Annotated in this window: 92 protein-coding genes and 1 pseudogene (1 of these 93 only partly in view); 56 read left to right on the top strand and 37 right to left on the bottom strand. The window is 70.0% G+C overall.

The genetic code is table 11. The annotated features are described in order from the left end of the window. Together aceA and aceB are read right to left on the bottom strand one after the other, a co-directional pair. Positions 1-946: the 5' portion of an isocitrate lyase gene (gene aceA, locus ACN469_RS31300; protein WP_498773834.1), read on the bottom strand. The gene continues 341 nt to the left of window position 1, outside the view; only the first 946 of its 1287 coding nucleotides appear in the window; its start codon is at positions 944-946; its stop codon lies beyond the left edge, outside the window. 50 nt (positions 947-996) lie between these two features. After that, entirely contained in the window at positions 997-2622 is a 1626-nt protein-coding gene (gene aceB / locus ACN469_RS31295) for a malate synthase A (protein WP_498773832.1), read from the bottom strand. A 275-nt stretch (positions 2623-2897) separates the two neighbouring features. On the opposite strand from aceB, the gene ACN469_RS31290 reads away from it, so the two are divergent. The 6 genes from ACN469_RS31290 to ACN469_RS31265 all read left to right on the top strand — a co-directional run bounded on the left by ACN469_RS31290 (position 2898) and on the right by ACN469_RS31265 (position 7904). Then, positions 2898-3251 (top strand): PspC domain-containing protein, encoded by a 354-nt coding sequence (locus ACN469_RS31290; protein WP_498773830.1) that lies wholly within the window; start codon positions 2898-2900, stop codon positions 3249-3251. A 251-nt stretch (positions 3252-3502) separates the two neighbouring features. Continuing rightward, positions 3503-4690, top strand: a complete 1188-nt coding sequence (locus ACN469_RS31285) for a cytochrome P450 (protein ID WP_498773828.1) — start codon at positions 3503-3505, stop codon at positions 4688-4690. Further along, the gene (locus tag ACN469_RS31280) at positions 4687-5031 is read left to right on the top strand and encodes an antibiotic biosynthesis monooxygenase family protein (RefSeq protein WP_498773826.1); all 345 of its coding nucleotides are present in this window, start codon (positions 4687-4689) and stop codon (positions 5029-5031) included. Before ACN469_RS31285 ends, ACN469_RS31280 begins: the two co-directional genes overlap by 4 nt. A 106-nt stretch (positions 5032-5137) precedes the next feature. Beyond that, positions 5138-6532, top strand: a complete 1395-nt coding sequence (gene fumC, locus ACN469_RS31275) for a class II fumarate hydratase (RefSeq protein WP_498773824.1) — start codon at positions 5138-5140, stop codon at positions 6530-6532. A 142-nt stretch (positions 6533-6674) separates the two neighbouring features. Beyond that, complete coding sequence (clpP, locus tag ACN469_RS31270; protein ID WP_498773822.1) at positions 6675-7289, top strand: ATP-dependent Clp endopeptidase proteolytic subunit ClpP; 615 nt, start codon at positions 6675-6677, stop codon at positions 7287-7289. Positions 7290-7481: 192 nt separating this feature from the next. After that, positions 7482-7904 carry a hypothetical protein gene (locus tag ACN469_RS31265; protein ID WP_498773820.1) on the top strand — a complete coding sequence of 141 codons (423 nt, stop codon included), beginning with the start codon at positions 7482-7484 and terminating at the stop codon, positions 7902-7904. 18 nt (positions 7905-7922) lie between these two features. Here the strand turns inward: ACN469_RS31265 and ACN469_RS31260 are convergent, their stop codons facing one another. Continuing rightward, positions 7923-9887 carry a bifunctional metallophosphatase/5'-nucleotidase gene (locus ACN469_RS31260; protein WP_498773818.1) on the bottom strand — a complete coding sequence of 655 codons (1965 nt, stop codon included), beginning with the start codon at positions 9885-9887 and terminating at the stop codon, positions 7923-7925. Between the two features lie 96 nt (positions 9888-9983). Further along, entirely contained in the window at positions 9984-10442 is a 459-nt protein-coding gene (locus ACN469_RS31255; protein WP_498773816.1) for a DUF3293 domain-containing protein, read from the bottom strand. A gap of 133 nt (positions 10443-10575) precedes the next feature. Here ACN469_RS31255 and ACN469_RS31250 point away from each other — a divergent pair, with 133 nt between their 5' ends. Next, complete coding sequence (locus tag ACN469_RS31250) at positions 10576-11370, top strand: hypothetical protein (protein ID WP_498773814.1); 795 nt, start codon at positions 10576-10578, stop codon at positions 11368-11370. Positions 11371-11453: 83 nt separating this feature from the next. Further along, positions 11454-12080, top strand: a complete 627-nt coding sequence (locus ACN469_RS31245) for a hypothetical protein (RefSeq protein WP_498773812.1) — start codon at positions 11454-11456, stop codon at positions 12078-12080. 7 nt (positions 12081-12087) lie between these two features. Here ACN469_RS31245 and ACN469_RS31240 read toward each other — a convergent pair whose 3' ends face one another. Both ACN469_RS31240 and ACN469_RS31235 read right to left on the bottom strand, forming a co-directional pair. Further along, on the bottom strand, positions 12088-12603 hold the full coding sequence (locus tag ACN469_RS31240) for an ester cyclase (protein WP_498773810.1): 516 nt from the start codon (positions 12601-12603) through the stop codon (positions 12088-12090). Between the two features lie 68 nt (positions 12604-12671). Next, positions 12672-15011: an acyl-CoA dehydrogenase family protein gene (locus tag ACN469_RS31235; RefSeq protein WP_498773808.1), complete on the bottom strand. Its 2340-nt coding sequence runs from the start codon at positions 15009-15011 to the stop codon at positions 12672-12674. Between the two features lie 142 nt (positions 15012-15153). Between ACN469_RS31235 and ACN469_RS31230 the strand changes: the two genes are divergently transcribed. After that, entirely contained in the window at positions 15154-16434 is a 1281-nt protein-coding gene (locus tag ACN469_RS31230; protein WP_498773806.1) for a phospholipase D-like domain-containing protein, read from the top strand. 3 nt (positions 16435-16437) lie between these two features. Here the strand turns inward: ACN469_RS31230 and ACN469_RS31225 are convergent, their stop codons facing one another. Together ACN469_RS31225 and ACN469_RS31220 are read right to left on the bottom strand one after the other, a co-directional pair. After that, entirely contained in the window at positions 16438-17205 is a 768-nt protein-coding gene (locus tag ACN469_RS31225) for an endonuclease III domain-containing protein (RefSeq protein ID WP_498773804.1), read from the bottom strand. 92 nt (positions 17206-17297) lie between these two features. Next, positions 17298-17804 carry a GNAT family N-acetyltransferase gene (locus ACN469_RS31220; RefSeq protein WP_498773802.1) on the bottom strand — a complete coding sequence of 169 codons (507 nt, stop codon included), beginning with the start codon at positions 17802-17804 and terminating at the stop codon, positions 17298-17300. Positions 17805-18006: 202 nt separating this feature from the next. Between ACN469_RS31220 and ACN469_RS31215 the strand changes: the two genes are divergently transcribed. From ACN469_RS31215 to ACN469_RS31205, 3 genes are all read left to right on the top strand, one after another. Then, positions 18007-23901, top strand: coding sequence for a hypothetical protein (locus ACN469_RS31215; RefSeq protein ID WP_498773800.1), 5895 nt, complete (start codon positions 18007-18009; stop codon positions 23899-23901). Positions 23902-23974: 73 nt separating this feature from the next. After that, on the top strand, positions 23975-24928 hold the full coding sequence (locus ACN469_RS31210; RefSeq protein WP_498773798.1) for a C40 family peptidase: 954 nt from the start codon (positions 23975-23977) through the stop codon (positions 24926-24928). 182 nt (positions 24929-25110) lie between these two features. Continuing rightward, on the top strand, positions 25111-25419 hold the full coding sequence (locus ACN469_RS31205) for a hypothetical protein (RefSeq protein ID WP_498773796.1): 309 nt from the start codon (positions 25111-25113) through the stop codon (positions 25417-25419). A gap of 39 nt (positions 25420-25458) precedes the next feature. Here the strand turns inward: ACN469_RS31205 and ACN469_RS31200 are convergent, their stop codons facing one another. Next, on the bottom strand, positions 25459-27960 hold the full coding sequence (locus tag ACN469_RS31200; protein ID WP_498773794.1) for a protein kinase domain-containing protein: 2502 nt from the start codon (positions 27958-27960) through the stop codon (positions 25459-25461). A 221-nt stretch (positions 27961-28181) separates the two neighbouring features. Between ACN469_RS31200 and ACN469_RS31195 the strand changes: the two genes are divergently transcribed. The 7 genes from ACN469_RS31195 (at position 28182) to ACN469_RS31165 (ending at position 43800) form a co-directional block, all read left to right on the top strand. Next, complete coding sequence (locus ACN469_RS31195) at positions 28182-37730, top strand: flagellar hook-length control protein FliK (RefSeq protein WP_498773793.1); 9549 nt, start codon at positions 28182-28184, stop codon at positions 37728-37730. Between the two features lie 20 nt (positions 37731-37750). Next, positions 37751-38350 carry a hypothetical protein gene (locus ACN469_RS31190; RefSeq protein WP_498773791.1) on the top strand — a complete coding sequence of 200 codons (600 nt, stop codon included), beginning with the start codon at positions 37751-37753 and terminating at the stop codon, positions 38348-38350. Then, positions 38350-39042, top strand: a complete 693-nt coding sequence (gene queC / locus ACN469_RS31185) for a 7-cyano-7-deazaguanine synthase QueC (protein WP_498773789.1) — start codon at positions 38350-38352, stop codon at positions 39040-39042. The genes ACN469_RS31190 and queC overlap by 1 nt, the downstream gene beginning before the upstream one ends. 2 nt (positions 39043-39044) lie before the next feature. After that, positions 39045-39737: a D-alanyl-D-alanine dipeptidase gene (gene ddpX / locus ACN469_RS31180; protein ID WP_498774131.1), complete on the top strand. Its 693-nt coding sequence runs from the start codon at positions 39045-39047 to the stop codon at positions 39735-39737. Positions 39738-39854: 117 nt separating this feature from the next. Continuing rightward, on the top strand, positions 39855-41267 hold the full coding sequence (locus ACN469_RS31175) for a YfbK domain-containing protein (protein WP_498773787.1): 1413 nt from the start codon (positions 39855-39857) through the stop codon (positions 41265-41267). An 8-nt stretch (positions 41268-41275) separates the two neighbouring features. Further along, entirely contained in the window at positions 41276-43099 is a 1824-nt protein-coding gene (locus ACN469_RS31170; RefSeq protein ID WP_498773786.1) for a sensor histidine kinase, read from the top strand. After that, positions 43096-43800 carry a response regulator transcription factor gene (locus ACN469_RS31165; protein ID WP_498773784.1) on the top strand — a complete coding sequence of 235 codons (705 nt, stop codon included), beginning with the start codon at positions 43096-43098 and terminating at the stop codon, positions 43798-43800. Before ACN469_RS31170 ends, ACN469_RS31165 begins: the two co-directional genes overlap by 4 nt. 3 nt (positions 43801-43803) lie before the next feature. Here ACN469_RS31165 and ACN469_RS31160 read toward each other — a convergent pair whose 3' ends face one another. After that, positions 43804-44724 (bottom strand): hypothetical protein, encoded by a 921-nt coding sequence (locus ACN469_RS31160; protein ID WP_498773782.1) that lies wholly within the window; start codon positions 44722-44724, stop codon positions 43804-43806. Then, positions 44721-46583 (bottom strand): protein-arginine deiminase family protein, encoded by a 1863-nt coding sequence (locus ACN469_RS31155; protein ID WP_498773780.1) that lies wholly within the window; start codon positions 46581-46583, stop codon positions 44721-44723. The genes ACN469_RS31160 and ACN469_RS31155 overlap by 4 nt, the downstream gene beginning before the upstream one ends. Positions 46584-46827: 244 nt before the next feature. On the opposite strand from ACN469_RS31155, the gene ACN469_RS31150 reads away from it, so the two are divergent. The 6 genes from ACN469_RS31150 to ACN469_RS31125 all read left to right on the top strand — a co-directional run bounded on the left by ACN469_RS31150 (position 46828) and on the right by ACN469_RS31125 (position 54661). After that, complete coding sequence (locus ACN469_RS31150; RefSeq protein WP_498773778.1) at positions 46828-48453, top strand: DUF1800 domain-containing protein; 1626 nt, start codon at positions 46828-46830, stop codon at positions 48451-48453. A gap of 200 nt (positions 48454-48653) precedes the next feature. Continuing rightward, entirely contained in the window at positions 48654-50357 is a 1704-nt protein-coding gene (locus ACN469_RS31145; protein ID WP_498773776.1) for an RCC1 domain-containing protein, read from the top strand. A 126-nt stretch (positions 50358-50483) separates the two neighbouring features. Continuing rightward, positions 50484-51146, top strand: coding sequence for a site-2 protease family protein (locus ACN469_RS31140; RefSeq protein WP_498773774.1), 663 nt, complete (start codon positions 50484-50486; stop codon positions 51144-51146). Between the two features lie 12 nt (positions 51147-51158). Next, positions 51159-52526 (top strand): tetratricopeptide repeat protein, encoded by a 1368-nt coding sequence (locus ACN469_RS31135; RefSeq protein WP_498773772.1) that lies wholly within the window; start codon positions 51159-51161, stop codon positions 52524-52526. Positions 52527-52586: 60 nt separating this feature from the next. After that, complete coding sequence (locus tag ACN469_RS31130) at positions 52587-53816, top strand: DUF1501 domain-containing protein (protein WP_498773770.1); 1230 nt, start codon at positions 52587-52589, stop codon at positions 53814-53816. A gap of 35 nt (positions 53817-53851) precedes the next feature. Beyond that, entirely contained in the window at positions 53852-54661 is an 810-nt protein-coding gene (locus tag ACN469_RS31125; RefSeq protein WP_498773768.1) for an alpha/beta hydrolase, read from the top strand. 45 nt (positions 54662-54706) lie between these two features. Here ACN469_RS31125 and ACN469_RS31120 read toward each other — a convergent pair whose 3' ends face one another. The 4 genes from ACN469_RS31120 to ACN469_RS31105 form a co-directional block, all read right to left on the bottom strand. After that, the gene (locus ACN469_RS31120; protein ID WP_498773767.1) at positions 54707-55147 is read right to left on the bottom strand and encodes a CBS domain-containing protein; all 441 of its coding nucleotides are present in this window, start codon (positions 55145-55147) and stop codon (positions 54707-54709) included. Positions 55148-55292: 145 nt separating this feature from the next. Continuing rightward, the gene (locus ACN469_RS31115) at positions 55293-55826 is read right to left on the bottom strand and encodes an SRPBCC family protein (RefSeq protein WP_498773765.1); all 534 of its coding nucleotides are present in this window, start codon (positions 55824-55826) and stop codon (positions 55293-55295) included. Then, positions 55819-56301, bottom strand: a complete 483-nt coding sequence (locus ACN469_RS31110; RefSeq protein ID WP_498773763.1) for an SRPBCC family protein — start codon at positions 56299-56301, stop codon at positions 55819-55821. The genes ACN469_RS31115 and ACN469_RS31110 overlap by 8 nt, the downstream gene beginning before the upstream one ends. Continuing rightward, entirely contained in the window at positions 56298-56669 is a 372-nt protein-coding gene (locus tag ACN469_RS31105; RefSeq protein WP_498773761.1) for an ArsR/SmtB family transcription factor, read from the bottom strand. The genes ACN469_RS31110 and ACN469_RS31105 overlap by 4 nt, the downstream gene beginning before the upstream one ends. A gap of 111 nt (positions 56670-56780) precedes the next feature. Between ACN469_RS31105 and ACN469_RS31100 the strand changes: the two genes are divergently transcribed. Genes ACN469_RS31100 through ACN469_RS31090 form a run of 3 tightly spaced genes read left to right on the top strand, consistent with a single transcriptional unit; the run spans position 56781 to position 59427 of the window. Further along, positions 56781-57665: an S-methyl-5'-thioadenosine phosphorylase gene (locus tag ACN469_RS31100; protein WP_498773759.1), complete on the top strand. Its 885-nt coding sequence runs from the start codon at positions 56781-56783 to the stop codon at positions 57663-57665. Next, positions 57662-58768 (top strand): S-methyl-5-thioribose-1-phosphate isomerase, encoded by a 1107-nt coding sequence (gene mtnA / locus ACN469_RS31095; RefSeq protein ID WP_498773757.1) that lies wholly within the window; start codon positions 57662-57664, stop codon positions 58766-58768. The genes ACN469_RS31100 and mtnA overlap by 4 nt, the downstream gene beginning before the upstream one ends. Before the next feature lie 32 nt (positions 58769-58800). Next, positions 58801-59427, top strand: coding sequence for a class II aldolase/adducin family protein (locus ACN469_RS31090; RefSeq protein ID WP_498774129.1), 627 nt, complete (start codon positions 58801-58803; stop codon positions 59425-59427). Between the two features lie 6 nt (positions 59428-59433). Here the strand turns inward: ACN469_RS31090 and ACN469_RS31085 are convergent, their stop codons facing one another. Continuing rightward, positions 59434-60645: a metallophosphoesterase gene (locus ACN469_RS31085; RefSeq protein WP_498773755.1), complete on the bottom strand. Its 1212-nt coding sequence runs from the start codon at positions 60643-60645 to the stop codon at positions 59434-59436. A 186-nt stretch (positions 60646-60831) separates the two neighbouring features. Then, a complete protein-coding gene (locus ACN469_RS31080) occupies positions 60832-61368 on the bottom strand; it encodes an FHA domain-containing protein (protein WP_498773753.1) in 537 nt (178 codons plus the stop codon). A gap of 311 nt (positions 61369-61679) precedes the next feature. Between ACN469_RS31080 and ACN469_RS31075 the strand changes: the two genes are divergently transcribed. Together ACN469_RS31075 and ACN469_RS31070 are read left to right on the top strand one after the other, a co-directional pair. Next, the gene (locus tag ACN469_RS31075) at positions 61680-62033 is read left to right on the top strand and encodes a hypothetical protein (protein ID WP_498773751.1); all 354 of its coding nucleotides are present in this window, start codon (positions 61680-61682) and stop codon (positions 62031-62033) included. Positions 62034-62253: 220 nt separating this feature from the next. Further along, positions 62254-64290: a hypothetical protein gene (locus tag ACN469_RS31070; RefSeq protein ID WP_498773749.1), complete on the top strand. Its 2037-nt coding sequence runs from the start codon at positions 62254-62256 to the stop codon at positions 64288-64290. Between the two features lie 84 nt (positions 64291-64374). Here the strand turns inward: ACN469_RS31070 and ACN469_RS31065 are convergent, their stop codons facing one another. The 3 genes from ACN469_RS31065 to ACN469_RS31055 form a co-directional block, all read right to left on the bottom strand. After that, positions 64375-66015: a long-chain fatty acid--CoA ligase gene (locus ACN469_RS31065; RefSeq protein WP_498773747.1), complete on the bottom strand. Its 1641-nt coding sequence runs from the start codon at positions 66013-66015 to the stop codon at positions 64375-64377. A 100-nt stretch (positions 66016-66115) separates the two neighbouring features. Further along, entirely contained in the window at positions 66116-67153 is a 1038-nt protein-coding gene (locus ACN469_RS31060) for a 6-phosphofructokinase (RefSeq protein ID WP_163869018.1), read from the bottom strand. Positions 67154-67230: 77 nt separating this feature from the next. Then, the gene (locus tag ACN469_RS31055) at positions 67231-68658 is read right to left on the bottom strand and encodes an amidase (RefSeq protein WP_498773745.1); all 1428 of its coding nucleotides are present in this window, start codon (positions 68656-68658) and stop codon (positions 67231-67233) included. Positions 68659-68866: 208 nt separating this feature from the next. On the opposite strand from ACN469_RS31055, the gene ACN469_RS31050 reads away from it, so the two are divergent. Continuing rightward, positions 68867-69610 (top strand): glucosamine-6-phosphate deaminase, encoded by a 744-nt coding sequence (locus ACN469_RS31050; RefSeq protein ID WP_498773743.1) that lies wholly within the window; start codon positions 68867-68869, stop codon positions 69608-69610. Here ACN469_RS31050 and ACN469_RS31045 read toward each other — a convergent pair. Continuing rightward, positions 69604-71286, bottom strand: coding sequence for a vWA domain-containing protein (locus ACN469_RS31045; RefSeq protein ID WP_498773741.1), 1683 nt, complete (start codon positions 71284-71286; stop codon positions 69604-69606). The genes ACN469_RS31050 and ACN469_RS31045 overlap by 7 nt on opposite strands. A 317-nt stretch (positions 71287-71603) precedes the next feature. On the opposite strand from ACN469_RS31045, the gene ACN469_RS31040 reads away from it, so the two are divergent. From ACN469_RS31040 to ACN469_RS31015, 6 genes are all read left to right on the top strand, one after another. Then, positions 71604-72935: a TIGR02270 family protein gene (locus ACN469_RS31040; protein ID WP_498773739.1), complete on the top strand. Its 1332-nt coding sequence runs from the start codon at positions 71604-71606 to the stop codon at positions 72933-72935. 68 nt (positions 72936-73003) lie between these two features. Next, the gene (locus tag ACN469_RS31035) at positions 73004-73474 is read left to right on the top strand and encodes a DUF4150 domain-containing protein (RefSeq protein WP_498773737.1); all 471 of its coding nucleotides are present in this window, start codon (positions 73004-73006) and stop codon (positions 73472-73474) included. Between the two features lie 27 nt (positions 73475-73501). After that, positions 73502-74302 carry an AHH domain-containing protein gene (locus tag ACN469_RS31030; RefSeq protein ID WP_498773735.1) on the top strand — a complete coding sequence of 267 codons (801 nt, stop codon included), beginning with the start codon at positions 73502-73504 and terminating at the stop codon, positions 74300-74302. Position 74303: 1 nt separating this feature from the next. Continuing rightward, positions 74304-74900, top strand: a complete 597-nt coding sequence (locus tag ACN469_RS31025; protein ID WP_498773733.1) for an imm11 family protein — start codon at positions 74304-74306, stop codon at positions 74898-74900. A 9-nt stretch (positions 74901-74909) separates the two neighbouring features. Next, a complete protein-coding gene (locus ACN469_RS31020) occupies positions 74910-75731 on the top strand; it encodes an Imm49 family immunity protein (RefSeq protein ID WP_498773731.1) in 822 nt (273 codons plus the stop codon). Further along, positions 75728-76852, top strand: coding sequence for a hypothetical protein (locus ACN469_RS31015; RefSeq protein ID WP_498773729.1), 1125 nt, complete (start codon positions 75728-75730; stop codon positions 76850-76852). The genes ACN469_RS31020 and ACN469_RS31015 overlap by 4 nt, the downstream gene beginning before the upstream one ends. 49 nt (positions 76853-76901) lie before the next feature. Here the strand turns inward: ACN469_RS31015 and ACN469_RS31010 are convergent, their stop codons facing one another. Both ACN469_RS31010 and ACN469_RS31005 read right to left on the bottom strand, forming a co-directional pair. Then, on the bottom strand, positions 76902-77792 hold the full coding sequence (locus tag ACN469_RS31010) for a lytic transglycosylase domain-containing protein (RefSeq protein ID WP_498773728.1): 891 nt from the start codon (positions 77790-77792) through the stop codon (positions 76902-76904). Positions 77793-77801: 9 nt separating this feature from the next. After that, the gene (locus ACN469_RS31005) at positions 77802-78527 is read right to left on the bottom strand and encodes a TetR/AcrR family transcriptional regulator (RefSeq protein ID WP_498773726.1); all 726 of its coding nucleotides are present in this window, start codon (positions 78525-78527) and stop codon (positions 77802-77804) included. Positions 78528-78624: 97 nt separating this feature from the next. On the opposite strand from ACN469_RS31005, the gene ACN469_RS31000 reads away from it, so the two are divergent. After that, the gene (locus ACN469_RS31000) at positions 78625-79167 is read left to right on the top strand and encodes a hypothetical protein (RefSeq protein WP_498773724.1); all 543 of its coding nucleotides are present in this window, start codon (positions 78625-78627) and stop codon (positions 79165-79167) included. 7 nt (positions 79168-79174) lie between these two features. On the opposite strand, the gene ACN469_RS30995 is transcribed toward ACN469_RS31000, so the two are convergent. Further along, complete coding sequence (locus ACN469_RS30995; RefSeq protein ID WP_498773722.1) at positions 79175-79720, bottom strand: hypothetical protein; 546 nt, start codon at positions 79718-79720, stop codon at positions 79175-79177. Between the two features lie 15 nt (positions 79721-79735). Continuing rightward, on the bottom strand, positions 79736-80290 hold the full coding sequence (locus ACN469_RS30990) for a hypothetical protein (protein WP_498773720.1): 555 nt from the start codon (positions 80288-80290) through the stop codon (positions 79736-79738). A 266-nt stretch (positions 80291-80556) separates the two neighbouring features. Here ACN469_RS30990 and ACN469_RS30985 point away from each other — a divergent pair, with 266 nt between their 5' ends. Then, positions 80557-81438 (top strand): OmpA family protein, encoded by an 882-nt coding sequence (locus ACN469_RS30985; RefSeq protein ID WP_498773718.1) that lies wholly within the window; start codon positions 80557-80559, stop codon positions 81436-81438. Positions 81439-81474: 36 nt separating this feature from the next. After that, the gene (locus ACN469_RS30980) at positions 81475-84147 is read left to right on the top strand and encodes a peptidoglycan recognition protein family protein (RefSeq protein WP_498773716.1); all 2673 of its coding nucleotides are present in this window, start codon (positions 81475-81477) and stop codon (positions 84145-84147) included. 59 nt (positions 84148-84206) lie between these two features. Here the strand turns inward: ACN469_RS30980 and ACN469_RS30975 are convergent, their stop codons facing one another. Continuing rightward, a complete protein-coding gene (locus tag ACN469_RS30975) occupies positions 84207-84428 on the bottom strand; it encodes a hypothetical protein (protein WP_498773714.1) in 222 nt (73 codons plus the stop codon). Between the two features lie 214 nt (positions 84429-84642). Here ACN469_RS30975 and ACN469_RS30970 point away from each other — a divergent pair, with 214 nt between their 5' ends. Continuing rightward, positions 84643-85815, top strand: a complete 1173-nt coding sequence (locus tag ACN469_RS30970; protein WP_498773712.1) for a hypothetical protein — start codon at positions 84643-84645, stop codon at positions 85813-85815. 4 nt (positions 85816-85819) lie between these two features. On the opposite strand, the gene ACN469_RS30965 is transcribed toward ACN469_RS30970, so the two are convergent. From ACN469_RS30965 to ACN469_RS30945, 5 genes are all read right to left on the bottom strand, one after another. After that, positions 85820-86206 (bottom strand): acyl-CoA thioesterase, encoded by a 387-nt coding sequence (locus tag ACN469_RS30965; RefSeq protein ID WP_498773710.1) that lies wholly within the window; start codon positions 86204-86206, stop codon positions 85820-85822. Further along, a complete protein-coding gene (locus ACN469_RS30960; protein WP_498773708.1) occupies positions 86193-87269 on the bottom strand; it encodes a YheT family hydrolase in 1077 nt (358 codons plus the stop codon). Before ACN469_RS30960 ends, ACN469_RS30965 begins: the two co-directional genes overlap by 14 nt. Continuing rightward, positions 87262-87993, bottom strand: a complete 732-nt coding sequence (locus tag ACN469_RS30955; protein WP_498773706.1) for a hypothetical protein — start codon at positions 87991-87993, stop codon at positions 87262-87264. The genes ACN469_RS30960 and ACN469_RS30955 overlap by 8 nt, the downstream gene beginning before the upstream one ends. A 2-nt stretch (positions 87994-87995) precedes the next feature. Next, complete coding sequence (locus ACN469_RS30950; protein ID WP_498773704.1) at positions 87996-89006, bottom strand: fatty acid desaturase; 1011 nt, start codon at positions 89004-89006, stop codon at positions 87996-87998. 340 nt (positions 89007-89346) lie between these two features. Beyond that, complete coding sequence (locus tag ACN469_RS30945; protein ID WP_498773702.1) at positions 89347-91623, bottom strand: CocE/NonD family hydrolase; 2277 nt, start codon at positions 91621-91623, stop codon at positions 89347-89349. A gap of 397 nt (positions 91624-92020) precedes the next feature. Between ACN469_RS30945 and ACN469_RS30940 the strand changes: the two genes are divergently transcribed. Genes ACN469_RS30940 through ACN469_RS30885 form a run of 12 tightly spaced genes read left to right on the top strand, consistent with a single transcriptional unit; the run spans position 92021 to position 103323 of the window. Next, positions 92021-92641, top strand: coding sequence for a carboxypeptidase-like regulatory domain-containing protein (locus tag ACN469_RS30940; protein WP_498773700.1), 621 nt, complete (start codon positions 92021-92023; stop codon positions 92639-92641). 1 nt (position 92642) lies between these two features. Next, positions 92643-93821, top strand: coding sequence for a phage tail sheath family protein (locus tag ACN469_RS30935; protein ID WP_498773698.1), 1179 nt, complete (start codon positions 92643-92645; stop codon positions 93819-93821). Beyond that, positions 93814-94302: a phage tail protein gene (locus ACN469_RS30930; protein WP_498773696.1), complete on the top strand. Its 489-nt coding sequence runs from the start codon at positions 93814-93816 to the stop codon at positions 94300-94302. The genes ACN469_RS30935 and ACN469_RS30930 overlap by 8 nt, the downstream gene beginning before the upstream one ends. Then, entirely contained in the window at positions 94295-95614 is a 1320-nt protein-coding gene (locus ACN469_RS30925) for a hypothetical protein (protein ID WP_498773694.1), read from the top strand. Before ACN469_RS30930 ends, ACN469_RS30925 begins: the two co-directional genes overlap by 8 nt. Beyond that, complete coding sequence (locus tag ACN469_RS30920; RefSeq protein WP_498774127.1) at positions 95614-96363, top strand: CIS tube protein; 750 nt, start codon at positions 95614-95616, stop codon at positions 96361-96363. The genes ACN469_RS30925 and ACN469_RS30920 overlap by 1 nt, the downstream gene beginning before the upstream one ends. Then, positions 96360-97877 carry a phage baseplate assembly protein V gene (locus ACN469_RS30915; RefSeq protein WP_498773692.1) on the top strand — a complete coding sequence of 506 codons (1518 nt, stop codon included), beginning with the start codon at positions 96360-96362 and terminating at the stop codon, positions 97875-97877. Before ACN469_RS30920 ends, ACN469_RS30915 begins: the two co-directional genes overlap by 4 nt. Continuing rightward, positions 97878-98219, top strand: a complete 342-nt coding sequence (locus ACN469_RS30910; RefSeq protein ID WP_163869037.1) for a hypothetical protein — start codon at positions 97878-97880, stop codon at positions 98217-98219. It abuts the gene before it with no gap. Further along, a complete protein-coding gene (locus ACN469_RS30905; RefSeq protein WP_498773690.1) occupies positions 98216-98644 on the top strand; it encodes a GPW/gp25 family protein in 429 nt (142 codons plus the stop codon). Before ACN469_RS30910 ends, ACN469_RS30905 begins: the two co-directional genes overlap by 4 nt. Next, positions 98641-101232 carry a putative baseplate assembly protein gene (locus ACN469_RS30900; RefSeq protein WP_498773688.1) on the top strand — a complete coding sequence of 864 codons (2592 nt, stop codon included), beginning with the start codon at positions 98641-98643 and terminating at the stop codon, positions 101230-101232. The genes ACN469_RS30905 and ACN469_RS30900 overlap by 4 nt, the downstream gene beginning before the upstream one ends. After that, on the top strand, positions 101219-101734 hold the full coding sequence (locus tag ACN469_RS30895; protein WP_498773686.1) for a phage tail protein: 516 nt from the start codon (positions 101219-101221) through the stop codon (positions 101732-101734). Before ACN469_RS30900 ends, ACN469_RS30895 begins: the two co-directional genes overlap by 14 nt. After that, on the top strand, positions 101734-102837 hold the full coding sequence (locus ACN469_RS30890; RefSeq protein WP_498773684.1) for a hypothetical protein: 1104 nt from the start codon (positions 101734-101736) through the stop codon (positions 102835-102837). Before ACN469_RS30895 ends, ACN469_RS30890 begins: the two co-directional genes overlap by 1 nt. A 9-nt stretch (positions 102838-102846) precedes the next feature. Then, the gene (locus tag ACN469_RS30885) at positions 102847-103323 is read left to right on the top strand and encodes a hypothetical protein (protein WP_498773682.1); all 477 of its coding nucleotides are present in this window, start codon (positions 102847-102849) and stop codon (positions 103321-103323) included. A 21-nt stretch (positions 103324-103344) separates the two neighbouring features. On the opposite strand, the gene ACN469_RS30880 is transcribed toward ACN469_RS30885, so the two are convergent. Further along, entirely contained in the window at positions 103345-104163 is an 819-nt protein-coding gene (locus ACN469_RS30880) for a hypothetical protein (protein ID WP_498773680.1), read from the bottom strand. 163 nt (positions 104164-104326) lie between these two features. On the opposite strand from ACN469_RS30880, the gene ACN469_RS30875 reads away from it, so the two are divergent. Beyond that, on the top strand, positions 104327-105691 hold the full coding sequence (locus ACN469_RS30875) for a hypothetical protein (protein ID WP_498773678.1): 1365 nt from the start codon (positions 104327-104329) through the stop codon (positions 105689-105691). A gap of 53 nt (positions 105692-105744) precedes the next feature. Continuing rightward, on the top strand, positions 105745-107013 hold the full coding sequence (locus ACN469_RS30870; RefSeq protein ID WP_498773676.1) for a hypothetical protein: 1269 nt from the start codon (positions 105745-105747) through the stop codon (positions 107011-107013). A 38-nt stretch (positions 107014-107051) separates the two neighbouring features. Here the strand turns inward: ACN469_RS30870 and ACN469_RS30865 are convergent, their stop codons facing one another. The 3 genes from ACN469_RS30865 to ACN469_RS30855 all read right to left on the bottom strand — a co-directional run bounded on the left by ACN469_RS30865 (position 107052) and on the right by ACN469_RS30855 (position 110094). Next, positions 107052-107588: a dihydrofolate reductase family protein gene (locus tag ACN469_RS30865; protein ID WP_498773674.1), complete on the bottom strand. Its 537-nt coding sequence runs from the start codon at positions 107586-107588 to the stop codon at positions 107052-107054. A gap of 301 nt (positions 107589-107889) precedes the next feature. Continuing rightward, positions 107890-109695, bottom strand: coding sequence for a hypothetical protein (locus ACN469_RS30860; protein WP_498773672.1), 1806 nt, complete (start codon positions 109693-109695; stop codon positions 107890-107892). Positions 109696-109713: 18 nt separating this feature from the next. Then, entirely contained in the window at positions 109714-110094 is a 381-nt protein-coding gene (locus tag ACN469_RS30855) for a hypothetical protein (RefSeq protein WP_498773670.1), read from the bottom strand. 187 nt (positions 110095-110281) lie between these two features. Between ACN469_RS30855 and ACN469_RS30850 the strand changes: the two genes are divergently transcribed. Further along, positions 110282-111688 carry an FAD-binding oxidoreductase gene (locus ACN469_RS30850; RefSeq protein ID WP_498773668.1) on the top strand — a complete coding sequence of 469 codons (1407 nt, stop codon included), beginning with the start codon at positions 110282-110284 and terminating at the stop codon, positions 111686-111688. Positions 111689-111713: 25 nt separating this feature from the next. On the opposite strand, the gene serA is transcribed toward ACN469_RS30850, so the two are convergent. Together serA and ACN469_RS30840 are read right to left on the bottom strand one after the other, a co-directional pair. Beyond that, complete coding sequence (gene serA, locus ACN469_RS30845; protein WP_498773666.1) at positions 111714-112967, bottom strand: phosphoglycerate dehydrogenase; 1254 nt, start codon at positions 112965-112967, stop codon at positions 111714-111716. Between the two features lie 194 nt (positions 112968-113161). Further along, a pseudogene (locus ACN469_RS30840) lies at positions 113162-113715 on the bottom strand (serine protease); the annotation flags it as partial.

Here is a 113715-nt window from a genome sequence, read left to right as displayed (position 1 = left end):
GCGAGCAGTTGTAGGCCAGCATCTTGTTGGGGAACTTCTCGCGGATGGACTCGGCGAACTTCTTGGCCTGGGCGAGGTCCGGGGTGCTGGTCTCGCACCACACGAGGTCCGCGTAGGGCGCGTACGCGAGGCCGCGGGCGATGGCGCAGTCGAGGCCGCCGTTGAGGCGGTAGAAGCCCTCGGAGGTGCGGCCGTTCTTGCGGTCGATGAAGGCGTGGTCGTACTCGTCCGAGTCGCTCATCAGCAGCTTGGCGCTGTCGGCGTCCGTGCGGGCGACGAGCAGGGTGGGCACGCCCATGACGTCGGCGGCGAGGCGCGCGGCGGTGAGGGTGCGGATGAAGTGGCTGGTGGGCACCAGCACCTTGCCGCCCATGTGGCCGCACTTCTTCTCGCTGGCGAGCTGGTCCTCGAAGTGGACGCCCGCTGCGCCCGCTTCAATCATGCTCTTCATCAGCTCGAAGGCGTTGAGCGGGCCACCGAAGCCGGCCTCGGCGTCGGCGATGATGGGCGCGAACCAGTAGCGGTCGCTCTTGCCCTCGGCGTGGTCAATCTGGTCCGCGCGGCGCAGGGCGTTGTTGATCTTCTTCACCACGGTGGGGACGCTGTCCACCGGGTAGAGGCTCTGGTCCGGGTACATCTGCCCGGCGGAGTTGGCGTCGGCCGCGACCTGCCAGCCGGAGAGGTAGATGGCCTTCAGGCCCGCGCGGACCATCTGCACGGCCTGGTTGCCGGTGAGCGAGCCGAGCGCGTTGATGTATTCCTCGGTGTGGAGCAGCTCCCACAGCCGCTTCGCGCCGACTTCCGCCAGCGTGTAGCTGATGGGCAGGGTGCCACGCAGCTTCAGCACGTCCTTGTCGGTGTAGTTGCGGGTGATGCCCTCGAAGCGTCGAGCGTGGAGCTTGGCGTTGGGAGAGGTATCCGGGGTCGTGGTGGTGGCGTCGTACATCGCAGGCTCCTCGGTGCGGCAGTGAAAGGTTGAAGAAGAACGAAAAGCTTTCAGCGAGTGGCATCCAGCGCCGCGTAGGCGGGCAGGGTGAGGAAGTCCTCGAAGGTGGAGGCGGTGGACAGGCGCTCGAAGAGCTCACGGGCGCGCGTGACGTGGTCGGCGCCGTACTTCGCGTTGACGCCTTCCTGCTCCAGGTGGGCCATCTCTTCGCCAAGGAGCGTCTGGAACAGCTCGGGCGTCACCTTGCGGCCGTCGTCGAGCGAGGCGCCGTGGTGAATCCACTGCCAGACCTGGGCGCGGGAGATTTCGGCGGTGGCCGCGTCCTCCATGAGGTTGTAGAGGGGCACGCAGCCCAGGCCGCCCAGCCACGCGGCGGTGTATTGAATCCCGACGCGGAGGTTGTGGCGCAGGCCTTCTTCGGTGCGCGTGCCGGAGGGGACCTTGAGCAGGTCGGCCTCGGTGATGCGGACGTCCTCGCGCTTGTTGGAGAGCTGGTTTGGGCCCTTCATGTTCGCGTCGAAGATGTCGCGGGCGAGGGAGACGAGGCCGGGGTGGGCGACCCACGTCCCGTCGTGGCCGTTCTTCACCTCGCGCAGCTTGTCGGCGCGGACCTTCTCGAGGACGGCCTCGTTGGCGGCGGCGTCACCCTTGATGGGGATGAACGCGGCCATGCCGCCCATGGCGTGGACATTGCGGCGGTGGCAGGTCTGGATGAGCAGCTGGGAGTAGGCGTTGAGGAACGCCTTGTCCATGGTGACCTGGCCGCGGTCCGGGAGGACGACGCTGGTGTCGGACTGGAGCGTCTTGATGAAGCTGAAGATGTAGTCCCAGCGGCCGCAGTTGAGGCCGGCGGAGTGCTCGCGCAGCTCGTGGAGGATTTCGTCCATCTCGAAGGCGGCGGGGAGCGTCTCGATGAGGACGGTGGCCTTGATGGTGCCGCGCGGGATTCCGAGGGTGTCCTGGGCGAGCAGGAACACGTCGTTCCAGAGGCGGGCCTCCAGGTGGCTCTGCATCTTCGGCAGGTAGAAGTAGGGGCCGGTGTCGCGCGCGAGCTGCTCGCGGACGTTGTGGAAGAAGAAGAGGCCGAAGTCGAAGAGGGAGCCGGAGATGGGCTTGCCGTCGATTTCGACGTGGCGCTCGGGCAGGTGCCAGCCGCGAGGACGGACGAAGAGGACGGCGGGCTTGTCGTTGAGCGCGTAGTGCTTGCCGCCGTCGGCGGTGAAGGAGATGCGGCGGCGGACGGCGTCGCGGAGGTTGAGCTGGCCGCGGACGACGTTGTCCCAGGTGGGGCTGTTGGCGTCCTCGAAGTCCGCCATGAAGACATTCGCGCCGGAGTTGAGCGCGTTGATGATCATCTTCCGGTCCACGGGGCCGGTGATTTCGACGCGGCGGTCCTGGAGGTCCGGCGGCAGGGGAGCCACCGTCCAGTGGCCGTCCCGGATGGCCTTCGTTTCGGCCAGGAAGTGGGGACGCTCGCCCTTGCGCCAGGACGCCTGGACCGTCTTGCGGCGCTCCAGGAGGGCCTCACGGCGTTCGCCGAAGGCGCGGACCAGGCGGGCGACGAAGTCGAGGGCGGCCGGGGTGAGGACCTCGGCGTAATCGGGGTGCCACGGACCCTTCACGGCCACGCCAGCGCTGAAGGCCGGGGTCTTCGAAGAGGGGGCATCCGAGGTCATCGAAAACTCCTTGGCATGCTGCGTTGTAAATCACCTTCAACGGGTCGGAAAATGGATCTTCCGAGGGAGGAAGGGAAGTGTCGGTCAATTTGTGCCTGCTCGGCTGTAATGCTGTCAACACCCTCCGGATTAAATCTGTAAATCAACAGACGTGGCGGGGGTTTGGCGGGGAGGGGGCGACGGCCGGGCAGGAGGCAATCAGCGACGCCAAGGTGCGTAGGTAGGGATGAGGGCGCCTGGCGCCAAGGGGCCAACCCCCTCTGTGGAGGCAGGACATGGACTCGATGAAGCGGTGCTCGGGATGCGCGGAGGAGATGAGGGCGGAGGCCGCGAAGTGCCCCCGCTGTGGCACTCGGGTGGAGCGGCTGCACCGGGGCGTGGGAGGGCGGGCGTTGACGGGCGTGTGCGCGATGCTGGCTCGCGAGCTGGGCATCGACGTGGCGCTGGTCCGCGTGGCGCTCGTCGTCGCCACCCTGTTCTCCGGCGGGACGCTGCCCCTCGTCTATCTGCTCCTCTGGGGCTTCACTCCCGCGTCCGCCGTGGGACAGGCTCCCTTGCAGCGCACGATGGAGTGGCTGTCCGGACTCGGGCAGTCCTCTGACGCTCCTCGCCTCGAGCGCCGCGTCTGAGGGCGCGGAGGCGCAGTGGCGGCACGGCCACGGTGGGCACGGCTCGCGGGCCCCTCGGCTCGGCGTGGGTCCCCCCGTCAGCGGACGGGGCCCCCCACGCCGGCCGTCCCGCTCCCTTGCGTCACGCGGCCCCCGTGCACATCGTCTCGCTCATTTCGGTGAGCACCGAAACGTTCGTCCTCGGAGACCCGTAGAAGCGCCTCACCGCCTCGCACTCCATCCCGGTGTGCACGGCGGCTCGAGGACTCCGGATGTCTCCCCCACTGGACCCCGTCGCCGCCGCCACCCACCCGGACCCGTACCCTTTCTACGCGGACCTCGTCTCCCAGCGCCCCCTGTACTGGGACGACTCGCTTCACCTGTGGGTCGCTTCCAGCGCGGAGGCCGTTCAGGCCGTTCTGACCCATCCCTCCTGCCGCGTCCGCCCTCCCTCCGAGCCCGTACCTCGGGCCCTGCTCGGGTCGGCCCCCGCCGAGGTGTTCCGACGCCTCGCTCGCATGAACGACGGCCCCTTTCATGCGCTTGCACGACAGGCCCTCGTCGGCCTCCTGGCCACGCTCGATTCACCTCGGCTCGTTGATGTCTCCCGGCGTTGGACCCTTCGGCTCGCGCTTCCGGAGTCGGCCCATTCGCTCCCCTTCCTGCTCCCGACTCATGTGCTGGGTGAGCTGCTGGGACTTCCCTCCGAGTCGCTTCCACGGGTCGCCTCCTGGACTCGGGACTTCGTCCGCTGCATCGCTCCAGGGGCCCCCCCGGACACCCTGGAGGCGGCCTCCGTGGCCACGCGGTCGCTGGGCTCCTGGGTGCGCTCCTCCCTGGAGGCGCAGCGCTCCTTGGACGCCGGGGCCCTGGCCCTGCTGGCTCGTGAGCTGACGGCGCTGGGACTCCAGGATGATGCCTCGGAGGTCGCGGTCGCCAATGCCATCGGACTGCTGTTGCAGGCACATGACGCCACGGCGGGCTTGTTGGGGCAGGCCCTTTGCGTCCTGCTCTCGGACTCCTCGCTGCTCGGTGTCCTGCGCGAGGACCCGTCGCTGCTCCCCTCCTTGCTCGACGAGGTGCTCCGGTTCGAGTCGCCCGTCCAGAACACCCGACGGTTCCTGGCCACGGACGCCGTCGTCGCCGGACAGGCGATGGCCTCCGGTGACGCGGTGCTCGTCGTCCTCGCCGCCGCCAACCGGGACCCTTCTCTTCACTCGGAGCCACAGCGGTTCAATCTTCGTCGAGCACAGCCTCGGGGACTTTCGTTCGGCGCGGGCGCTCATGCCTGCCCCGGCTCGGCGCTGGCGAAGTCCATCTCCCAGGGCGCCCTCATGGCACTGCTCCCCTCGGAGCTTCGCGCGCTTCTCGGGGCCCCCCTTCGTTTCTCCTGGATGCCCTCGCTCAACGCTCGCGTCCCCGTGTTCGCCGCCCCTTCTTCCCTGGAGGCTCACTCATGATCGCCGTCATCTTCGAGGCCCGGCTCAGCGCTGACGGACAGCGCGAGTACCTGGACCTGGCTGCCCAACTCCGGCCTTTGCTTGCTCGCATCGATGGGTTCATCTCCATCGAGCGGTTCCAGAGTCTGTCCTCTCCCGACCGGCTGCTCTCCCTGTCGTTCTGGCGCGACGAGGAGGCTGTCCAGCAATGGCGTCAGCTGGAGGCACACCGCGCCGCCCAGGCCCGGGGCCGGGACTCCGTCTTCGCCGACTACCGCCTTCGCGTCGCCACGGTCCTTCGCGACTACGGACCTCTTGAGCGCGAGCAGGCCCCCGACGACAGCCGACGGGCTCACGGCTGACCCCCGGACTGCTCACGGACCGACGGTCCGCGCTCCTTCCAGGTGCCGACGGCTCCAGCCTGTTATTCGTGGGCTCACTGACGACTTTCCACCAGGAGCCCCGCGCGTGAGCACCCAGAACGTTCGCATCGAGAAGGACACCTTCGGCCCCATCGAAGTCCCCGCCGACCGCCTCTGGGGCGCGCAGACCCAGCGCAGCCTCCAGAACTTCGCCATCTCCACCGAGCGCATGCCCCCCGCCCTCATCCGCGCGCTCGTCCTCGTCAAGAAGGCCGCCGCCCTCGTCAACGTGGAGAACGGAAGCCTGGCTCGCGAGAAGGGCGACGCCATCGTCCGCGCCGCCGATGAAGTCCTCGCCGGCAAGCATGACGCCGAGTTCCCCTTGAGCGTCTGGCAGACCGGCAGCGGCACCCAGACGAACATGAACACCAACGAGGTGCTCGCCAACCGCGCCTCGGAGCTGCTCGGCGGTGAGCGCGGCGAGGCCCGCAAGGTCCACTCCAACGACGACGTCAACAAAGGCCAGAGCTCCAACGACGTCTTCCCCACCGCCATGAGCGTGGCCGCCGTCACCGCCGTCGCCGAGCACGTCCTCCCCGAGCTGAAGGCCCTTCGTGACGTCCTCGCCGACAAGTCCCGCGCCTTCATGGACGTGGTGAAGATTGGCCGCACCCACCTCCAGGACGCCACGCCCCTCACCCTGGGCCAGGAGCTGAGCGGCTACGTCGCGCAGCTGGACCTCGCGCGCTCCCACCTGGAGCGGACGCTGCCCCACCTGCATGAGCTGGCGCTGGGTGGCACCGCCGTCGGCACCGGCCTCAATGCCCCCAAGGGCTACGCCGAGCGCGTCGCGAAGGAGATTGCCCGCCTCACCGGCCTCGCCTTCGTCACCGCCCCCAACAAGTTCGAGGCGCTGGCCGCCAACGACGCGCTCGTCCAGGCCCACGGCGCCCTCAAGGGCCTGGCAGCCGTCCTCTTCAAGGTCGCCAACGACATCCGCTGGCTGTCCTCCGGCCCCCGCTCCGGCCTGGGCGAAATCACCATCCCGGAGAACGAGCCCGGCAGCTCCATCATGCCGGGCAAGGTCAACCCCACCCAGAGTGAGGCGCTCACCATGCTGTGCGCCCAGGTCATGGGCAACGACGTCGCCGTCTCCATCGGCGGAGCCTCCGGCAACTTCGAGCTCAACGTCTTCAAGCCCCTCATCATCCAGAACGTCCTGCAGAGCTGCCGCCTCCTCGCGGACGGCATGCGCAGCTTCCGGCTCAACTGCGCCGTCGGAATCGAGCCCAACCGCGCCCGCATCCAGGAGAACCTGGAGCGCAGCCTCATGCTCGTCACCGCCCTCAACCCGCACATCGGCTACGACAACGCGGCGAAAATCGCGAAGCTGGCCCACAAGGAGGGCAAGACGCTCAAGGAGGTCGCCGTGGCGCTGGGCCTGCTCACCTCCGAGCAGTTCGACCAGTGGGTCCGCCCGGAGAAGATGACCGGCCTGTAGGCAGCCCCTGTCCTACACCTCGCCCGGACGCCCCACCGAGGGGCATCCGGGGGGCCTTCCCCCGTCCCAACCGTGGGCCAGCACACGCTGGGACAAGAACGAGCGGGCGCGAGGGCGACAGGACGATTAGGGTAGGGGAGCCATGAACGTCCCCTTCGTCATTGAGACCACGCACCGCGGCGAGCGGGCGTATGACCTGTACAGCCGGCTCCTCAAGGACCGCATCATCATGCTGGGCACGCCCGTCAACGACGACGTGGCCAACATCATCGTCGCCCAGCTGCTGTTCCTCGAGTCCGAGGACCCCGACAAGGGCATCAACCTCTACATCAACTCGCCCGGCGGCTCCGTCACGGCCGGCCTCGCCATCTACGACACCATGCAGTACGTGAAGTGTCCGGTGTCCACCATCTGCGTGGGACAGGCCGCCTCCATGGGCGCCCTCCTCCTGCTGGCCGGTGCCAAGGGCAAGCGCTACGCCCTGCCCAACAGCCGCATCATGATTCACCAGCCGCTCGGCGGCGCCCAGGGCCAGGCCACGGACATCGACATCCAGGCCAAGGAAATCCTCCGCCTGCGCAGCTACATCAACGGCCTCATCGTCAAGCACACGGGCCACACCGTCGAGCGCATCGAGAAGGACACCGAGCGCGACTACTTCATGAGCGCCGAGGATGCCCGGCAGTACGGCCTCATCGACGAAGTGGTGGAGAAGCAGCGCCTCATCTCGCCGCCGTCGTCCACCCCCGCGAAGTAGCGGCGCGTCGCACCGCCCCCCGCTCTCATGGCGGAGCGGGGGCCGGGTGGGCACTTCGAGCCCGCTCGCTGATTCCCGCCACCCGCCGCGCGCAAGTCCTCCGCTGGTGCACCGAGCAGGCGCGAAGCCCACGCGCCGCCGTGCCCGCTTCCCCGGCTGCGGGTGGCATGGTCGATGCCCAAACTTGGACACATGTCCTGGCCTCGCTCGCGCACCCTCCGTCGCCTCCTGCTGCCCTCCGTCCTCCTGGTTGGAGCGGGTTGCGCGGGGCCCACCGGTCGCCCGCCCGTTCCCCCCTCCTCGGCCTCCGTGCAGGCGGAGCTGGGCGAGCGCGACGTCATCCAGGCCGGTGAGGAATACGCCCGCAACAACAGCTTCGTCCTGGCCCAGGCTGGCGAGGCCGTGGAGATCCGCCCCAACCTCTGGCGCATCCGCTTCGGCTTGAAGGACAAGCCTGGCCGGGGCGTGGAGCTGGAGTTCGACGAGATTGCCCGCCGGGTGACGCGCGCCCAGGAGATTGAAATCCTCCCGGGCTCCACCACCACCCCCGAGAACGTCCCCGGCCAGGGCGAGGATGTGCCCGCCGGCGGTCAGGGGCGCGGACCCATCCCCTGACACCGCCGGAGGCCGCCGCTACGGCAGCACGGTGACGCGATTGAGCGCGGGGGCGGGCAAGGGGCTCGCCGCGCTGCTGTGCGCCTTCAGGTAGGCCTCCATCGCGTCGCTGTCCACGTCGCCACCCAGCCGGTTCGTCCCCTCGGCGAGCAGCTCGAAGCCATCACCCCCACTCGCGAGGTAGTTGTTCGCGGTGACGCGGTAGTTCGCCGCCGGGTCCACCGTCACGCCGTTGATCCGGATGGACGCCGGGTTGACGCGGTTTCCGATGGGCGCCGACGCGCTGAACGCATAGGTGAAGCCCGCCGACGGCAACAGCATGAGGGTGGCTCCCGACGGCCGCCACTGCCACTCCAGCAGTTGCTCGATTTGCGCGCCCGTCAGCGTCAGGGTGACCAGGCTGTTGCCGAACGGCTGCGTGGCGAAGGCCTCGCCGTAGGTGACCTCGCCCTGGGCGATGTCCGCGCGCAGGCCGCCCGGGTTCATGAAGGCCACATGCGCCCCACCCAGGTTCGCGGGCTTCGTCGCCTCCAACTGCGAGTCCGCGATGACTGAACCCAGGGTGGACTGGCCCGCGGAATCCGACTGCGATCTGAGCGCCTGTGCCACCCAGCCGATGACCCGGTTGGCCCGCGCCGTGACGAGCTCCTGGTACTTCGTCACCAGCTCCTTCACCGCGCCGACCTCCTGCACGTCGCGAGTGACGATGACGTTGTTCGCTCGCGCCCCCACGACGTCGCCCGTCGCCTTGCTCAACGTCAGGTCGATGTCCGTGACGAGCCGCCCCAACGACGAGGCGCTCGTGACGACCTTGCCATCGATGACGCAGTTGTAGGCTTGATGCGTGTGGCCGCTGACGATGACATCCACCGCGTCGTTGAGGCCCTTGGCGATGCCAACGATGGCACCTGAGATGAGGCCGTCCGCGCCCGAACCCTTGCATTCGTTCACCAGCGCGTTCGGGCTCGGATTGCCGCCCTGGTGCACCACCACGATGATGGCTTCGATGCCCTGCTGCCGCAGCTCTGGCACCAGCGCGTTCACCGTCTGCACTTCGTCCTTGAAGGTGAGCCCCGCCACGCCCGTGGGCGTGACGATTTCCGGCGTGTCCTCCAACGTCATGCCGATGAAGGCCACCTTCACGCCCTCGAACTCGCGCACGTCGTAGCGGGGGAACAGCGTGCGGTCCACGCCCGTGGCCACGTTGGCCGCCAGGAACTTGAACTTCGCGCCCGGGAAGCCATCCCCGTCCAGGCAGCCATCCACCGGGTGGCAGCCGCCCGACTGCATGCGCAACAGCTCCGTGCTGCCCTCGTCGAACTCGTGGTTGCCCACCGCGACCAGGTCCAGGCCGATCAGGTTCATCGCCTCGATGGTGGGCTCGTCGTGGAAGAGCGCCGACACCAGCGGCGAGGCGCCGATGAGGTCTCCCGCCGCCACCACCACCGTGTTCGGATTGGTGGCCCGCAGGGCCGCGATGTGCCGGGCGAAGTACGTCACGCCGCCCGCGTTCACCCGCACCGGCCCACCGTCGGGGGCCACGCCCGTCAGAATCTGGCCCGCGGGCTCCTCGAGCTGCCCGTGGAAGTCATTGAACGCGAGCACCTGGACGCTCACCGTGGTGGGACCCGCGTCGGACGTCCCCGCGTCGGGCGTCCCAGAGTCGGGCTTCCCTGCGTCGGGCGTCCCAGAGTCGGGCGTCCCCGCGTCGGGCGTCCCAGAGTCGGTCGTCCCCGCGTCCGAGCCCGCATCCGGGGGCGGCGGCTGGACGGGATGCTGCGCGCAGCGCTTGTCCTCGCAGACCCACTCCTTGCCCTCCGCCGGTGCGCTGTTGTCGAAGCGGCAGTCGGCGGCGTCCTGGCACTCGTCACCTCCGCAGCCGCCATGGGCGAAGAGGAACATGCCGGTGACGAACGCTCCGGCGAGAAGGAAGACGCTGGGGCGTGCTCCCGTAGGTGACGAGCGCGGTGTGGCTTGAGGCATCGAGGGAACTCCGACGAGCAGGGAGTCGGAACCTACCCTGGTTCACGGACGATGGCTCGACTTCGTCTCGACACGGGGCGCGACTGTCGCCCCGATTCAAGGAACGGGTGGCGGCGCTTCGCTGCCGCACAGCAGCAGCTCCGCGGGGCCTCCGGTGCGACCCACCAGGACGGCCACCTGCCCGTGGGCGCGACCGAAGCGCTCCGCCTCCGCGCGGGGCAGGCCCGGGACGAAGAGGCTCTGCTCGGACCAGCTCCCGTCCTCCGCTTCGCCAATGGCGGGCGCCACCACCCAACCGCCCGCGATGAGCTGGGAGACCAGCCGCTCCTGCGCGCGCTGGTTCTCGTCCTTGCCCCGAGGGCGGGAACCCGGATTCCAGGCCGTCAGGAAGGCCCACTCCCGATGGCCTCGTGCCGCCAGGGCGGCGTCGAGCGCGGGGTGCAGCCTTCCGACTCGCAGCACCTGCTCCACGCCGTCCGTGGAGCCATGCGGGCGAATGACATACCGCGTCGTCCGGTAGGCTCCCAGCAACCGCTCCTGGTCGAGCTGTCTCATCTGCGCATTCTCGCGTTGACGACACCTCGCTGTCAGCCCCGGGGGCCGCGAGTCCTGACGAAAATATGTCTGGATTGGATATTCCCGGTGAATGTTCAGAACCCCTCAACGTCTGGAGCCCTCGCAACGTTCCATGAGGGGGCGTTTGGACGTGGGGCAAATCCAGATGATGCGTCGTGCCGTGGTGGCTGTCGCGCTGTGCGCGGGTTTTGTGGGGACGGGCTGTGTTTCGGTGAGTCATGTGCAGACGGCGGACACGCTGGGCGCGGGCAAGTTCCAGTTCGCCATCGAGCCGGGTGTCGGCGGCGCCGCCGTCGTCGGGGATAGCGATACCGGTTCGGGGGGCATCTACTATCCGCACATCGACCTCGCGGCGCGCTTCGGTGTGACGGAGCGCGTGGACCTGGGCGTGCGCTTCGGCTCGTCGCTGGCCGAACTCCAGTCGAAGTTCCTGCTCACCAGCCCCGAGAACCCTGACCTGGCCATCTCGCTGGCGCCCTCGGTGATGGGTGTCTTCCTGGGCAGCGACGACGACGCGGTGGGCAGCTACGTCAACGTGGCGGTGCCCCTGCTGGTGGGCTTCAAGACGGCGGGTGGCTCGGAGCTGGTGCTGGGGCCTCGGGTGTCCGCGACGCGAATCTCGGGAGGCAGCTCCACGGACAGCGCGGCCGTGAATCTGCTGAGCGTGGGCGCCTCGGTGGGCTACGCGCTGCGTGTCACGGAGGGCTTCCGGCTGATGCCCGAGGTGGGCGTCTCCATCCCCGTCATCGGCGAGTTCAACACCACGGACTCCGACTCGGAGCTGGGTGCGGGTTTCAACGGAGGCTTCGTCCAGTTCAAGCTGGGCTTCCTCTTCGGCCGCGGTCGTCCCATCAATCGCGACACGCGGGACTACGTCAACGCCGACTCGAGCGACGTCGACATCTGACGTCCCCGGTGGGCAATCCATCCGAGCCTTTTCCGCTAGGCTGTGCGGGTCCAGGGGCCGGCGGCCCTGGCGGGAGGCTCGAGATGGATTCGATGGATGCGCGGCTGGAGCGACTGGAGCGCCGCTGTCAGCGGTTGCAGGGACTCACCTTCGCGGCGCTCGCGCTGGCGGGAGTGGGGCTGGGCACCGCGGCGCTGAAGCCCGCGCCCACGCCAGGTGGGGAGCTGGTGGCCTCGCGCCTGGTGCTCAACGACGCCCAGGGACAGCGACGGGCCTCGCTGGGGCTGGACGACTCGGGCGCCTCGGGGCTGGTGCTGCATGACGGCATGGGGCGTCCGCGCGCCTTGCTGGGTGTGGCGGAGGATGGCTCACCCCGGCTGCGCTTCTCCACGGCCGGAGGCGAGTCCCTGGCCGAGCTCACCGTGTACTCGGACGAAGCCCCGCGCCTGACGTTGTCCAAGCCCGGCGGCATCGACCTGTTCGCGGTGGGGCTCCAGGTGGATGGCTCCTCGCGGCTGGAGCTGGCGGACGCGGATGGTCGGCCCCGCGCGATTCTGGGCGCGGACGAGCACGGCTCTCCGGGACTGCTGCTGGTGGACCGTCGAGGTCAGCCTCGCGTGGAGCTGAAGGTGAGCCCCGCCGATGGCGCCAGCCTGCGGGTGGAGGGCCGCGACGGCGAGGTCTTCCAGGCGCCCGCCGTCCTCCAGTGACGCCGCGTCACTGCCGGGGCGGGATGATTTTGTAGCCGCGTTGCAGCAGCGGGGCGAGGCGGTCGGAGATGTCCCACGACTCCACCACCTTGCCGTCGCGCATCCGGTAGAGCGAGTGGCCATTGAGCGCGAGTTGACGAGGCTTGCCCGCCTCGTCCGGGTGCTTCGCGTCCGTGCCCTCGGCCTTCCAGTGCACCAGCACCATGTCTCCGTCCGCCACCACGTGGAGGACGTCGAAGCGCAGGTCCGGGAAGGCCTGGAACGTGGCCTCGGCCTGCTGGCGCACGGCGGCCGGGCCCACCACGTCCGTGGGCGCGCCCTGCGAGTGGTCCACATAGTCCTCGGAGAACAGCTCCGCGACGCGGTCCAGCTTGCGCAGGTTGTAGAGCTCCTCGGTGAGCACCCTGGCCTGCTGGCGGTTCTGCTCCTCCAGCGCGGCGGCGCGCTCCACCGGAGACACGGACGCACACGCGGACAGCAGTCCGAGCACGCAGAGCCACATCGTCTTCGCGAGGCTTCTCATGGCCAGGGAAGCTGCGCAGCCTCGCCCAGGCCGTCAGCCCCCCAGTGCCCGCGAGTGTTCACCTCACGTCACGCCGAGAGGTGGCCCAGGCCGATGGGCGAGGCGAGGCAGGCGTCCGGAATGCCAAAGGCATCCACCAGCGCCACCGCGTCGGGCCGCAGCTCCGTGCAGAGCTTCACGACCTCCTTGCGGATGGCCAGGGCCTTGTTGCCTTCCATCAGCCCGTTCTCCTGGAACCAGCCGCTCGCCGACTCCAGGCACGACAGGCCATAGAGGTCGCACAGCCGGCCCAGTACCACCTTGAGCCCCTCGTCCTTCACCGTCGCCACGCCGTGGAGGAACTGCTCCAGCACCACGCGCTCGATGTGCGCGTGCGCCACCGCCACCAGGTGCGCCTGGACCTGGTTGAAGGCCGTGAAGGCCTCCACGCCCGCGGACATCCGCTTGCGCAGCCGCTTCGCCACCGAGGCCAGCAGGTCCTCCTCGCGGTAGCGCAGGAGCCGGAGCTGGAAGTCGCCGTCGCGCAGGTGCTCGCTGCCGGTGCGCCGCGTCGCGATGGGGTTGCGGTCCGCCACCGCCGTCGCCCTGTCGGCGATGAGCTTGAGCACCGCGAAGACACGGTCGTCCTCGAAGCGCTGCCGGTAGTCCGTCAGCAGGCTCTTGGCGACCAGCTGCATCAGCACCGTGTTGTCGCCCTCGAACGTCGTGAAGATGTCCGTGTCCGCCTTCAGCCCCGACAGCCGGTTGGCCTCCAGGTAGCCCTGACCTCCACACGCCTCGCGTGCCTCCTGGAGCACCGCCGTCACGTTCCACGAGGCATACGCCTTGAGGCCCGCCGCCAGCGCCTCCACCTCCATGGAGTCCTCCTCGGTGCGCTTCACGTAGCGCTCCACCAGGTACTCCAGCGCGAAGTCGAGCGCGTACGTCTTCGCCAGCGGCCGGAGCAGGCGCAGCTGGTGCGTCTGGTGGTCCAGGAGCCGCACCTCCTGCGCGCCCGGAGGACCGAACTGCCGGCGCATGTCGCCGTAGCGCACGGCGATGGTCAGCCCGCTCTTGGCCCCGCTCAAGGACGCGCACGCCACGCTCACCCGGCCCGCCACCAGCGTGCCCAACATGGTGAAGAAGCGCCGGCCGTCGCTGGGGATGGAGCTGGTGTACTCGCCCTCGGCGCTCACCTGGCCGAAGCGGTCCAGCAGGTTCTCCCGAGGCACTCGCACGTGGTCGAACCAGATGCGGCCGTTGTCCACGCCGTTGAGCCCCATCTTCCGGCCGCAGTCCTCGATGCGCACCCCGGGCAGCAGCTGGCCCCTCGCGTCGCGCAGCGGCACCAGGAGGGCGTGCACGCCCAGGCCCTTGCCGCCGACCTCCAGCTGCGCGAACACCGTGGCGATGCGGCCGTGGACCGCGGCGTTGCCAATCCACTCCTTGCGCGCGGACTCCGTCGGAGTGTGGATGATGAAGTTCCCGGCCTCCGCGTCGTAGCGCGCCACCGTCTCCACGTCGCGCACGTTGGAGCCGTGGCCCAGCTCGCTCATCGCGAAGCAGCCGGGCAGCTCCAGCGTGGCGACCTTCGGCAGGTACTCGCGGTGGTGGCGCTCCGTACCGAGGAAGAGGATGCTCGCGCCGAACAGGCCGAAGTGGACGCCCGCCTTCACCACGAGGCTCATGTCGAAGAGCGCCAGCGTCTCGAACGCGGCGATGAAGGCGCCCAGGTCCGCGCCGGCCTCGTCACCCTCCGGGAAGGCGATGTGGCCCAGGCCCTCGTCCGCGAGCTGCTTGAGCCATTTGAAGGTCTGCTCGCGCTGCTTCGCCGTGTCCAGCGTGGGCTGCTGGCGGAAGGCCGGGTCCTCCAGCCACGTGCGCACCTTGGCGCGGACGTCCGGGTACTTGCGGTCCAGCACCGCGCGCAGCGCCTCGGGCGCGAAGGACGTGGGCTCCGTGGGGCCGATGCGGCGCGGCTCGTGCGCGGCGGAGGGGACGAGGGCCCGCACCGCATCCCGACTGGAGACGCCCAGCACCGCCTCCACCGACGCCAGGGCGCGCACCAGCTCGGGGACGGACGGTGGAAGTTCCTTCGTGCCGGAGACCAGCTCGGCCAGCTTCGCGCCCAGCTCCGCGAGGCTGTCCTGGGCGCTGAGCGACAGGCGCGCGGCGGCGGAGCGGATGTGCTCGCGCACCAGCGCCAGCTCGTTGGACGTGGGGGGCAGGAGCGGGTCCAACCAGCGCGCGAGCACGGTGGTGGAGCGCAGGTCCAACCAGGGCTGGGCGCGGGCGGCGTTGCCGAGCATCCGAAGCTCCGCCGTCGTCAGCTCTCCGTCCGTCCAGGCCACGTACAGCATGGGCACCAGGGGCGCGAGGCGCGGCAGCGACAGCAGCTCCTTCGCGGTTGGACGAATCTCTTCCACCATGGTCGGTACTCCATCAGGCGAGGGAACGGGCGCAGTGTGGCCAGCATGGCGCCGGGCGGCAATGGAAGAGAGCACTCGGCTGTCGGGCAGGCGGGCAGGCCCCGCATGCCAGGGCAGGGAAGTGTTCCTAGCTTGGCACGTCATGGACGAGTCCCAGGACCTGTCGGAGATCGAGATTCTTCCCCAGCCCGGAGCCCACGGCTTCAGCGGCACGCGGGAGCGCAGCGAGCACGAGATGCACGGCCCCTATGTGCTGCCGCCGGGGCCCCAGGGCTTCTCGTTCTCCCTCTATCAGTCCACGGGCGCCGCGCTGATGCCGGGGCACAAGCTGGAGCTGCTGGACAACGGCGCGGTCTTCGACCGGATGTTGGAAGACATCCGCTCGGCGCGGGAGAGCGTCCACATCATGGTCTACATCTGGCGACCGTGTGACGTGTCGGACCGCATCGTCGCGGCGCTGGTGGAGCGCGCCCGGGCGGGTGTGGCGTGTCGCGTGGTGGTGGACCCGGTGGGCAGCGAGGAGCTTCGCGGCGACAAGGACTTCGACCAGAAGGTGGAGAAGGTCCTCTGTGAGGCCGGCGTGGAGGTGCACTACTACCGGCTGCTCGCGGGCAAGGTGATGGGGCGGCTCTTGGGGCGCACGCACCAGAAGCTGGTCGTCATCGACGGGCGCATCGCCTACACGGGCGGCTTCGGCTTCTGGAAGGTCTGGGAGGGCAACGGCCAGGCCCCCGAGGAGTGGCGCGACACGAGCGTCCGCGTCGAGGGCCCCTCCGCGCGCGAGATGCAGCTCACCTTCTCGCGATACTGGCAGGAGTCGGGCGGCGGACTGCTGCCGCCGAGCACCTTCCCGGAGCCCATGCTGGTGGGTGACGCCGAGGCGTGCTTCGTGGAGAGCTCGGGCAAGCTGGGCATCACCGACGCGGAGCGCATGGTGCGCATGGTCATCGCCGCCGCGCGCGAGCGGCTCTGGATTGCCAACGCGTACTTCTCTCCGCCCAACGAGATTCTGGAGCAACTGGAAGAGAAGTGCCGGCAGGGCGTGGAGATTCGCGTCCTGGGGCCCGGGCCCATCCACGACGTGAAGGTCATCCGTGCCTCGCAGCGCTCCACGTACGAGCGCCTCTTGGATGCGGGTGTGCGCATCTACGAGTACCAGCCGTCGATGATGCACGCGAAGACGATGATTGTGGATGACTGGCTCGCCGTCGTGGGCTCCACCAACATGGACTCGCTGTCGCTCAACAAGCTGGGCGAGGGCTCGCTCGTCATCAACGACGTGGAGTTCGTGCGGAAGATGGAGCGCTGCTGGGCGAAGGACCTGCGCGTCTCCAAGGAGATCTCCCTGGAGAACGGCGGGCGCACCAACCCATGGCGACGGCTGGCTCGCCGGGCCACGCAGCTGGTGGGCCATGACCGCTGACGGTCAGCGCGGGTTCGTCACGCCGACCTGACGACAGGAGTCGCGCACAGGGCACGTGGAGCACTTGGGCCGCGAGCCCGTGCACACGTGCTTGCCGAAGGGCACCAGCAGGCGATTCAGCTCCACCCAGTACCTGCGGGGGAGCTGACTCTCCAGGGCAGCCATTGTCGCCTCGGGCGAATGGGCCTTCACGTAGCCCCAGCGGTTCGTCACGCGGTGCACGTGGATGTCCACGCTGATGGCCTCGTGGCCGCACGCGATGCCGAGCGCCAGGTGCGCGCACTTGGGGCCCACGCCCTTGAACGACTGGAGCACCTGGGCATCGCAGGGCAGGGTGCCGCCGAACTCGTCCCGGGTCCGCACGGCGATGGCGTGGAGCTGGTGCGCCTTGGCCTCGTGGAAGGTGACGGGACGGATGAGCGCGTCGATGTCGTCGGGGCTCATGCGCGCGAGCGCCTCTGGCGTGGAGGCGCGCTCAAGCAACGCGAGCGCGGCGGGCAGGCTCACTTCATCCAGGGTGCGGATGGAGAGGATGCAGGCGACGAGCTGCTCGAAGAGGCTGTCGTGGCCTCGTGCGGAGAGCGCGAACATCGCCGCGTCCGCGAAGTCGCGCACCGTCTCGCGCACGCGCGCCAGCACGTTGTCGATGTCGAAGGGGACCTTGTCGGGACGCGACTCGGGCTCGGTGACGACGCCCGCGGAGGGTTTCTCGCGTGCGGTCCGTGGGCTCGTGTTGGACGGAGCCCGGCGATTTCGAGGTGCCGTCGACATCCCTCACCTCCCTGGGTTTCGAGGGAAGGTGAGGGTCTGTTGGTGCGGGAGCCCGCCAGTGCTTCCTGCCCGGTGGTAGGGCAGGGGGCGCGTCAGGCGGTCGGCTTCGCCAGGTCCAGCGCGTACCAGTGGTCGCAGCCGAAGTGCCCGGTGCTTCCGAGAGGCGCACAGAGCGGCTCGAAGCCCAGGCGCCGATAGAGCTTCTGGGCCTGAGTCATCGACGCGAAGGTCTCCAGGTAGCAGCGCTGGAAGCCCGCCTCCCGGGCGAAGTCGAGGCAGCGGCGCACCATGCGCTCGCCCGCTCCCTGTCCTCGGACTTCCGGCAGGAAGTACATCTTGCGCAGCTCGCACACGCTGGGGTCGCCCCCTTGCAGTGGCGCGATGCCGCCGCCTCCCAGCACCTTGCCCGCACGCTCCACCACGAAGTAGGCGTGGCGGGGGTGCGCGTAGGCGGCGGTCATGGTGTCGACCTCGGCGTCATGTATCGCGAAGCCGGGGCCATCCGCTCCGAACTCCGGCATCACCGCGCGGATGATGGCGGCCACGTGCGCGTTGTCTTCAGCCTGGATGGGGCGCAGGCGCAGTTCGTCCGTGCTCATGGGAATGACGGTTTCATGGAAGGGGGGCCGAGGGCCAGCGGGACCCAGGGGTCTGACGGGTGCGTCGGAGTGCACGCACCTGTTGTGCACCCGGCTGCACAGGTGGCACACGGCCGGCGCACCCCGAAGTGAGGCGCCTGTTTCCTCCCCTGGGAGAACCCAGGCATTCTGCGTGGCATGTCCGTTGTAGAGGGGGAAACCCATGTACTGCCCTGACTGCCGACAGGAGCGCCTGGGTCATTTCAGCCAGTGCGCCTTGTGCGGCACGGCGATGACCTCGCGCCCCCGTTCCGAGCTGGAAGCGGAGCTTGCTCACGTCCACTTCCTCCTGTCCGAGCTGACCCGCTGGGATTCCTCCGAGGTCCCCACCAACGTTCGACGTTTCCTCACGGAACGCTACGAGCGGCAGTCTCGAATCCTCCTGTCCGTGCTCGCCGAGTCTCCGGCGCCTGTCGCGGGGACGGAGGCGCGGAGTGTCGCGATGGCTTCGCCAGAGCTGGCGGGCCACGTGGCCTCGGGCGAGGACGTTGCACGGGCGAATGCGATGCTCCACGCGGCCTCGGGTGAGGATGCGGCGCGGGCGAGCGAGATGCCCCACGCGACGTCACACCAGGACGTGGTGCTGGCTGGCGTGACGGGTTTCGCGGCTTCGGGCGAAGACACGGCGCGGGCGGGTGTGACGCACCTCGCGGCCTCGGATGTGGTGCAGGCGGGTGTGCCGGGCTTCTCGGCCTCGGGTGAGGATGCGGCGCAGACGAGCGTGATCCGCGACGCGGCTTCGGGCGAGGACGTGGTGCGTGCGGATGCGATGCACTTCGCGGCCTCGGATGCCGTGGAGTCTTCCGTCGCCTCGCCGCAGGACGGGGGGCTGAAGGGGTTGGTGGTTTCGCGGGATGAAGCGGCGCGGGACGCCGCCGCGGCAGCGAGCGCGGCGCGGGCGGCCTCGGGCGCCTCGGTGGTCAAGGGCGAGGAAGCGGCGCGGCTGCTGGCGGCCTCCGTGGAGGCAGCCCGGTCCTCGCGAAGTGGTGCCGCTGCGGGACCTCAAGGCCCGGCCTCCACATCACAGAAGGGGGCGGAGTCCCAGCAGGCCCGCCCGGGTGCCCAGAATCGGGTGCGGCCTCCGACGCGGCATGAGCCTGGAGCGGATGAGCATCCCCTCCCGGAGAATCCCTCGCAGCCTTCGTTCGAGGCGCCTCCGCCTCGGAGTGCGACGGCGCGACTCGTCGAGGAGACCTCCACGTGGAATCGCGTGTGGAGGCCGTTCCTCTACGAGAGCATCATGTGGTTCGTCGGTGCCTTCCTCATCCTCTCGGGCACCCTCTATTTCGTCTTCGAGAGCTGGGCCGGAATGTCCTCCGTCACCCGCTCGCTCACCGTCTTCGGCATGACGGTGGGCTACTCCGCCGGCTTCTCCGTCTGGGGCGCGTACCTCGCCCGTCGCGAGGCGCTGCGCAATCCAGGGCGCATCCTCGGCATCATCGGCTCCGCGTCCGCGCCGCTCGCCGGCATCGCGCTGGGGCCCATGGAGTTCGGAGAGTCGCTGCTGCTCGGGGGCGTCAGCACGGTGATGCTCATCCCGCTGCTGCTCGTCTGGGCGGTGGCCGCGGCCTTCCTCGTGCGCAAGCCAGCGGACGCGTTCGACGCGCCTTCGCGTCCCTTCGTCCAGGTGGCCCTCGTCGCGAGCACGCTGATGATGGGCCTGGCGCCGGTCGCCGCGAAGCTCGGGAGCGCCGCGCTGTGGCTGAACATCCTCCCGTGCGTCCTCTTCTTCCTCCTGTCCTCACGGCCCGTGGCCAAGCCGCGCGAGGGCGCCGAGCTCACCTTCGCCCTGGGCGCGCCGCTCTACCTGCTCGCCGTCTACGCCATCCGCCTCCATGTGGCGCTCGTCGATGCCGGAAATCCGCCGGACGTGAGCGTCTATGCTCCCTTCCTCGCGTTCCTGCTCGCCGCCACCCAGCGCTTCCGCTCGCTGCCTCCCGAGCGCGCCGCGGACCCGCTGGCCCTGGGCATCGCCTCCCTCCAGGTGATGTGCCTGGTGGCCGCCATCGGCGCGCCGCCGCCGACCTTCTTCGTCACCGCCGCCGTCATCACCTGGACGATGGTGTCCCTGGCGCGCGGAGCCATCAGCCGCCTGCCGTGGGTGTACCCCGCCTATGCGGCGTCGTACTTCGCCTATGCCACCAGCGGGCAGCTCGTTCCCGGGCCCCTGAAGCGCCTGCTCGAGGTGTTCAAGGCCTCGCTGGGCTATCCCGTCGCGGACAAGCTGCCCGTGCAGTATGGCGCCCTGACGGCGCTCCCGTTCGTCCTCGCGGGCGTCGTGCTCGCGGTGACGCGCCTGTGGCGCGGTGAGCGCACGGGCAATGCTCGGGACCTCGCCTTCGCGGAGGTGCTGCTGCGCTCCACCGCCGTGGCCAGCGTCCTCTTCTGCTTCTACGGCATGGCGGGTCCCGACATGCGCCCGCCTTTCTGGAGCGCGCTCGGGTTGTCCGTCGTGTGTCTGGCCACCGGTCTGCTGGTGGAGCGCTTCTACCTGACGGTCGTCGGAGCGCTGCTGTCGCTGCTGGTGCCGGTGCTGGCCGCCAGCGTGCTCTCGATTCCGGCAGCCTCCGTCGTGTCCGGCCTGCTGGTGCTCGCGTTCGCGGGTGTCTGCACGGTGAGCACGGCGCGGACGCGGGCGTTGCTGACGCCCATCGTGGGCCTGGTGGCCACCGCGGGCTTCTGCATGGGCCTCTTCAGCGGCTTCGGCTTCCTGGGGATGACGGGCGCGGTGCTGTGCGCCGTGAGCGTGCTCATCGTCGCGTGGACGCTCCAGAACGAGTACGCCATCGCCTACGCCGCCTTCCTGATGGCGGCCCTCGTGCCGAAGTTCGCCATGCAGGTGTCGTCCACCGCGATGGCGTTCTCGCTGGTCTTCGTGGCGATGACCCTGGCGGTGCTCGCCGAGCGCGGGAGGCTGCTGCGGCTGCTCAGCGGGGTCGCCGTCTTCTACGCGCTGTTCGGTTTCGCGGCGGGCGCCATCGGCCAGGTGAGTGGACTGGGCCTGGTGGTGCTCCTCTCCTCGGCGGCCGTCGCCGTGGCGTCGCGCACGCTGCGTGGCGTCCGGCCCCTGGCGGTGGTCCTCGCCGCCTTCGCGCTGCTGCCCGACATCTCGAGCTTCTACGCACCCTGGAACGGGATGATGACGCCGGGGATGTCCCTGGGGTTGTTCATCCTCTGGGGCCTGGGCTCCTCCCTCTGTGCGGCGCGCTGGGGACGCAGCGCGAGCACCATCACCGCCGCCTTGGTGGCGTGGGTCTTCCCGCTGGTCGCCGTGGAGCAGGCGCGGAGCTCCCAGGAGGGCATGTTCCTGTTCGGCGCGGCGTTCGCGGCCCTGTTCACCGCTCGGGCGATACCGGCCGGGTTCAGCGTCGCGGTGGCGGCGCTCTACGCGACGATAGGGCTGTTTTCGCAGGGGCCGCTGGCGCTGCTGGGGTTGTCCGCCGTGCTGGCGGTGCTGGCCGTGGCCGAGGAGGTACCGGCGGTGCTGGCCGTGGGCGCGGGCGGAAGGCGCTTCGCGAAGGTGGCCACGCTGGCGTCGGCCGTGGTGCTGGGCATCGTGGTGGTGAGCTGGGACGACGCGCATCCCGCGTGGATGGTCGCGGGCGCCATGCTGCTTCCGCTGCTGTGGACGCGCGCCAACCGTCAGCCCTTCCTCGCCAGCCTCGCGGTGCCGTATGCCTTCGTCGGATTCCTGGCGATGGGCGGTGCTCCGCCGACCTGGGCGTATGCGCTGCCGCTGATGTCGCTGGCCGTGGCTCGGGCCGTCGCGCACGTGCCCGCGTTCAGCTCCCTGTTGCTGCGCTCCCGGGAACCGGCGGACAGTGACGCGCTGTCCATGTGGATGCAGGTGAGCCTCGCCTGCATCACCTCGATGATGTTGATGTCGCCGTGGATGGAGCCCGGGCCCGTGTACTTCCTCACGGCGTCCCTGGCGCTGATGCCTGGACCGCGCCCGTTCATGCGCGTGTGTGGCGCCGCGCTCCTGCTGCTCATCATCCCGGAGGCACGGCCCGTCGTCACCGTCCTGCTGCTCGCCGTGGCGCTGGCCGAGCACCATGCGCCGTCCACGCTCTGGGCCTTCTTCCGCGGCCCGCCGGATGCCTACCTGCGGCGCGCCGCGGTCCTCACCGCGCTGGTCGTCGCGGCGGTGCCGGTGCTGGACGTGCCTTCGCAGACGCGACTCCTGGGGCTGGCGGCAGTGGTGGCGGCGTCCGCGTTCCTGCTGTCTCTCCGGTGGCTGCTGGTGCCCTTCATCTGGGTGCTCGCGCTCGCGGTCTTGGGGCAGACGGAGACCCATCGCTTCCTGGAGTGGAGGTCGGAGACGGGCCTCGCCTTCATCGCGGTGGCGCTGGGCGCGGGCCTGCTGTCCGCCGTCTGTCAGGTCGGTGGCGTGCAGCGTGCGCTCAGCGCGGTGGCGTCGAAGCTGACGCCTGGGCTGGAGGGCACCTGGAGCGAGCCCTTGTGGGTGGGGAGCGCCGGAGCGCTGGCGCTGCTGCTCCTGGGGCGACTGGCGGATATGGGGCCCGGCGCGCTCTCGATGGACGTGGCGGCGGGCGCGGTCCTCACGTCGCTGGTGTTGATGGTCGCTCGCGAGCGGTGGATGGCGAACGTGGCCACCGGGCTGCTCGCGGCCTCGCTGGTCGCCGCGGTGCCGTGGTTGTGGCTGCCCGCTGTCATTAGCGGCGCGGGCCTGGTGCTGTGCGTGAGCGGCATGGTGCTCGACGCGCGGGGTGTTCGCGTGGGTGCCGCCATGCACCACGGCGGCTGGGTGCTGGCCCTGCTGTCGCTGGCCACGCTGAGTGACCTGGAGCACCTGGCGACGCCGCTGTGCTTCCTCTTCGGCCTCGCCTCCGCGTGGACGGTGGTGTGGCGTCGGCGCGAGCGCGAGGTGGTGGGCTGGCTGGCGTCGCTCGCGGCGGTGCACGGCGCGCTGATGCACCTGGGCGCGGTGTACTCGTCCGGACGTGGCTCGGAGTTCATCCTCCCGCACTTCGGCGCGGCCAGTGCCGTGCTCGCCGCGCTGGCGCTGTTCCTGGCGGGCGCGAAGCTCCGGCGAGGCGTGGGGTTGGGCTTCACCGTCGTCGCGCTCACCGAGGTCCTGCTCGGGTTGTCGATGCTGGGCGCGACGGGAGACGCGCTGCGCGAGGCGCTGGTGGCCTGTACCGGGCTGACGGTGCTGTTCGTCGCGCTGGTGCGCCACGCCGCCGTGGAGAAGGACGAGCTGGCGGCGTTCCTCGCCCAGGCCGTGCTCGTGCTGGGCTACCTCTCCGTGCGCCTGCTGGGCATGGGTGCCCACCCGAGCGCCGGAGACAGCCTCGCGGCCCTCGTGGGCGGCGCCCTCTTCACGGGCCTCTACTTCTTCGTGCAGCGCGAGGGCTCCACCCTGGTCGCCTTCCGCAGGCCCGCGCTGTGGGGTGCGTTCCTCTTCCCGCTGGCGGGGTTGTTCTCCGCGCCTTGGAACGAGCCGCTCCAGGTGGCCGCGCTGCTCGTGGGCCACGCCGCGCACTTCGCCGCGCTGGCGTCGCACCCGACGCGCAGAGGGGTGGCCTCGCTCGCGTCGGTGGTGGCCTTCAACGTGGCGCTCTATCTCGTGTGGCAGGGCACCGGGAATGGCGAGCCGCAGTTCTACGTCATCCCCGCGGGCCTCTCGCTGCTCGCGCTGCTGCGCGTGTTCCGGGGCGCCATCGACGAGGACACCTACGCACGGCTGCGCGCGCTGGCCGTCACCGTCATCTACGTGGCGGGGGCGTGGAAGCCCCTGATGTTCAGCGACGGCAGCGCCATGCTCCTGTGCGTGTTCCTCTGCGTGGTGGGCGTGGGCTTCGGAATCGCGCTGCGCATCCGCTCCTACGTGTACCTGGGCACCGCGTTCCTGGTGACGTGCATCGCGGCGAACCTGGTGCGCTTCGGCATGAGGGACCACCGCGTCGCCGCCGCGTCGCTGTTCTTCCTGGGCCTCGTCGTCATCGGCTCCATGGTGATGCTCAGCGCCCACCGTGCCGCACTCCTCCAGAGGTACACACGGGTCCGCGCACTGCTGTCCACCTGGGAGGGCTGACACTTCGAGTTCTTGGCGAGACCCCCAAAAACGTGGGATTGAATGCGGCGCCAACTTTCGGAAGGGCCTCCGGTTGTCCCGTCTTCGCCTGCTCGCCACCGTTCCGCTGTGTGCCCTCATCGGCTGCGCCACCGTGCAGTCCCGGGACGTTGGGGCTGCCCTGGAGGTGCCGCCCCACGCGGCGGTGGTGCCCACCGAGCAGGTTGAGGTGGCGCCGTCAGGCACGGTGCTCGCCGAGGGTGTGGGGACGGTGGCACCGGACGAGGCAGGTGCCTCGGCGAATGCCCAGACGCCGCCGGTGAAGTCCGATGCGCCCGAGGCTTCCCAGGTCGCGCCGCGGGCCGAGGTCGCTCCGCGCGTCGTGGCCACCGTCGTCTCCGAGGAGAAGGAGCGACCGCTGGTGACGGGCGTCATCGCCGCCGCGCTGGAGGCCGTCGCGCTCGTCGTCCCTCCGTCCACGGGCCTGGAGGGTTTCTGGGATGCGTACCGCACGCCGATGCAGCTGGCGCGCCTCATCGTGACGCGCTCCATGCAACTCGTGGGTGAGCGCAACCTCGCGAAGGTCAGCCGGGGCATGCCCAACGACTGCTCCGGCTTCGTGCGCCTGGCCTATCTCTCCGCCGGCATCGACCTGGTGGCGCATGGCTTCCAGGCGGGAGAGAACGCCGTGTCCGCCATCTTCCGTCGCGCCACGGAAGGCAAGCGGTTGCACCACCGCGCGCCGCGTCCCGGGGACCTCGTGTTCTTCCGCGAGACGTACGACCGCAACCGCGATGGTCGCCGCAACGACGGGATGACCCACGTCGGCGTGGTGGAGGGTGTGTCCGAGGACGGCACCGTCACCTTCATCCACCGGGGCAGCAAGGGCGTGGCCCGCAGTCGGATGAACCTGTCGCATCCGGAGAAGCACCAGCTCGCGCAGGGCGGACCCGTGGTGAATGACTTCCTCCGGCCCGCGACGAAGGGCGGACGCGCGTACCTCACGGGCGAGCTGTTCGTGGCCTTCGCGTCTCCCGACGGACTGTAGATTTCCAGTCGGTGCCTCGCACCCCGCGTGGCTTTGAAGCTCCGCGCGGTTGATGCGTCATGAGGGGCATGAGAATCGCCCTGCTTCTCGGTGGTCTGCTGCTCGCGTCGGGATGTGTCGTCCACTCGCGCTCACCGCCCCGCCCCGGGCCTTCGCGACCTCCGCCCTCACGTCCTTCCGCCATGTCCTACAAAGAGGCGGTGGACCGAGGCTTCGGCGAGTGTCGCGCGCGCCGGTTCGACTGCCGCCTCAAGGAGGCGCACCGGACGGGCAACGACGTCTGGAAGGTGAAGTTCTTCGCCTCGGCGCCCGGGGCACGCGGCCATCTGCATCTGGACTACGACGCCTTCTCTCGCAACCTGCTCAAGGTGGACGAGAAGGTGAAGGCCCATCGTGGCGACCGCGATGACGATGATGACTGGGATGACGACGACCACCGTCATGGCCGTGGCAAGGGGAAGAAGAAGGGCCACGCCCGGCACGATGACTGAGCGTCATCCGAGGCCTGGGCGGCGACACCCGCCCGGGCTTCAGCCGCCCTTCTTGTTCAGCTTCTGGATGGCGCGGTTCGCTTCAGCCTGGCCGCAGTCGCCCTTGGACTCGGCGAGCCGGATGAGGGCGGGGACGGCGTCCATGTTGCCCAACGCGCCCAGCCGTCTGGCGGCGGTATTGCGCATGCCGCAATCCTTCGCCTCCAGGGCCTTGGAGTAGGCTGTCACCAGGTCCACGCCGTCCGCCAGCTTGGCGGAATCCAGGTAGCGAAGCGCACCCCACTGCTTCGGTGAGTGTTCGTCCCGGATGAGCTCCGCGAAGTAGGGACGCACCCGCTCCTTCGGGAGATTGGCCAGCAGCCTGCGCAGGTCGTCGTTGTCGAAGCGGCCGAAGTCCTCCGCGAGCCCATCCAGCAACGAGTCCTCCACCGCCGCGCGGCCCTCCACATCCAGCGTGGCGAGCAGCACCCGCTCCTTGTCGTGGTTGCCCTGCGCGTGGTGGGCCGCCGCGAGGGCGCGCCGCACCGGAGCCTCTTTCTGCTCCTCGTTCGACATCGCGTTCAGCAACTCCAGCGCTTCGTCCTTCTTGCCGTCCTGGAGCAGCGACATGGCGCGTACGGCGGGGCTGCTCAGATGCAGCACGATGGCCACGCCGCCGCTCAGGAGCACCAGGGCTCCGAGCACGGCCATCGCCGCGCGCGGCTTCGCACGCGCCAGCACCACCGCCTTGTTCACGCCCGCCTTCACCGCGGGAGGCACCGTCAGGACCGCGTTGAGGCGGGTCAGGCTCGTGCCCAGTCGCGCCTTGCCCGCGCGCACGGCATGGGAGACGGCCTGCATCCCCCGGGAGATGGGTGCCAGCGCCGCGCGAGTCCGTTGGACCGCGGGAGCCAGACGCATCGCGAGGGCGTTCTGCTTCTCGAAGCGACCGCCGAAGGGAGGCCCCTCCGTCGCCTGCTGGCAGCGGTAGAGCTGGAGCTGTTCCTCGCGGCCGGGGAGGGTGATGGAGCCGCAGGGCTCGACCTCCGCCTCGGCGCGGTTGCGCGCCAGGTTCACCGCCTCCGTGAAGGTCACCTGGCCCGCGGCGGCGACGTGCTCCACCGTCTCCAGCACCTCCATGGGCTCGCCCAGCACGGTGTCGGCGGTCAGCAGCACTTCGCCGGCGTGCAGGCACACGCGCACGTGCAGCCGCTCCTCGGCGGGCAGTGCCTCGTTGTGCCGCCACAGCCGGTCCTGCATGGCCATGCCGCACAACACCCCCGCGGTGGGCGAGCGGAACGCCACCAGCAGCGCATCTCCGCGCTTCTGGACGAGCCGTCCCTCGTGCTCGCGCACCAGCGGCATCAGCAGCCGGTCATGCGTCTCCAGCATCCGCGCGTTCTCTTCGTGCGTCTGCCGGCTGGTGCGCTCGGTGAAGCCCTGGATGTCGGTGAGCATCACCGTCAGGTTCTGCGGCTTCACCGTCGACGTGCTGCCCGACAGCGTGGGCCGCGAGCCGAAGGCCGCCGTGCCCGTGCGCATCGCCGAGGGTGACGCGCTGTCAGTGCCCGGCGAGGACTCCAGGCCGAACGCGGCGGTGCTCTGGCTCGTGCGGCTCGGAAGAGGCGCGGGTGCCGCCGCGTCCGCCGCGCCGAAGACCGACGTCCCGCTGGGGCCGTTGCTCGTCGCCTCACCCCCGCCGAAGACGGACGTGCCGGAGGGTGAGGTGGTGGCGGGCGTGCCCACGTAGGCGGGCGTCCCCAGGCCGGGCGTGAAGGCGGCCAGCGACAGGTGCGCGGCGGCCAGCGCGTCCGCCAGCTCGTGCGCGCTCTGGGGCCGCTTGGCCGGGTTCTTCTCCAGAAGGCGCATCACCAGCGACAAGAGTCCGATGTAGCGCGTCAGCGAGGGCGCCGCCCTGTCCAGCGGGAGCGGGGCGTGGGAGGCGTGCTGGGCGAGGAAGTGGCGCGCCTGGGGCCCATCAAAGGGAAGCCGTCCGGACAGCACGCGGTAGATGAGCACGCCGAAGGTGTACAGGTCGCTGCGCGTGTCCACCTTCGCGCCCACCGCCTGCTCCGGCGACAGGTACTCCGGGGTGCCGAGCACCACGCCCACCTGGCTGACGTTGCTCTGCGCGTCCGGCTCCACCAGCCGGGCGATGCCGAAGTCCAGGAGCCGCGCCTGCTCGCCGCGCGCGCCGGGGGAGATGAAGACGTTCTCCGGCTTCAAGTCGCGGTGGATGATGCCCTTGTCGTGGATGGCGGCCAGGCCCTCCGCGAGCTGCTGGAGCAGCGGCAGCGCGCGGCCCGGCGGCATGGCGCCCCGGGTGAGCACGTCGTAGAGGCTCTCTCCCTCCACGAACTCCATCACCAGACAGGCGTGGTCGCCGGACTCACCGAAGTCGACGATGTGCACCACGGCGGGGTGCTCGACGGCGGAGAGGAGGCGGGCTTCGCGCTTGAAGCGCTCGGCCATGCCGGGCTGCGCGTTGAGGTCGTGGTGAAGGACCTTGATGGCCACCATGCGGCCCAAGGAGACCTGTTCACCCAGGTACACTTCGCCCATTCCGCCCGAACCCAATGGACGGAGTACTCGGAAGCGACCGTCGAGGACGAGGGAGTCGGGAGCCAGCACGCCGGGCGCATATTGTCCGACTTCGCTCCGGCGCGCATGACGAACAACGCGTGCGGCCCTGGGGCCGCCAAGCCCCTCCGGCTGCCCCCCGGGCGGGGGATTGTCATAAATTTCGGGTGCTTGGAGGCCGTGGTAGTTTCCTGGCTCCCGCGATGGCCAACGAGAGCGACTCCCTAAAGCCCACCGCGGCGCCCGATGCGCGCGCCGCCGCGCCCGAGCTGCGCCTGCTGGACCGCAGGGCGTTCGTGGGCTTCCCGGCGCTCGAAGTCATCCCGGGCCTGCGCATCTCCGACTTCGCGCTCCAGATTCCGGACGTCAGCTTCCCGTTCAACGTCAGCGCCGGAGCCACGCGTTATCAGCGCAAGAAGCTGCACTTCGGCTTCCTGGAGCTGTCCGTCGACGCGGATCTGGTGACGCGGCGGGTGGCGGAGCTGGCGGGGCGGCTCGCGGGCCTGGAGGAGCTGCGGCTGCACTTCCGTCCCGGGTACCTGGAAGGGCAGGGCCGACTGCCCGCGCCGGAGCGCACGCCCTTCACGTTCAAGGTGGCCTTCGACGCGGATGGCGAGAAGCTCGCCGTCTATCTCTACGACGTGCGCCTGTACGGGTTCTCGTCCACGCCGTCGGTGCAGGTGCCCGGGCTCTTGTCCGCCGCCGTGGGCGCGCTGGCGCTGGTGCCGGACGTGGAGGTGCGCGGGGCCTCCGGCTTCTCCACCCGCGTGCTGCCCGCGCTGTGTCAGCTCGCGGCGGTGAGCCGTGGCTACAAGATGCCGTCGCTGGACACCGCGCGCCTGTCCGCCGCCGAGGTGTCGAGCACGGGCTTGAAGCTGCGCTTCGCGGCGGGCGGTCTGCCTCCGCCAGCCACGCCGGACGAGGAGCTGCTCCTCACGCTGGAGGGCGCGCGGGCCTTCGCGGACGCGGAGGAACTCGTCGCCCAGGGCCGGCTGGCCGAGGCGCGGCAGCAATACCTGAAGGCCGGAGACGCGCAGGACGCGCACCCCTTCGCCGCCGAGCGGCTCTTGTCGCTGCTGGTGGCCGACCCGCAGGCGCACGAGCTGGCGCTGGACGTGGCCGCCACGCTCCTGCGTCGTCGGGACCGCAGCCCCGCCGCGCTGTGGGGCGAGGCCGTGGTGCGCGAGCGACGGGGCGAGGGTGCCCGCGCCGCCGAGCGCTATCTGGCGCTGTGCGCGCTGGCGCGTCGCACGTCGGAAGAGGCCGCGGCCTTCTTCTCCGCCGAGGCGGCCGCCCGTTGCTCTCGCGACACCGCGCCCCAGGTGGCGGTGAAGGCGCTGCATGAGCTGCTGGGCCTGAAGCCGGACCACCTGCCCTCGCTCAAGGCGCTGGCTCGCGCGTCGGACCAGGCGCGTGACAGGGCGGGCGCGGTGCGGGCCTACCGCCGATTGGCGGCGCTCGCGAGAGACCCGCATGAAGCCGCCGACGCGCATGTGCACCTGGCCCGGCTGTGCGCGCAGACGGAGGACGACATCGCCGGAGCGCGCCTGCACTGCGAGGCGGCGCTGCGGCTGTCGCCGGACCAGTCGGATGCGCTGCTGTTGCTGGGCGAGCTGTGCCACCGGGGCGGCGAGCACCTGCGCGCGCTGAAGGCGTTGGACCGGCTGCGCGAAGTGTCCATGGCCCGGCACGAGCTGGACCGCGTGGGCCACGCCGACCTGATGGCCGGTCGCGTGTGGGAAGAGGGCCTGAAGCAGCCTGAGAACGCGCTCTTGCGCTACCGCGAAGCGGTGTCCCTGCTTCCCGGCGAGGCGGAGCCGCTGTTCGCCGCCGCGCGCGTCGCGGAGGGACTGGGCCGGTTGCAGGAGGCGCTCGCGGGCTACCAGCAGGCGCTGGAGCTGGCGGGGCCGGCCCCGCGCTCGGAGGGTGTCCGCCATGCCGCGCACGCCAGCCACCATGCGCTGGCGCGACTGTACCGCTCCCGTCTGGGGGACCCGGCGCGTGCGCGCGAACACCTGGAGTCCGCGCTGGCGTTGGACCCGCGCGACGGGGTGGCGCTCGAGGAGCTGATTCCGTACTTCCGCATCACCGGGAAGTCGCTGGAGCTGGCCGACGCGCTGGAGAAGTCCGCCGCGCTCATGGACGAGCCGGCCAGGCGCGCCGCCTCCTGGGCCGAGGCGGGAGAGCTGTATCGCGGTCGACTCCAGCAGCCGGAGAAGGCCGAGCGACTGTTGCTGCTCGCGCTGGAGGCGGACGCGGACCATCGGCCCGCGCTGGAGTCGTTGCTCGCCCTGGCCGAGGCGCGGCGTGATGGACCGCTGTTGACGCGGTGCCTGTCCGCGCTGGCTCGACTGGCGCCGGACGCGAAGGAGCGCGCGCAGAAGTACCGCCGCCTCGCGGTGGCCGCGCGCGACCTGGCCTTCGACCTGGACCTGGCGGTGCACTCCCTCCAGGAAGTGCTGCGCGCGGAGCCGGATGACCTGCCGGCGCTGGGCGAGCTGTGCGCCTTGCAGCGCAAGCGCGCGGACATGGCCGGGCTGGCCGTGGCGTTGGAGGAGCGCGCGCGGGTGGCCGAGGCGCAGGGCGACAAGCGCCTCGCGGCGGCGGCGCTGCGAGAGCTGGCCGGTGTGCTGGAGGCCCGCCTGGGCCGCGTGGGTGACGCGCTGGTGTCGCTGGAGAAGGCGGCGCGGCTGGCCCCGGACTCCGCCGTGCTGCTGGACCTGGCGGACCTGTCGCTGCGCTGCGAGCGCCCCGAGCACGCACGGCGCGCGCTGGAGTCGCTGCTGTCCACGCTGCCTCGCACCGCCGCGCCGGAGAAGCTGGCGGATGTGCGCGCCCGGCTCGGTCGCGCGTGCGAGATGCTGGGCGACCGCGAAGGCGCCATCGCCGCGTACGCGCAGGCGCTGCCGCTGCGCCGGCTGGATGACACGCTGGCCGCGCGGCTGGAGTCGCTCTACACGGAGGCCGGCGAGACGCAGGCGCTGGCCGAGCTGTGGGCGGGTCGTGCTCAGGCGCTGATGGGCGCCGACCGCGCCGAGGAGGCCGCGCCGCTGTTCCTCCAGAGCGCTCGCGCCCTGCTGGAGCGGGGTGAGAAGGCCGCCGCGCTGCTGCGCCTGACGGCCGCCCTGGAGGCCAGCCCTCAGGGACCGCTGGCGGCCGAAGTGCTGGAGTCGCTGGCCGAGCTGGAGCTGGAGCGCGGCGAGAAGCTGGAGGCCGCGCGGCTGTATGCGCGCCGCGCCGTGCTGGTTCCGGAGGCCCGCTCCGGCGCGAAGCTGCTGTACCGCGCGTCGCTGCTGGCGGCGGGCACCAGTCGCGAGGAGGCGTTCCTCGCCGAGGCCCTGGAGCGCGATTCGACCTTCGCGCCCGCGCGTCAGCGTCGCGGTGAGCTGCGGCTGCCCACGGATGCGCGCGCCGCGCTGGAGGACTTCGAGGCGGTGCTGGCGCTGCCTCCGGTGGACGCCGACGCGCCGCGCGAGGCGGAGCGGGTGGCGCTCACGCGCAAGGCCGCCAGTGCCGCCGTGCGCGCGGGCAAGACGGACTCCGCGCGTCGCCTGCTGGCCGAGTACTGCATCCGGGCGCCCGAGGACCTCGACGCCCGCGTGGAGCTGGTCAACCTGCACCGCAAGGCCGGCGCGCGCGAGGCGCTGGCGGACCTGCTGGTGGAGCTGTGGCCGCGCTTGTCCGGCGAGCCCCGGCGCGCGGCCCGTCGCGAGCTGGCGGAGCTGTCCCTCGTCCTCGGACGCGCTGGCGCGGCGATGGACTCGCTGCGCAGCCTGCGTCTGGAGGAGCCACAGGACACCTGGGCGGCGCAGGCGCTGCTCGACTTGCTGCCGCCGCCGGGCACGGGCTCCTCGGACGAGGAAGCCGAGCGCCTGGAGTTGCTGGGCGCGCTGGTGTCGTCGGCGACGGGCGAGGACCGCGCCGAGCTGCTCTCGCGTCGCGCCGTGCTCCATCGCGCCACGGGCCGAATCCTCGCCGCGCGCGAGGACTTCTCCGAGGCCGCGAAGCTGTCCCGTCGTCCCGCGGCGCTGCTGCTCGCGCTGGCGGAGCTGGCGCGCGAGTCGGGTGATGAGGCCGGAGAGCTGGAAGTGTGGCGCCGCGCCGTGGTCGCAGATGCCCAACTGGGCACGCGCGCCCGGGAGCGGCTGCTCGCCCTGGCCGTGGTGCTGGCGGAGAAGGATGAGCGGGGGCTCGCGCGAGAGGCGCTGGTCTCCGCCGTGGCGCTGTCACCGTCGGAGGCCGAGCGCTGTGACGCCTACTTCGCCCTGGCCGACCTGGCCCACCGTGACGAGCGCCCGGACGAGGAGATCTCCGCGCTCGCCGAGGCCGCGCGCCAGGGCCCCACGGCCCGTCGTGTCGAGGCCCTGCTCGCTCGCGCCACGTTGCTCGAAGCGCGCGGACAGCTCGCCGACGCACGGGAGAGCCTCAAGGCCGCGCTGGCGCTGGCACCGCGTCACGCGCGGGCCACCGGCTCCCTGCAGCGCGCGCTGAGGGCCCTGGAGGACTGGGCCGCGCTGGCGGAGCTGCTCTCGTCCGAGGGGCCGCATGCTCCGCCGTCCGAGGCGGCGGCGATGTACTCGGAGCTGGCGTCGCTCTACCTGGAGCGCCTGGAGCAGCCGGCTCCCGCCGAGGCGGCGCTGCGGCAGTCGCTGCGGTTCGCTCCCGCCGATGCGGACGTGCGGCGTCGGCTGGTGTCGTTGGTGGCCGGGCGCGGTGAGCTGCGCGAGGCCGCGGCGCTGCTGGAGACCGCCGCCGAGAGCGCCACGACGTCCGAGGCCGCCTCGCTGCTGCGTGAGGGTGCCGCGTACGCGCGGGATGCCCAGGACCTGGACCGCGCGCTGAAGCTGGCGCGCAAGGCGCACTCCCTGGTGCCGGCGCGCGGCGCGGAGCTGGCGTCGCTGGCGGAGCTGCTCTACCTGCGCGGCGCGGTGCTGGAGGCCCTGCCGCTCCAGGAGACGCTGGCCTCGACGGCGGACTTCGCCGCGAGCCCCGATGCGGCCGAGTCCACCTGGCTTCGACTGGCGGAGCTGTCGGAGAGCGCGGGCGACACGAAGCGCGCGGTGGCCGCGTACCGGAAGCTGCTCCTCGAGCGGCCGTTGTGCGAGCCCGCGGTACAGCACCTCTCCTCGCTGCTGGAGAAGGACGACCCGCGCGGCGCGTTCGAGGTGCTCGTCACCCACGCGCGGGCCCTGGCGCCGTCCGAGGACACGGTGCGGCGGCTCGTGGTGCTCGCGGAGAAGGCGCGCGCCGCGCTCGCCGACGCGGGTGTGGCGGCGTCGCTGCTGGCGCGCGCGGCGGAGATGGCGCGGACGCCGCTGCCGCTCCGCCTCCAGCTCGCGTCGCTGTACCGCGACACGGGCCGTTCGCTGGAGCTGCTCGCGGAGCTGCGCCACGTGGCCGCGCTCAGCCTCCAGGTGGGCGACGTGGCCGCGACGCTCGCGGCGTATGACGAAGAGGCGCACCTCGCGGAGGCCACGGGCCGCGCCGACGAGGCGCTCCGGGCGCTGGCGGACGCGCGGGACTTGCTGGAGGCGCGGGGTCGCGCACCCGAGGCCGCCGCGTGCGAGCGTCGGCGCGCGGAGCTGCTGCGCGACGTGAAGCTGGACCTGTCCGCGGCGGAGAGCGCACTGGACCGCGCCTTCTCGCTGGCGGAGGACCTGGGCACCGCGCGACTGGGCGCCGCGCTGGCGGAGCGCAGGGACGACGCCGACGCCGAGGCCCTCTGGCTGGAGCGCGCGCTGCCCCTGCTGGACGACGCCAAGGAAGCGGCGGCGCTGCGGCTGCGGCTGGCGAAGCTGCACCTGGGCGTGCTCTCGGACACGGAGGAAGCGGAGCGCTTCCTGCGCGGAGCGCTGCGGCAGGACCGCTCGCTGGACGAGGCCGAGACGCTGCTGGCCCGACTGCTGGAGCGCGACGGACGGCTCGCGGAGCTGGCCGCCTGGTACGAGGAGTGCGCCGAGGGTGAGGCGGACTCGGAGCGCCGCGCGGCGTTGCTCCAGCGCGCGGCCGTGCTGTATCGCGACAGGGCAGGGCGCCCGGACGCGGCTGCCGCGGCCTTCATCGCCGCGCGGTCGGCTCGACCGGATGACCTGGACCTCACCGCGCAGGCCGCGGAGCTGCTGCACGAGGTGAATCGCCACGCGGATGCGGCCGAGTTCGATGCCGTGCTGCTGGAGGCTGACCCGTTCCGCGAGCCTGTCTTCTCGCGGCACCGCGCCTTCCTGGAGGAGACGGAGGACCCGCAGTCGCTCGCGGAGTTGATGCTGCGTCGGGCCCAGCGCCAGTCGGATGCCGACGCCGCGGACAGCTACCTCGCCGCTGCTCGTGCCTTCCGCGCGGCGGGTGCTCGCGAGCGCGCGCTGCTGTGCGAGGACCGCGCCTTCGAGCTGAGCCCCGCGAGCGCGGAGGCCTTCGAGCGCGTGCGCGAGCGCGCGGCCGGAGACGTGCGCCGGTTGTCGGAGCTGCTGGCCCTGCGCGCCGCGGCCCTGCCTCCCGAGGAAGCGCTGCCGCTGCTGCGCGAGCGCGCCACCCGGCTGCTGGACGCGGGCGAGGCGCTGCTGGCCGCCGAGGCGTTTGACGTGTACCTGTCCAGCTCCGGCGACGACGTGGAGGCGCTGTCCGCGCGCGCCGAGCTCGCGGCCCAGAGTGGAGGCCCCGCCGCCGCGCGACCGTATGACCGTCGCCTGCTGTCGGCCGGTGGCGAGGCGCTGCCCGTGACGGTGCGCGCGCGGACGTGGCTGCGGCTGGGCCATGCCTCGCTGGGCGCGAACGCGTACCACGACGCGGCGGATGCCTTCGAGTCGGTGGTGTTGCTGGAGCCGGAGGGCGAGCGCGGCCGTGAAGCGCTGTCGCTGCTGGCGGAAGTGCACTCGCGCACGGGCAACGCGCCGGGCCTGTACCGCGCCTCGTTGCAGCTCGCGCGGTACGCGGAGGACACGGCGACGGCGGAGGTGCTGTACCGCCGCGCGGCGGACCTCTTCGACGACCCGAGGGACGCCATCGACGCGCTGCTGCCGCTCGCTCGCCTGCGTCCGGCGGATGCCTCCGTCATCGACCGGGCGGTGGCGGGCCTGCGCGCGCTGGGCCGTCACGGCGACCTGCTGGCGGTGTACGAGTCCGGTGCCGAGGCCGCCGGTGGTGTGCGCGCCGCCGAGCTGCTGCTGGCCGCCGCCACTGTCGCCGCCGAGTCGCTCGCGGATGTGGACGCGGCCTGGGAGCTGACCCAGCGCGCGGCCGAGGCGGCTCCCGAGGACGTCACCGCGCTTCGTGCCCTGGTGACGGGCCTGCGTGAGCGGCGCGAGACGACGCGGCTCCTGGAGGCTCTGGAGCGACTGGTGCCAGGCCTGGAGGACGCGGACGAGGCGTCCGTCCTGCGGCTGGAGCTGGCCTCTCTGTTCCGCGACGCGGACCAGGCGCCGAGGGCTCGCGAGGCGCTCGAGGCCGTTGTCGAGCGCGGTACCTCGGGCGCTGGCTACGGCATCGCGCTGGAGGAGCTGGAGAAGCTGCTGGGCGATGTGCCCGCGCGTCGAGCCGAGGTGCAGGTGGCGCGCGCGGAGCTGGTCTCCGGTCGCGAGCGGCTGGTGCTCCTGTTGTCCGCTGCTCGGGCCTTCGAGAGCGCGGGCCGGCTGCCGGAGGCCTTGAAGGCGGCGAAGGCCGCCGTGGCGACCGAGCCGGACGTGGACGCCGCGATGCGCGTCGCCCACCTGCATCGCGCCCTGGGCGAGGCCCCTCGCGCCGCGAAGGCGCTGCTCCAGGCGGCTCGGCTCGCGTCTCCGGAGGAGCGTCCGCCGCTGCTGCTGGAGGCCGCGGACCTCTGGGAGAAGGCGGGCGAGCACGGGGAGGCGCTGGAGGTCATCGAGCGCATCGCCACCGAGGCGCCAGACATCCTCGCGCCCTCGGAGCTGGCGGAGCGCTTCGGCCGGCTGGGCGCCTACACGCGCGCGCTCCAGGTGGGCTTCGCGCCCGCCATGGCGGCAGGAGAGCTGACGGACGCGCTGGCCATGGCCGCCCAGGCCGGGGACACCGCGCGCACGCGTGAAGCGCTGTGGGCCCTGGTGGCGCAGTCCGACGCGGACTCGGCCCACGCCGCCGCGCTCGCGGACGGCCTGCGCGCCGAGCGCGACGCGGAGGGGTTGCTGGAGCTCGCGGCCCTCTCTGTCTCGCGCGACGAGCCCTTCGCGGTGTCCCTGCGCGACGAGGTGCTGCGCGCGGCGGATGCCCCGGTGCTCCAGCGCCTGCGGGCCCTGGAGGAGCTGTCGTCCGACGCGAACTTCGGCACCCGGCTCACGCTGCTGTTGCCGGGGTTGGAGAAGCACCCGGAGGCGCTCTCGGAGGCGGTGCTCGGCCGGGTGCGCGTGCTGTCGGATGCCGCGCGGACGGAAGCGCTGTTGATGGCCGCCGAAGGGTGGACGTCGCGTCGCAAGCCGTTGCTGCGCGAGCGCCACGCCCTGGAGTTGAGGCTGGGCCGCTTCGACGCCGCCGCGCGCACGCTGGCGCGACTCATCGAAGTGGAGGAGGACTCCCGCGTCCGGGCCGCGCTGCACCTGGAGCACGGCGAGCTGCTGCTGAGCCCGCTGGACCAGCCCGACGATGCCCGCGCCGCCTTCGAGCGCGCGCTGGACACGGATGGCACCAGCCTGTCCGCGCTGCGCAACCTGCTGGCGCTGGTGGACGAGTCGAAGGAGCCCGCGGTCTTCGTGTCGCTCGCGGAGCGGCTGACGCTGGAGGAAGGGCCCGACGCCGCGACGCCCCATCGCGAGCGACTGGCGGATGCCTATGAGGCCCTGGGCCAGGTGCCGGACGCCGTCGCGCAGCTCGAGGCGCTGCCGGAGACCGAGGAGCGACTGGCCCGTCGCGCGAGGCTGGCGGAGCAGCGCGGCCTCGTGGGCGAGGCCCTGCGGCTGCGCGAGCGGCTCACCGACGAGCCCGGGGTGCTGGAGTCCATCCTCCGGGGCTACCTGGACGCGCAGCTGGTGGCGCCCGCGGCGAGGCTCGCCGAGCGCCTCTTCGACGCGGGTGTCCTGTCCGCCGAGGTCCTCCGCCTCGCGTGCGAGCGCCTCTCACCGGTGATTGAAGGCGCGCCGTTCGCGGCGCGCGTCTGGCCGGAGCTGCTGCGCGCGGCGCCGCTGGACGTGGATGGCTGGACGCTCTTCGCGGAGGCCCTGCGACTGCTGGAGCGTCGGGACGCCGCCGAGCGCGCGGATGGTGTGGGCGCGGCCTTGTCCTCCAGCACGGCGACGGTGCCCCCGGCTGCCGTGTCCGCGCTGTCGGTGCCCACGGGCTTCGAGCATCCGCTGCCTCCCAATACGCTGCAGGTGACGGCCGAGCGCTTCCCCCGACTCTTCGCCGCGCTGCGTCCCATGCTGTCGTCGCTGGGCGCCAACAGTCTGCGGGTGAGCGTGGACCCCTCCGGTGGCGTGGAGGCGTACCTGGTCAGCTCGGAGGAGCTGGTGCTGGGCGCGGGCGCGCTCTCGTGCTTCGGCACGGTGGAGCTGGGCTACCTGTGCGCGCTGGCCATCGTGCTGGGCGCGGAGGGCGTGAAGCTGTCGCGTCCCGGCGAGGTGCCCGGCTTCGAGGAGGCGGCGGTGGCGGCCTTCCGAGCGGTCCCCGCCTCGCTCGCCGCGGGGCGCGTCCTGGCGCGGCTGGATGCGGAGGTGCGAGGGAGTGACCCGGCGCGGGTGGATGTGGGCGCGGTGCTCGCACGTGGGGGCGCCTTCCGGTCCGTGGCCCTTTCCGTGCTCGACGTCGGGTAGCCGTGTAGCCTCCGCGCCGTATGCGCCTGAAGCACCTCGCTCTCTCCGTCCTCCCCGCCGCCGCGGTCGTGGTGGCAATGGCCTGTTACTCGGACCCCGTGTACCCGGGCAATCAGCTGCTGGGCACCTTCCAGTTCGAGGCACGGTTGGACCCCGCCAACACCACCTGCGACGCGTCGATGCCGGAGTTCGCGCAGCTCGACGACGGCGGCGTGTTCCGCTTCGAGGGCACGTTCTCCAAGAACGACGACGGTGGCACCGGCTGGTTCACCGTGCAGGGCTTCGACCGCGAGGCGAAGTACGAGGGGCAGCTTGTCGACTCCGCGCTCAAGGCGACGGCGCCGCGCGCCTCGTGCGGCGCCGGCTGCAAGGACTCGCAGATTGAGGAGTCGCTCAAGGTCACCATCTTCAGCGACAGCCAGGCGGGCATCCTCAACCGCAACTGCGCCGCGTTCGACGGAGGCATCCCCGACGCCAGCCCGCCGGCCCCCACGGAGAACGGCTACGACGTGTCCCTGGCGTGTGGTTCGCTGACGGATGTCTTCCTGCCGGGCTCCTGTACGTGTACTCCCACGACGTGCAAGACGGCGTACAAGATTCAGGGAGTCCGGAGGGACTGATGGCGAAGCGTGCGGTGGTGTTGATTTCGGGCGGCCTGGACTCGACGACGTGCGTGGCCATGGCGAAGGCGAAGGGCTTCGAGCCGGTGTGTCTGGCCGTGGCGTATGGCCAGCGGCACGTGGTGGAGCTGGAGCGGGCCCGTGACGTCGCGCGCGCCATGGGCGTGAAGGACTTCCGGGTGGTGAACATCGACCTGCGCCAGATTGGCGGCTCGGCGCTCACCGCGGACATCGACGTGCCCAAGGACCGGCCGGCCGATGAGATGAGCCATGGAATCCCGGTGACGTACGTGCCGGCGCGCAACGCGCTGTTCCTCTCGCTGGCGCTGGGGCTCGCGGAGGTGGTGGGCTCGACGGACATCTACATCGGTGTCAACGCGGTGGACTACAGCGGCTATCCCGACTGCCGGCCGGAGTTCATCCGCTCGTTCGAGACGATGGCGAACCTGGCCACCAAGGCGGGCGTCGAGGGCGCGAGCTTCACCGTGCACGCGCCGCTGTCCGGGCTGACCAAGGCGGACATCATCCGCGAGGGCACGCGCCTGGGCGTGGACTACGGGATGACGCACTCCTGCTACGACCCGGACGCTCAGGGGCTCGCCTGCGGACGCTGTGACAGTTGCGTGCTGCGCAAGAAGGGCTTCGAGGAAGCCGGAGTCCCGGACCCGACGCGCTACACGGTGGGGGCATGAGCATGACGACGCGGCTGGGCTGGGCGGTGGTGTTGGGGCTGTGCGTGGGCGGCGAGGCGCTGGCCCAGGACGCTGGGGACCCGAAGCCCCCCGCGACGGCGAAGTCGAAGTCCACGCCGGGCAAGAGCGCGAAGCCGGGTGACATCGCGCCGCTCGTGGATGCGACGACGGTGGTGGAGGACCTGGCGCTCGACCTGAAGTACGCGACGGCGGACAACTTCCTGAAGAAGCAGGTGTACCCGGACACGGCGCGCTGCCTGCTGCTGCCGGAGTCCGCGCGCAAGCTGAAGGCGGCGGCGGACGTGCTGCGGCCCAAGGGCTACCGGCTCAAGGTCTACGACTGCTACCGGCCCCGGGCGGTGCAGTACGAGATGTGGAAGATCATGCCGGTTCCCGGCTACGTGGCGGACCCGAAGAAGGGCTCCAACCACAACCGGGGTGGCGCGGTGGACCTGACGATGGTGACGCTGGAGGGCAAGGAAGTGGAGATGCCCACCGCCTTCGACACCTTCACGCCCGCGGCGCACCACGGCTACGCCGGTGGCACCGAGGTGTCACGTCAGCATCGCGAGGTGTTGCGCGAGGCGATGGAGGGCGCGGGCTTCACTCCCAACCGCATGGAGTGGTGGCACTACGACCTGCCCGACGCGAAGTCCCGGCCGGTGCTGGACGTGCCCTTCTCTCCGGTGAAGTAGGGCGAGTGTCCACGTCGCCCCGGCTCCATGATGGAACCGTGATGAAGCCGGGCGTCACCTGCGGCACGCTGGGCTGAATCCGAAGGGAAGGCTCCGCCCGGTGTCCGCGTTGGTCCCATGATGAAGACCGCTCTCTTGCGCTCCCTGTGCGGTGTCCTCCTGTGCCTCGCCACGTCGGCGTGGGCCCAGGTGGGCTCGGTGTCGGGCGCGGTCCTCCATGCGCGCGGCCAGCAACCCCTCGCGGGGGTGAAGGTCTCCGCCACGTCCACGGCCCTGCCGTCGCCGCGCACCGTGCTGACAGACGCACGAGGCCACTACCAGCTCCCCTCGCTACCGGCGGGCCTCTACACGCTGCGCTTCGAGAAGGAGTCCTTCCAGGCCGTCACCCGCGCGGACGTGAAGGTGGAGGCAGGCCAGGCGCTCACGGTGCAGGTGGAGCTGTCGCCGCTGCCTCCCGCCGTGACGAGCGGCGCCGCGTCCCATCCCTTCTCGCCGCTGGCGCCGTTCGCTCCGCCGCTGCGGCTGGAGTCGGATGGTGTCGCGTGGATGGTCGTCCCGCGCGCGGGAGACATCCGCGACCGGGCGCCGCCCTGGGCGCTGCCGCAGGTGCCGGTGCTCGGGCCCGACGGGGCCATGGTGCAGAGCCTCTTCACGCCGGGCAGCAGGCCCCTGCGTGACTCGGACACGCGAGGCCATGGCGTCAATCCGACCATCGACACGGAGGAGGAGCGCATCTCCACGTACACGCTCCAGGTGAGCACGGCTTCGTACGCGCTGACGCGAGGCTATCTGGAGCGGGACTCCCTGCCGGCGGAGGAGGCCGTGCGGGTGGAGGACTTCGTCAACAGCTTCGGGCCGGGCGAGGACGGCGATGTGGTGGGCCCGTTCGCCATCCACGTGGAGGGCTTCCCGTCGCCCAGCCGCAAGGGCTACCACGTCGTGCGCGTGAGCGTGCGGGCCCTGGAGGCCTTCACCGACGTGGGCGTGCAGCTGGAGTTCGACCGGAAGGCCGTGGCCCGCTATCGGCTGGTGGGGTACGAGAACCAGTCCGCCACGCCCGAGCCGTTCGACGATGACGCGGAGCCCGTGCCCGTGCCGCTGGCCGCGGGCGCCTCCGTCACCGCCGTCTACGAGGTGAAGCTGATTGGCCCCGCCATCGCCTTCGGCACGCTGCGCGTCCTCTACGAAGAGGGCGAGAACACCATGTGGCGCCGGGTGCAGAAGCTGCTGCCCTCCAGCGTCCTGCGCTCGTCCGCCGCTCGCGTCGCTCCCGCCACTCGGCTGACGTACGTGGCCGCCGCCTTCGCGGAGAAGCTGCGGGGCTCGCCCTGGACGCGCACGCTCGACTGGGCGCGGCTCCATGCGCTCTGGCAGGAAGTCGGCGAGCCGCTGGCGGGTCGTCCGGACGTGGTGGAGCTGGGCGCGCTCATCAAGAAGGCGGGCGCGCTGGACCAGCGCAAGGACCGCTTCGGCCCCGCGGGCTCGCTGTCCAACATGGACCCCGACAACCTCCCGGGCCCCGGAAAGTAGCCGCGAGCATGCTCCGCAGGCTGCTGCCCATGCTTGTCGCGCTCGTGCTCGGCCTCGCCGGGCTCGGCTGGGGGCTGGGCTACCTCCATCGCATCTTCGCCAACGAGCGGGAGGACGCCCGGCTCTCACTCGACTCGCGACGCGAGGCGCTGGAGCAGTACGCCCGCGCGTCGCTGACGCAGTCGCTGCACGACAAGTTGGAGGCGGCGAAGCCCGCCCTGGAGGCCGCGGTGGCGGACCCGCTGGCTTCCGCCACGGGCCTGTATCTGCGCGAGCGCGGCACCCAGGTGCTGCCCCGGCTGGCGCTCCACGACACCGGAGACGTGTCGCCCGCCCGTGAGCGCTACGCGCGGCTGCGCGCGGGCACGGAGGTGGCCGAGGACCCGGAGGACCCGTGGGCGGAGCGGCTCGCGCGGACGCGGGCGGTGGAGCTGGCGCTCGCGCGCGGAGACCGCCGGGCCTCCACGGTGGCGCTGATGGCGCTGCTGCAACATCGCTCGCAATACGTGCTCGCCTCCACGCGGGACGTTCCGGGCCTGCTGGTGGTGCTGGAGTCGCTGGCGGAGCGCGGTGACCCGGTGCCGCAGCTCATGCAGGCGTTGGTGCGGGATGGACTGGCGGACGGCAAGGGCGGACGGCTGGATGGCCTCCAGCGGTTGCTGCTGTCGCGCCGCTCGCGCTTCACCCCGGCGGACTTCCAGTTCCTGATGGAGCGGGTGGCCGCGCTGTCCACGAAGGTGGGAGCGCCCGTGGACGACTTCGCGTCGCGCGCTCGCGAGCTGACGGCGAGCCCGCTGCCCCTGCCGGCTTCCCTCCTGGGTCCGGCCCTGGTGCGCGCCGGGTGGTACCTGGAGCCGCGCGGTGGCAACCAGGTGCGCGGCGTGGCGGTGGATGCCACGGAGTTGCTGTCGTCACTCACACGCGAGATGCGCGAGCGGGGGTTGCTGGACGCGGAGGGCAGCGTGCGACTGCTCGGAGACGCGCCGGTGCTGTCGCTGGACGCGCTGCCGCTGGCGGTGGCCACGCCCGAGTGGGCCCGGGCGGAGACCGCGCTGGAGCGCCGCTATCGATTGAAGACAGGTATGGTGGTGCTGTGCGCGGGGCTGGCCCTGGGCATCGCCGCGCTGGCCTTCCTCGCGCAGCACCGCAAGTACCGCTTCCTGGAGCTGAAGAGCGACTTCGTGGCCACCGTGTCGCACGAGCTGCGCACACCGCTGGCCTCCATCCGCCTGCTCGCGGAGACGCTCGAGTGGCGGCTCGCCGAGGGCACCGACGCCCGCGACTATCCGGCGCGCATCGTCCGCGAGGCGGATGGGCTGGGCTTCCTGGTGGAGAACCTCCTGTCCTTCAACCGCATCGACAAGGGCCGCTGGGTGCCGAGGCTGGAGCCGGTGCGTCTGGACGAGGTGGTGTCGCTCCTGCGCCGGGATTTGGAGTCCTGGTCGAAGGTCCCCGTGGAGCTGGAGGCGGAGGTGGGGGAGCTGACCCTGCGCGCCGACGCCCAGCTCCTGCGCCTGCTGCTCTCCAACCTCGCGCGCAACGCGTGTGCCTACAACACGCGCAGCCCCGTGCGCCTGCGCGTGGAGGCGCTGCCCGGCGGACGCGTGCGCTTCTCCGACAACGGCGTGGGGATTCCCCCGGCGGACTGGGAGCGCGTCTTCGGCGAGTTCGTGCGCCTGCCCGGACAGGGCCGGGAAGTGGCCGGCAGCGGCCTGGGCCTGGCGCTGTGCCGCCGCATCATGCGCCTTCACTCCGGTACCCTTCGCGTGGTGGCCTCCAGTCCCGAGGGCACCACCTTCGAACTCTCCTTTCCCCCGAACGCGACGCCATGAACCCCACCCAGCCCACCATCCTGCTCGTGGAGGATGACCCGAACCTGCGGCTCGCGCTGCGCGACAGCCTGGAGCACCAGGGCGGCTACGCCGTGGAAGAGGCCGCCACCGTGCGCGAGGCTCGCGAGCACCTGGCGCGCCGGACCTTCCAGCTCCTCCTCCTGGACGTCATGTTGCCGGACGGAGATGGCTACACGCTGTGCCGGACGCTGCGCGAGGAAGGCGTCACCTCACCCGTGCTGATGCTCACCGCGCGCACGCTGGAGGACGACGTCGTGCGAGGCTTCGAGGCCGGCGCGCAGGACTACCTGGGCAAGCCCTACCGCCTGCGCGAGCTGCTGGCCCGGGTGGGCGCGCTGGTGCGCCGCGCGGGTGGCGGTACTCCGGCGAAGCAGGTGCGCTTCGGCGGCTACCGGATGGACCTGGACCGCCGCAAGGTGGAGACGCCCGAGGGCGCCAGCGTGGAGCTGACGCGCACGGAGTTCGACCTGCTGGCCTTCCTGGTGCGCGAGCGTGAGCGCGTGCTGCGCCGCGACGACATCCTGGACGCGGTGTGGGGCCGTGACGTCGTCGTGGACCCGCACACCGTGGACAACTTCGTCTCCAGCCTGAAGAAGAAGCTCGGGTGGAACAGTGCCTCGCGCTTCGCCATCCAGACGGTGCGCGGCGTGGGCTACCGCATGGAAATCGAGGCGCCCTGACGCTCAGCGCAGCGGGTTGTGCAGCATCCGCTGCTCCAAATCCTCCAGCGCGGCGCGGCGCGGCTCCGTCGTCCGGGTCCGCATCGCCTGGATGAGTGACGGCGTCTCCGGTGCATCCACGCGCAACAGGGCCTGGGTGATGGCCTGCTGGACGTCGCCGGTGTGGTTCACCCAGGAGTTGACGAGGGCCTCGGCGGCCACGCGGCGCACGGCGCCTTCCTCCGCGCGAGACTTCGCCTGCGAGGTCTTCCACGCCCAGAAGGAGCCGACGTCGCCCAGCGCCACGGCGAGCCGACGCGTCTCCGAGGGCGGCGGATTGAGCGCGAGGGCCTCCGCCAACGCCTGCGCCATCACCAACCTGCGACACCGGCCCATGGCCTCGCGCACCGTCTCTCCGCGCGGGCCCTCCTGGCGGGACAGGACGATGAGCAGCGCCGCGGCCTCCGGGGACTCCAGCTTCGCCAGGGCCGTCGCCGCCGCGCGCCGCGCTGGACGCCGAGTCTCGGAGCCTTCCAGCAGGCTCTTCCACAGCGGCAAGAGCCGCGCGTCCCTCAAGTCACCCGTGGCCTCCACCATGCCCACCTGGAGGGCCATCTTCGCCGAGTCGCGCACGGGCTGCGGCGCCTGCCCCGCGTCGTCGAAGGCGAGCCGCTCCACCATGGGCCAAAGCGCCTGCGGGCCCAGGTCTCGGAACAGCGCGGCGGCGGCGGCGAGCGTGCCTCGCTTCCTCGCGTCCAGGACCGTCACCTGCGGGATGACCGCCTCCAGGCGCGCGAAGGCCTCGGGGGTCTCCTTGTGCGCGCGCGCCACCTCCTCCCGGAGCGCGCCCAGCCCATCGTCGGTGCCGGTCTGCGCGTGGGCGGATGGAGTGAACAGCGTCAGCAGCAGCGCGGCTCCCAGGCTCCAGCTCAGTGCGCGAATCATCGTCCGCTCTCCCACCACTTCGCTGAAGGCACGTCGCGCGCGCTGTTCGTCGCGCAGTGAATCTCGCCGCCGCCCACGTGGTAGAGGTCCCAGGTGTCCGTCCAGTGCACGCGGATGCCGTGCGGGGCCAGGGCCTCCTCGAGCTGGACCTTGAAGAGGTCCTTCCCGTCGATGACGAGCCCATGCGGGTCCGGCGCGACGACCAGCGAGGGCGACACCGACAGGAGGTTCACCGTCCCGGGTTGCAGCGCCGTGGCGCCGTTCGGCGCGCTCTGGAACAGGAAGGGCACGCGGACAATCTCCTCGTCGGTGAGGCCTGTCTCCGCGCGCAGGATGCGCAGTTGCTCGTCGATTTCGAGCGCCGCCCGCGCGCTGGTGTCCATCACCCCGGCGTGGTCCAGCAGCGCCGACACCGTCACCTCCGCGGGGCGGTCGTACAGCCAGCGCCTGCCCTCGAAGAGCTTGGCCTCGCCGTGTCCCTCCTCGTGGGCCTTCATCAACATGCGCCGCGCCTGGGCGGGGTCGGCCACCAGCGCAATCCAACCGCGAGGCGTGTTCGCGGGCAGGAAGCTGAGGGTCTCGTCCACGTGCGCCACCGCGAGCCAGGACGTGTCCACGTACACCACCGGCTGGACACCCTGCGCGTCCAACATCTTCGTGAAGCTGGGGTCGGGCTGGAAGTCGGGCTCGGAGCTGGGGCCACGGCCGCGCAGCAGGCGCCCCAGGGGATACTTCACGCCGTCCTTCTCATAGGGAGGAATGACCTCCGTGTTGCCCAGGGAGTTGAGCGTCTGGGATTCGGCGGACAGGCCCGTCTGGTATTGCTGCACCGCCGCCTGGTCCCTGCCTCGGAGCCAGTAGACGATGCGCCCCGCCTCGCGGAGCGGAACCCGCGACGAGTTCCAGTTCACGTTGGCCGCGCGGTAGTTGACCTGGATGACGTGCTGGCTTCCGCGCCCTCCCAGCTTGGGCATCGACATGTACGCGGGCTCGAAATAGTCCTGCGCCCACAGGTCCTCCACCGCGAACTCGGAGAAGGCCGTCGGCTCACCCGACTCCGCGAGCGCTCCGCCCAGCTCCTGCCGGAAGCGCGACGAGTCCTCGTCAGCCAGCCGAGACACGTAGACGTTCCGCACGGGCGTCAGGTGATGGAACATCACCACCGGCGCGACACGCAGGCGCACGGTGTCCTGGAAGCGCTCTCCGGGCCGGTCCACGTGGTAGATGGTCAGCACCACGTCCGCGTACCCGTCCCACACCTCCGGGTCCCTCACGATGTCCTTCGCTTCGATGGCGAGGTTCACCCCCTCCCTCAAGTCCCTCGCGGACAGGGGCAGGATGTTGGGGATGCGGAACGCGAAGAACTCGTCGCCGAGCTGCTTGAACAGGCGCACCTTCTCGCCCGCGGGCCCTCCCACGGAGATGCTGCCCACCGCGTAGTCCGGCGCCTCCGACCAGCGCTCCACGCGCAGCCGCGCCAGGTCCCACAGGTCCTCGTCTCCGTTGACCTCCGCGTCCGCCGCGTCGTTGCAGGCCTCCAGCGCGTCATCGCTCATGGCGGAGGGAGACATGCTGAAGGCACACCGCTTCTGGTCGTCGTCGATGTTGGCCAGGAAGATGGCGCCCCGGTCGGCGGTCCACGCCTCTTCGTCCGCCTCGTCCGCCGCGCTTATCGCGCCGTCGCGATTCACGTCCGCGAGCAGGTTCACATGCGGCTCGAAGGGCGCGGTGAGTCGGTCCGAGGTGCCGCTCGTGTCGTTGTCCCAGTCAAAGGCGTCGCAGCCGCTGACCAGCATCAGCGAGAGCAGCACGCCCAGGGCCGCTCTCGGCGGTACGCGCACATCGGGTGGAGGGCTCATGAAGGTCCGGGGCGATGGCTGACCGGCCAGGTGCCGGGGAGCACCCATCCATCGTTTGCATGCATACGAATGGCATCCTGGCCCCAGGTTCAAGCGACGAATGGTGCGTCCAGGGGCGGCCCTCGCGCGGCAAGTGATGGTTGACATCGTGTGTGCTTTCGTCGAGGCGGCCCCTGGGGAGGGCAGACGAGCGGGGTTGAACGCGCCGTAACTTCGGATGCCTCCGTGGGTTTCAGTTCCCGTCATGCGCCTCGTGTCCCTCTGTTCCCTGGTGGTGGTGCTGCTCTCATGTGCGAGCAGTCCCCACCCTGTTCGTGGTGAGGCGCCGCCGGACTTCGGTCCGGGCGCGGAGGTGCACCTGCTCCAGCGGTGGGCCTTCGGTCCGTCGGAGCGGGATGTGGCGGAGGTCCGCCGGCTGGGCGTGCGGGGGTGGGTGGAGGCGCGGCTCGCGCGGAAGGACGCCCCGGTGTCTCCGGAGCTGGCGGCGAAGCTCCAGGAGTTGCCCACCCTGACGATGTCGATGGCCCAGCTCGTCAGCGAGTACCCCGGCAAGAAGGAGCGGGAGCAGGCGCTGCTGGATGGCCGCGAGCTGATGCGGCCCGCGCGCATCGGACTGGAGCTGTCCGCCGCCAAGGTGCTCCGGGCGGTGGAGGGGCCCAATCCGCTCGAAGAGGTGCTGGTGGACTTCTGGTTCAACCACTTCAACGTGTCCGCGGACAAAGGCGCGGTGCGGTGGATGGTGACGTCCTACGAGCGTGACGCCATCCGCCCGCATGTCCTCGGACGCTTCAGGGATTTGCTCGGGGCGACGGCGCGCCACCCGGCGATGCTCTTCTATCTGGACAACTGGAGGAGCACTCGCGACGGGATGCCTCGGCCCGGCCAGCGGCTGGCGAAGCGCGGTGTGGAGCCGATGATGATGGAGGAGGACGGCGACGACGAGCCCGCTGCGTCCGAGCCGAAGCCGGGCCTCAACGAGAACTACGCGCGCGAGCTGCTGGAGTTGCACACGCTCGGCGTGGACGGAGGCTATTCGCAGCAGGACGTGCGAGAGGTCGCGCGCAGCTTCACGGGGTGGAGCATCCGGCGCCCGCGCCACGAGCCAGAGTTCGTCTTCCGGCGGCGGGCGCATGACGTGGAGGCCAAGCAGGTCCTCGGGCAGGTGATTCCCGCGCGAGGTGGCGTGGAGGATGGAGAGAAGGTGTTGGACCTGCTCGCGCGCCACCCGGCGACCGCGCGACACCTCGCGACGAAGCTGGCGCGACGCTTCGTCTCGGACACGCCGCCGCCCGCGCTGGTGGAGCGGTTGGCGAAGGTGTTCCTCGACTCGGACGGGGACTTGCCCACGATGTATCGCGCGCTCATCGACTCGCCGGAGTTCTGGGCACCCGAGGCGCGCGGGGCGAAGGTGAAGACGCCGTTCGAGTTCGTCGTGTCGGCGCTGCGCGCGACGGGAGCGCAGGTGGAGGTGCGTCCCAGGTTGGTGCAGGCGCTGGCGAGGATGGGTGAGCCGCCCTACCGCGCGCCCGCACCCACGGGGTTTCCGGAGGTGGCGGCGCCGTGGGTGAACAGTGGCGCGCTGGTGGCTCGGCTCAACTTCAGTCTGGATTTGGTGTCGGGGCGACTGCCGGGTGCGCGCGTGTCACTGGCGTCACTCGCCACGCCGTCGACGCCTACCGCGGAGGCCTGGGTGGACACGCTGGGGCGCGCGCTGTTGGGGACGGCGCCCTCGGAGGAGACACGCGCCACGGTGCTCGCGGCGCTGTCCAGACGCACCGAGGCCGCCAGCGCCGAAGGAGAACCGAGCCCGGTGGACGTGCAGCTCGTTGCCGGCTTGTTGCTCGGCTCGCCGGAGTTCCAGCGGCAATAGGCAGCTCTCGTCAGGAACCTGACGCTGGCTTGATCGGTTTGCCTGTATTGCCGTAATTTTCGGCACTGGCCCGGGTGGCGTATTGATTGCCCGGCCCCAATCGAGTCAGGAGCTCCCTTGTGAAGACGTTTCAGCTGAGACGGGGCGCCGGAAGTCCATCCTCCGCGCCGCTTGCGTGGTGTCTGGATTCACGTGGTCCCTTGCGTGTCGCCGTGATGTCGATGGTGGTGGCGCTGATGGGCTGTCAGGTCGAGGGGCTCGACGAAGACGTCGCGAACCTCCAGGAAGGAACCGCCACCGAGGCCGTGCTGGAGCGACACCCTCGCGACCTTCCGGTGGACAGCGGCTATGTGGATGCACGGGGCATCGAACACCACCTGAGCGCCAATGCGAGCACCCGTCGCACGGTGAGGGCACATGTGGACTATCCGGGATGTGAGTTCGACTACGCCGATGCTTCCAATCTTTCCTACCGGGGCTACACCGTCACGGGGAGCAACGGCGTTCGCAACGTCCGCGTATCCTGGTGGCACGCTGTCCCGGCCGATATCGCACTGCTGCCAGGCTCGAGTAATTCCTATGCGCGGACCCGGCTCACCCAGGCCCCTGGATGCGGGACGAACAGCGCCTACACGACGGCTCCGGTGAGCGTCACCTTTCTCAACAGCTATACGGATACCTGGACGGGCTTGGTCGTCAATCGATACGAGGTCTCACACACGTTCCAGGTCAGTGATGTCGACTTCGGGCAATACTCCGGATTCTCATCCACGTTCCGGCTCATGACCGACTGTGGAGGCCTGGGCGCGGTCTTCCCCCAGACCCAGTCAGATGTCTTCTCTCCCCAGGATTTGCTGGCCGCGGGGGATGAGACTTCGTTGTCGGTGCGAACCGATGCCAGTATCTGGGGCGCGGGCTTCAGTGGATATGGAAGCCTGGGAGACGACTACCCTCAGGACCACACCGCGCAGAATCCGCTGAAGGTGTCGGTATTGAGTTGCATGAAGGCGGTGTCGACCTCGTACCTGAGCGTCATGGGGCTGCGTTCCGACGGCACGGTCTGGGGATGGGGCAACAACTTCTTTGGCCAATTGGGCATCGGAACCATCTCCTCTGCCCACTACACCCCCACGCAGGTGCAGAACCTCACCAATGTCCGAGTTGTCTCGGCCGGTCCCTTTCACTCACTTGCGCTGAGAGGAGATGGAACCGTCTGGGCTTGGGGGAATGGTTACTATGGGAAGCTTGCGACTGGAACGGAGGACTCCACGAGCGTCCCGGTCCTGGCGACGACCCTCACGGGGCTCATCTCGGTTTCGGCGGGAGGTTCGCACAGCATGGCCTTGCGGTCCGACGGCACCGTCTGGACTTGGGGAGGGAATGGAGCGGGCCAGCTGGGTGATGGCACGACGACACAGCGCAATCTCCCCGTGCAGACGACGGGATTGAGCGGCGTCATCTCCATTTCGGCTGGGGACGGTCACTCGCTCGCACTCAAGTCAGACGGCACGCTCTGGGCCTGGGGACATAACACCAACGGCCAGCTCGGTGATGGCACGACGATCCACCGCAATACAGCCGCCATGATTCCAGGCCTCGTCAACGTCGTCGCCATGTCAGCGGGAACGCGCCATTCGCTCGCGCTCAAGGCGGATGGCACGGTCTGGGCCTGGGGGTTCAACGACAAGGGGCAACTGGGGGATGGCACGGTCATGACGCGGCTCTCACCGGTGCAGGTGTCCGGCTTCGAGCGCGGGGTGGCGGTGAAGGCGGGATTCGACCATTCCCTGGCCATGCGTGCTGATGGTGTTGTCTGGACCTGGGGCGCCAACGTGGCCGGACAGGCTGGCAACGGAACGGAAGGCAACCACCACCTCACTCCGATTCTCTCGTCCTTGCGTTGATGGACGCGTGAATCAGCGCTCCTCGCACCCAGCCACCTGACCGAGGCGGCTGGGGCCTTGATGAGGGCTCTCGTCCGGACCGACCCAGGGCGCGAACTCCTCGTGAATGAGGTTAGAGTTCCAGCCATGGACAGAGTCGCCCTCTTCTTCTGGCTGTGGGTGCTGTTCCTCGCGGTCAACGTGATGTGGGCGCTGGCGCAGGCGGTGGTGGCGAGTGCCTTCGGGGCGCGACCGCTCGCGGTGCGAATCGGGTACGGGCCCCAGCTGGTGGCGTGGCGCATGGCGGGCATCGGCTGGAGCCTGCACCCCATCACCCTGGGCAGCTCCGCGTCGTTCGTGCCTGAAGCCGAGGAAGGTTCGACGGAGCCGCTCAAGAGTCGGCTGCTCGCGCTCCCACCACCGCTGCATGCCCTGGCCCTGGCGGTCCCCTGGTACGTGCAGATTGGCGTCGCCATGGCGTGCCTGGGCCCCGCGGAGGGCTTCCATCAGTTCACCGAGGGCTTCCCCGCCGTGTTCAACCTCGCCGCGCTGCCAGGCCGCGTGGAGCGCTTCGTCGGGTTGCTGCGCGAGGGAGAGCTGGTGCGGGCGTGGGGCATCATGAGCGCGCGGATGGCGTCCCTGAACCTGCTCCCCATTCCCTCACTGGCGGGCGGCTACCTGATGCTCCTGCCCTGGCGTGACAAGTCGCCGACTCCGACGTGGGTGCGTCCGGTCGCCGCCGTCCTGCTCGCCATCTCGCTCCTCTGGGCCGTGTGGGTGGCGTCCCTCTTCGTCAGGGCCATTCTCTAGTCACGAGGGGACATGGCGCTCGACTTGCGGCTGCGCATCACCGAGTCCGGCGGAAGAGCGGGGCCGACAGGCGAAGAGTCCGTCCCCGCCCACAACCGGACGATGCAGGTCCGGCTGGAGAAGGACTGGCTTCGCTATCGCGAAACCATCGGGACGGACGTCCTCCTGGATTTCGCTCGCCGCCGTCGCATCGTGCTCGACGAGGCCGTGCGGACGTACCGGGAGGAGTCGCTGTTCGCGACCGTGGGCTTTCGTCACATGGAGCTGGCCAACCGCGAGCTGGGGCGGTCCGTCATCGCGGCCGGGAAGGGCGACACGTCGGAATTCGAGCCCGTCATGGTGGAGCACCACCTCTCGGTGCTCGACAAGTCGCGAGGGCGGACGATTGATACCGAGGCCCCTCGAAGCGGCGGGCTCCGTGGCTTCTTCCGGTCCGTCACGGGCGGGTCGAAGCGGAGCGATATCGCGGTCGCGTCCGAGCAGGGGCACACCGTGTTCGCCACCGCCGCGGGACGCCGCCTGTTCTCGTTCTCGGACGAGGGGATGGATGCCGAGCCAGAGCAGGTCCGACAGTTCGTCCGGTTCCTGCGCTACCACTACCTGGGCCACCCGCTCATCCTGGAGCGGCTGGCCTCGGGCAACCGCATCCCTCGCGACCTCCACTACTTCGCGAGGCAGCCGTTCGAGTCCCAGGGACATGAAGTCTCGCTGCGCGTCCACACCGTCGACGTCGTGCCCGATGCCGCGCTTCCTCTCGAGGGCCATTGTCGGGTGCTGCGCTCCAACGAGGACAGGCCCGTCAACGCCTCCATCGAGCGCGTGCTCCTGGGAGAGGTGCCCGACACCGAGGAGGTGGTGACGCGACGGATGGCGGAGGCGCAGCAATCCCTCCGCGTCGGTCGCAGGCTCGAAGGGGCGCTCACGTTGCTGGAGCTGACCCTGGAGGCGGATGTGTCGCTGCCGGAGCTCGGGTCCCTCTTGCAGCAGGAGACCGATGTGCACGTGCAGCGGCTGCGGGAGGCCCTGACGCAGCCTCCTCGCAACGAGGCGGAGGCCCGGGCCGTGGTCTCCACCTACGTCGAGCTGAGGAAGTCCGCGGGAAACCGGGCGCATGTCCTCAATACGTTCCAGGCCGCCACCCACCGCGCGCTCCGGGAGGATGCGGAGGCGCGCGAACTGCTGCTCGTCGCGCTCGAGGTCAACCCGTTCCTCGCGGGGGCCTACAAGGACCTGGGTGACATCTACTTGAGCGAATACGCGACGTGGGATGCCTGGCTGTGCTGGGAGGCGGTCCGGAAGCTCGCCCCGGAGCATCGACTGTTGAAGGACGTCAACGCGTGGGAAGACACTCTGGCGGCCGAGCATCCAGAGTATTTTTGAGACCGAGGTTCGTAACTTCCGTCGGGGTCCGGTGTTGGGTCGCTGGTGCCACTCGAAACCATGAGCTTGCCGCTGTCCCGACGCCTCTTGCTGCGCGCCCTGGGTCTCTCCGGTGTGGGGCTGGCCTTCGCTCCGGTGCTCTCCAGTCGAGCACTCGCCGCACCCGCCGCGCGCGGCACCCTGGTGACGGTGTTCCTGCGCGGAGGCGTGGATGGCCTCTCCCTGGTGCCTCCCGTGGAGGACGCGGCCTATCACCGCGCGAGGCCCACGCTGGCGCTGCGCGCGACGGGAGAGGGCGCCGCGTTGAAGCTGTCGGGACCCTTCGGCCTGCATCCCCGGCTGGAGCCCTTGCTGCCGCTGTGGAGCGAGGGCCACCTGGCGGTGCTGCACGGAGTCGGACTGCCTACGCCCGTGCGCTCGCACTTCGACGCGCAGGACTTCGTGGAGTCGGGGACGCCGGGCCGCAAGTCGACGCCGGACGGGTGGCTCAACCGCGCCCTCATCGCAGAGGAGTCCGCCGCGCCGCTGCGGGCCGTGGCCCTGCAAGCCACGCTGCCTCGCGCGCTGTTCGGTGACGCGGGCGCGCTGGCGATGGGCCGGCTGGAGGAGTTCCGTCTCCGCGCGGGCAAGCGGGGCGCCGAGGCGACGCGCGGCTTCGCGGCGCTCTACGCGGGCGCGGTGGACGAGGCGCTGCGCACCACGGGCCAGGGCGCCTTCGATGCGCTCTCCCAGTTGAATGAGGAGCAACTGGCGCGGCTGCCTCCCACGTCGGGCGTGGAGTATCCGCGCGGCCAGCTGGGCCAGCGGCTGGGTGACATCGCGCGGCTCATCCGGGGCGACGTGGGCCTGGAAGTGGCGGCGACGGAGATGGGCGGCTGGGACACGCACGCGGCGCAGGGCGCGGCCACGGGCACCTTCGCCAACCGGTGCGCGGAGCTGGCGGGCGCGCTGTCCGCCTTCGCGCGGGACGTGGGGCCGCTCTTGGAGCGGGTGACGGTGGTGGTGCTGACGGAGTTCGGCCGCACGGTGCGGGAGAACGGCAGTCGCGGGACGGACCACGGCGTGGGCAGCGCGATGCTGGTGCTCGGCGGCATGGTGAAGGGCGGCCGGGTCTACGGGCGCTTCGAGTCGCTCACCCCGGACCGGCTCCAGGACGGCCGGGACGTGCCCGCGTGGACGGACGTGCGCGCGCCGCTGGCCGAGGCGCTGCGCTCCTGTCGCCCTGGCGTGGACCTGACCCGGGTGTTCCCCGGCTTCACTCCGGGCCCGTCGCTGGGCCTCTTCGCGTAGCGCGGGCCAGGATGGGGCAGACTGGAGGGACTCTCATGGTCCGGCCACGTCGCGTGCTCCTCATCGTCCTCTCCGTCTTCGCTGTGGTGTACCTGGTCCTGTGTGTCGCGGCCTTCACGCTCCAGCGCCCAATGCTCTACCCGGCACCGAAGGCCCCCGTGCCGCTGCCAGCCGAGCTCGGCTTCCGGCGCCTGCCACTGCCGGGTGAGGCGTACGTGGACGTGCTCCAGCTCCCCGGGCCTCCAGGCGCGCCGACGGTGGTGCACTTCCATGGCAACGGCGAGCAGTTGCTGGACCAGCACGACCTGGGCACGGTGATGAACCAGAACGGGCTGGGCTTCCTGGCCGTCGAGTACCCGGGTTATGGCGCCTCGCCCGGACAGCCCTCGGAGCAGGGCATCTACGAGGCGGCCGAGGCGGCGCTGGCGATGCTGCGAGGGCAGGGCGTGACGCCCGAGCGCACCGTGCTCAGTGGTCGCAGCCTGGGCACGGGCGTCGCGGTGGAGATGGCGCGCCGGGGACATGGCTCGCGCATCATGCTGGTGGCGCCCTACACCTCCATCCCAGAGGTGGCGGCGCGGGCGTTTCCGTTCCTCCCCGTGTCCCTGTTGATGAGGGACCGCTTCGACACCACGTCGAAGGCGCCGGACATCACCCTGCCGGTGCTCATCATCCATGGAGAGCAGGACACGCTCATCCCGGTGGAGATGGGGCGCAGGCTGGGCACGCGCTTCCCTCACGCCACCGTGGAGACGGTGGCTGGGGCGGGCCACAACGATGTGCTGGAGCAGTCAGGGCTCGAGCGCGTGCGCCGCATGGCCGTGTTCGCGCTGGGCGGAAGCTGAGCGGCCCTCAGGGCGCGAAGGTCATCCGCGCCCCGAGGTGTGTCGTCAGTGGACCTGCGAGGGTGACTCCGTATCGACGGACATCTCCCGCATCAGCTCCGCGGTCTCCTCCGCGCCGAGCTGCTTCACCAGATCCGCCTGCGCCACCATGCCGCAGACGGTGCTGTCGTTGTCGAGCACCACCATGCGACGGACCTGGTTCTGCTCCATCAACTCCAGGCAATCCTCCAGGCTGGTGTCGCGAAACACGGTGGCCGCGGGGGTGGACATCGCATCGCTCACGTTGAGCATGTAGGGGTCCTTCCCCTTGGCGATGATGCGACAGGTGATGTCCCGGTCGGTGATGACGCCGATGGGCCTGTTATCCACATCGATGATGGGCAGGGCCCCGCAGTCGCACTCCACCATCCACCGCGCGGCCTGCTCGATGCCGGTGTCCGGCAGGCAGGTGACGGGGTTCTCGGACATGACTTCTTCGACGTTCATGGTGTCCTCCCGGGGCGTGTGACTCTCCCTGGGAAGGTGAGCCTCGTCGTGGAAGACGACAGGGTGCATCCCAGGCGTCCGCTGTTCGGTCGGCCCGGGATGCGGGGGCGTGGTTCGAGGACTGGCCAGCGACGGAGCGAAGGGCTCAGTCGTGCGGAAGCCGCTGCTCGTACTCCGCTTCGAGTCGAGCGTGCGTGGACCAGAAGCCCCGAGGCTCGCGGCCGGAGAGCTGGTCGTCGAGGATGCCCAGGTGTGTGTCCCAGCCGCTGGCGACGCTGACCCGGTCGGCGCGTGTCGCGAGCCGGCGGTGCGTCAGGACGAGCAGCACCTCGGTGCCGCGCTCGCTCAGCTCGAAGGTCACCTCGGAGGGAGCGCCTGACTGCTCGGCCCAGGTGTAGCTCAGCGCGTACGGTGGCTCGTAGCGGGTGACACGGCCGAGGTTCCGGTGGCCGTTGCACATGGCCTCGTAGCGCTTGGGGAGGGGCTCGTGGGAGAGCGTGGAGTGGAGGAAGCGCAGCTCGACACGGCCTCCCTCGCGCGGCTCCAGCTCTCCGGCGGCCAGCCACTTGCCTCGCTTCTCCGGGTCCGTGAGGAACTCCCAGACGCGCTCGATGGGCCCGGGCAGCACGCGCTCCATGCGCACCGTCTGCGGCTCGGTGACGACTCCGTACTCAGCCATGCTTCGACTCCTGGGTGTCGGGCGCGGCGAGCGCGCGGGTGAGGGCGGCGAGCATGGTGGTCCAGCCCGCCTGCGTGCGGTCGGCGTACTCGGCCCACTTGGAGGACATGACGTGGGTCAGCGTCAGCTCGCAGCCGGTGCCCTGGGGACGGAAGTCCAGGCTCACTCGGCTGATGTCCTCCTCCGCCATGACGTCCTCGCGGATGGCCCAGGTGAAGACGAGGCGACGTGGGCGGTCGACCTCCAGGTACGTGCCGATGTGGTCGATGTCCGTCTCTCCTCGGCGCACGAGGAAGGAGAACGTGCCGCCCACGCGGGCGTCGACCTGGAGGTGGAGGACCTGCTCCTCACGGACGCGCGGGCCAAACATCCACTGGCCCAGGACCTTCGCGTCGACCCAGGCGTCGAAGACGCGCTCGACGGGTGTGTCGAAGTGGCGGACGAGCTGGACCTGGATGTGGGTGTCGGCGCTCATCGGGCGCGCCCTTTCTTGCGGGAGGAGGGAGCAGGGGAGGGTGTGGCTTCTCGGAGGAGCGCCTCCAGGGCGTCCAGGCTCTCGCTCCAGAAGCGCTCGTAGTAGTGGAGCCAGTCGCGAACGTCCGACAAGGGCTTCGCGTCCAGTCGGCACACGTGCGTGCGGCCCTTCACCTCACGGCGTACCAGCCCCGCGCGCTCCAGCACCTTGATGTGCTTGGACGCGGCGGCAAGGGACATCTGGAAGGGAGCAGCCAGCTCGCCCACGCTGCGCTCGTGCGAGGACAGGCTGCGCAACATCGCCCGCCGTGTCGGGTCCGACAGCGCATGGAAGGTGTTGTCCAGCTGGGTGGCGTGTTGTTCAACCATGAGGTTGAATATAGGCCCGTGTTCGGGACTGTCAACCGGCGAAGCTGGGGCCTCCGTGGCGCGGGGAGGCTGGTACGCTTGGCGCGCCTTTCGTTACCGGGAGACGCGCCCATGTCCCATGCCTCAGCACCCGTCATCGGCATCATCGGTGGCAGCGGCCTGTACCAGATTGACGGTCTGAAGGACGTCACCTGGAAGAAGGTGTCGTCGCCCTTTGGCGAGCCGTCCGACGAGCTGTGCTTCGGCACGCTGGAGGGCCAGCGCGTCGTCTTCCTGCCTCGCCATGGCCGGGGTCACCGAATCGCCCCGAGCGACATCAACTTCCGGGCGAACGTCGACGCGCTCAAGCGCAGCGGGGTGACGGACCTGCTGTCGCTTTCCGCGGTGGGCAGCCTGCGCGAGGACCTGCCGCCGGGCGTCTTCGTGGTGGTGGACCAGTTCATCGACCGGACCTTTGCGCGGGAGAAGAGCTTCTTCGGCACGGGGCTCGTCGCGCACGTGTCCATGGCGAAGCCGGTGTGCTCGCGACTGGGGGACGCGGTGATGTCCGCGTGCGAGACGCTGGGCGTGGCCGCGCGGCGGGGCGGCACCTATCTGGCGATGGAGGGGCCGCAGTTCTCCTCGCTCGCGGAGAGCAGGCTGTACCGGACGTGGGGCTGTGACGTCATCGGCATGACGAACATGCCGGAGGCGAAGCTCGCCCGGGAAGCGGAGCTCTGTTACGCGACGGTGGCCATGGTGACGGACTTCGACTGCTGGCATCCGGACCATGACGCCGTCACCGTGGACCAGGTGGTGTCCGTGCTGCTGGGCAACGCGGGCAAGGCGCGAGGGCTGGTGAAGCAGGTGGCGCCGCTGCTCGGCGGGCACGAGGGCCCCTGTCGCCAGGGGTGCCAGCGGGCCCTGGACCACGCGCTCATCACCGCGCCCGAGGCTCGGGACTCCACGCTCGTACAGAAGCTGTCCGCCGTGGCGGGCCGGGTGCTGAGCCGATGAAGGTCCAGGGCAAGCCCACGCGCTCCATCTGGCTGGAGCCCGACGGGCAGGCGGTGGGCATCATCGACCAGACGCGCCTTCCCCATGCCTTCGTCACCGCGCGGCTCGTCACGCTGGAGGAGGCCGCGCACGCCATCCGGGAGATGCGGGTGCGAGGCGCTCCGCTCATCGGCGCCACCGCCGCGTATGGCGTCTGGCTGGCGCTGCGCGAGGACGCGTCTGACGCGGCGCTGAGCCGGGCTATTGCAATCCTGGGCGCGACGCGTCCCACCGCCGTCAACCTGCACTGGGCGCTGGAGGAGATGCGCCGGCTGCTGGAGCCGCTGCCCGTCGCCGAGCGCGAGGACGCCGCGAAGCAGCGCGCGGCCGAGCTGTGCGACGAGGACGTGGCCATCAACCACGCCATGGGCGGGCACGGCCTGAAGCTGCTGGAGGCCGCCTGGGAGCGGAAGGGGCGCAAGGGACGGCTGGACGTGCTCACGCACTGCAACGCGGGGTGGCTGGCGACGGTGGACTGGGGCACGGCGCTGTCGCCCATCTACCTGGCGCACGACGCGGGCCTGCCCGTGCATGTCTGGGTGGACGAGACGCGTCCGCGAAACCAGGGCGCGGGGCTGACGGCCTGGGAGCTGGGCCAGCACGGTGTCCCCCACACCGTCATCGCCGACAACGTGGGAGGCCACTTGATGCAGCACGGGCAGGTGGACCTGTGTCTCGTCGGCACGGACCGCACCACGTCACACGGCGACGTGGCGAACAAGATTGGCACCTACCTGAAGGCGCTGGCGGCGAAGGACAACGGCGTGCCCTTCTACGTGGCGCTGCCCTCGCCCACCATCGACTGGAGCCTGCGGGACGGCGTGCGGGAGATTCCGATTGAGCAGCGCGACGGCCGGGAGCTGAGCGACGTCACCGGGCGGCTGGCCTCGGGTGAAGTGGCCACGGTGCGGGTGACGCCGGAGGGCAGTGCTTCCGCCAACTATGCGTTCGATGTGACTCCGGCGCGGCTGGTGACGGCGCTCGTCACCGAGCGGGGCGTGTGTCCCGCCACCGAGGAGGGCCTGCGCTCGCTCTTCCCGGAGCGCGCGAGGGGTGTGGCGTGAGCGGCCGGGATGACCGCGCCTCGCGCGAGGCGATGATTGCCACCTGCCGGAAGATGAACGCGTCAGGGCTCAACCAGGGGACGTCCGGCAACCTGAGCCTGCGCGTGGAGGAGGGCTTCCTGCTGACGCCCACCGGCATGGACTACGACGCGCTGGCGCCGGAGGACATCGTGCTCATGCGCCTGGACGGGAGCCACGAGGGGCGCTGTCGGCCGTCGTCCGAGTGGCAGCTCCACCGGGACATCCTCGTCGCGCGCCCGGAGGTGGGCGCGGTGCTGCATGCGCACTCCATGTTCTGCACCACGCTGGCGTGTCTGCGCCGGGGCATCCCCGCCTTCCACTACATGGTCTGCGCGGCGGGAGGCGTGGACGTGCGGTGCGCGGCCTATGCGACGTTCGGCACCGATGCGCTGGCGCGTCATGTGCTGGAGGCGCTGGAGGGTCGCAAGGCGTGCTTGATGGCGAACCACGGCATGCTCGCGATGGGGAGCACTCTGGCCGGGGCCTTCAAGCTGGCGGTGGAGGTGGAGACGCTCGCGGCCATGTACTGGCGAGCGCTCCAGGTGGGCGAGCCCGTGCTGCTCGACGACGCGGAGATGGCGCGGGTGCTGGAGAAGTTCAAGACGTACGGGCAGCAGTCGCCGCCCGTGAAGTCCTGAGAAGGCCTACGCCGCGCGCAGCGTGAGCACCGTCACCTCGGGCGGGACGCCCAGGCGGAAGGGCAGCCAGTGGCCGGTGCCGCCGGAGACATAGAGCTGATGGTCTCCGCGCCGGTAGCGGCCGAGCATGTACTGGAAGGCGAACCAGAACGCGGGGACGCCGAAGAACGCCACCTGACCGCCGTGGGTGTGGCCGGCGAGGGTGAGCCGCGCGCCGCGCGCCGCGGCGTGGTCGAAGAAGTCCGGATGGTGGGAGAGGCAGAGGACGACTTCGTCGGAGCCGGTGTCCTGGAAGGCCTTCTCGGCGGACTGGCGCATGCGCTCGGCCTTCACGCGGTGGCTCCGGCCGGACATGGGGTAGTCCACGCCGACGATGCGCACCCGCTGACCGCCGTGCTCGATGACGTGTGAGGAGTCCACCAGCAGCCGCACCGGACCGCCGCGCGCCTGGGACTTGTCGTAGGCCTGGACGACCTCGTCGAGGCCGCGCCAGTGCTCGTGGTTGCCGAGCACCGCCAGCATGCCGTGGGGGGCGTTGCACGACTCCAGCGCCGCCATGGTGCCGTCGAGTTGGTCCAGGTCGTCGATGAGGTCCCCGGTCATCACCTGGAGGTCGACCTTGGCCTCGTTCATCGCGGCCACGGTGTCCTTCAGGTACTGGGTGTCGATGAAGGTGCCGACGTGCACGTCGGTGATTTGCCCGATGCGGAACCCCTCCAGCGCGGGAGGCAGCCCGGGCAGGCGCACCTCCACCGACTTCACGGTGAAGCCCGTGGAGCCGCCCGCGATGCCCACCGTGCTCGTTCCCGCCGCGAACAGCGGCACCGCGCGCCCCGCGTTGGTCAGCAGGGAGCGGCGGCTCATCCCACCCAGGGCCGGGGGCGGGGTGATGGGGGCAATCACGTCGGAGTCGAGCGGGACGGAGGGCGCGAGCGCCGCGCCCTTCCGGTCCACCCACTTGCGCAGCAGGGCGATGGGGAAGCCGGCGAGCAGGACGATGATGGCGGCGACGGACCACCCCACGGTGATGATTCGGAGCACGGCGGGAAGCTCGACGTGGGGGCCCACCAGCAGGGGGACCAGCCACACGGCGAGCGAGCCCAGCGAGCCGCCCAGCAGCACCCACCGTCGCCACCCACGCACCAGGTCGGGCCAGAGCGCCCGCAGCACGGCCCAGGCGCCCACATAGACCAAGAGGAGAAGCAACGGCCTGACCATCCACACACTCCCACGCGCTCGAGAGCCCGAGTCATAGCGGCGACCTGTCGGCCTCGCCGCACGAAGTGGCTCAATGTAGGAGAGGACGGGTCCTCGGGCGAGCCGGGCTTGGGCCAGGAGCGGCGGTGCGCCGGGCCGTCCACCCTACGCGGGAGCCCGACGCGGCATTCCCGTCCCAGCGGCGAATCAGCCCCGAGCGCCGGGGCTGGCCATGCGCAGGTGCGCGTGCAGCGTCTCCGTGCGCAGGTAGAGGAACTGGGCATCGCCGAAACCCAGCGCGTCTCCATCCGTGAGGAGGACCTCCTGCTCCGGGGTGAGCGACGCGGCGTTGACCCACGTCCCGTTCATCGAGCCCACGTCCTTCACGGAGCAATCCCCGCGTGACGCGTGCCACTTGAGCGTGGCGTGGTGCTTGGAGACCGACGGGTCCGGGACGAGCAGCGAGCAGCCCTCGATTCTCCCTACGGTGAGCTCGTGGCCATCCATGGCGGGGCGCAGGAAGTGGACCTCCAGCGCATCGAAGCCGCGGAGCATGACGAAGAGGCGGTCCACCAGTCGGCTGCGATGGGCCATGCCCACGGTGCGCGCCTCACCCAGCCGCATCGCCACCTGCTGGAAGACGGGCTCGGGCGGTTGCTGGACGAGGACCACGGGCCCTGAAGCGTCGAGGAAGGCTTCCAGGGTTGCCAGGGCGAACGGGCGAAGTTGCTTCACGGACGGCATGGTGGCCGCAACTTAACCCGGAGCCGCCGGCGGACGCTCGTGACGTCCGCGCGCTCCTGGCTGTCGTCCACCAGCTGACGCTCCCATGCGAGCACAGGGAGCCGCATGGGCCCAGGATGGGCGGAAGGTTTCACGTCGGGCGTTCCGGGGCTCAATCCATGCGCAGTGATTGCGGCGGACTGTAATCCCAAACTCGAAACGAGCCTGAAAACATTTCAGATAGTGGCAATCAACGATAGAGGCAAAAAGACAATCATTGCATATGGGGAGTGGGGCTCAGGTCGGTGAGTCCCATCACCCAGGAGAGTCATATGAAAGCGCTGTCACTCATGGTGGTCGCGGGGCTTGCTGTCGGACTGTTCACGGGATGTGGACCCGAGACGTCTTCGCCCGAGGCCGTCTCCGGAGAGCTGGGCCCGCGCTACGAGGCCACGCGAAGCGATGGCACGCCCGTGACGGTGCGGGATGCCTCGGGAGAGAGCAACCTGAGCGCGCAGTCCCTCGACGGAGACCGCACCGTCACCGAGGCCGCGTGCTGGGTGACGCTCCAGTGGTGTAGCGAGCCGGGCACCGGCGACATCGTCTGCACCCAGAACGGCGGCTGCACCACCGCGCAGTTCATCGCGGCGTGCATCTCGCTGGCGGAAGATATCTGCGGAATCTGAAACATCCGTGGATAGACAGCGTCAGCCCGAAGTCCGGGCTGACGCTGTTGAAAGACGCGGATGTGCGACATTGGACAGCCATGCGCGGGGCCTCGCACGCAGGGCGTGTCGTGGCTGTGCGTGGTGCGCTGCGTCGTGAGACAAGGCTTTGCGCGGATGACGTCTCCGGTTACATCCTCGTGACACAAACATCTGTGTTCGCACGAGGAGTCCTCGAACCATGTGGGAGCGAATGAAGAAGCGCGGCGCGTGGGTGCTGGCGTTGTCGTTGCTGGCGATGCCCGCGTGCTCGGATTCGGAGGATGACGCGTCGCCGGACGCCGGGCAGGAGCAGCCCGATGGCGGAGGCGCGCCCGACTCGGGGACACCGGATTCAGGGTCGCAGTTGCCGGCGCTGGAGGTGCCGGAGGGCTGCAACCCGCTGGCCTCGGAGCATGACTGCCTGTTGCCGTACCCGTCGAACTACTTCCTGCAAGAGGATGCGGCGCTGCCGTCGGGCCACCGCGTGAAGCTGACGACGGCGGCGAAGTTGAAGATGAAGGATGGGACGCCCTTCGACTTCACGGACCTGCACCCGGCGGATGGCTATTCGCATGGGACGCAGATGCTCGCGCTCTTTCCGGGAGGCGTGGATGCGACGGGCCTCCCGTCGGTGATGCAGCCCACGGCGGCGACCACGGGGCCCACGGTGGTGCTGGACGCGGAGGCGCGCACGGGAGTGCCTCACTTCGCGGAGTTGGATCCACGCGCGCCGGATGACGCGCACCGGGCGCTGCTATTGCGGCCGGTGGCGCGGCTGCGTGGTGGGGCGCGCTACATCGTCGCGCTGCGGGGGCTGAAGGCAAAGGATGGGACAGCGGTGCCCGTGCCGGAGGGTTTCCGCCGCATCCGGGATGGGCAGACGGCCGGGGACCCGCTGCTGGCGCCGCTGGCGCAGCGGTACGAGGCGGACATCTTCCCGGCGTTGGAGGCCGCGGGTGTGGCGCGCTCGGAGTTGCAGCTCGCGTGGGACTTCACCACGGAGACGGAGGAGAACGTCACCCGGGACATGCTGGATGTGCGTCGGCTCGCGATGGCGGCGCTGGAGGCCACGCCGCCCGCCGTGACGGTGACGGAGGTGAAGGACGAGGTGGACGCGAACATCTACCGCCGCATCAAGGGGACGCTGCGGGTGCCGCTCTTCACGGAGACGGTGCAGGCGGGGGCGCTGCTGGCGCGTGACGAGCAGGGCCGGGTGAAGCGCAATGGCGAGGCCGAGGTGCCCTTCACGCTCCAGATTCCTCGGAGTGTCTGGGGACAGTCGGTGGCGCCGGTGCGGTTCCTCCAGTATGGGCACGGCTTCTTCGGCAGCCAGGGGGAGTCGGACGGGTCGTTCGTCCGGCCCTTCGTTCAGGCGACGAAGATGGTGGTGATGACGGTGGACTGGTGGGGCATGTCGCAGGCGGATGCGCCGGGGGTGATTGGCGCGATGTCGCAGCAGCCCTCGCAGACGCTGCGCTTCACCGACCGCGTGCACCAGGGCATGGTGAACCAGATGGCGGTCACCTATGCGGCGCGGACCACGTTGAAGGACGTGGTGGAGCTGAAGGACGACGGGGTGCTCGTGTACGACCCGGACCAGACGTACTTCTACGGCATCAGCCAGGGTCACATCCTGGGTGGGACGTACGTGGCGTTGTCGCCGCACATCTCGCGGGCGGTGTTCAGCGTGGGTGGGGCGGACTTCTCGCTGATGATGTTCCGAGCGAAGCCGTTCGCGATGTTCCTCCAGGCGATTGCGTCGGCGGTGCCGGACGCGTTGGACCAGCAGAAGTTCGCGGCGCTGACGCAGACGAGCTTCGACCGCATCGACCCGATTACCTACGCGCCGCACGTGCTGACGGCGCCGTACACCGGTGGACCGGCGTCGCGTCGGGTGCTGGTGCAGTACGGGCTGGGAGATGCGCAGGTGCCCAACGTGGCCACGGAGCTTCACGCCCGGGCGATGGGCCTGACGCAGCAGCTCCCCGCGACGTGGCGGGTGCCGGAGCTGCCGGTGTTCGAGGGCGCCATCGATGGCGCGGCGCTGGTGCAGTTCGACTTCGGGCTGCCGGCGCCGTTGCCGGGCACGGTGGCGGACCTGCCGGCGCAGGACAACCCGGTGCACGAGGGTGTGCGGCGCAACGTGAAGGGCCGCGAGCAGGTGGACCTCTTCCTGCGACCGGATGGCAAGGTGGAGACCACCTGCGGCGGCATCTGCCTCGGCGGCAACTTGTAAGCCGTACTTTCACGTTCGCGGAGCACCACGGGCCCGGACCCACCGCCTCACCGCGAGGGCGGCGGGCCCGGATGCCCCGCGGACTCACCCCGCGACGCTGGGCGCGTTCTTGAGCAGGTGGTCGCCGTAGTCCTCGCGCAGCTTCGTCTTGAGGAACTTGCCGGTGGACGTGCGCGGAATCTGCGCGATGAAGAGGTAGTCGTCTGGCAGCCAGAACCTGGCGAACTGCTTCGCCAGGTGCTCGGCCAGCTCCTCCTTCGTCGCCGTCTGCCCCGGCTTCAGCACCACCGCCGCCAGCGGGCGCTCATCCCAGCGCGCGTGCCGCCCTGCGAACACCGCCGCCTCCAGCACCGCCGGGTGGCTCATCAGCGCGTTCTCCAGCGCCACCGATGAAATCCACTCGCCGCCCGACTTGATGACGTCCTTGCTCCGGTCACAGATGCGGACATACCCATCCGCGTCCAGCGTCACGACGTCACCCGTCTTGAACCAGCCGTCCGCCGTGAAGCGGTCCTGTCCCTCACCGCCGTAGTACGAGCCCGCCACCCACGGCCCGCGCACCTCCAGCTCGCCCATCGTCGAGCCGTCCCACGGCAATGCCTTGCCCTCCTCGCTCATCACTCGCGTCTCGACGAAGGGCAGCGCGAAGCCCTGCGAGCCCTGCGCCGCGAGCTGCGTCTTCGCGTCCGCGTGGCGAAGCTCCTGCTTCACCTTCGCCATGGTGCCCACCGGGTTCATCTCCGTCATGCCCCAGGCGTGCGTCACCTCCAGCCCGTGCCGCTGCCGGAAGCCGTCAATCATCGCCGGAGGCGCCGCCGAGCCACCAATCAACATGGTGCGCATCGCGCTCAGGTCCCACTTCTTCGGCTCCTGGTCCAACAGCGCGAGAATCCCCAGCCAGATGGTCGGCACCCCGCCCGCCACCGTCACCTTCTCCGTCGCCATCAACTCCAACAGCGACGGCGGGTCCAGGTGCGGCCCCGGCATCACCATTCGCGCCCCCGTGAGCAGCGCGTCGAATGGCAGGCCCCACGCCGCCGCGTGGAACATGGGCACCACCGGCAGCACCGAGTCCGCCTCGCCAATGCCCGTCAAATCCTTCATGCAACACACCAGCGTGTGCAACACGATGGAGCGGTGACTGAACAACACACCCTTCGGGTTGCCCGTCGTCCCCGACGTGTAGCAGAGCATCGCCGCGCTGTTCTCATCCAGCTTCGGGAAGTCGAAGTCCACCGACTCCTTCGCGAGCAGTTGCTCGTAGTCCAGCATCCCCTCCGGCGCCGGCCCCGCGTCCGGAATGACGATGACGTGGCGGATGCTCGGCACCTGCGCCGCGAACTTCTCGAACAGCGGCAACAGCGAGCGGTCCACCAGCACCACCGTGTCCTCCGCGTGCCGCGCGATGTAGGCCAAATCATTCGGGTGCAGACGCAGGTTCAGCGTGTGCACCACCGCGCCCATCGCCGGAATGCCGAAGTACGCCTCCAGGTGCCGGTAGTGGTTCCAGCTCAGCGTCGCCACCCGGTCGCCCGCCTTCACTCCCAGCCGCGTCAGCGCGTTCATCAACTGACACGTGCGCCGGTGGAAGTCCGCATAGGTATAGCGGTGCGTCGTCTTGTCCGGATTGCGGCTGACGATTTCCGAGCGCGGGAAGTACGTCCGCGCGCGCTCCATGAAGTGCGTCAGGGTGAGCGGGAAGTCCATCATGCGTCCAGGAAGCATCGGCACCGTCCCTTCACGGCGAGGGGTAGGCCACCGATGCTACCGGATGCGCACACGAGCAGCGTCCCGCGTCCCGCGGCTCGTTTGCTATCGCACTGCGTCAGCCGAAGAAGACCTGGGCGACCTCGAAGAACTCCTTGGGCACCTTCTTGAGTTCCTTCGTCGCGGCGGACAGGTCCACGCTGATGATTTCGTTGCCCTTGAGCGCGGCCATCATCCCGAACTCGCCTCGGGCCACCATGTCGCAGGCGTGGACGCCGTAGCGGGTGGCGAGCACGCGGTCATGCGCGGTGGGTGCGCCGCCGCGCTGGATGTGGCCCAGCACGGACACGCGCGTCTCGAAGCCGGTTCTCCGCTCGATTTCGTGCGCGACGATGTTGCCCACGCCGCCCAGGCGCGGCCGGCCTGCTTCGTCCAGCGAGCCGCTGGTGACGAGCTGCTCGTTCTGGTCCGCCGCCAGCTTGATGCGCGTGCCCTCGGCGACGACGACGATGGAGAAGGTGCGCCCGCCCGCGTGGCGACGCTGGATGTGCTCGGCCACGCGCTCCAGGTCGGCCGGAATCTCCGGGACGAGGATGACGTCCGCGCCGCCGGCGATGCCCGCGTAGGTGGCAATCCAGCCCACGTGTCGGCCCATGACCTCGCACACGATGACGCGCTTGTGGGACTCGGCGGTGGAGTGCAGCCGGTCCACGGCCTCCGTCGCAATCGACACGGCGGTGTCGAAGCCGAAGGTGAAGTCCGTGCCGTTGAGGTCGTTGTCGATGGTCTTCGGCACGCCGACGATGCGCAGCCCCTCTTGTGACATGCGCGTGGCGGCGGACAGCGTGCCCTCGCCGCCGATGGCGATGACGGCGTGGATGCCATTGCGTTCAATGGCGCGCTTGACCTTCTCCAGCCCGTTCTCGACCTTGAAGGGGTTGACGCGCGAGGTGCCGAGGATGGTGCCGCCCCGGTGGAGGATGCCGGAGGTCGTCTCCCGCGTGAGGCGGAAGTGGTTGTCCTCGAGCAGGCCCTTCCAGCCGTCTCGAAGGCCCATCATCTCGAAACCGTGGGCGTTGGCGCGGCGGACGATGGCGCGGATGACGGCGTTGAGGCCGGGGCAGTCACCCCCGCCGGTGAGCACGGCGACTTTCATGGGGAGGTTGTATCGCGCCCGGCGGCACGCGTGCTCGCGAAGTTTGCCCGAGCGCTCTCCGACGGACGTGGCGACCCCTAGCCGAACACCGAGGGGCGCCGGTGCGTCCAGGGGTGCGCCGACTCCAGCTGCGAGGCCAGTCGGAAGAGGGTGGCCTCGTCGCCGTAGCGGGCGATGAACTGGACGCCCACGGGCAGCCCCTCCGGGCTCCAGAGGAGGGGGACGCTCATGGCCGGGTTGCCCGCCATGTTGGCCATGGGGCAGTAGGGCGTGAAGGCCGCCGCGCGGAACAGCGGCCCGAGCGGCTCGTCGGGCGGGGCGGCGAACGAGCCGAGCAGGGGCGCCGGCTCGGTGACGGTGGGCAGGAGCCACACGTCCACGTCGGCGAAGCGTCGGGCGAAGGCGCGGCCGAAGCGCAGGCCCTCGGTCTGGGCGTGCAGGTAGGCCGACAGGCCCTGGCTCAGGCCGAACTGGTAGAGCGCCCAGGTGAAGGGCTCGAAGTCCTCCGGTGACGGGGTGCGGCGCATGCGCCGGCCCAGGCCCTCGATGCTGTTCACCACGCTGGCGGCCCAGGCCGTCATGAAGTGCTGCCCCAGCTCCTCGTCGCCCGGTATCTGCAGGCTGCCTTCGATGACGGAGTGGCCCAGGCCCTCCAGCAGTCGGGCGGTGGCGGCGACCGCGGCCAGGCACTCCGAGTGGACGGGGGCGCCCACGGCGTTGCGCAGCGTCAGGCCGATGCGCAGGCGTCCGGGCGGCGCGCCGACCTCCATCAGATAGGGCCGCGTCTTCGGCGGGGCGGCATAGGGTGCGCCCACGTCAGGGCCCTCGGTGGCGTCGAGCAGCGTGGCGCTGTCTCGCACCGTGCGGGTGAGGGCATGCTCGCCCACCAGCCAGTGGACGCCGTCCGCCAGCTCCGGGCCCGTGGGGTTGCGGCCCCGGCTGGGCTTGAGGCCGAACAGGCCGCAGCTCGACGCGGGGATGCGGATGGAGCCGCCGCCGTCCGACGCGTGCGCGAAGGGCACCATGCCGCTGGCCACCGCCGCCGCCGCTCCGCCGCTGGAGCCTCCTGGTGAGCGCGTCACGTCCCACGGGTTGCGACAGGGGCCGTGCAGCGTGCCCTCCGTCGTCGGCAACAGGCCCAGCTCCGGCGTGTTCGTCGTGCCCAGCATGACGAGCCCCGCGCGCAGGTGGCGCTTGACGAGCTCGCTGTCGTGCTCCGGTCTGAAGTCCTTCGTGAAGCGCGAGCCGAAGCGCAGCGGGTAGCCCTCCTGCGCGGCGAGCAGGTCCTTGAGCAGGAAGGGCACGCCGGTGAAGGGGCCTTGGGGCAGGGGCGTCTTCGCCCGCGCGCGCGCCGTGTCGAACTGCGTGTGCACGACGGCGTTGAGCTTCGGGTTGTGGCGCTCGATGCGAGCGATGGCCGCGTCCACCAGCTCCAGGGGCGTGACTTCCCCGCTGCGGACGAGCTCGGCCTGGGCGGTGGCGTCGAGGCTGACGAAGGGGTCCATCCGTCGACTCTACCGCCGTTCCGTTCCGACGCCCTCGCATGCGGGCTGTCGCGCATGACGCGTTGCGTTTGTGCAGTATCGGAAAGAGACGGTCGCCGCATTTGTCACGGACGTGCCTCGCGGTGAACGCGTTCCCGACTCCGGGCTCGTGTTTGAGGTGTGGCTTCTATGCTCGTGTGCGCGCCTCTTTCGCGAGTCGGGAGCCTCCTTGAATCTTCGAGTCTTCGAGTCCGAGCAGGAAGCGGCCGTCGCCTGCGCCGCGCGCGTCTCCGAGGCGGTGACGTCTCATCCGTCGCTGGTGCTGGGGCTGCCCACGGGTCGCTCGCCGCTCAACGTGTACCGGGAGCTGGTGGCGCTGCATGAGCGTGGGGCGCTGGACTGGTCTCGCGCGACGACGTTCAACCTGGACGAGCTGCTCGGCGTGTCGGGCGACGACGGAGGCAGCTTTCGCGCGTACATGGACCGGCACTTCTTCCGGAAGGTGAACCTGTCGGAGGAGCGCATCCACTTCCTCGACGGCGCGGCGCCGGACGCGGTGGCGGAGTGCGCGCGCTACGAGGCGGAGCTGGCGGCCGAGGGTGGGCTGGGATTGGTGCTGCTGGGCATTGGCGCCAACGGACATCTGGCCTTCAACGAGCCGGCCGACCACCTGCTGGCGCGCTGTCACCGCACGCGGCTGAGTCGGGAGACGCGCGAGGCCAACGCGATGCTCTTCGGAGACGACCCCAGCCGTGTGCCGCTGGAGGCGTTGACCTTGGGGATGGGGGCGCTCATCCAGTCGCGGCGCGCGATGCTGCTGGCGTTTGGCGAGGGCAAGGCGGAGGCAGTGAAGGCCATGGTGGAAGGCCCCGTGACTCCGCGCTGCCCCGCTTCGTTCCTGCAGCTGCACCGCGACGTGGAGGTGTGGTTGGACAGGGCCTCGGCGAGCGCGCTGTCGACGCGGACTCAGTAGGTCTTCGAGTGGGCGACGCGGGGTGACCTCAGCTCGCGCACCTTGCCGAGCAGGGTGAGGAACTCCTCGCGGTCCGCCTGGTCGTCCGTCGCGTCTTCCGCGAGCGAGTGGAGGCGCGCGAAGCCACGGTCATCGGTGGGTGCGGTGCCGCGCAGGAGGTCCGCGGTGCCAGCGACGGCGAGGGCGAAGCGCAGGTCGGAGGATGCGTTCGCCAGCGTCTCGCGTACCTGGTCGCGGGGCAGGGAGAAGCGCTGCTCGGAGACCTCGGAGTCGCCGGGCTTCTTGGCGCGGACGCGGACGGTGGCCACGGTGGAGCCCTCGCCCGTGAGGTCCAGTTCATACAGCGCGGTGACGGTGTGGCCCGCGCCGATTGCGCCCGCGTCGACGGCGTCCTCGCGGAAGTCCTTGTCGGCGATGGCGCGGTTCTCGTAGCCGAGCAGCCGGTAGCCGCGCACGGCGGTGGGGTCGAACTCCACCTGGATTTTGACGTCCTGGGCGATGACCTCCAGGGTGCCGCCGAGCTGCTCCTGGAAGACGCGGCGGGCCTCGCGCTCGGAGTCGATGTAGAAGCAGTTGCCGTTGCCCTTGTTGGCCAGGCGCTCCATCAGGTCATCGCGGTAGTTGCCCATGCCGAAGCCGATGGTGGAGAGGGTGACGCCTTCCTTCACGTAGCGGCTGATGCTCTCCAGCATGGCGTCCGCCGTCTGGTTGCGGCCGAGGTTGGTGTCGCCGTCGGTGAGGACGATGACGCGTGAGACGCGGTCGCCGCCGGCCATGCGGACGGCGTGCTGATAGGCCAGCTCCAGGCCGTTGCCCATGGCGGTGCCGCCGCCCGAGGTGAGGTCGTCGATGGTGGATTCGATGTGCCTGCGGTGGCTCGCGGGCGTGGTGTCCAGCACGGTGCGCACGTCGCCCGCGTAGGTGGAGATGGTGACGGTGTCGGTGGAGTTGAGGCCGGCGACGGCGAGCTTCATGGACGTCTTGGCGAGCTCCAGCCGGTCCGGGCCGGACATGGAGCCGCTGGTGTCCACGAGGAAGACGAGGTGCGTGGACTTGCGCTGGGCCTGGGCGACGTGGCGACCCTGGAGGCTCACCTTGAGGATGTGCTGGCTCGGGGTGAAGGGAGAGGGCGCGGCCTCCAGGGCGACGTGGACGGCGCCCTCTCCGGGGGCGGGTTCGGGGACGCGGTAGCGGAAGTAGTTGACCCACTCCTCGACGCGGACGGTGTTGGCGGAGGGCAGTTGGTCGTTCTTCACGGCGCGGCGGAAGAAGGCGTAGGAGGCGGTGTCCACGTCCACGGCGAAGGTGGAGAGCGGGTCATCCACGGTGCGGGTGTAGGCGTTGGAGGCCAGGCGCTCCACAGGGTGGACCAAGGTGTCGGCGGGCGCCGTGACGTAGGTGCCCTGGGTGAAGTGCTGCATCGACTTGCGGTGCAGGGAGGACGACGCGCCGTCGTTGCCGTACTCGGAGTTCGCTCCGAAGCTGCGCAGGGTCTTCTGGCGCGCCACCACGTCCGGGCTGCCGGCGAGCGCCCCGCAGGTCGCGCCGAAGTGCTTGCGGATGTTGTCGCCGAACAGGGTGACTCCGGCCACGAAGGCGAGCGCTGCGGACAGCAGGGCGAAGGTGACCTTCAAGGACTTGCTCATGGAGCCTCGGGGCGTGGAAGGAGTCGTCATGCGTGAGCCACTCGTCGCACGAGTGCTTCACGCCGCGCGTCCGTCATTCGCCCGAGGTCGGTCAACGGGAGGAGGTCGGTCATCCGACCGATGCGGTCCTCCTCCGCTGATATGGGGAAGGGCGTCGACCGCCGGTTTCCCATACATCCATGGGAGCAGCAGAGCCTCCGGGGAACCTTGCCACGGCCGTCCAGCGGAGTTCGTTCTGTCCCTGACTTTGTTGGCTGGATCTTGAAGAATGGCGAGGTCGCGCCCCTCGACTCTCACGGACTGACATGTCATTGGGATGAGAGGCAGGATGGAGGGCCTGACGCCCCATGATGCTGACACGTCCAGATAAGCTCTTGCGCTGGGATGTGCTGGAGCGACACCTGGAAGAGGCCTCGTTCCTATGGACTCAATGGGAGAATGGGTTGGGCTCTGCTTCCTATTGTCTGAAGGAGGTTGCCGAAGGTGACGAGCACCGGATGCTGGCGCACCTCGATGCGCTGGCGGCCGGTGGGGAGCAAGTGGCTGTGAGACTGCTGGCACCCGCCCTGAAAGGCGACGACGAGGAGTGTGTGCGCGTTGCCTGCTTTTCGCTGCTCTCCAATGGAGACGGAGAGGACTTTGAGGCGGTGCTGCAAGCGCTTGCGGAGGGCTCCGAGGCGCGGCGCCAGGGCAGTCGACGAGCATTGGAGTTGAGCCCGCACGAAGGGCTCTCCGGGCGCATTCTTCCTCTCCTGACCCGGAGGAACGAGGCGCTGGTCCCCCTGCTGCTCAATGTCCTGGACTTCCGGCAGGTGCACCCCGGCTCGGCGCTCACCGAGCTGCTCCTGCACGATGACCCACATGTGAAGACCGCGGCCTTGCGGGCCGCGAGGCTCTGGCCCGCAGATGTGCCACCTTCCTGTGTGCACCATGCCCTGAACTCCCCCATTCCTGGGGTCCGTGAGGCGGCCATCGAAGCAGGGCTCCTTTGCGGAATGCGGGGGGCGTGGGACGCCTGTCGACGCCTGGTGGAAATGAAGGGACCCTCCGGTGAGCTGGCGAGGGTCGCACTTGCCATGGGAGGCCAGGACGCTGACATCGAACGGTTGCTGCGACTGTTGAGCGAGTCAGCGTTGCAACGCGACGTGCTCTGGGCGCTTGGCTTCAGTGGACGGACGTCAGTCGCTCAGTCGTGTCTTGAGTGGATGCACGAGCCGCACCGTTCCGCCGTGGCGGCGGAAGCATTCTGTGCCATCACGGGGTTGGTCCTCCAGGGAGACCTGGTGCAAGAGCGCGACCCGGAGTCCACGGATGAACTGCCTCCCTTGGAAGAGGACCTCGACACGGACCTCACGCCAGGACCGGACGCGGAGCTCCCACTGCCGAATGCCGCTGCCGTGAGTGCCTGGTGGAACAAGGCAAGAAAGGACTTCAGTCCGGACACTCGCTATCTGCTTGGCCGGCCCTGGACACCCGCGAGGCTGCTAGAGGCGCTCGAAGGGGGGCCCATGCGACGTCGGCCCGTCCTCGCCCGCGAGGTCGCCATTCGCAGCCGGCGTGGGGTTCGGATAGAGACTCGAGACCTCTCGTATCGCCAGTATCGACAAATGCAGGAGGCGCGTCGTTCAGTAGAAAACGCCTGGGCCCTGCGCCCCTTCGCAGAGTGGATGCGCGGCTGAAGCGACGGGGGCGGGGCACGTCGCCAGTGATAGACTTCCAGCTGTTGCCAGGTGGTCGCGGAGGCGCCATGGGGAACAGTGTTGGAGTCAACAAGATGTCAGTGGTGCACAAGTCATCCAATGGGACGACCGTGGCCGCCCCGGACGTGTGCAAGACGCCGAGTCCGGCGGGCCCTGTGCCCATTCCCTACCCCAATGTTGCCCGCTCCGCTGACAGCGCCAAAGGCAGCAAGAAGGTAGAGGTCGAGGGGAATCCGGTGTGTGTCAAGGACTCCAACTTCAGCACCAGCACGGGGGACGAGGCTGGCACCGCGGGCGGAGGGGTCGCCTCGAACAAGACGAAGGGCAAGGCTGAGTTTGTCAATTACTCCTTCGACGTGAAAATCGAGGGCAAGGGTGTGGCACGGGCATTCGACTTGATGCTGCACAACGACAAGAACACGCCCCCCGCGCCGCTCATTCAGCCGCCCGTCGTGTCCATGGCCAAGGACCCGGATGCCAGCAAGTGTCGCTGCTGCAAGGATGAAATCAAGGAGTGAACTGCAAGCGCAAGGATGGTCACCGCCATGGCCCTGACTGCCTCCAATCGACATCTTCTGGTGAAGAAGCAGAAGGCCACGCTGACGCGCGCGCCCTCCAAGAAATATCGCCAGGAGGGTCTCACCTTCCTCACGGGCAATGGAGCGCGCCGCACCCGGGTCTACGATAACGACGCGAAGATCATCGCCGGCCTGGAGTTCATCGGGCGCTCGCCCATCAGCAAGGGCATGACGCGCAAGCAGCAGGCCGCTGGCTATCACCTCGACCAGTTCGCGGCGGACAACTTCTTCAAGCCGTACAAGAACATGGGGCATCATCTGGTGCCCTGTGAGTGCTTCCAGGACCCCAAGCTATTCCCGGAGGACCCACTGTCCATCCTCCGGGCGGTTGACTATGACGTCAACGAGGGCCGCAACATCATCTTCCTGCCGGGCTATTCTGACGGCTTCGAGATCCTCCGCAGTGAGCTCAATTGGAGCACGCTCGGTTCAAGGACCCAGGAAAATCACAGACAGAAATGGAAGAGAGAATCCCTGCGGAGCGCCAATCTCCACAAGCTCCCTTGTCACTGGGATTTCCACAAAAAATATACTGGCTTGGTCAAGCTCGACATGAACACCCTGCGCAACAGGCTCAAGGCACAGGTCAAGAAGTTCTGTAAGGACTGGAATCCGCCGGCTTCGATTCCCAAGCAGCTGAGAAAGCTCGAGGATGACTACTGGGAGTATGTCGTCAAGTTCGGCGAGAGCCGCCCCCTGGGTAAGGCAGCGTCCATCGATGCCCTCATCAAACAATTCCTGAAGCCCAAGAAGGGATTGGGAAGATAGGATGACCTACTATCCCTGGGTTCACGATGACGAGGACGACTCCCTGGCCTGGGTGGAGTACACGGCGGACTTTCTGCTCGAAAGTCCGGACGAGCACCTGATTCACGAGGGGGTCTCCGTCAATCGCTGGGTGCCCCCCGACCTCGTCTTCGACCTCTCCGAGGATTACGGCGTCAAGCTGAGCGACTCGGTGCCCAACCTGCTCGGCCTGCTCATCGTGTCGGAGAAGCTGAAGACCCTTCTCGAAAAGAAGGCGAGCGCACAGATTGAATTCCTGAGCATCCGGCTCCGAAACCCGAAGCGAAGGCTGGTGCCCAATCCGTACTTCATCGCCAATGTTCTAGGCAGCATCGAATGTGTGAACCTGAAGAAAACCAAGTGCACCTGGTCGGCCATGGACCCCGACCAGATGCATCGAATCAAGAAGCTCGTTCTGGACGAGCCACGGATCGGGCCAGAGGCCAATCTCTTTCGTCTCAAGGAGGAGTTGCGAGTTTTTGTCGCCCGCGAGGACCTTGGGATGAGCATCGTCGATGCGAAATGTACGGGGATGATCTTCCAGGACCTGGACGACTATGGGAGCGAGTGGCGTGACTGAAAGGAGCCGATGGTGGATCGACCCTCGCTGAAGGACATCGCGGAGTCGTCGGTCATCAACATCAAGTTGCTGAGCGACGAGGCCGCGCTCGGGACGAGGCCGGCATCGCAGATGGAGCGGGTCCTCTTCTATCTCTGCCAGTGGCATCGCATCGGGGCCATCGCCAGGCTCCTCTGCTACACCGATGTGAAGGCTTTTCATGAGCACCTCGCACGCTCAGGAGAGGCCAGGCGGCGAATGCTTCGGCTGAGGGCTTCGCAAGACCTGCCTTTTGGCCGCTTCAGTGGCACAGCCCAGTACGCGGCTGTCTGCGATGCGCTTGCCGCCGGCGCGGACGAGGTGGCGTGCGAAATCGCCCAGCTGTCTTGCAAGTCGCTGCTCGAGGCGGAGGAACTCGAGGAGGACTTCCACTATGGCCGCTTCATCCACTGGCTCGTGGAGGGGCCTGGTGCACCGGAGAGCGAGGCAGCACGCATCCTGGAAGAGTTTGGACGCCTGGTGGGAGGGGATGTCCCCGCGCAACTGTCCATCTGCGAAGCCCTCCTCGCACGCGATCAGCGAGGCTTCGACGTGTCGCTACACACCCTCATCGAAGAGCGGGCGGCGTACTTCCATGCGAAGGCGCGCGCGTTGAGCGCGAAAGACGAGGCCTACGAGACGAATCGCTTCGTCTTCGTCGAGGGGTTGGCCCTGGTACGAATGGCCGAGCGCCGAGGTCTGAGCACTGCTCCTGAGTACAAGTACATTCCGGGACTGGCGAGGATGCGAGTGGCTGGGATGCCTCGGGTTCAAGCCCGTCCGCCCCGCGCGCGTCCGGCGAGAACCAGATGAGGCTGGTGGTCACCGGAATGGGGATGTTGACCTCTTTGGGCTACGGCGCGACTGGCACTTGTGCCGCCATCCGCGCTGGGCTCAGCCGTGCTCAGGAACTCGACAGCGTGGGGCCTGGGGGCGAGCCACTTGTCGGGCACCCCGTGACGGATTATGCCGAGGGATTCCTCCAGGCAGGCGCCTGGCTCAGGCTGGGGGCGGGCGCCTTGGCGGATCTCCTGCACTCCGCCTGCCTTCCGCTGGCCTCGGACAACTTCTGGTTGCAGACGGGATTGACGGTGCTTGCCCCCCGCATCGACCCGGAACGCTTCCTGGGATGGATGAGTGGGACGCGGGAGGAGTTGCTCCGTGATTTTGCCCTCCCCTTGAGCGGGCTGGTGGAGCTTCCTTTCGCCGAAGAGCGAGCCGAGGCCCTGGGGCTTGGACATTGTGGCTTGGGTGAAGCCATGAAGCGCGTGGGGAAGGAGATAGAGTCCGGCCGACTGGCGCGGGCCATCATCCTGGGTGCCGACTCCTATCTCGACCCCATGAGCCTGGACTGGCTCGCGGGAAATCGCCGCCTCAAGCACGCCGAGCAACCGGTGGGGGTGTTGCCGGGCGAGGCCGCGGTCTGCATCCTCGTGGAATCCCCGGTGGCAGCACGTGCACGCAACGCGTTCATCGGAGCCTGTGTCGAAGGTGTGGTCGTGGGCCACATTCCCGAGAGGCCGCTCGGCAAGCGCGAGCAGACGGCTCCAGACACGTGGGTCGCACCCTCAGCGCCGCGGTCGGGGAGGGCTCTCGCGGAATGCGTGGAACAACTCCTGTCCCACGCCAAGAAGCCTTTCGCGGGTCATCTCATCGCCGACTTGAATGGAGAAACCTGGAAGTCCACCTCATGGGGACATGCCCAGGTCCTGCTCAATCCACACGTCGACTTCGACCGCTGTCGGCTCACCATTCCAGCGGAATGCCTGGGAGAGATTGGTGCGGCGAGTGGCCCCCTGGGGGTTGGCCTCGCCGTGAGTGACTTCGTTCGCGGGGGAGCTTCATCAGAACAAGCGATCATCTGCTCGCTTTCGGATGCCGGGCAGGTATCCGCCGTGCTGTTGCGCTCTCCCGAGGCTGATTCAAAGAGGTAGGGCCCGGTCTTCACACACGGGGGGCGCTGCTGCGACGACTCCGGAGGCTTCAGCCCGGGCGCGTGTTCACGGTGACAGTGGGCTTCGCCTGCGTCGCGCGCGTTGGCGCCTTCGCGGGAGCAGCCTCTGTCTTCTGCTTCGCCTTGGGCGCCACGGGCTTGGCGACCACCGTGGTGCGTGCTGGCGCAGGCTTGGCAACGACCTTGGGCCGCGCGGGCGCCACGGGCTTCGCCGCCACGGCCTTCTTGCTCACCGGCGCCACAGCGGGCCGCACAGGCGCCACGGGCTTCGCCACCGTGGCCACCACGGGCCGAGCACGGGCAGCAACGACGGGCGCAGGGCGAGGCGGCTCCGGCGGCCTCGTGTGCACCCACGCCGCGAGCACCTTGGGCACGTAGTACTCCGTCTCCCCATTCCTCGGCACCCGCCCATTCACGGAGCCGGGCCCCGCGTTGTACGCGGCCACCGCGAGGCTCACGTCGCGGAACCGACGCAGCTGCTCGGCCAGATACCGCGCGCTCCCATCCAGCGCGGGCGCCGGGTCGAACGGGTCCTCCACCTTCAACATCACCGCCGTGGTGGGCATCAACTGCCCGGGCCCCATCGCTCCCGCCGGAGAGATGCGGTGCACCCGCCCCTCCGACTCCACCAGCACCAACGCCTGCAACAACCCCGGAGGCAGCCCGTGCCGCCGCTCCGCCTGCGCGATGAGCGGCTCCAACGGCTCGTGCCCATCCCACAGACACGACGGCCGGTGCGCCACATACGTGCGCAGCGCGTTCACCTTCATCTCCAGGAACGACAGCGACAACGGCGACACATGCGTGTCACCCAGCCACGAGATGGCCCCGTTGATGAGGACCACCGGCACGACGGCCGCCAGCCCCACCCACGCCCACCACGGAATGCTGAAGCCACCCAGGGCCCGCTTGCGCGCCACACTCCACCCTTAAGTGCGCTTGGCCCCTCCGTCCAACTTCCGGCCCCCCGCGCGTGTCCCAGGCGGCACTCGCAGCCCATCCAACACCAGCGTCGTCAGCGCATCCGGCAACTCCAGCGGATTGCCGATGTCCTCCTCGCTCAACACCGCCAGCAACAACCGCTCCACCGCCCCCACCACCGCGAGCCCGCTCACCGCCGGCCGTATCGGCCGCAAGAGCCCATGCGTGTGCGCCTTCTGGGTGATGTCCACCGCGTGCCGCGACACCTCCCGCGCCAGCTCCGCCACCTTCTGACGTGCCCCCACCGCCGGCCCCCGACTCTCCTGGAGGTACAGCCGCACCACCCCCGGGTACTGCAACAGCGCGCTCGCGATGACGGCCGCCATGGCCCGGTACGCCTCGAACATCGCCTCCACCCCGCGCGCCTTCCCGAGCGCCTGGCCGCACGCCTCCAGCCCCGAGAGCAGCTCGCCCCGCACCGGCTCCAGCAGCGCCTCCACCAACGCCGCCTTGTCGACGAAGTACCGGTAGAACGTCCCCTTGGCCACGCCCGCGGCCTGGGTGATGTCGTCGATGGTCACCGCGTCCAGCCCCCGCTCCACGAAGAGCCGCAGCGCCGCGTCCTCCAGCTCCTTCTTTCGCTCCCGCCGCGCCGTCTCCCTCCGGCCACCCGGCCTCCCCGGCCGCTTGTCCGCCTCCACGCCCCTGTCCCTCGTGCCGTCGCGGCTCACCATCGTGCGCTCCGACTCATTGCGTGATAGATAAAGAGTGACCAAATAGTCATGATATCGAGGGCGGGGAGTCGGCCGGGCGCCCCGCTGGAGAGCGACGATGATCGGCATCCCTCTAGGCTGGGCGTACTCCAATTTCGGTGAATGGGCGCTGCACAAGTACGTGCTGCATGGCCTGGGACGACACCGGGGAAGCTTCTGGGGCTTCCACTGGCACGAGCACCACCAGGCGTCCCGCAAGCACGACATGCTGGATGACCAGTACCTGCGCTCGCTGTGGACGTGGTCCGCCCAGACGAAGGAGCTCCTGGGGCTGGCCGCCGTGGCCCTGGCGCATGCGCCGCTGTTCCCGGTGGCGCCCTTCTTCGTGGGCACCGTGTGGGCCTGCGCGGTGAACTACTACCGGGTCCACCGCCGCGCGCACCTGGACCCGAAGTGGGCTCGCGAGCACCTGCCCTGGCACTACGACCACCACCTGGGCTCGGACCAGAACGCGAACTGGTGCGTGACGCACCCGTTCTTCGACAACCTGCTGGGCACGCGGCGCGAGCACCTGGGCGTGCAGCCCTCGGCCTCCACGGTACCGGTGGTGCCCGTGGGCACGGGGGAGCGCCTGACGTCCGCGTCCCCCGCGCACCCGTGACGCGGACCTAGAAGACCAGGTCGAAGTAGTTCGCCCTGGCGCGCACGCCCGCGCACGCCTCCAGCCGCGCGCTCCAGTCCCGCGTGGGCAGCGAGCCCCGGGCGTCGAAGACCAGCTCCAGCGAGTCCTCGCGGGCCATGTCCAGCAGGTTCACCGCGCCGCTGCCGGTGAGCCGGATGGACTGCGTGGGCGACGTGTTGGTGCGGCGGTACTCGCCAATGAGGAGGCTCTCGCTGGTGCCCGGGCGGACCACGGAGACGCTGGCGCGCTCGATGCCGCTCAGGTCCGTGCTGGACGTCACCTCGAAGACCTTGAGCCGAAGCTCCGTCTCCACGTCGGTGTCCTGGGGAAGCGCCTCGTCGAAGTCGCCCAGCGGGAAGTCCAGCGAGTACTGGAGGTTGAGGGTGCCGGGCAGGGCGGCGGGGAAGTCGACGTCAGGCTCGGCCTTGCAGATCTCCTCGGCCTCCGCCTCGATGAAGAAGAGCGAGTCGCAGCCGGTCGCGACAAGCGCACAGGTGGAGAGCACCAGGGCGCGGAAGGTATTCGTTCGCATGGTGTGTCTCCAGACTCAGAAGAAATAGAAGAGGAAGCCCACCTTCACGGAGGGGATGGTGGCGCGCAGGGTGAGGTTTCGCGCGGTGATGTCCGAGTCGTCCGTGGCCTCCGCGATGAGCGCGCTCGCGTCGTCCACGCCCATGCGCACGTAGCTCAAGCCCAGGTGCAGGAAGAAGTTGAACCGGCTGGCGGCGCCGATTTCGAGCCCCACGCTGGCGGCGACGTAGTCGTAGCTGATGTCACGGATGGCCGACGTCGCCGACGTGGGCGTGGCGCCGAGCCAGTCCACCACGTCGTTGTAGTCGGAGCCGAAGTAATGCCCGCCCTCCGCGTTGATGGAGGGGGAGATGAACGTGTCCATCGGAAGGATGCTCAGGCCGCCACGAAAACCCAGGCTCAGCGTGTTGGTGGTGGGCCCCGCCTGCAGCCGCAGCCAGGGCAGGGGCTTGAAGACCGCGGACACGCCGATGCCATGGGGTGCGCCCGCGTCCACCAGCAGGCCCAGGCGGTAGGGCTCCGCGCCCGCTGGCTCCTGGGCCTGGGCGGCCGCGCCGGTGCCGACCGCCAAGATGCAGGCAAGGGCCGACCCATGTCGTCGGAGGGATGCCGCACGTCGTCTCGTCGAAGGTGTTGCCATCGTCATGTGCTGTTCCACGAAGGAAGTCCGGCCCGTCGACCATCATTCGGCGGCGGGCGCTGAAACGGAAGCCGCGGGGATGAAAATGATGGGCGCGCTTCCTCCTCGTGCGCCGACTTCTTGCGCGGAGGACTCGCACGCGCGGTGAAAGAGCGATTAGAGTTCAGCTTCCAACAACAGCGGTCCGGGGGGCGAGGATGTCTCACAACAAGGTCACCGCGCGGAAACTCACGTCGGGCCTCGGGTTGCCCACGGGTGAGGCCCACACCCTGGTCCTCAAGCGCCGCGCGGCTGTCGTGGTGGAGCTGGACGACCTCACCTTCCACTCCGGCAGTGCCGTGCTGCTGCCCGCGCCTCACGCGCGCGAGAACTGGCGCGAGGGGCACACCGGCGGACTGACGTGTGTCATCCGCGCGCTCGAGTACGCGCTGGAGAAGAAGCAGACCCTGCTCGTCGCCGGGCACACCGACAGCGTCGGAGGGGATGGCTCCAACCGCGCCCTGTCGAAGGCCCGCGCGCAGAACGTCCATCTCTTCCTGACGGGCGACAAGGAGGGTTGGGCGTCCTCGTGCGCCGAGCACACCGTGCAGGACTATCAGACGGTGCTCACCTGGGTGGCGGACGAGTACGGCTGGGACTGCGACCCGGGCGGCATCGATGGCAAGCACGGGGCGCGCACCACGGCGGCGCTCAAGGCGTTCCGCAAGGCCGTGGAGGCCGTGCACGGCTCGAAGCCGCCGGACTCCCGCGCGCCGGGCGTGGAGGACTGGAAGGCCGTCTTCCAGCTCTACGAGACGTATGTCGCCGGACGCGTGGACCTGAAGGCCGCGCGGGGCGCGCTGAGCTTCGCCTCGCCCGAGGTGCTCGGGTGCGGCGAGGACTGGCCCATCGAAGGCAAGGGCCAGGACAACCTGCGCTCACAGGTCAACCGCCGCGTGGAGCTGGTCTTCTTCGAGGAGCCGCCGCCGGACTTCTCGCGCCAGAGCCCTCCGGGCGCGCAGCTCTACGGGGCCCAGGCCAGCTACCAGCGCAGCTATCTGCCCATCACCCCGCGCCACACCTTCTTCTTCTCTGTCTGAGGCGGCTGTCCTGCCCTCAGCTCGCGTGGAGCCACCATGCCCGTTCCGGAAGTCCTGAGACTCTACGGACGTACCGATGTGTTGACCGCGGTGGGAGACCAGCAGCCGTCCGCGAGTACCCCGGCGTGGAACGCGGCGACTCGCCACCGCAACGTTACGCGGACCATCACCCTGCACTACACCCACGGCTGGGTGGCGGGGAACTGGCAGCTCAATGGCTCCGACTGGTTCGGCGCGACCTTCAACATCGACCTGGATGGGACGCTGTACCAGTGCGAGGAGATGATTGTCCGCACCAACCACGTAGGTGGCTCGCCTGACTTCACCGGGCAGTACAGCTTCGTCAACCTCACGTCCATCGGCGTGGAGCTGGCGCGCTTCGGCAAGATTCAGCAGGGCCCCACGCAATACAGCGTCAATGGCTATCCTGGCATCGACTTCCAGACGGTGACGGTTGTCCCCGCCGAGTGCAACTACAGCACCCACCCGGGCTCGAAGACGGGCGGCACGCGCCGCTACAAGCTGGGCAAAATCAATGGCGGGACGGTGCTCCAGAGCACCAGCGCCAATCGCGCCTACTACTACATCAAGGTCGCGACGTTCGACGACGAGCGCAATGACAACCGCGCCACGTACCCGCTGGACGTGCTCTTCACCGAGGAGCAGTACCAGACGCTGGTGAAGTGGGCGAAGTGCATGTGCGAGATGAATCGCATCCCGAAGGCCTTCCTGCTGCACCCGGCCACCGGCGTCGAGCAGCCCTGGATTGACGTCCAGGACCTCATCGAGGTGAACACGCCCGCGGTGCTCCAGAACAAGGAGCGGGTGCGCTCCTTCCAGGGCCTCATCGGGCACAACAACATCCAGGCGGACCGCTCGGACCCGGGCGCGTCCATGGACTTCTACCGGCTCAAGCGCGGCATCAGCGACGAGTGGTGGTACCCCGTCAACCTGGACGACACGACGCGGGCGCTGAACTACCTGGAGACGGCGCGCTCCGCCGACTACATCGCGATGACGGCGTACAACGCCGCCAACCGTCGCGACAGCTACTTCACCGCCTGCGAGGGCGCGGGTGGTGGCTACTTCCCGGTGGGCCTCAACCGCCTGTGGCACGGCGGCATCCACCTGCCCTCGGGGGAGAACGCGCGGCCGGTCTACGCCATGGCCAATGGCCGCATCGTCGCCGCGCGCGTCGTCAACGGGCTGGTGCAGGGGGTCGAGCCTCGCTACAGCCGCTGCTTCGTGCTCGTGCGCCACGAGGTGCACGTGCGCGAGGACGCGAACCGCGAGGGGGAGGTCGACTACGGAGCCGACTCCACGGAAACCGTCTATTCCCTCTACATGCACCTGAGACCGCAGGTGATTGCGCGGAGCGCCGCGGGGGCGGCGGTGGTCGACTACGCGGCCCATCCGGACTGGCTCAACCACTACTTCATCGACCATCCGACGGAGCAGGCGCCGGACAACGGCGACATCTTCTATCCCGACCAGCCCGTGCTGCTCAGTGACCTGATGGGCCACTCGGGCACGTACATCACCGGGCTCGACGCCTCGGGTCCCGTGTATGGGCCCACGGTGCACGTGGAGGTCTTCACCACCGCGGACGTGTCCCTGTTCGCCGACAGCCCGTGGGTGGAGGCGGCCAACCGGATGGAGGACACCACGGAGGACCTGGTCTGCGAGGTGCCCGCGCTGGATGACTGGCTCCAGGGGCGGGGCTATCCGCCCATCACCCAGGTCGATGTCCGCACCGCGGTGAGCGACTTGCGTCAGATGGCCGTGCGCTTCCGCAGCGAGTGGAGCCTGGAGACGCGCGAGCAGCTCAGCCAGAGCCTCGTCGTGGGACAGCCGGCCGTCGAGGTGGAGCTGACGCAGGCCCTGACGAGCGAGCAATGGGAGGCGAACATCCGGCCCCTGTGCTTCCACACGGACATGCAGGGCGTCGCCACCGAGGCCGTCATCGGGCCCTTCCTGGGCGACTCGCATGTCTGGCACCTGCACCCGCTCGTGTTCATGCAGTGGATGAACGAGCGCGTCACGCGGCACGAGCAGATTCTGCGCTCGCAGGACAAGACGCGTGGACAGGTGTCGAGCACCATCGCCGTGGAGAACGGGTACGTGGTGCGCTTCGTGAATCCCGTGCCCTCCGTGGCGCCGCCGCAGGGGTACGCGGAGGTCCGGTGGAACGACAACCTCTACGAAGTCACGGTGGACCGGCTCTGTGATTTGACGGCGCTGGCCGCGGCGCCGCAGCAGACGACGCGCTTCCGGATGCGCCTGCTGGATGCCCTGGAGATGATCAACGACCGTCAGCACGGCGTCACGGTGGTGCTGAGCCATGTGGCGCTGGAGGTCAACGCGCTGAGCGCTCGGGCGGGACAGCACCTCGCGGGCAACGCCGTGGACGTGCGCCCCGGCAATGGCACCACGGCGGCGAACTGGTTCGAGTTCTTCCAGACGGTGCAGCGGGTGGTGACGTACCTGAACAACCGCGAGGGCGCGGGCTCGGTGGTGCTGGAGATGTTGCAGGACGCCGACGGAGCGACTCGACCCCAGGTGGACGCGACGGCCAACAGCCGGGAGTGGCTGACGCGGCTGCGCGCGGCGACGGCGGCCACGGATGCGCAGCTGACGGCCGCCACCCCCGAGTTCGCCACGCTCCAGGCGGAGCTGGGGCAGATGCGCCTCCACCTGCACGCGCCCTGAGTCGGTGCCAAGATGGTCCCCATGCGCGTGCGCGAGGAACGACGACACCCCGGGCGAGGTCAGCGATGGGGGCTCACCGTGGCGAGCCCCTCCGTGAAGGAGGCCCGACACAAGCCCGCGTCGCTCGGGAGTCGCTGGAGGTCGTCCATGGGGCGTCGGGTGCTGGGATGGATGGTGGTGCTGCCGCTGCTGACCGGTGCCTGTCGGCAGGCGGTCGCCGCCGAGTCGTCCTCGACCGTGCCTGTCCCCCCGGAGCGGTCCCCGGTGGCGTCGCCGAGCACCCTACCGGCCTCGACGGAGCCAAAGCCTCAGCCGCAATCCGCGCGGACGTCGCCGCCCGCCGCTGCCCAGCCCATGGCGGGAGCTGGTCCTCAACAGTCCGTATCCACGCCGCCTGCCGCGACCGCGCAGCCCCTCACGGGCGCTGTGCCCCAACCTGCGGTAGGGGCAGCATCCGCCGCCCCGTCCTCTCCGGCGGGCCCGGTGCTGCTCGGCGTGGACCCCGCTCAGGCTCCTCGGGACACGGAGTCAGCGTTGCATCCGGTGCGCTCGGCCGTGGGACGGAAGGACTTCGTCGCGGCGGCACGGGACCTCGAAGCGCTCCTCCAGTCCGACCTCCCGCGCTTCGCCTCCCTCTGGGCGACGGACGCCGGACTCGCGCCGCTCCGTGAGAGCGAGCCGGGACGGGCGTTGGCCGCGAGACTGCCTCAGCTCGAGTCCTCCTGGCGCGCGGCGCTGACCCAGGGCCTCCCCCTGGTGTGGTGGAAACCCTCGGCGCCACGGAGCGAGGAGGGTGATGGCTCGGAGGCCTATGTGACGCCGCCTCCCGCGTTGCTCCGCGCGGGCGCCTATCTGCCCAAGCAGCACCGCTTCGTTCCGGCGGGACCGCTGGAGCCCGGCGTCATCACCGCGCGCCTGTCGACCGACCGCGCGAGCGTGCTGCTCGTCCGGGGAAGCCTCGGGCTCGGCCTGCCGTCGATGCTCACGGACCTGGAGGTGAGCGTCCGTGACGCCGTGACAGGGAGCCCGACGACTCCCGTGCGCAGCCCCACTCCGGACTACCGCGGTCCGCAGGCGCTCCAGTGGAGCGAAGTCCAAGGCAAGTGGGCCTTCCGCGTCCAGAACAGCGACCAGACCAACCCCTCGCTCCCCCAGTTCAGCGGGTGGCGTGACGTGGCCACCGAGAGCAGCCGGAGCAATCGCTCCGTGTCTGCCCAGGGAGAGCTCATCTCCGAGGGCTCCGTGCTGCTCGGGCTCCCCGAGGGCTGGGTGAGGGAGGCAAAGGCGCTCGTCCAGGCGTCGACGCGTCGGAGCCTCCCGCACAACACCGTGCCCGCGAAGCAGCCCTTCCTCCAGGCCGTGACAGTGGGAGACGCGCTCTGGGTGTCGGCCGTGGAGTTCTGGTGCGATGCCTCGACGCCGGAGCCGACGAGCATCCTCCGCCATGTCGTGGAGCGCATCACCAGCGACAACAAGCGCGTGCGCATCCATGAAGGGCCCGGCGGTGCTTCGTTGCTGGCGCTGCCGGACGGGGGGCTCATCGTGCAGGTCGACAAGGAGGCCCGGCTGTTTCCCGCGCGCGTGACGACGTGGAAGGAGTCGACGGCCCTGCCGGAGGGCGTGCTGTTGACCACGCCCCTCCAGCCCCGGTTCTGTCGGCCGCTCTGACGCTTCAGCTCGGGAGCGCCTCGGTGCGGCCCTGGCGCGCGTTGACGGCCTCAATCACCTGCGCGGGCGGGATGACGCCCTTCTTGCCGAGGATGACGGCGGTGGACTCGCCCTCCGCCACCACCTTGCCGTTCGAGATGAACTGGTGCGTGGCGTAGAAGTACTTGTCGTCCCAGCGCGCAATCGTCATCGACACCGTGTACTTCCGGAACGGCGGCAGCGACTTCTTATAGTCCATGGTGTGGCGCACGATGATGGGCGCCCACTTGTTCTTCATCATCAGCGCCAGCAGGCCCGTGCGGATGAACAGGTCCACCCGGTTCAAGTCACACACCGTCAGGAACCGCCCATTGTTCATGTGCAGGTTCAGGTCCAGGTCATTGAGCCACACGCGCTTTTCCAGCGTGCTCGTCAACGCCTCCACGCGCATCTCCGGCTTCCAAATCGAAGACAGCATGACCCACAACAGCCTGAGATAGAGATTCATGTGCTTCGCGCTGCTCCTGCAAGAAGAACGAGATGAGGCGGGACGGCGGATAGTAACAAAGCCCGGAAGGCTGTCGGTACATGAAACCCAGGTGCCCACCGTGCGGCGTGACTTCCAGGCGGACATGCCCGCGCAGCTCCTTCGCGGCGGGGAGGGTGTCGCGCGCCACCAGGGGGTCATCCTCGGCATTGAGGATGAGGAAGGGCGTCTCGATTCCCGCGAGGAATTGCCGGCTGCTGCAGCGGCGGTAGTAGTCCTCCGCGTCGTCGAAGCCGTGCAGGGACGCGGTGAAGACCTCGTCGAAGTCGCGGATGCTGCGCAGCCCCTTCAGCGCGTCCAGGCGTGACACGTACTCCGGCAGGTGGGCCTTGAGCCGCGCCACGCGCTGATAGGAGCGCAGCACGCGCAGCTGGTAGAGCTGATTGATGCCCTCGCACGCGCGCCGGGCCGTGCTGGACAAATCGAACGTCAGCGAGACCGCCGCCGCCGCCTTCAGGTGGCTGTGGTGCCCCGTCTCGGCGAGGTAGCGAATCACCATGCTGCCGCCCAGCGAGAAGCCCACCGCGTACAGCGGCGTGCGGGGCTCCTTCTCGCGCAGGGTGGTGATGAGCCACGCCAGGTGCTCGGTGAAGGCCGCGTGGTAGAACGGCGCCCGACGGTTGGCGAGTGCTCCACCCCGGTGGCACAGCACCGCCGCTCGCAGCCCCCGCTGGGACAGCTCCCACAGCAGGGCGCGGATGTAGATGGAGTTCGGCGTGCCCTGCATGCCCGGCAGCAGGATGAACAGCGGCCCCGTCCCCTCGCGGTTCAGCCAGTGCACGTCCGCGAAGTCACCGTCCGGCAGCTCGTGCCGGACGTGCTCGGACGCCACGTCGTAGCGGCGCGGGTCCAGGTGCGGCACCACCGTCTGCACGTGCGAGGAGCGCAGCCACCAGGGCGCCTCGAACGCGCTCAGGAGCTCAGCCACGGAGGGCCTCGGCCGGCGGCACCGCGGCGTCCTCGGGCAGGGGCATGCCGATGTTCGCCATGACCTCCAGGTCCTTGGGCGTCAGCACGCGCGTGCGGCCCCGCACGTAGTCCGCGCCCAGCACCAGGTTGAAGTTCGACACGCCGCCATAGCGGTGGTGCAGGAAGTGGTTGCGGTAGATGGCCCGGCCATACCGCGTGCCCAGGAACCACGCGAGCCACCGGGGCGCCGTGCGCTGGCCCTCCTCGAAGGGCCGGTGCAGGTACGGGTGCACGAAGTGGCTCATGAAGGGCGGCAACAGCAGCGTCACGCACCCGGCCAGGAAGCCGATGGGCTTGAGCGTGAAGTAGAACAGCGGGAAGAAGATGACGAGCGGCGAGACGAAGACGAACGCCCCCTCGCCGTGGAGCCGCGTGGCGAAGGCGCCCCGGATGATGGTGAGCCCGTGCTTGCCGCGCTGGACCAGCTCCTCGGTGAGCTTCTGCTTCTCGTCCTCGCTGCGGAACTGGGTGATGTGGTCGTTCCGGAACGTCCTCACGTGGTGGATGGTGTGGTGCGAGAAGTGCGTGTTGATGAGCGGCCGGAACAGCCACGGCGCGCGGGACCAGGCGCGCACCGCCTTCGGGCGCGCGTCGGACACGTACTCGTGCATGAAGGACTCGACGTAGGACGAGATGACGTAGCCCAGCGCGAGGCCGAGGAGGACATGGATGAAGTCAGGCATTTTCAGCGCTCCTCGCTGGAGAGGGTGAGCAGGCGGTCCATCCGGCCCGGAGGCGTGGCGGACGAGCCCGTCAGGAGCGCGTGAGCGCCCCGAGGTGGGGTGGGGGGAAAGCCAGTCATGCGACCCAGCGACTCGTCGTAGACCTTGAGCTGGAAGGCCTTGAACGACTCCAGGGTGCCCAGGCGGATGCCATGGCCACTCAAGTCGTGGCGCTCCATGTAGTCGCGCAGCAGGTAGCTGGGGACCTGCGGCTTCAGGTGATGCACGTGGTGCAGGTTGATGGCGCCGAAGGTCCACTCCAGCGCGCGCGGCAGCATGAGGTAGCTGCTGCCCTTCAACGCGGAGTCCTTCAACGTCCACCGCGCATGCGGCACCCAATAGGGCTCCTCCACCTGGTGCTGCACGAAGAAGAGCCAGATGCCCAGGCCCGCGGCCACCTGCGTGACGACCAGGTGCACGACGAGGAACCTCGGCCAGTCACCGAAGGCGAGGACCGCCAGGTGCAGGGCGAGCAGCACCAGATTCGTCACCGCGATGGAGCGGCGCTCCGGCCTGCGCTCCTTCGCGACGATGCCCGGCATGCGGAAGCGCAGCAGGAACTGGAACAACGGCCCCACGCCCAACAACACGACGGGGTGACGATAGAGGCGGTAGCGCAGGCGCGCGGCGGGCTTCAGCGCGCGGTACTCGTCGGCTGTCATCGTCACGATGTCGCCGATGCCTCGCCGCTCCAGGTCCCCGCTCGTGCTGTGGTGGACCAGGTGCATGGCCCGCCAGTACGCGTGCGGCGCCAACGTCAGCAGCCCCAGCGCCATCCCCACCCTGTCATTCATGGAGGGCCGGGCGAACAGCGAGCGGTGCGCGCAGTCGTGTTGGAGGATGAAGACCCGGACCAGGGTGATGCCCGCGAGCACCGCGAGCCCGAGCCCCGCCGCCACCGAGTGCGCGAGGGCCACGTAGCTGGCGGCCGTGAGCAACAGATACGCGCCCACCGTCGCGAGGACCTGGGCCACGCTCCAGGCAGTCCTGGGTTGCCAGCTTCGCGGCTCGGCAGGAAGGGTACTGTCGGATGAAGGATGAGATGTCATGGTTGTCTCGACGCTGTCTGCCGGCCCCCCAGAACCATTGATTCCCTTTCTTTCCGACATAGCGCCCGCTAACGCATTGCGACAAGGACCCCCAAGGTTGGAAGCTCTGACTGGCTTTTCCGGTGAAACGGGAATCGTATGGGGTGCTTGGACGAAGGCCGCTCCCCTGCGGGCGAGCCAAGAGCCCGAGGGGTCGGTTCATACCCGCCACGGCATACGTGACAGGTAGGGACTCAAAACGTTGCCTGTGAGGGTGCGGTCGCGCTCAGTGCGGGGCGCGGTCCGGAGGGCTCGTGGGCGGCTTGCGCCACAGGGGCAGGGTGATGCGGCTGCCGCCGAGCCAGGCGATGTCGAGCGGGACTTTCGCGTCGGCGATGGACTCGCTGCTGACGTCCTTGCCGGTGCCGTAATTGAGTTGTGATTGCGACTGCTTGTTGATGGCGAGCACGACGACGACCTGGCTCCCCGCGGCGAGCTGGCGGCTGGTCATCCTGCCGCTCTGGAACGTCAGGCGCTGGGGCTTGCCCGGCGTGAGCAGGCGTCGCTGGGTGCGGTCCGCGACGTAGCTGGCGCGCGCCAGCACATACGACAAGTAGAAGTACTCGCTCTGGGGCGTGCGCTCGAAGAGGACCACGTTGAAGTCGAAGTCCTTCTTGTTGGTGATGAAGTCGAGCTGGCCGGAGAACAGGCCGCTGACCTCCACGGGCGCATCGAGCGGCTCGCTGACGAAGGTGAAGCCATTGCGCGCGTCCACCGTGGTGTCGACGATGCGCGCGGGCTCGGAGTGCCTCCCCTCCGAGCGGTCCTTGAAGTCGATGCGCTGACGGAGCACGGTGCCCGGCGCGGGAGGCGTCAGCGCGAGCCGGTGCGTGTCACCCGAGGGCGCGGGGTCCAGGTACAGCTCCAGCGAGCTGTTGCTCAGGGCCTTCAGGTCGGGCGCGTGCTTCCACGTGTTCGCGCCCATCACCTGGTGGTTGATGCGGTCCTTGAGCAGCGCGGGCCTGGGCCCGTGGCGCAGCACGTGCTCCAGCCACTGGTAGCGCAGCTCTCCCACGTCGAGCCGCGCGACGGGGTCGATGCGATAGCCCATCAGCTCATCGCTGGAGAAGCGCTGCGCTCCAACGTGGTCATACGGGCCGATGACGAACGTGTGGTTGGCGTCCTTCGCGTACTTGAGGTGCTCGGTGAGGTAGTACATCGCGCTCAGGGAGCAGCCGTCGTAGTAGCCCGTGGTGGTGAGGACGGGGATGCGGATGCGCGCGAACTCCTCGCGATACGGAATCATCTTCCGCCAGTAGGCGTCGTAGCTCGGGTGCTTCAGCCAGCGCTGGTAGAAGGGATTGGGCCGCCCGTCCAGTCGCTCCAGGGCGCGGTAGGGCTCGCCGCTCTGGTACCAGCGCTCGTCGAGCGCGTCCCACCGCGCGGCATCGAAGTAGTCGGCGTCCGCCAGGCCCTTGTCGAGCGTGACGTAGCGCGGCCACTTGTAGAAGAAGCTCTGGAAGACGTTGCCCTGCATCGGCACGTCGATGCCCGGCGCGACGGGGACCGACGGCATGATGGTCTTCAGCGCCGGGTGCCCTCGCTTCGCCGCCGCCCACTGGGTGAAGCCCTCATAGCTGCCGCCGAACATGCCGACCTGCCCATCGCTCCACGGCTGGCGGCTCACCCAGTCGATGACGGCGATGGCGTCGTCGCCGTCGTGCTCGAAGGGCACGGGCGCCTGGGGGCTCGTCCGCTTGCCGCGCGTGTTCGCCGTCACCCCCGCGAAGCCATTCGCCGCCGAGCGCACCGCCTCACGGAGGTTGTCGTCGCTGGCGTAGATGGTGAAGGACATCGCCGCGGGCAGGGGACCGGTTGCGCCGCGGGGGCGCGCCACGAGGACGGACACCGACGCCCCGTCCGGCGTGCGCACCCTCACGTCGCGGTCGATGAGGTAGCGACGCGCGTCGTCCTCGGCCCACAAGGCCGCCGCCTCCGGGAGCAGCTCCTGGAAGCCCTGGTGCACCTGGTAGCGCCGCACCAGCTCCAGGGCCTGGGCGAGCGGGACGCGGCCCGACCTCCTCGCCTCCTCGACACCGGCCTCCAGCTCCTTGCGCGCGCGCTCCAGGTCGAACCGGAACATGCCCTTCGCCTGGTAGGCGGTGCGGTCATCCAACGCGCCGAAGGTCTCCTGGAAGGCCGTGCGCAGCGCCTTCGCGTACGGCGTGCCGTGCGCGGCCTGGTCGAGCTTCGCGCGTGCGTGGGCCTCGTATTGAAGGAAGGTGATGCCCTTCACGGGCGAGTTCGCCTCGCGCAGGGGCCGCAGCGCGCGGAGGGACTCGAGCGCTCCGGTGAAGTCTCCCGCCGCGAGCTGGAGTCGGAACAGGTGCCCCAGGCGCGTGTCGGTGTCCTGCTCCGAGTACACCGCCAGCACCTCACGCGCGAGCGTGGGCAGGGCCTGGGCCAGCGCCTCGGGTGACGAGGCGTCCGGCGCGGCGAAGTCGCGCGGTTGGGCTTGCGCGAGGGTGGCCAGGAGGAGGGGAAGACAGAGCAGTCGGCGCATGGAGGCTCGGCGAAGAGGGTCGCGAAGATAACGCTCGGGCGGCGATTCCTGGTGGCCTCGTGTGCGAAGCGCGCTTCACGGACATGCGCGTCCATCGGAGCCGCGCGCGGTGGAGGTGTGCGGGGGGCCCACCTGTTCGGTTCACGAGTTCGCGTTGGCTCTGTGCTCCGTCCGACGAAGCGCGTGTCGCGCGCGTCAGCGTGTTGAGACATCGACGACGGCTCCATCCTTCGGACCACTTACCGCGCCCCGCAGCCGGTGCGACCTTGCGAGCCCGGACGTCACTGTCGATGCAGGCACGTGAGCACCGGCCCAGGACCTTCGGGGGGACCGGATGATCGACGAAGTCGATCTGCGATTGAAGTCGTGGGCAGGCCGGATCGCCGGCGAAGCACCCGTGCATCTGGGTGTCCCGGACCGGGAGGCCGTCGAGCGAGGCGTGTGTCTCTATCTGCTGGAGCTGGGGCCCGCGCCTCCAGCGCGAGGTGGGCGACGTGTGCCGCTCCAGATTTCCGTCTGCTACCTGGTCACCGCGGGCGCGGAGTCGCCGGAGCTCGCGCACCGGCTGCTCGGGGAGCTGGTCTTCTCGGCCATGGAGGAGGCGGAGTTCGAGGTGGACCTCACGCCCGTGCCCGCCACCGTCTGGGCGGGCCTGCGCGTCCCCCCGCGTCCCGGCTTCCGGGTGCGCCTGTCCGTGCGGCGCGAGCGCCCGCAGCCTGTCGTCCATCGCGTGCGCTTCCCCGTCATCACCCAGGCGGTGCCCGCGGAGGCGCTGCTCGGCTGCGTCGTCGGGCCCGGTGACGTGCCCATCCCCGGCGCGCTGGTGGAGCTGCCCGGGCTGAGCCTGGTCACCCGCACCGACGACAAGGGCTGCTTTCGTTTTCCCCGCGTGCCGCCAGTGGCCACGCTGGGGCGGCTGGAGGTGCGAGCGAAGGGGGAGTTGCTCGCACTGGGTCCGGAGGCGCTCGCCTCCGAGCCTCAACCGCTGCTCATTCGCTTGCCGCTGAAGGAGGACTGACGTGCCGAACTACCTGACGCCCGGCGTCTATGTGGAGGAGGTTCCCAGTGGGACACGCTCCATCCAGGGCGTGGGCACCACCACCGCGGCCTTCGTGGGCCGAGCCCCTGCCCGGGATGCTCGGCTGAATGAGGCGGTGCCCGTCAATGGCTGGGCGCAGTTCGTGAAGGAGTTCGCGCCGCCGGGCACGCCGGGCACACCCCTGGCCCGCGCGGTGTACGGCTTCTTCGAGAACGGTGGCCGGCGCTGCTTCATCGTCAACATCGGCGACAGCGAGAGCCTCGTCGGCGACGCGCGCAAGCGTCAGGGCGTGGCGGTGCTGGAAGAGGTCAGCGAGGTGGCCATGGTGGCCGCGCCCGGCTTCGCGAACGCGGCGGCATGGGACGCGCTCCTGTCCCACTGCGAGAAGATGCGGGACCGCATCGCCATCCTCGACGCGCCCGAGGACGTGGAGGAGGTGGAGCGCCTCACCAAGGTCTCCACCGGCGACGAGGGGCCCGGCATGCGCTGCCGCGTCTCCGACCAGGGCTACGGCGCCTTCTACTACCCGTGGTTCTCCACGCCGGACCCGCTCGGCGATGGGAAGACCATGGTGAACGTGCCGCCGTCCGGGCACATCGCGGGCATCTACGCGCGCACGGACGTCACCCGGGGCGTGCACAAGGCGCCCGCCAACGAGGTGGTGCGCGGGGCCCTGCGGCTGGTGCGCGACGTGACGCCGGAGGAGCAGGGCGAGCTGAACCAGGTGGGCGTCAACTGCATCCGCTACTTCCCGCGCGGCGGCATCCGGGTGTGGGGCGCGCGCACGGTGGCGGACGCCGCCAGCGAGTGGCGCTACGTCAACGTGCGCAGGCTCTTCAACTTCGTGGAGGAGTCCATCGCCCTGGGCACCAACTGGACGGTGTTCGAGCCGAACGACCCCACGCTGTGGAAGTCCATCCACCGCGACGTGAGCGCGTTCCTGCTGCGGCTGTGGCGCGACGGCGCGCTGATGGGCCGCACCAAGGAAGAGGCGTTCTTCGTGCAGTGCGACGAGCAGACGAACACGAAGGAATCCATCGACGCCGGTCAGGTCATCGCTGTCATCGGCCTGGCGCCGGTGAAGCCGGCGGAGTTCATCATCTTCCGCATCGGCCAGCACGCGGGCGGGGCGGAAGTGGAGGAGGTGTCCAATGGCTGAGGCCAAGGCTCCCGAGGCGGCTCCCCCGGAGCAGGAGGCGGGCGCGCAGCCCGGCGCGTCCGTGGACCCGTTGCGCGAGTACAACTTCAAGCTGCTCATCGACGGGGTGAACGAGGGGCACTTCACCCAGTGCACCGGCCTGGAGGTCGAAGTCACCGCGCTGCACTACCGCGAGGGCGGCGCGGGCCCGGTGACGCGCAGGCTGGCGGGGCCCGTCACGCACGGCGACATGACGCTGCGCTACGGCGTCACCCAGACGCCGGAGCTGTGGAACTGGTTCCTCGCGTCGATGAACGGGGTGCCGCAGCGCAAGAACGTGTCGGTGCTGCTGCTGGACATGGATGGGGTGACGGAGAAGATGCGCTGGAACCTCAACGAGGCGTGGCCGAAGAAGTGGCGGGCGGCGCCGCTGGATGCGCTCGGCCAGCAGATCGCCATCGACTCACTCACCCTCGTCTTCGAGTCCATCACCCGTGGCTGACCCCGCGCGCAGACCCGTGCCCGGTGCGTGGCTGCGCGCCGTTGCCCGGAAGATGAAGGCGTGGGCGGAGTCCGTCCTCTCCGAGGAGGAGAGCGACTTCGCCGCCGCGCTCGCCCAGGCCCACGTGCCGTCGGAGCCCGCGAGCCACCCTGGCACCGAGGGCGCCAGCTCCCCCGCCGCGTCCGTCACGGTGACGGCGCCGCCCGTGGGGCTGGGGCCACCGGAGCACTGGCTCCGCGACATCCAGGGGCGGCGCGCCGGGGGACCTCCCGCGGACTGGGTGGCCCGGGTGCGCAAGGTCGCGCCCCATCTCGTGGAGGGACTGCCGGAGCCGAAGGAGCCGCTCCCGGTGAGCGAGGCCCACCTCTCGTTCCGGGCGCGGATGCTGCTCGCGGGCACGACCGACACGTCCGCCTCCGCGCGGCCCACGGTGTCCGCGCCGATTCGCGAGGCCTCGCGGTCCGCCGTGCTCCCCGAGCTCTCCGCTCGCCGTGCCGCGCCCCAGGCTTCCCTGGTGCCAGGAGCTCCGGTGTCGATGCGACGCGACAGCAGCGGCCCGGGCACTGGCCGGGAGGGCTCCGTGAGCGCTCCCCGTGAGGAGCCGTCGTGGGCCTCGAAGGCGAAGCCCCTGTCGCCCGCGCCTCCCTTCGCGTCGCCTCCCGTGACGCCTGTCTCCATGTCGCCGGGACGGCGCTCCGGCGAGGTGCCCGTCACTCCCGTCCCCTCGCTGATGCTGGGAGGGCAGCCCTTCTCCAACCCGGTGGTGGTGGCCTCCTCGCCCGCGTCGCCCGTCGAGGTGTGTGTGCCCCTGCTGGGCGAAGAGGAGCGTGAGCGGAGCCTGTGCGCCTCCGGGTTTCCCCAGGGCATCTCCGCGTCCCAGGCGCTGGCGCTGCAACGCGATGGCGCGAGCGTGGTGTCCGCGCCCCCGAAGCGTGCCTCGCCTCGGCCCACGGACGAGCCGTGGATGCGGCGTCGACGGCCGGTCGAGCCCCAGGAGCAGGAGCTCGAGGCGGTGCGTCGGGACGCGTCCCACGAGTCCACGGCTCCGTTCGCGCCGCGCACCTGGACGGAGGCGGCGGAGGACAGCTGGCGCGGTGCGCGTCCCCTCACGCGGGAGGAGACCTCCACCTCGCGCTTCGCGACCCCAGTGGGAGAAGAGCCACGGGGTGCCTCCGAGGACGCGGCCCCGCCCGAGCAGGCTTCCTGGCCGGAGCTCCCCTCCGCCCTGTCTCCGGACTCTCCGGACGTCACCGAGGAGCTTCGGCAGTGGGCGCGGCTGCGCCGGCTCGAGCGAGAGCAGCGGGGTGAGTGATGGAGCGCGTGGCCTTCCTCATCGAACCGGGCGGTGAGCGCATCGGGTGTCTGCTCAACCCGGAGACGCTCGTCCTGCGACGGGAGGCGGGCCTGCGTCCAAGGCGCGCGCTGGGGGGCTCGCTGCCGTGGGGCGGGCCCGGGGACGACCCGCTGCTCTTCACCGGAGGCGGCACCACCGAGATGACGCTGGACCTGCTCTTCGACGTCTCGCTGTCCGGCTCCACGCTGGAGACGGAGGACGTGCGCGAGCTGACAGAGCCCTTGTGGCGGCTGGCGGAGAACGGCCTGCGCGAGGACGGAGGCATGCGGCCCTCGCTGGCGCGGATGGTGTGGGGCAAGCGGCTCAACTTCCTCGGCGTGGTGGCCGCCGTCGCGGAGCGGCTGGAGCACTTCACCGCGACAGGGGCACCGCGTCGCTCGTGGCTGCGCCTGCGACTGGTGCGCGTGGAGGACGAGACGGGACTCCGAGAGCCGGTGACGAGCGGCGAGCCGCTGGACCCGGAGGCGGTGGAGGCGGCCCTGACGCCGGAGGACTACGAGGCGCACACGGTGCTGGGGGCGCAGGAGGGCGAGGACGGCACGCCCGCCTCCGGACAGCGCCTGGATGAAATCGCGCACCAGCGCTACGGCGACCCGTCGATGTGGCGCCTCATCGCCGCGCTCAACGGCATCGACGACCCCTCGCATGTTCCCCCCGGACAGGTGCTGCGCCTGCCCACCCCCGAGGCCCTCCGGAGGGTGATGTGAGCCAGGTGCGGGGACTGCCCGAGCTGCGCATCGAGGTGGGCGGCGCTCCGCTGCCGACGGGAGACCTGCGCTCGCTCGCGTCCATCCAGGTGTCGCAGCGACTGGCGCTGCCCACGCAGTGCGAGCTGACCTTCACGGACCCTCGCGGCGTGCTCGCCACGTCGGGACTTCCGCCCGGGACTTCGCTGCGCGTGGCGGCCTCGTCGTCGCTGGAGGACCTCTTCCTCGGGGAGGTGACGGCCGTCGAGTTCTCCCATGCGCGGGGCGGGGCGCGAGAGGTGCGGGTGCGCGGCTATGACGTGTTGCACCGCCTGCGCAAGCGGCAGCCGGTGCGCGCGCACGTGCAGGTGACGCTGGAGGACCTGGCGCGGGAGCTCGTCTCCGGGCTGGGGCTCTCCGTGAAGGCGGCGTCACCCGGGCCGCTGTGGCGCTACCTCATCCAGCATGGCCAGTCCGACTTGGAGCTGCTGGTGGAGTACGCGGACCGCTGCGGGCTGTTCCCCGTGCTCCACGGCGACACGCTGCGGCTGGTGACGCTGGAGGGCGAGGGCTCGCCCGTGTCGCTGCGCCTGGGTGAGTCGTTGCTGGAGGCGTCCATCGAGATGAATGGCGACGCGTCCTGTCGCGAGGTGTCCGCCGAGGGCTGGGACGTGCTGCGCGCGGAGGCCCATGTGGGGCGCGCGGACGTGCCCCGGGTGGGACGGGACGTGGCGGCGGGCGTGTCGCCGGAGTGCGTGGGTGGAGAGTCCCGGCGCTCGCTGGTGGACGAGGCGGCGGAGAGCATCCCCCACGTCGAGGCGGCGGCTCAGGCCGAGCTGGACCACCGCGGCGCGCGCGAGGTGGTGCTCACCGCCCTGGCCGAGGGCGACGCGCGGCTGCGGCCAGGCGCGCGGGTGGACGTGGCGGGCGTGGCCTCGCTGGTGGCGGGTCGCTACGTGCTCACCAGTGTCACGCATCGCATCGACGCACGGCAGGGCTTCGTCTCGGAGCTGTCCTCCGCGCCGCCCCCACGCAGGCCCCGGGCACGGGCCTCCGCGGTGACGCTGGGCGTGGTGAGCCGCGTGGATGACCCGGACGGACGGGGCCGCGTGCGCGCGACGCTGCCCGCGTACGGGGGCGTGGAGACGGACTGGATGCAGGTGCTGGCGGCGGGCGGAGGCTCCGGGAAGGGGCTGATGCTGCTGCCGGACGTGGGGGACACGGTGTTGCTCGCGCTGGGCGGCGAGGACCCGGCGCGCGGCGTGGTGGTGGGAGGACTGTATGGGGGAGGCGGGCCGCCGGACGCGGGTGTCGAGGGCGGCTCGGTGCGGCGCTACACGCTGCTGACGACGGGCGGGCACCGGCTGAAGCTGGACGACGAGAGCCGCACGCTGCGCCTGGAGGATGGCACCGGCAGCTACCTGGAGCTGTCACCGAAGGGGGTGCGGCTGCACTCGAAGGTGGCGATGGAGTTGGAAGCGCCGGGGCAGGACGTGGTCATCCGTGGACGGTCCATTGACTTCCGGAGGGGCTGAATGCGGCTGCTGACCGTGGACGCGCTGGTGGTGTGTGCCCATGAGCTGGGGCGGGTGGGGCTCGTGAACTCGCAGCCCTGGGTGACGGTGGAGCGCCGGCCGCTGCTGGTGCGCGCGGACCCGGAGGGACGCCCCATCGGCGGGTGTCCCAACATCGGCCCCACCATCAAGCCCTGCACCACCACGTTGAAGGTGCAGCAGGGTTACTCCACGCTCGTCACCATCGACGGCAAGCCCGTGTGCCTGGATACGCTGATGGGGCTGACGGACGGCACGCCGCCAGGCATCGTGAAGTACAAGGTCAACGCGCCCGGCCAGACGCTGGTGACGGAGGAGCGATGAGCGCGCCCCGCTTCCGCACCTGGCGCTTCGCGCACCCGGACTTCGAGATGGCGGAGAAGTCCGGCCTGCGCGTGGCCCCCACCGGCCGCGTGGAGATGGTGGAGGAGCACGCCGCCATCCGTCAGGCCGTGCTGCTCCTGCTCACCACGGTGCCTGGGGAGCGTGTCATGCGCCCGGACTATGGCTGTGAGCTGCACAAGCTGCTCTTCGCCAACAACGACGACACCACGGCGGGGCTCGCCATCCACTATGTGCGCCGGGCCCTGGACCGGTGGGAGCCCCGCATCCAGGTGCTGCACCTGGACGCCACCCGGAGCGCGGAGGACGGTTTCCGACTGGACGTGTCCGTCGAGTACCGCGTGCGCTCCACCGGCCGCACGGAGCGGCTGGCCTATCCCTACTCGCTCTCGGGAGGCCCGACATGACGTCGCTGCCGACACCCCGGCTCGACGACCGGAGCTTCGCGCAGCTCGTGGAGCAGGCGCGCTCGCGAATCCTCGCCCTGTGTCCCGAGTGGACGGACCTCACGCCGCATGACCCGGGCATGGTGCTGGTGGAGGTCTTCTCCCACCTCACCGAGACGATGCTGTACCGGCTCAACCGGCTGCCGGAGAAGGCGTACGTGGAGTTCCTCCGGTTGCTCGGCGTGCGCCTCCAGCCGCCCGCCGCCGCGTCGGTGCGGCTGCGCTTCTCGCTGGCCCGCGCCTCCGAGCGTCCCACCGAGATTCCGCGCAACACCCCCGTCACCCTGTCGCGCGCCGGCGCGGGCGTGGAGCCCGTCGTCTTCCACACGGCGGACGCGGTGACGATTCCGCCGGGCGCCACGCAGGTGGAGGTGCTCGCCTACCACTGCGACCCGGTGGACGGAGAGCGGGTGGGCGTGGGCACGGGCCTGCCGGGCCTCACCGTGCAGGTGAAGCGTCCGCCCATCGTCGCGCCCACCGGGGACTCGCTGGACCTCGTCGTCGGCGTGGAGGCGGGGCCCGGCGAGCTGGACGCGCGCGCGCCGGCCCGTCGCCATGACGGCCGCACCTTCCGCATCTGGCGCGAGGTGGAGAACTTCGCGGCGCTGGGCCCGGACGAACCGGCCTATGTCGCGGACCGGATGACGGGCACCCTCACCTTCGCGTCCTCGGTGCGGCTGGCGAGCGAGGCGGGTGAGCTGGACGAGCCGCGCACGCTGGCGGCGGTGCCGGGCGTGGGGCGGGAGATTCGCGTCTGGTACCGGCGCGGCGGCGGCGCGGCGGGCAACGTGGCGGCGGGCACGCTGGAGGTGCTCAAGGCGCCGATTCCAGGCTTGAAGGTCACCAACCCTCGACCGGCCACGGGCGGCCGGGTGGCGGAGACGCTGGAGAACGCGCTCCTTCGCGGTCCCCAGGAGCTGCACTCGCTGCGGCGCGCCGTCACCGCCGGAGACTTCGAGCTGCTGGCGCTGCGCAGCTCCGGCGCGGTGGCGCGCGCCAAGGCCGTCACCCTGGCGCAGCTCTGGTCCCATGCCCCCGCGGGCACGGTGGAGGTGTTGCTGGTGCCGCACCTTCCGCCGGAGGTGCGAGGCTCGTCGGGCGAGGGAATCACCGAGGCGGCGATGCGCGAGCACGAGACGGAAGAGGCCCGCGCGCGCATCCACACGGAGCTCGACCTGCGCCGTCCGCTGGGCACCACGTGCCACGTGGAGTGGGCGCGCTACAAGACGGTGCGCGTGCAGGCGCGCGTGGTGGCGCATCGCGAGGAGGACACGGCGGCGTTGCGCTCGCGCCTCACCGAGCGGCTCCATCAGGTGCTCACGCCGCTGCCCTCGGCGCTGCAGCCGGAGGGTTGGCGCTTCGGCCAGGCGCTGCGGGCCTCGCATGTGTACGACGCGCTGCTGGCCGAGCCGGGCGTCAGCTACCTCGACAAGGTGCGCCTGCTGGTGGACGAGGTGCCTCGCGAGGTGCGCACGCTGGCCGCCGACAGCTTCCAGCCGGGCACCTTCTACGCGGGCGGCGGTGAGACGTTGTTCCGCACGGTGAACGACGCGGACGGCTGGGAGCGGGCGGGCCTGTTCCCTGGCGAGGACGTGGACGCGGTGGAGGCGCATCCCCAGCGAGCGGGCCTCGTCGCCGTGTGCGCGCGGATGGTCGCTGACTCGAAGCGCTCCCGCATCCACCTGTCCTACGACTGCGGCGAGACGTGGGACGACACCACGCACACGCTGGACGCGGTGGAGGACCTGACGTGGGCGGAGCGCGACGGTGTGCCGGTGCTGCTGCTGGCCACGCGCGTGGGCCTGTTCGAGCTGGTGTCGCGTCCGGGGGCCACGCCCATCCAGGTGCTGGTGGACCCCGCCAATCAAGACCTCGGCTTCTACGCGGTGGCGGCGACGACGGACGTGCGCGGCGCGGTGAATGTCGCGGTGGCGGCCATGGGAACGCGGGGGGTCTTCCTGTCGAGCGGCGGCGGACGCGGAGGCACCTTCCGTCCCATCGGCCCCAAGGGCCAGGACGTGCGCGTGCTGGAGGTCCAGAAGGACGGGCCTCGCTCGTTCCTCTGGGCGGGCCTGGCCGCGGCCAGCGGCGCGGACCCGGGCAAGGGCGCGCTCTGCTGGGAGCTGATGGGCAGCGCGGACCCGCCGGACGGGTGGCGCCCCTTCGACAGGAACTGGGATGGCGGGAGCTGTCTGGCGCTCGCGTTCAGCGGCTCCACCGTGTACGCGGGCAGCCACCGCGTGGGCGTGCTGTGGGTGGACTCGAGTCGTCCAGGGGCTTCCTGGCGGCGTCCCGACGTGGGCTGCGGCCTGCCGCTGCGCGAGGCGGAGCGCCTGTTCCAGCCCGTGTCCGCGCTGGCGTCGTCGCCCACGGGCGCGCCGCTGCTCGCGGGAGGACCGGACGGCGTCTTCCGACGGCCCCGGGGCAGCGAGCGCTATGAGCCCGTCTCCACGCGCGAGTTCACCGAGAAGGTGACGCTGCCGCCCACGTGGCTCCTCTGCTCCGGCGCGCACACGCTGGAAGTGGTGACGGACGATGCGGAGCCCTGACATCCAGCGACTGCTGCCGGGCGTCTTCCAGCGCACCGTGCTCCCGGGCTCGCCGCTCACCGCGCTGCTGGCGGTGATGGAGGCATTGCACCTGCCCAGCGAGGACGTGCTCGCGGGGCTGGAGTCCCACTTCGACCCGCGCCGGGCCCCGGACCGCTTCGTGCCGTTCCTCGCTCGTTGGGTGGGCATGGATTTGCCCGTGTCCACGGGCCTGGGACGGCTTCGCGAGTTGGTGGCGAGGGCGGTGGAGATATCGCGCTGGCGCGGCACCGCGCGCGGCCTGCGGTTGTTCCTCACCACCGCTACGGGACGCACCGACTTCCAGGTGGACGACGCGGTGCCCGGCGACGACGGACGGCCCCGGCCCTTCCATGTCCTGGTGCTCGCACCCTCGGCGGTGTCCGCCCACCGGCTGCTGCTGGAACGAATCATCGAGCGGGAGAAACCCGCGTACGTCACCTATGAGCTGCGTTTCGCGCAGCCGCCTCAAGGAGCCAGTTGATGCCCCGCGCCTTTGACATCACCGCCGTGACGGACACCGTCCGTCTGAACGCGACGGGACAAGGGGAGGTGGCCTTCACGGTGTCCAACGCGCTGCGTGCCCCCGTCCGGGCGCGAGCCTCCATCGTCCCAGGCCCCGGCGCGAAGGCGGAGTGGGCCACCATCTCAGGGGGCGACGAGCGGGACTTCGCGCCGGACGGCACGCAGCAGCTCAACGTGCAGCTGCGCATCCCGCCGGGGACACCGCCGGGCCGCTTCACCTTCCACCTGCTGGTGGTGGACGTGACGAACCCGGACGAGCGCTACGCGGAGGGGCCCGCCACCGCCTTCGAAGTCGTCGCCGCGCCCCCGCCCAAGAAGCCCTTCCCCTGGATGTGGGTCGCGCTGGCGGCGGGCGTCATCGTGATTCTGGGGACGGTGATTGGCATCCTCTCGGGAGGCGGCGCGAAGCTGAACGAGCCCTGCCCGGATGGGGACTGCGACAAGGGGCTCACGTGCACGGCGCCGGATGGCGGCTCGTGCCTGGTGTCCGCGGGTGAGGCGTGTGACGGCGGCGCGATGTGCTCCACCGGCTTCTGCGACAGGAAGGGCGAGTGCCAACTGGCGCTGGGCCAGACGTGCGCGAGCCAGCGCGACTGCCCGGGGCCGCTGAAGTGCACGGAGGTGCCCGGCTCCCGCCTGTGCCTGCTCAATTCCCTGGAGTCTTGCGAGCGCGACAGCGACTGCTCCAGCTTCTACTGCCGCTCCGACGGCAAGTGCAGCCGGGACGACGGGCGCTGCGAGAGCAACGCGGACTGCCGCCAGCCGGCGATATGTGGCACCACGAAGCTCTGCCAGCTCTCGGATGGACAGCCGTGCCGGTCCAACGAGGTCTGTCTCTCCGGCTTCTGCGCGGGCACCTGTCAGGTGGCCCCGCTGGGCTTCCAGTGCCCGGGCCCGTGCCCCGACTTCACCGTCTGCAGCGCTGGCCAGTGCGTCAACGTCCGGGCGACGGTCCTCAACCAGGAGATGTTGCAGGTCTCCCCCCGGAAGTCGGAAATCATGGAGCAGATGCAGCAACAACAGCGTCTGCAACAGGAGCTGCGCCAGCGGCAGGTCCAGTAGGCCCACGCCATGCCCGAGCCGAAGCCCATCCACGTCGTGCTCATCCTGGCCATCGTCGCCATCGTCGCGCTCTATGTCCTGGGCGTGGGCCTGGGCGCGAAGGACGGGTCCGCGAGCCGCGAGAGCCCCACGGAGACAGCGCGGGGACTCCGGGAGCGGTTCATCAAGCCCGAGCCCGTGGAGGCCACGGAGCTGGCCGCGACGTGCGCCTTCCAGGAGGGCGTGCTGATACTCCCGAGCGGAGGCGGCTGCCGGGTGGACGTGAAGGCGTCCGACACGCGGCTGCGCACGCTGGAGCTGGTGCCCCGTCCTCCCGGAGTGGTCCGGGTGGAGCTGGTGTCCCGGGGCAAGCCGTCCGTGCCGGCGAAGTTCGACCCGCTGAAGGAGTCGAAGAAGCTGGACGTGATGCAGGAGGGCGCGGACCTCCAGGTGACGTGCCTGGGGGCGCCGCCGCAGCGGCCCATCTGCGAGCTGGGCCTGCGGTGAGCGTCCAGTGCCTCCGGCGCCTCAGGCCGGCGCCGCGCGCTTGAGGCGCAGCACCTTGATGATGGACACCAGCGCGCCCACCAGCAGCAGCACGGCCCAGATGAGGCCGAGGATGGCGACGATGATGGCGCTCACCGCGTCGGTGATGCTGACGAGGATGATGGGCACCAGGCCGTGGAGGAAGGACACCACGGCGTTGGCCAGCAGCGACGTGAGGTAGAGCAGCACCAGGCCCTTGTTCTGGAGGAAGCGCTGGTGCGCGAGCACCAGGCACACGCCCGCGGCGAGCTTGAGGAACATCAAGAAGCCCAGCGTGCCGGCCGCGCCTCCCCGGTTGAAGAAGCCCCACACGGCCAGATACGCCAGCGTGCCGAAGGGGACGGAGGCCACGAGCGTTATCATCGTGAGCGTCAGGGCGATGGCGGCCAGCAGCAGGCCGAAGCCGGTGAGCAGCGCGACGACTGCGCCGATGAGCGTGGCCAGCCCCTGCACGCGCCCGTGCACCCGCTCGGGGATGATGAGGCTGGCGCCCATGAGCGCGAGCGTGAGCAGGAAAAGCGCGTCCACCAGGGCCAGGTACGGAATGCCCAGGCCCGGCGTGGGAGGGTTCTCCTTCTGGGTGCGCACCACGTCGGAGGGGTCCACGTCCTCGCCGTCGCAGATGGCGGCGTGCAGGGGGCGGCAGTCCTCCGGGAGCCCGGGGATGGAAGCGCAGGGCTTCGTGCCGCTCAGCGCCGAGCAGTCCGGCGACTTCTGGGGCAGCAGGATGGGTGAGCCCACCTCCACGAGCACACAGAGCGCCAGCAGCACCAGCGCGGCGATGAGGAAGGGTCTTCGCATTCGGTCCATGCCGCGCCCCCCGGCAAGGCGCGCCCCGAGCGGCGCGTGAGCGTGAGCCTAGGCACGGCGGGTGGAGATTCCCTCGTGCCGCCGTCGGGACTGTCCTGGGGCGCACGGGCCCTGCTCCCGGAGGGAGGGCTCCACGGGCTATGCTGCGCGGGCAATGTCCGAACGCAACCGAACCGGCGCCGTGGCGCCCGAGTCGCGACCGTCGGAGGAGGATTTGCGCCGCCGCCTGGAAGGGCGCGTGGAGCTGATTGAGTCCGCCCTCCGCCGCTACCGCAGGCTCGACGAGACCCTGGACTCGCGTGGCTGGCGACGGACGTTGCGGGAAGAGCCCTCGCTGCTTCGGGACGTCCTGGAGGTGGAGCCCACGCTGCTGGAGGCGCTGGAGCGCACCGAGCGGCGCGGCGAACAGGAGGGCTGGCCGGAAGGCTCGGCGATTCAGTGGACCGCGAGTCGGGTGCGCGAGGTCCGCGAGCAGCTGACGATGCGCGTGCGGGACGTGCTGTTGCTGCGGGGCCAGGTGACGGAGTCCCTGTCGCTCGAGGACAAGCTTCGCGAGCTGGAGAAGGTCTGCGCCCAGGAGGTCTCCCTCCGGCGGATGCCGGGAGAGTCCTTCGCGCTGCACATGGGCTCGGTGGCCAGGAGTTCGCAGTACCTGGTGTCCGTCGGCTTCGTCCTGACCGCGCTGGGCCTCGTCGCGGGGATTCTCTGGCTGCTGGTCCTCGGTGAGTTCGGACTGGCGCTGGGCGGCGGCGGGCTGGCGATGGTCGGGTTGTTGATGGTGACGGTGGCGATGCTGAGAAGTCAGGCCCCGGGCGTCGTCTGGCTCACGCCGAAGCGCGTGGTGTGGCTGGCGCCGGGAGACGAACCCGCGGTGGAGGTGCGGCTGGACTCGCTGACGGAGGACGGACCCAAGTGGGAGGAGTCCGAGAGGACGCTCAGCCTGCGCGGAGACCAGGTCATCCGGCTGCCGCGGTTCGATGGCGCGCGCGCCGAGCGGCTGCGCGCCCTGGTGGAGCTGGTTCGCGATTCCCGCTTCCGCGCGCAAGCGGCCCTGGTGGACCATCCGGTGGAGCTGGTGACCTGTTCGGCGCTGCTGCGTCGCAAGGGGACGTGGAGCCCTGGCACGGCCGTGTTCCTGCGCCAAGGCGTCTTCTTCTTCCCGGACCCGGATGCGGGCCCGGCCCTGCTGCACGCGGCGACGGGCCGGAGGTTGTCGTCCCAGGTCAAGCTGGAGTGGTTGCTGGAGGGGCTGCGCTGGCAGCCCGAGTCGGAGCTGGACGCGTACCTCCTGCGGACCACGGTGGCGACGGGAGGCGCGGCCTGGTCCTCGCGGGATGCACAGGTGGCCGAGGACATTCCCCTGGAGCAGGAGCTTCACATCAGCCGGGGCGAAGAGGTGCTCGTCGGCCGGGTGGAGCCAGGGCAGCGGGAGAGCGCCCACCGACTGGCGCACGCCTGGCGGGAGGTCTCCCAGGTTTCGAGTGATGATGGTCGGCTCAAGGCGGGCAGCGGGTCATGAGCGAGCGAGTCCACATTCAGAGGGCGTCGTCGGGAGGGTTCACGGACGAAGACGTGCGCGTCCAACTGGAAGGCCGCGCGGAGGTGCTCGAAGCGGCGCTGCGGCGAGATGCGATTCTTGAGTCCGTGCTGAGCGGCCCGGGATGGAAGAGTCGTTGGCGCAATCAGCCCATGCTCGTCCCGGAGTGGCTGGAGCACGAGGACGCTGTCGACGAGGCCCTGGCCCGTACGAGCCGGCGCGCGCGGGTGGAGGGCTGGGCCGACACGCTGCCGGTGATGGAAGGGCTGCGGGAGCTGGAGGCCCGCCGGGAGCGACTGAAGACGCTGGTGCGCAAGCGACTGTCACGGCTGGTGTCCGTGACCGGCGCCCCCGTGCTGAAGGCGGAACTGGCGCGGCTGGACCGGTTGGTGCGCAAGCGGACGAGGCTGTCGCTCGCACCCGGAGAGGTGCTGCTGTTCCAGGCGGCCCGGTCCTGGCCGGCCACCTTGGGGCATCGGGTCCCGCGCGGGCTGCTCCTGCTGTATTCGTACGCGTATGTGTTCCTCCATCTGCGGCTGGGGATGAGCTGGGCGATGGTGTCGCTGGTCGCGCTGATGCTCCCTCCGGTGTTCTGGCTGTGGGCCCGGTCGGGTCGCGTCTGGATGACCAGCAAGCGGCTGTTGTGGATGCCGGCGCTCGGAGAGGCGGTCTCCGTTCCCCTGTCCACGATTGCTCCCGGAGGTGTCCACCTGGGGGAGGGCCCCGCGTTCGATTTGAAGGTGGACGGTGAGCCACGGTTCCAGAAGTCAGAGCTCGTGGACGCGGAGGCGCTCGCGATTCTCCTGGAGCTGCACAGCCAGCCACCCCTGCTAGGGGTGGTGCGCTCCGGGGTGCGGCTCGGGGACGTGGTGGTCTTCTTCGGTTCGCTGAAGGAGGAGGGGAAGGTGGACCGCTTCGGGTGTGCCGTGTTGCGTCCTGGCGGGGTGAGCTTCCTTCCGGATGAAGCGGGTCGTCAGGTGCTCTCGATGGTGACGGGGCGTGAGTCCGCACTGGCGCCGGACGTGGGCCACGTGGTGGAGCAGCTTCGCTGGTTGTCCGGCGAGGAGTTCGACACCTGGCTGACGAAGCTGGTGACGGCCACTGGGGGCGTGAGCTGGTCGGCCCAGGACTGCTTGTTGAAGCGGGACAACGCACCCCTGACGCAGGCGTTTCACGTCAGCCGCGGCTCGCAGGTCCTGACAGGAGAGGTGGAGTGGTCCGCGCAGTCCAACGCCGAGTGGATTCTCCGCACCTGGCCGGACGCCGCCGCGCCGATGAAGAAGGAGAAGCGCGCCCGGAAGTGAGTGGACTCACCTCCGGGGCGCCCAGGAGCCGTGAGGGCTCAGTGCCTGACGGCGTACTGGAGCAGCACGACGCCGGTCCGGTAGACCTTGGTCGACAGCAGCTCCAGGTTGAGGTGCGAGCCCAGCCGAGAGACCAGCGGGATGCCCGAGCCGAGCAGCAGCGGGTTCAGCTTGATGAGGACCTCGTCGACGAGGCCGGCGGTGAGCAGCTGGGTGGCCAGGGCTCCGCCTCCGGCGAGGTAGATGTCCTTGCCCTCCTGGGCCTTCAGCGCGCGCACCGCGCCGACGACGTCGTCGGAGATGAGGTGCACGCGGGGATTCGGACTCTCCTTCAGCGTGCGTGAGACGACGTACGTCTCCAGGTACGGGTAGGGGTCCGTGACGTTGAACTTCAGGCCGATGTCATACGTCCGGCGGCCCATCACCACCGCGCCGTAGGTGCGCAGCGTGGCGAGGTACTCGGTGACGTGTTCGCCTTCGTTCGAGAAGCAGTCGAAGGAGTCGTCCTCGCGAGCGATGAAGCCGTCGAGGGTGGTGGCGACGTGGTACGTGAGCTTGCGCTTCTGGGGTTGCATGAGGAGACCTCGCACGGGTGGCGCTCCGCGCCGGAAGGGTGCGGTGGGGACGTGAATGCGGTGCTGTGGGAATCGCTCACGGGCAACGTCTCACTCGCGGCCTCGGACGCATGGCGTCGAGGGCGAGGAGGAGCGCTTCGAGGAGCGGAGCTGTCAGCGAGGAGAGGTCATGGACAGCGCGGTTTCCCGCGCCGGAAATGAGGATGGTCTCTCCCCGCTGACGATGCAAGTCACGTCGTGACGCAGTCCCGCTCCGACTCCAGGCAAGGGTCCACCTGTCGTCAGCGGGCGGGAATGCGAGTCACAACCCCAGGATGAGCTCCACGTGGAGGTCGTCTTCCATCGCCACCGATACCTCCGGGTCGTTGTCGTTCACGTCGTAGCCGTAGATGGACATGCCCGGAGGCAGCGTCGCGCCCAGGCACGGAATCTGTCGAGGCTCCGCGCCCACGCCGTCCCCATCCAGGTCCGGATAGAGCACCACCCAGCGCGTGCGCTCCGAATCCGCGTCGTCGCAGTCGTTGCCCGTGGCCTTCGTGAAGTAGGGCGCCGGCAAGGTGCCGCCAGCACAGACTCCGCCCCGCTCGGGCGTCGTGGCGCCGTCCGCGTCCCGGTCCACGTGGGTGTAGTTGCGCCCAATCCAGCGTGTCGCATCGTCGTCCGCGCAGTCGGTTCCCACGGTGGACCAGGACGCAGGCACCTGACCGTCCGTGCACAGCGTCTCGGACGCGCCCGCACCCACGCCATCTCCATCCAGGTCCCGCCAGGAGACCAGCGAGGTGTGTCGCGTGGGGCTCGCGTCGTCGCAGTCCCGGCGCTGCTCGACCCACTCGTAGCCAGGAGGCAGGGACGTGCCCCCGCAGACTTCGCCAGACTCTGGCACCGTGTGGCCATCCCCATCCGCGTCGCGATGCCGGTACTCCCTCAGCTGCCACCCGTCGGCGTTCGAGGGCGCGCAGTCGTCGCCGAGCGTCGAGTAGCCCGCCGGCACCGTGCCACCCGCGCACAGCGTCACCGCCGGGCCCGCGCCCACGTGGTCTCCATCCTCGTCGGGATGGACGCTCCAGCTCACCCGGACGGAGGCGTCCTGGTCGTCGCAGTCGAGTCCGCGGGGAAGCTCGGCGTACCCCCGGGGCAGCAGCTCGCCGCTGCATCGCACACCGTTCTCGGGAACAGTGTCTCCATCCCCATCCGCGTCGCGGTGCGCGTAGCTCCGCCACTGCCAGAGGGTGGCGTCCGCGGGGGCACAGTCCTCGCCCTGGAACGCCTGACCCGGAGGCGGCCGTTCGCCCACGCACCGGGCTTGGGAACCGCCCGTGCCGAAGCCATCGCCATCCAGGTCCTCGTAGACGTCGCGCGTCCACCACGCCATCGCGTCCGAGTCGTCGCAGTCCGCGCCAACAGCCTGGAGGGAGTAGCCCGAAGGCAGCGGCTGATAGGTCGCGAGGCAGAGCGTGCCCGGCGCGTCCACGGTGACGCCATCCCCATCGGCATCCCGATACAGGTAGGCGTGAGACACCGCGAGCGTGGCATCCGACGGAGCGCAGTCGCCCTCCACGACGGCGAGCCCCGGCGGTGGCGGCTTGCCAGCGCAGACGGCCACGCGCGCGCCCTCGCCATACCCGTCCCCATCCAGGTCCGGCCAGGCGTCGCGAGGCTCCTTGACGCGAGCATCCTCGTCATCGCAGTCCGGCGAGCCCGCCTGCTCGCGATAGCCCCAGAGCGTCTCCCCCACGCAGGCCTCCACCGGGCCTGGGCCCGTGGCGCCGTCGCTGTCCAGGTCCGGATACAGGCCGGAGACCTCGCGCCATCGGTACCGGTCCGTCGGGGCGCAGTCTCCCGGCCTCAAGGCCCATCCCGGAGGCGGGCTTCCATCGGCGCCGCACACCTCCTTCAATGCCCCCTCACCCCAGCCGTCACCGTCCACATCCGCGAAGGCGGAGACCATTCGCCACTGCGCCCTGTTGAAGGGCGCGCAGTCCACGGGGTCCATCACTCCGTCGCCATCCGAGTCCTCATTGCCCGTCTTGAGGCCATCGGTGCAGCCGGACTGAAGACCGGCCAGGGCCAGCGCGAGCGCCAGCCAGACTCCTCGCATCGTGCGCATGGAGAGGGCCGTCTTCCGTCAGGGAGCCGGCGTCGCAGCCCGGCGGGTCAGTTTGCAGGTGACCATCTGCCCCTGGTACTGGAGCGACAGCTCGAGAAGCCAGGCCCCCGGCTTGTTCATGAGCAGCAAGGCCATCCGGTCACAACGCGCGACATGCTGGCTGGCGTCGTAATAGGTGGGTGAGTAGGGGAACTCGAACTCCAGGGTCCGGGGCGTGTTCTCTCCCTGGAGGACGCCGGTGAGCTCGATGCCGTTCGCATTGATGATGGAGTAGCTGTCCACCGTCACGAAGACGTAGGGCACGTTGGGCTGGGGTGTCTCCGCCGCCAGCGCGGAGGGTGTCAGCGCCAGGGTGGCGAGCAGCAGGGACGCGGCGCGAAGGACTCGGCTCGGATGCATCTTCGGGAATCCTGAAGGTGGGGTGGGATACGAGGACGCCCCGACAGGAGCCGGCGGGCGTCGTCTGCGTATACGCAGCGAGCCCATTTTCCTGGGCCGTCCCCGGTGATTTCCGGGCGACCTCCCAGGCGCCGGGGCCCTCGCCGCACCTTGTCACCGGGTGGGACCTGCAATACGCCTGGGGCATATGGCCAGCGCCCCGCTCCCCGCCGACTTCCTCCGCGCTCTCTCCGAGGGCTTTCCCGCCGATTTCCTCACCCAGGACGCGGAGGAGCTGAAGGAGTACGGCCGCGACTGGACGCGCGTGTATGCCCCGGCCCCCAGCGCGGTGGCGCTGCCCCGCACGACGGACGAGGTCGCCCGATTGCTCACCTTGTGCCACCAGCACAACGTGGCGGTGGTGCCCTCCGGAGGCCGCACGGGCCTGGCGGGTGGCGCGGTGGCGGCGAAGGGCGAGGTGGTGCTGTCGCTGCAGCGCATGGCGCGCCTGGGCCCGGTGGACCTGCTCGGCAACACGGTGCGCGTGCAGGCGGGCGCGGTGACGGAGGCGGTGCACCGCCACTGCGCCGAGCATGGCCTGACGTGGCCGGTGGACTTCGCCTCCAAGGGCTCCAGCACCGTGGGCGGCAACATCGCCACCAACGCGGGCGGGGTGAAGGTCATCCGCTACGGCCTCACCCGCAACTGGGTGCTGGGCCTCCAGGTGGTGACGGCGGACGGCCGCGTGCTGGAGCTCAACGGCGCGCTGGAGAAGAACAACACCGGCCTGGACCTGCGCCAGCTCTTCATCGGCAGCGAGGGCACGCTGGGCGTCATCACCGAGGCCACCCTCAAGCTGACGCAGCTGCCCGGCAAGCAGGACGTCTTCCTCTTCGCCGTGCCGGACGTGGCCGCCGTCCTGCGGCTGTTCCGGGACGCGCGCCAGCAGACGGCCTTCCTCATCTCCGCCTACGAGTTCTTCACGGACCGGTGCCTTTCGCGCGTGCAGCGCCACCGCAAGCTGCGCTCACCCTTCGAGGCGCCCAGCGGCTGCTACGTGCTGCTGGAGGCGGAGTCGCGCGACGCGGCGGCGGTGGAGGCGTGGCTGGGCTCGCTCTTCGAGCGGGGGCTGGTGACGGACGGCACGCAGGCGCAGGGCGCCTCCCAGGCCGCGGAGCTGTGGGCGCTGCGCGAGGGCATCAGCGAGAGCCTGTCCGCCACGGGCCTGCCCCACAAGAACGACATCTCCCTGCCCGTCGCGGGCCTGGAGGCGTTCTGCGCGGAGCTGGAGGCCGTGTTCCAGTCGCGCTATCCGGGGTGGGAGATCTGCCTCTTCGGCCACATCGGCGACGGCAACCTGCACGTCAACGTGATGAAGCCGGACGCGTTGGAGAAGGCGGAGTTCCTGGCCTACACGAAGCAGGCGGACCCCACCATGTTCGAGCTGGTGCGCAAGCACGCGGGCAGCATCTCCGCGGAGCACGGCATCGGCCTGTTGAAGAAGGACTACCTGGGTTACTCGCGCTCCGAGGAGGAGCTGGCCCTGCTGCGCGCGCTCAAGCGGACCCTGGACCCCCGGGGCGTGCTCAACCCCGGGAAGATTCTGGACGCCTGAGCGCGGCGGCACACCGCGCGTCACGTCAGGAGACGATGCGCGTCTTGATGTCCGTCGTCAGCCCGGCGATGGCGTCACAGACGGGGCGCGACACGTCCTGGTCCAAATCCATGACCAGGTAGCCGATGTTCGCGTCCGTGCTGAGGACCTGCGCGTGGATGTTGGCGTTCAGGTCCGAGACGATGCGGTTGATGTCACGCAGCACGCCGGGGATGTTGCGGTGCACGTTGAGGATGCGGTGGGTGCCGGGGATGAGCGGCGCCTCCACCATGGGGAAGTTCACCGAGCCCGTCGTCGCGCCCGTCCGGAAGAACTTGGAGAGGCTGACGGCCACCTCCCTGCCGATGGACGCCTGCGCCTCCTCCGTGGAGCCGCCGATGTGCGGCGTGAGGATGACGTTGGGCAGGTTCTGCAACTCGGTGACGAAACCATCCGAGTTGCCCTCGGGCTCCTCCGGATAGACGTCCACCGCGGCGCCGCCCAGGTGCTTGGAGCGCAGCGCCGCCGCCAGCGCGGGGATGTCCACCACCGTGCCTCGGCTGGCGTTGATGAGGCAGGCGCCCGCCTTCATCTTCGCCAGCTGCTCGGAGCCCATCATCATGTGCGTGGACGTCAGCGCCGGGACGTGGAGCGTGACGAAGTCCGACTCGGCCAGCAGCTCGTCCAGCGAGCCCACCGCGCGCGAGTTGCCCAGGGGCAGCTTCGTCATGACGTCGAAGTAGAGCACCCGCAGGCCCAAGGACTCCGCCAGCACGCCGAGCTGCGAGCCGATGTGGCCGTAGCCGATGATGCCCAGCGTCTTGCCACGCACCTCGTGGCTGCCGGTGGCGACCTTGCGCCACTGGCCCGTGTGCACCTCGCGGCTGCGGTCGAACAGCTGCCGCGTCAGGGCGATGATTTCGGCGATGACCATCTCCGCCACGCTGCGCGTGTTGCTGAAGGGCGCGTTGAAGACGGGGATGCCGTGCGTGTTGGCGGACGTCAGGTCCACCTGGTTGGTGCCGATGCAGAAGGCGCCGATGGCGAGCAGCTCGTCCGCGTGCACCAGCGACTCCGCCGGCACCGTCGTCTTGCTGCGGATGCCCAGCAGGTGCACGCCCTTGAGGCGCTCGGCCAGCTCCGCCGGCTTGAGCGCGGAGGACGTGCGCTCCACCTGGAAACCCTCGGCGGCCAGCATCGCCTCGGCCGACGGGTGGATGTTCTCCAGCAGCAGGGCGCGGAACGGACCCTCGTTGAGAATCGGGCGCGTCGGGGACGGCGGGAACCGGGCAGTGCTCATGTCGCCGTGCGTTAGACCCCGGCCCCATGGCTGTCAAGCGCGGGGTGAGGGGGCTGGAGTGCCCGGTGTCGAGGGCCGGGAAGGAGGGCGGCCCGCCGTCCGTGACCTGGGGGGTGGGGTGTCCGGAAAAAGAAAGCGGGCGGCCCGGCTTCCCGGACCGCCCGCGAGGGACTGTGGGGGTCAGGACCTCCGAGCTACTGGATGGTCCACGCCACGGTGCCGGTGCAGGAGGAGCTGCCGTAGCAGCCCGCGCGAATCTGGTAGGTGCCGCCCGCGCCCGTGGGCACGGTGTAGTTGGCGTACGACAGCGAACCGCAGGCGTCGTCGTTGCTGGTCACCTGCTGGCCCGCGCTGTTGTACAGGCGCAGGAAGGTGTCGCCGGTGCCAGCGGCGCCCGTCACGGTGCAGGTGCCGAAGGAGATGCTCTGCCCGGCGGTCAGGGTGACGTCCTGGTTGGTGGTGCCCGTCTGAGCGCTGTTGGTGGCGCTGCCGGTGTACGCGAGGGTGCCGCTCGACGGCGCCGGGCCGGTGCCGCCGCCCTCCAGCGTCCAGGCCACCGTGCCGGAGCAGGTGCCGGAGGAGTAGCAGCCCGCGCGAATCTCGAAGGTGCCCGCCTGCGGCGCGGTGTAGGTCAGCTTCGAGCCCCGGCCGCCGCACTCGTCGTCGTTGCTGGCGACCTCGCCCCCGCTGGGGCCGAGCAGGCGCAGGAAGGAGTCACCCGTCACGGAGGCGCCGGTGACGCCGCAGG

It is taken from the genome of Corallococcus terminator (assembly GCF_049194865.1).
Taxonomy (GTDB): domain Bacteria; phylum Myxococcota; class Myxococcia; order Myxococcales; family Myxococcaceae; genus Myxococcus; species Myxococcus terminator_A.
This window is presented reverse-complemented; position numbering and strand designations above follow the sequence as displayed.

Excerpts from the sequence above, each read along its gene's own strand:
- ACN469_RS31160 (WP_498773782.1), bottom strand. The coding sequence starts at position 44,724 with ATGATTCGCGCACTGAGCTGGAGCCTGGGAGCCGCGCTGCTGCTGACG.
- ACN469_RS31140 (WP_498773774.1), top strand. The coding sequence starts at position 50,484 with ATGGACAGAGTCGCCCTCTTCTTCTGGCTGTGGGTGCTGTTCCTCGCG.
- ACN469_RS31235 (WP_498773808.1), bottom strand. The coding sequence starts at position 15,011 with ATGGTGGAAGAGATTCGTCCAACCGCGAAGGAGCTGCTGTCGCTGCCG.
- ACN469_RS31200 (WP_498773794.1), bottom strand. The coding sequence starts at position 27,960 with ATGGGCGAAGTGTACCTGGGTGAACAGGTCTCCTTGGGCCGCATGGTG.
- ACN469_RS31150 (WP_498773778.1), top strand. The coding sequence starts at position 46,828 with ATGCGCCTCGTGTCCCTCTGTTCCCTGGTGGTGGTGCTGCTCTCATGT.
- ACN469_RS31255 (WP_498773816.1), bottom strand. The coding sequence starts at position 10,442 with ATGAGACAGCTCGACCAGGAGCGGTTGCTGGGAGCCTACCGGACGACG.
- ACN469_RS31265 (WP_498773820.1), top strand. The coding sequence starts at position 7,482 with ATGTCCTGGCCTCGCTCGCGCACCCTCCGTCGCCTCCTGCTGCCCTCC.
- ACN469_RS31250 (WP_498773814.1), top strand. The coding sequence starts at position 10,576 with ATGAGGGGGCGTTTGGACGTGGGGCAAATCCAGATGATGCGTCGTGCC.
- ACN469_RS30885 (WP_498773682.1), top strand. The coding sequence starts at position 102,847 with ATGCCCGAGCCGAAGCCCATCCACGTCGTGCTCATCCTGGCCATCGTC.
- ACN469_RS31190 (WP_498773791.1), top strand. The coding sequence starts at position 37,751 with ATGCGCCTGAAGCACCTCGCTCTCTCCGTCCTCCCCGCCGCCGCGGTC.
- serA (WP_498773666.1), bottom strand. The coding sequence starts at position 112,967 with ATGAGCACTGCCCGGTTCCCGCCGTCCCCGACGCGCCCGATTCTCAAC.
- ACN469_RS31030 (WP_498773735.1), top strand. The coding sequence starts at position 73,502 with ATGGCCCTGACTGCCTCCAATCGACATCTTCTGGTGAAGAAGCAGAAG.
- ACN469_RS31285 (WP_498773828.1), top strand. The coding sequence starts at position 3,503 with ATGTCTCCCCCACTGGACCCCGTCGCCGCCGCCACCCACCCGGACCCG.
- ACN469_RS30895 (WP_498773686.1), top strand. The coding sequence starts at position 101,219 with ATGCGGAGCCCTGACATCCAGCGACTGCTGCCGGGCGTCTTCCAGCGC.
- ACN469_RS31045 (WP_498773741.1), bottom strand. The coding sequence starts at position 71,286 with ATGACGACTCCTTCCACGCCCCGAGGCTCCATGAGCAAGTCCTTGAAG.
- ACN469_RS31110 (WP_498773763.1), bottom strand. The coding sequence starts at position 56,301 with ATGAGCGCCGACACCCACATCCAGGTCCAGCTCGTCCGCCACTTCGAC.
- ACN469_RS31035 (WP_498773737.1), top strand. The coding sequence starts at position 73,004 with ATGGGGAACAGTGTTGGAGTCAACAAGATGTCAGTGGTGCACAAGTCA.
- ACN469_RS31000 (WP_498773724.1), top strand. The coding sequence starts at position 78,625 with ATGATCGGCATCCCTCTAGGCTGGGCGTACTCCAATTTCGGTGAATGG.
- ACN469_RS30955 (WP_498773706.1), bottom strand. The coding sequence starts at position 87,993 with ATGCCTGACTTCATCCATGTCCTCCTCGGCCTCGCGCTGGGCTACGTC.
- ACN469_RS31155 (WP_498773780.1), bottom strand. The coding sequence starts at position 46,583 with ATGAGCCCTCCACCCGATGTGCGCGTACCGCCGAGAGCGGCCCTGGGC.
- ACN469_RS31070 (WP_498773749.1), top strand. The coding sequence starts at position 62,254 with ATGTGGGAGCGAATGAAGAAGCGCGGCGCGTGGGTGCTGGCGTTGTCG.
- ACN469_RS30945 (WP_498773702.1), bottom strand. The coding sequence starts at position 91,623 with ATGCGCCGACTGCTCTGTCTTCCCCTCCTCCTGGCCACCCTCGCGCAA.
- ACN469_RS30865 (WP_498773674.1), bottom strand. The coding sequence starts at position 107,588 with ATGCAACCCCAGAAGCGCAAGCTCACGTACCACGTCGCCACCACCCTC.
- ACN469_RS31245 (WP_498773812.1), top strand. The coding sequence starts at position 11,454 with ATGGATTCGATGGATGCGCGGCTGGAGCGACTGGAGCGCCGCTGTCAG.
- ACN469_RS31085 (WP_498773755.1), bottom strand. The coding sequence starts at position 60,645 with ATGGTCAGGCCGTTGCTTCTCCTCTTGGTCTATGTGGGCGCCTGGGCC.
- ACN469_RS31115 (WP_498773765.1), bottom strand. The coding sequence starts at position 55,826 with ATGGCTGAGTACGGAGTCGTCACCGAGCCGCAGACGGTGCGCATGGAG.
- ACN469_RS31130 (WP_498773770.1), top strand. The coding sequence starts at position 52,587 with ATGAGCTTGCCGCTGTCCCGACGCCTCTTGCTGCGCGCCCTGGGTCTC.
- ACN469_RS30880 (WP_498773680.1), bottom strand. The coding sequence starts at position 104,163 with ATGCGAAGACCCTTCCTCATCGCCGCGCTGGTGCTGCTGGCGCTCTGT.
- ACN469_RS30920 (WP_498774127.1), top strand. The coding sequence starts at position 95,614 with ATGGAGCGCGTGGCCTTCCTCATCGAACCGGGCGGTGAGCGCATCGGG.
- ACN469_RS31075 (WP_498773751.1), top strand. The coding sequence starts at position 61,680 with ATGAAAGCGCTGTCACTCATGGTGGTCGCGGGGCTTGCTGTCGGACTG.
- ACN469_RS31175 (WP_498773787.1), top strand. The coding sequence starts at position 39,855 with ATGATGAAGACCGCTCTCTTGCGCTCCCTGTGCGGTGTCCTCCTGTGC.
- ACN469_RS31205 (WP_498773796.1), top strand. The coding sequence starts at position 25,111 with ATGTCCTACAAAGAGGCGGTGGACCGAGGCTTCGGCGAGTGTCGCGCG.
- ACN469_RS31105 (WP_498773761.1), bottom strand. The coding sequence starts at position 56,669 with ATGGTTGAACAACACGCCACCCAGCTGGACAACACCTTCCATGCGCTG.
- ACN469_RS30980 (WP_498773716.1), top strand. The coding sequence starts at position 81,475 with ATGCCCGTTCCGGAAGTCCTGAGACTCTACGGACGTACCGATGTGTTG.
- ACN469_RS31020 (WP_498773731.1), top strand. The coding sequence starts at position 74,910 with ATGGTGGATCGACCCTCGCTGAAGGACATCGCGGAGTCGTCGGTCATC.
- ACN469_RS30875 (WP_498773678.1), top strand. The coding sequence starts at position 104,327 with ATGTCCGAACGCAACCGAACCGGCGCCGTGGCGCCCGAGTCGCGACCG.
- ACN469_RS31090 (WP_498774129.1), top strand. The coding sequence starts at position 58,801 with ATGATTGCCACCTGCCGGAAGATGAACGCGTCAGGGCTCAACCAGGGG.
- ACN469_RS31220 (WP_498773802.1), bottom strand. The coding sequence starts at position 17,804 with ATGAGCACGGACGAACTGCGCCTGCGCCCCATCCAGGCTGAAGACAAC.
- ACN469_RS31170 (WP_498773786.1), top strand. The coding sequence starts at position 41,276 with ATGCTCCGCAGGCTGCTGCCCATGCTTGTCGCGCTCGTGCTCGGCCTC.
- ACN469_RS31080 (WP_498773753.1), bottom strand. The coding sequence starts at position 61,368 with ATGCCGTCCGTGAAGCAACTTCGCCCGTTCGCCCTGGCAACCCTGGAA.
- ACN469_RS31240 (WP_498773810.1), bottom strand. The coding sequence starts at position 12,603 with ATGAGAAGCCTCGCGAAGACGATGTGGCTCTGCGTGCTCGGACTGCTG.
- ACN469_RS31225 (WP_498773804.1), bottom strand. The coding sequence starts at position 17,205 with ATGTCGACGGCACCTCGAAATCGCCGGGCTCCGTCCAACACGAGCCCA.
- ACN469_RS30860 (WP_498773672.1), bottom strand. The coding sequence starts at position 109,695 with ATGCGCACGATGCGAGGAGTCTGGCTGGCGCTCGCGCTGGCCCTGGCC.
- aceB (WP_498773832.1), bottom strand. The coding sequence starts at position 2,622 with ATGACCTCGGATGCCCCCTCTTCGAAGACCCCGGCCTTCAGCGCTGGC.
- ACN469_RS31280 (WP_498773826.1), top strand. The coding sequence starts at position 4,687 with ATGATCGCCGTCATCTTCGAGGCCCGGCTCAGCGCTGACGGACAGCGC.
- ACN469_RS30905 (WP_498773690.1), top strand. The coding sequence starts at position 98,216 with ATGAGCGCGCCCCGCTTCCGCACCTGGCGCTTCGCGCACCCGGACTTC.
- ACN469_RS30855 (WP_498773670.1), bottom strand. The coding sequence starts at position 110,094 with ATGCATCCGAGCCGAGTCCTTCGCGCCGCGTCCCTGCTGCTCGCCACC.
- ACN469_RS30900 (WP_498773688.1), top strand. The coding sequence starts at position 98,641 with ATGACGTCGCTGCCGACACCCCGGCTCGACGACCGGAGCTTCGCGCAG.
- ACN469_RS31055 (WP_498773745.1), bottom strand. The coding sequence starts at position 68,658 with ATGGACCCCTTCGTCAGCCTCGACGCCACCGCCCAGGCCGAGCTCGTC.
- ACN469_RS31025 (WP_498773733.1), top strand. The coding sequence starts at position 74,304 with ATGACCTACTATCCCTGGGTTCACGATGACGAGGACGACTCCCTGGCC.
- ACN469_RS31060 (WP_163869018.1), bottom strand. The coding sequence starts at position 67,153 with ATGAAAGTCGCCGTGCTCACCGGCGGGGGTGACTGCCCCGGCCTCAAC.
- mtnA (WP_498773757.1), top strand. The coding sequence starts at position 57,662 with ATGAAGGTCCAGGGCAAGCCCACGCGCTCCATCTGGCTGGAGCCCGAC.
- ACN469_RS30985 (WP_498773718.1), top strand. The coding sequence starts at position 80,557 with ATGTCTCACAACAAGGTCACCGCGCGGAAACTCACGTCGGGCCTCGGG.
- ACN469_RS31005 (WP_498773726.1), bottom strand. The coding sequence starts at position 78,527 with ATGGTGAGCCGCGACGGCACGAGGGACAGGGGCGTGGAGGCGGACAAG.
- ACN469_RS30850 (WP_498773668.1), top strand. The coding sequence starts at position 110,282 with ATGGCCAGCGCCCCGCTCCCCGCCGACTTCCTCCGCGCTCTCTCCGAG.
- clpP (WP_498773822.1), top strand. The coding sequence starts at position 6,675 with ATGAACGTCCCCTTCGTCATTGAGACCACGCACCGCGGCGAGCGGGCG.
- ACN469_RS30910 (WP_163869037.1), top strand. The coding sequence starts at position 97,878 with ATGCGGCTGCTGACCGTGGACGCGCTGGTGGTGTGTGCCCATGAGCTG.
- ACN469_RS31065 (WP_498773747.1), bottom strand. The coding sequence starts at position 66,015 with ATGCTTCCTGGACGCATGATGGACTTCCCGCTCACCCTGACGCACTTC.
- ACN469_RS30995 (WP_498773722.1), bottom strand. The coding sequence starts at position 79,720 with ATGCGAACGAATACCTTCCGCGCCCTGGTGCTCTCCACCTGTGCGCTT.
- ACN469_RS31120 (WP_498773767.1), bottom strand. The coding sequence starts at position 55,147 with ATGAACGTCGAAGAAGTCATGTCCGAGAACCCCGTCACCTGCCTGCCG.
- ACN469_RS31195 (WP_498773793.1), top strand. The coding sequence starts at position 28,182 with ATGGCCAACGAGAGCGACTCCCTAAAGCCCACCGCGGCGCCCGATGCG.
- queC (WP_498773789.1), top strand. The coding sequence starts at position 38,350 with ATGGCGAAGCGTGCGGTGGTGTTGATTTCGGGCGGCCTGGACTCGACG.
- ACN469_RS31040 (WP_498773739.1), top strand. The coding sequence starts at position 71,604 with ATGATGCTGACACGTCCAGATAAGCTCTTGCGCTGGGATGTGCTGGAG.
- ACN469_RS31015 (WP_498773729.1), top strand. The coding sequence starts at position 75,728 with ATGAGGCTGGTGGTCACCGGAATGGGGATGTTGACCTCTTTGGGCTAC.
- ACN469_RS30890 (WP_498773684.1), top strand. The coding sequence starts at position 101,734 with ATGCCCCGCGCCTTTGACATCACCGCCGTGACGGACACCGTCCGTCTG.
- ACN469_RS31165 (WP_498773784.1), top strand. The coding sequence starts at position 43,096 with ATGAACCCCACCCAGCCCACCATCCTGCTCGTGGAGGATGACCCGAAC.
- ACN469_RS31125 (WP_498773768.1), top strand. The coding sequence starts at position 53,852 with ATGGTCCGGCCACGTCGCGTGCTCCTCATCGTCCTCTCCGTCTTCGCT.
- ACN469_RS31135 (WP_498773772.1), top strand. The coding sequence starts at position 51,159 with ATGGCGCTCGACTTGCGGCTGCGCATCACCGAGTCCGGCGGAAGAGCG.
- ACN469_RS31230 (WP_498773806.1), top strand. The coding sequence starts at position 15,154 with ATGGACGAGTCCCAGGACCTGTCGGAGATCGAGATTCTTCCCCAGCCC.
- ACN469_RS31100 (WP_498773759.1), top strand. The coding sequence starts at position 56,781 with ATGTCCCATGCCTCAGCACCCGTCATCGGCATCATCGGTGGCAGCGGC.
- ACN469_RS31215 (WP_498773800.1), top strand. The coding sequence starts at position 18,007 with ATGTACTGCCCTGACTGCCGACAGGAGCGCCTGGGTCATTTCAGCCAG.
- ACN469_RS31290 (WP_498773830.1), top strand. The coding sequence starts at position 2,898 with ATGGACTCGATGAAGCGGTGCTCGGGATGCGCGGAGGAGATGAGGGCG.
- ACN469_RS31260 (WP_498773818.1), bottom strand. The coding sequence starts at position 9,887 with ATGCCTCAAGCCACACCGCGCTCGTCACCTACGGGAGCACGCCCCAGC.
- ACN469_RS30930 (WP_498773696.1), top strand. The coding sequence starts at position 93,814 with ATGGCTGAGGCCAAGGCTCCCGAGGCGGCTCCCCCGGAGCAGGAGGCG.
- ddpX (WP_498774131.1), top strand. The coding sequence starts at position 39,045 with ATGACGACGCGGCTGGGCTGGGCGGTGGTGTTGGGGCTGTGCGTGGGC.